Here is a 115,343-nt window from a genome sequence, read left to right on the forward strand (position 1 = left end):
ATGCTTTAGTTGCAAATTTATATAATACCCGGCTTCTGCGAGGGCCAACCGGAGGGCGTGCGGTGATAATGCCTGCCCGGCTCAATCCGAAATTTTGCCCGGATTAAAAAAATTAACCATTGGTGGTGTACCACCCCGTACCACCCCGTACCACCCCGTTTCAGGGTGTACCACCCCGTACCAGGTCGTGTCACCCTGTTTCAATCCGTACCGGTACACACACCCGCAATTAAACCCATTCGCCCCTTTGACGTAGTGTTGTGCGGCTGCACTCGGAAGGACCGCTTGTGCCCTCCTCCGCAATAGGGATAGAAGTGGGTACCGGCCCCGCGCGTAATGCCTGCAGGCGTATGAACGCATAGCCCGGACCGCAGGTATTGCCCGGGAAAAGAATCAAGAGACAAGAATCAGGAATCAGGATTTTTAATACGTAAATATTTTCCTTCAGCACTTTTTAGTATCAAGTAGCAAGTATCAAGTAGCAAGATTTTGAAGGGGGACAAAGTGAAAAACAATATCGAACACGGAATATCGAATGTCCAACATCGAAGTTTTCGGTTCGTTATTCGAAATTGGATATTCGGTGTTCGATATTAAATTCATTTAAAAACCCCGCAGGCCTTGTTAAACAAGGGCGCTGCGGGGTAGTAACCGCTACGTTACAGTTCTTTGTCGTCTATCAGTTTGGCGTCGCGGGTGTTTTTTTGTACGGCAATGGCCGAGAACATGCTGAGGCAAAATGCCATGGCGTAGAAGCCTTTCTCGCTTCGGGCCAGGTCGGTATTCCACAGGCCGATGGTTAATAAAACCATTGCCGCGATGGTGGCAAACCAGCTGAGGCCGTAGTACAGGTCGGTAACGGCCAACCCTTCGGCCCTGTCCCTTACGCTTTTTTGTACCGAGATAACGGCGAATAAGCCAAATAATAGGATGGTGAAATAATAGCCTTTTTCGTTCAGCTGGATAGTGGCATTCCATAAGCCAACGCAGTAGCCTATTACGCCCACCAATAAGGCAAACCACGAGGCACCTATAAAGGCGGCGGTGGGTTTTAACGGGTTTCTTTTAATCTTGTCGCCATATTTTCCAAAGGCTGAATTTTCTTCTGTTTTGTTTTGTAGCGGTTCCATGTTTGTGTTGTTTTAGTTGTTAATATGGAAGCAAATGTGCGATGTAAAACCGGCCTGCAAAAATCATATTATGTAAATTACTGACGATATAATTTGCCAATTAATGTACATTTACCAGCATTAACACATTGATATGGACTCACTATCGGAACTGGTTAATCTGCTCAATAATACCGATAAAACACTATTCCGGCAGTTTTTGCAGCGCAAAAACAAAAGGGACGACGTAAAAAACCTGGCCTTACTTGATTTAATAGAAACTGACGATATAGCTGGCATAAATAAACTATACAAGCCCGAAAAAAATAAGGATGCTTACCATGCTTTACGCAAAAGATTGCAGGATAATTTGCTGCTGTTTTTATCGCAAAAAACCTTCGAAAGCAGCCACGCCGAAACTTACGACGCCTTGCGCCTGGTGGTGGTAGGGCGTTTTCTGTTAGAGAATGATGTGGTTAAGGTAGCCTTTAAATGTTTGGACAAGGCCGAAAAGCTGGCCAGCCATTTGGAGCAGTTTAATTTATTAAATGAGCTTTTATTGTTGAAACTGCAATATGCCCATCTGGAGGGGGCCGAAGACCTGGATGCTCTCACCGCGCGCTTTATGCAGAACCAATTACACATGCAACGCGAGGCTAAGCTAAACATAGCCTATGCTTTTTTGCGGCAGGAACTACAGGCTATACACCTGCAAGGGAAAATAGTGAATTTGACCAGGCTGGTGATCACCACCATCAGGAAATACAAAATCTCGGCCCAGGACCTGATGACCTATAAATCCATCTACCAGATCCTTTTCATTGCTAATGAATACGCGGCTATACAGCAAAATTATGGGCTGATAGAGCGCTACGTTAACCGTACGGATCAGTTTATGCAGGGCCAGGCGGGTAAAAAGCAGTCGTACCTGTTTTATCATATCTCTATCCTGTACTTTTTGGCCAACTTTCACCTGCGGCAAAAGGATTTTGCCAGGAGTGCATCCTACCTGGAGGAAATGATGGATTTAATGGCGACGGATAGCCGTTACTATGCGGGTTTTTATTTGCGTTACCGGTTATTGCGTGGCCTTACCCTGTTTTTTACAGGATTTGCCAACGATGCCATAGGGATATTGCAGGAATCGCTCAGAAAAACCAACAACAGGAGCAAACCGGAAGATATAGAAGATGTGCGCATATGCCTGGCCATGTTTTTGGCGCTGTGCAACAACCAGCAAAGCTTAAAGCAACTCATGTTACTTACCCGAACCGATGCCTGGTACGAAAAAAAGATGGGTATGTTATGGACCATCCGCAAAAACCTGATGGAAATTCTGGTGCATGCGCAGTTCTCCAATATTGACGTTGCCATATCGCGGCTAAACAGCTTCAGGCGGCGCTATAAAAAGTACCTGTTAAAAACGTCGGAGGAGCGGGTGCTGTTATTTTTGAAGTTGGTTGAAAAATACCTGCAAAAACCTGATGTGGTTTTTGAAACCACCTATCGCGACCAGGTTTTAAACCTGCTTGATAAGCCGGAAAATAACGACATTTTCACCTTAAGCTTTATAGCCTGGCTGGTAGCTCGGCGGGAGAAAAAAACAGCTTTCGAAGTGGCGCTGACGCTGGTACAGGATAGTAACTAAGCGCAATAATATCCGTGGGCGTGGTGCGTCGACTCGCCGCCATGCGGTATACGTCCCCGCCCAGTCAGAATTTCGCAAAATTTTATCATGCAAGGCCCATCTCAATTTCGGGGCTTCCGGATGTCTCCCTTCCATGGTGGTCATGAGGAGGCTATTGTTTAGCCAAAGTCATATCTGTCGTGCCGTTTCGCATACCTGCCTGGTTTAGGTTTAAATTTGTGATATGAGTTTAAAAACATTGGATGAGCTGGCTTATTCGGTACTGGATTTGGCTACGGTAGTTGAGGGGCACCCCATTGCCGATACTTACCATAACAGCCTGCAAAACGCGCGGCAGGCCGAGCAGCTGGGCTATACCCGTTACTGGTTTGCCGAGCATCATAATATGATTAGTGTGGCCAGTTCGGCCACGTCGTTATTGATTGGTTATGTGGCGGGCAATACGCAGGCTATCCGCGTGGGTTCGGGCGGCATTATGCTGCCCAATCATTCGCCGCTGGTGGTGGCCGAGCAGTTTGGCACCCTGGCTACCCTTTACCCCAACCGGATTGACCTTGGCCTTGGCCGCGCTCCCGGCACCGACCAGGTTACCGCTATGGCCATCAGGGGCGAGAATATGAACGCGTCGTTTTACTTCCCCCGGGATGTGGAGGCGTTGCAAAAATATTTTTCGGCCGATAATGCCGACGCCAAAGTCCGCGCTATCCCAGGCGAGGGGCTGGATATACCAATATGGATATTAGGTTCGAGCACGGATAGCGCCAGGCTTGCCGCGGCCAAGGGTTTGCCCTATGCCTTCGCCAGTCACTTTGCGCCTGCTTACTTTAAGGAGGCCATTAAAATATACCGCGATAATTTTAAACCATCGGCAGTATTGCAGCAGCCCTACGTAATGGCCTGCGTAAACGTAGTAGCCGCCGATACCGACGAGGAAGCCGAATACCTGGCCACCAGCGTAAAGCAAATGTTTATGGGCATTGTTACCGGCAAACGCCGCCTGCTACAACCCCCGGTTGAAAGTATGGCCCACATCTGGAACGTGTTTGAAGAAGAAGCCGTGATGCAGATGCTGGCCTACTCGTTCGTAGGCAGCAAGCAAAAAATTACTGCCATGTTAACCGATTTTGTGGAAGAAAACGGGATAGATGAGATTATGGCAACATCGCATATTTACGATCATGGAGCGAAGCTGAAATCGTACAGGTTGTTTGCGGAGGTGGTGAATAGTGAGCGGTGAGAACGGCGGTGAAGACTCACCCGCCCAACGCTTCGCTGGGGCACCCTCTCTTCAACTTCGTTGGAAAGAGGGGCTTGAAATTTTATTATTTATTTTTTCTGTAATGTATTGATATTGAGCATTTATACCCCTCTTTCCGGCGAAGCCGAAGAGAGGATGGCGGGCGCAGCCTCGCCGGGTGAGTATTAGCCGGCGTTCAAAAGTCTTAACTCTTGACTCTTGATTCTTCCCCACTAAGCGTTAGCCAGCGCTCTATCCAAATGCGTGTACCCGCCGTCGACGTATACCAGTTGGCCGGTGGTGTGGCTGGATACGGGCGAGAGCAGGAAGGCAGTGGTGTTGGCCAGTTCCTCGGCGGTGGTCATGCGGTTACCCAGGGGGATTTTTGATTGAATTTCTTGTAGTTTGGCTTCCGGGTCGGCCATTTTGTTTAGCCAGGTTTCGTACAATGGGGTCCAGCACTCGGCCACCACAACGGCGTTTACACGGATGCCATATTTCAACAGCTCCACAGCCCATTCGCGGGTTAAAGCGTTACGCCCGCCGTTTGCCGCGGCGTATCCCGAGGTATGACCCTGTCCGGTGTCGGCAGTTTTGGAGGTGATATTGACGATAGCACCTTTGGATTTGATGAGTTCGGGTAGGGCATAATGGGCCATCAGGTAATAGTGTACCACATTTTTATGCAGCGATGCTATGAAGGCTTCGTAGTTGCCATCTTCCAGGCCTACACCATCATTTACGCCGGCGTTATTTACCAGGCCATCTATACGACCATATTTATCTATGGTTGCATCAATGGCATTTTGGTTAGCCTTAGGATCGGTAAGTTCGGCGGCAACCTGGAATGCCCTGCCACCGGCGGCTTCAATTTCATGAACCACTTTAAGGTTATCCGCCTCGCTGCGGCCTATAATAACCGGAATGGCGCCCTCGGCAGCCAAAACTTTAACAATGCCCTCGCCTATGCCCTTTGCGCCGCCTGTTACTATAATTACTTTATCTGTGAGTTGTAAATTCATGGTATATGGATATTCGTTATAAAAATTGATTTGTTAGTGGGATACGGTAAGTTTCACCTCTTTTACTTTTAAATTGCGTATGGCAAAGTAAAAAACAAACAAAAAGCAGGCGGCCGGTACCAGGTAAGCAATCTGGATATTGGTCATATCAGATAGTTTGCCCATTATCGGCGGGAAAATAGCACCGCCTACTATAGCCATGATCACCAGTGATGAACCCTCTTTGGTTTTGGCCCCCAATCCTCGGATACTTAACGAGAATATCGTAGGGAACATGATCGACATAAAAAACTCGACTCCAATTAACGCGTAAACCGGGAACTTACCGTGTAAAAACACCGAAAGCACAATAAGCGACACATTGGTGATACCATAAATAGCCAGCAGTTTTACGGGGTTGATAAATGACATCAGGAAAGTGCCAATAAACCGGCCTGCCAGAAAAGCGAAAAGGGCCATAGTAAGGTAATTATTGGCGGCTGCCTCATCTACTCCCGCTACCCTTTCAGAAAAACGGATCAGAAAACTTCCTACACAGGCCTGCCCGCCTACATAAAAAAATTGCGCTACTACCCCAAACCTTAAACCCTTTTCGTTCAATAAGTCGGCAATACGCTCCAAAAAAGTGCGGTCTTCGTGCTGTGGCAGGCCTTCGCCTTCTTCAACAATTTCGGGCAAATGCGTACGCCATAAAAGGATAGCCACTATAAGCACTGTAACTGCGATGATCAGAAAGGGCAATTGTACAGATGAAGCCTCTTTATTTAAATAGTTATTCAGTTGAAGTGATGACATGGCCTTCTCCTGGTCGGGCGTAAGCACTTTGCCCGATAGTATAGCCTTGCCTCCTAAATAAGATGCCAATACCGCTGCAAGGCCGTTAAACGTTTGTGCAAAGTTGATACGTTGCGTAGCACTCTCCGGATCTCCTAATACGCTGATGTATGGATTGGCCGCGGTTTCTAAAAAGGCAGCACCCGAAAATATGATGAACAACGCCCCCAGGAAAAACGCGTAGTTACGCACAATTGATGCCGGGAAAAACAGGAATGCACCAACCGAAAAAAGGATTAAACCAAACAGGATGCCCCCTTTATAACCATAACGTTTCATAAACTGGGCAGCTGGTATCGGCAACAAAAAGTAAGCAAAATACGCAGCGGAATCTACCAGTGATGATTGCAGATCACTTAGCTGGCAGGCTTTTTTTAAGTGCGGTATCAGTATCGGGTTAAGATTTAACGCAAAACCCCAGATAAAGAACAGGGATGTTATTAAGACCACAGCAAGCGTATTTTTATTTTTCGACATAGTTGTTTTTTGTTATAATTGGTTTATTGGGTTGCTTTTATTTTAATGCTGATGTAATATCTTTTATTGAAACACCCAGGGTTTTCAGGGCTATTGTGTTAAGCGCTTTTTTATCCCCGGTAAAGTGGAATACGCTGTGTTTGTGTGTTAGTTTTTGGCCGGGTTTTAAAAAGGCGGCGGGCGATACGCTTTCAATTTCGTAAAAAGGGCCCATCTGTTTGCCACCTGCCAGCGGGCCATCGTTATAGGCGTTTACGGCATCGCCGCTGAAAGGGGCGACATCGGTTTTCCACTCCTGGTTAAGGTATTTGGCGCTGCTGTCAATATCAAAAACGGTGATGGTTAACACCCGGTTACTGCCATCATAGCTTCCGGCCATGTTTTTGGCCCGGTTTGGCGGGATGCCCAGCTTGCCGCGCGATTTGCCATCGGCTTTAAACAACAAGATTCCTTTGTTGTAGGTTATGCGCTCTTTAGCAATCTCGCCAAAGTAATTGGTAGTGGCAACCTTACCTGTGGCGCTATCTACGTAAGGCACTACTATAACTGTTTTAGGCGATGGGGTAAACATATCCAGGTTCCATAAGCAGGGTGCGCCGGTGGTTTCGTCCCAGGCTTTGTTGCCTGTGTTGGTGATTGTATTTACCGTAGCAAAGCCAACCGATTTTACCATATCGCCCGGACTGATGCCCAGCAACTGGTTAACCACTTCGGGCTCCAGGATCTCGATATCCCTCTCGAGCTTGATATCCAACTGCGTGCCTGCATAGTTCTGTATCCGGGTAGTTTTACTCATGGATACCCTGCTATCCGATGAGGAAACCAGTTGCCAGCTTTCATTATCAACCGCGGACGGGGTATGCCAGTTATCAAATTCCATTTTGGTACCCGGTTTAAAGAACAGCGAGAACCTGCCGCCCTCGGGGCCGAGCCAAAGCCTGTCTTCTCCGCCAAAAGCGTTCATGTGCGGGTCGGGCTGTTTAAGATCAAAGGTTTCGTATTTTATCCAGCCGAAGCTTTTGCCGTCAAAACCATCAGCGGTGGAGGTAAATACTTTAGCTTGGTATTTGGGAGATACTGCTACCATACCCAAACCATTGTTGGTTTTTAAAATAACGATACTATCATGATGCAATAAAAAATTAAGGTCAAATATAAAGCTGCCTTTGGGTGCCTTGGGCATCATCTCCTTGCACGATGTAAGCGCTACTATTGTTAAAACAAACACTAAAACTTTACCTCCCTTCATGATATCATTGTTTATGTTTTGGATTAATACCAATAGTATTGATCATGGTACCGACGTGGTCTATAGTAATATAAACCTCGTCGCCCACCTGCAAAGTAAATGTTGGCGGTGGCACGAGGCAGGTACCCGTCATGAGGTAACAGCCCTGCGGAAAATCGCACTCGGCATATAAATAGCCCGCCAGTTCGGTAAAGGAGCGTTTAATGCGCGATATGGTAGTTTCATCCTGGTACACCGCAGCGCCATCCCTTTTGATGAGCAGTTTGATGGCCGAATCAGCAGGCAATGGCTCCGCACTTACATATAAGCAAGGGCCGAGCGCGGCACTTTTTTCGTAGATTTTGGCTTGCGGCAGGTACAGGGCATTTTCGCCCTCAATACTGCGCGAACTCATATCGTTGCCAATGGTATAGCCCTGGATATTGCCTTTGCTGTTGATGTACAGCGTCAGTTCGGGTTCCGGCACGTTCCATTCAGAATCTTTGCGGATGTACACCTCGCCGCCATGGCCACTTACCCGGTAGTGCGTGGCTTTAAAAAACAGTTCGGGCCGGGGGGCATCATAAACCTTATCGTACAAACTGGCCCCGCCCGAGCTTTCCGATTCTTCCATCCGGGCGTCGCGGCTTTTTAAATAGGTTACACCGGCCGCCCAAACCTCCTGCGTGCCAATGGGCGGCAGCGCCTGGCTGTTGGTAAATTCCTGGTGTACACCGGCGGTCAACGGTGTAGTGTCGTCAATAACGGATTGCAGGTAGGCGGCCAGGTTATCGCGGTTTACCAGTTTATCCCAGCTGTCATCAATAATGTAAGCGGCACCTTCATGCTCCAGGAGGATGCCTTTGGCAATTTTGTATAGCTTCATCAGTTTACTTCCAGTTCGTCGCGCGAGGGTAATTTGGGGAATGGGTTAGTTGGGCCGGTTTGGTACCAAAATACGGTAGATGCAATATCATCCTGCAAAGGCATATACCGCCCATCGTGTCGCCAGCCCAGTGCCTGGATGGTTACTTTCAGGCTTTTTTCAAACCTGATGGGGTCAACAATGTGCCAGCGGTACAGGCCAAAGCGCTGGGCCACGGTATAATGGCCATCGCCGCCAATTACCTGGGCAAGGCCGCTGTACGGCGTGTTAAATTCGGTGTATTCGGTTTCGTTCTTCTCTTTGCCGTTGGCATCCTTATGCCGGGTATCAAAGTCATATGACCCGCAGAAATAATCCTCGGTACCGGTGCCGTTTATGGTAGGGAATTTGGTATCGCCATCCATAAAAAACTTAATCTCCCCCTCGCCCCACCAGCCATTTTTGTGACTGCCATAAGCTAAATAAGTGCCCACATACTGTCCCTTGCCTACAATACTATCTACCAAAACATAATCTTTTTTATACGGCAGGGGATTGGTACGGCGAAACTGCGCATGAAAGTAACCCGCATCATCCGGGATATCCGTTAGCGTATAATCAACCTGGTAATAGAGCACCATATCGTTATCATCAATGTTTTCCATGGTGATACGGCATTTTTTACGGAACGGCATTGGCCAGTAGCAGTTAAAGGCGCTGCCCGGGTTTACTGCTACCGCTAAACTGGCCAGCGGCGAATATTTGCCCCAGCCCATGCAAAAAAAGTCGCCAACGGGAACTTCAACAGCGGGGGTGGTTTCATCGTCCCAATAAAAACGGAGTATACTGTAGCGCCAGTTGCCGGTAGGCGTCATCCAGATGTGCTGAATGGCACCGCTTTCGTTAATTTCGGCAATGGTAAAGGTGGTGTGCTTTTTAATAACGACACTTGGGCTCACCTTCCAGGTTTCACCCAAATCGCGCGATGCGTTACTTCCCGTACCGGTAGTGGCCATGCCGCCCTTACCCTTTTCTCCATTAAAATTTTCGGGACTTATCGACCGGGTTTTGGCATCGCAGGTACGGTACAGGTTGCCGAGGCCGACATCCAAACCATTAAACTTTTTTTGGGCAAACGCGGCCGGTGTTGCCAGTAAAACAAACATCCAGCTCAGCAATAATAAAACATAATTTTTCATCTTAAAAACATAGGTTATCTGTTAGTAAAAAATCAATAATGCATCAATTGGTAAAATGCAATACCTTATTTATTTGCTGTAACGCTTGCTTTATGCACAATGAGCCCAAAGCCGGTCACAATCATAAAGATAATTTTTTTTATTACAACCCGCTTTATTAGCATAAACTTCAAGGATATTAGCATGGGAAGCCGAAGCCCTGCTCTCTCCAAAGGAGCCTCACCTAAATCCTCTCCAAAGGAGAGGACTTTTGATTTGCGCGTTGGCTTTTTGAGGCTATCTAATATGCAAGCCAAGAACCCTCTCCTTTGGAGAGGGCAGGGTGAGGCTCTTTTCATTACCTTTGTATATGTCATTTACCCTCATACTAAACAACATTGCCAAACACATTCATTTAACCGCCGATGAACAGAGTATTTTTACCGGTATGCTGCGGCCGCAAACCATAAAGCGCAAACAATTTTGGTTGAGCGATGGCGATATATGCAAACACTCGGCCTTTGTTACTTCGGGCTGCCTGCGCGGGTTTACGGTTGATAAAAATGGCATTGAACATGTGCTAAGCTTTGCCCCGGTAGATTGGTGGATGGCCGATATGTACAGCCTGATAAGCCAGAAACCCGGCATGCTGAACGTAGAGGCGCTGGAAGATACCGAGGTGCTATTGCTGAGTAAAACTAACCAGGAGGCATTATATAAACAGATCCCCAAGTTTGAGCACTTTTTCCGGGTGTTGGTCGAGAATTCGCTGGTTGCAAGTCAGCAACGCCTTATTGACGGCCTCAGCCTTACGGCCGAAGACCGCTACAACAACTTTTGCAAACGCTACCCCACGCTGATCTACACCCTGCCCCAAAAGCAAATAGCATCATACATTGGCGTTACGCCGGAGTTTTTTAGCAGGATGAGGAGCAGAAGGTAGTCGCCGGTTGCGAGGTTCGGGGTACTGGTGGCAAGGCGGATACAGTTTCAACCGTTTTTTCTCAGGCTCTGCCACCCGCACCTCGAACCAAGCCACCCGCACCTGAAAAACTTAATCTACATCAACTCCCCCTTGCCAAATCCGCTGTACCTTTATATCGACGAAACAGAGGAAACAACATCATGGCACAAACCATTTTACATAAAGCCGAAACACGTGGGCACGCCAACCACGGCTGGCTGAACAGCTACCATTCTTTCAGCTTTGGCAGTTACTACAATCCCGAAAGAATGAACTTTGGCGCACTGCGCGTTTTAAACGACGATACTGTGGACGCCGGGATGGGCTTTGGCAAACATCCGCATGATAACATGGAGATCATTAGCATACCATTGGAAGGCAACCTGGAGCATGAAGACAGCATGAATAATGTGGCCGTTATTAAAAATGGCGACATCCAGGCTATGAGCGCCGGTACCGGTATTTATCACAGCGAGTACAACCAGGATCCAAACAAACGGGTAAAATTCCTGCAAATCTGGATTTATCCCAACCAACGCAACGTTGAGCCCCGGTACGACCAGCTTACCCTTAATCTTGATGATCGCCATAATAAACTGCAACAGGTACTATCGCCCAATCCGGACGATGCAGGCGTATGGATTCACCAGGACGCATGGTTTAACCTGGGTAAATTTGATGCAGGCGTAAGTACTGATTATACTATCCACAAACCCGGCAACGGCGTATACGCATTTGTATTAAGCGGCGAAGTGCAGATTGATGGGCAAGCGGTTGGCACCCGTGATGCATTGGGTATTTGGGATGCCGAAGGTTTTACTATCACCGCAAGTACCAACGCGGAATTTTTACTGATGGAAGTGCCGATGAGCTTTTGATGTTCTGAGGATCGGGTTGCGAGGGACGTGGTTCGGGTGAAAAATAAATTTTAATCTGAGCTTCCATCCCAACACCCGGACGACGAAACATGAACCAAGATAGACACACCCAAACCCCGCAACACGAACCCCAAAATGGAAACAATACAAATTTTAGTCATCGGCCGTCACCCCGAAATATTGGCAACCGTAGTGCGCCTGGTAAACAACAATCCGGCCTGGAATGCCACCGGCTGCCAAACCGACGATGAGGCTATCCGGGCATTTGATGCACAGGATTTTACGCTGGTGCTCCTTGGCGGCGGCATTCCGCCCGAATCTGAAACCCGGCTTAGCCAATACTTTCGTGATTGTAACTCCGATATCCGCATAGTACAGCACTACGGCGGCGGAAGCGGCTTACTTGCTGCAGAGATATACGAGGCACTTAAATAGTTCACTGGTTCATTAGTTCATTGGTCTTTTCCGGCGGTTAGTTTATTAGTCTGATCTGGCGGAGGCCCGATTTGTTGTGTCGTAGATTGGTCCGCCGGTCCGTTGGTAATTAGTTTGCTTCTGTGGCCCCTTTAGTTTATATATTTGTTCCCCGGTTCTAAATTAATTTGTTGGTCGCCCCGCTTATCGTATTGCTTGCAAACAATTAAGCTACGCGAATATCGAAGCGATGAGTATCAAACTATTCACCAATAAACTAATGAACAAGTGAACCAATGAACTCAAATGAAAGTTATTATAGCCGAAAAGCCATCCGTTGCCCGCGAAATTGCCAAAGTATTTGGTGCCACCACCAAAAAAGACGGCTATATGGAGGGGAAGGGCTATACTTTTACCTGGGCATTTGGTCATTTGCTACAACTGGCAGCCCCGCAAGAATACGGCTATTACGGCTGGAGCGTTCAAAACCTGCCTATGCTGCCGCCCAAATTCAAACTCTCTATCCGTAAGGTAAAATCAAAGGATGGGATGATTGATGATCCATCGGTGAAAAAACAGCTGGATATTATCAAAAGCCTGTTTGACGAAGCTACCGAAATTATTGTAGCAACGGATGCGGGGCGCGAGGGCGAACTCATATTTCGCTATATTTATTATTATCTTAAATGCAAAAAGCCTTTTAAAAGGCTCTGGATCTCATCGCAAACAGATGAAGCTATTAAAGAAGGTTTCCGCAACCTGAAACCGGGCAGCGATTATGATACGCTGTTCAATTCGGCGCATTGCCGCTCGCAGTCGGATTGGTTGGTGGGCATGAATGCCACGCAGGCTTTAAGCCTGTCGTCGGGCAATAGAGGCGTACTGTCGCTTGGGCGGGTGCAAACGCCTACGCTGGCCATGATCTGTTCGCGCTACCTGGATAATAAAAACTTTGTCCCCCAGCTGTATTACCAGGTAAGTATACAGCCCGATAAGGATGGGCAGACATTTAAAGCCATCTCGGTAAATAACTTTAAAACTAAAGAAGAAGCGCAGGTTATTTTTGATAAGGTACAGGATGTGGTATCGGGCTTTCCGCAGGGTGCCCATATTATTAATGTAGAGGCCAAACCCCGAAAAGAACCACCACCCTTACTGCACGACCTGAGCAGCCTGCAGCAGGAAGCCAACAAGCGCAAAGGCTTCACGGCCGATCAAACCCTTAACATCCTCCAAAACCTGTACGAGGGTAAGCTGGTAACCTATCCGCGTACAGGCAGTCGTTATATTGGTGATGATGTATTTGCCGGCGTACCTGATTTGATTGAAAAGTTAAAGGAACACCCCGACTTTGGCAAACAGGCCACCCTGTTATATGGGGCCAAGCTGAGCAAGCGCAGTGTAAACGCCAAAAAGGTAACCGACCACCATGCCATACTAACCACCGGCGAACCTCCTTACCAGCTAACGCCCGATAAACAGGCTGTTTACGATATGGTTGCCGGCCGCATGCTGGAAGCATTTCACCAGGATTGTATCAAAGAGATTACCAAGATTACCATCGAATCGGGCTCGTTGTTTATGGCCAGCGGTACCGTTATACAAACACCGGGCTGGCGCGCCGTATTTAACGATACCGACGAGGAAAAAAAGGACGAGGAAAACCCAACCCTGCCCAAAGTACAACAGGGCGAAATGCTGCCTATTACAGATAAGGCTTTGTTAGAGAAACAAACCAAGCCCAAGCCTCTTTATAACGAAGCCAGCCTGCTTAAAGCTTTAGAAACGGCCGGAAAAGAAATTGACGACGAAGAATTGCGTTATGCCATGAAGGATAGTGGCCTGGGCACCCCGGCTACCCGTGCATCCATTATCGAAACATTGCTGAAACGTAACTACATCCTCCGCGAAAAAAAGAACCTGGTACCTACCCCAACCGGATTGGCGGTATACCAGGTGGTAAAAAACCAGCAAATAGCCCAGGCCGAACTGACAGGTAACTGGGAAAAACGCCTGGAAGAGATCCGTACCGGTGCATCCGTTGCCGATTTTCAGGAAGAAATCAAGACCTATACCCGCGCCATTACCCAGGAGTTGCTGCGCGAAGGCAAGGCATTGAAGATTGAACCGGTTGTGGTGTAATAACCTTCAGCGCTTAATTGTAGCATTGGTTTAACTAATCACATCTATTAAATAAGCTAAAGCATCCTTTGAATGCAGCGCCGCTGTAGATTCCATGGTGGTGGCAGCAACCTGGGATGCCCGCACGCGCATTTGGTTTTCGTAAGCCGCAATTGCTGATGGCAGATCTGTAAAATTATCGCCGGTAAGGTATTGGCTTAGTTCAAGCGCATCCAGCATGGCCATGTTTACGCCTTCGCCTGCATAAGGGGGCATCAGGTGGGCTGCATCGCCAAGTATGGTTAAGTTGGGCAGTGCATCCCAGGTTTGATCAAGCGGCATACAATATTGAGGCCGCAATACAAAGGCAGCATCGGCATTTTCAAACAATTCCAGCCAAATGTTGTCCCAGCCTATAAATTCACGTTTAAACCAGGCAATAACCTGCGCTTTGTCGGTAAAATCAATCCCGCTTTCGCGGTCCCAATGTTCGGGTGTGTTGCAGCCGGTATAAAACACCAGGCTGCCATCGCCTTTTGAGCTTACAATGATGGATTTTTCATTGCCCATGGCAAATATCTTGCCGCCATTTAAAAGCTGATGAATGCGCGGGCTGGCTATGGCCGAATTATAAACAGACCCCTCTACCACCGTAACGCCCGAGTAAAAAGGCTTAATGGGCGTAATATAAGGGCGAATTTTGGAGTTGGCGCCATCCGCAGCAATTACCACATCGGCATAATTGGAATTGCCATTTTTAAAGTCAATGTGCCAGCCAGCGCCCTGGGGATGTAGTGCCGAAAACTGGCTGTCCCATATCACCGTTCCGGGTTGTAATGATTCCAGCAGGATTTTTTGCAATGGGCCACGATCAATTTCCGGGCGGAAATGCGCGCCCTCTTTTTCTTCGTTATCTTCCAGTACGATATTTGCATTTTTATCTGCTATGCGCATCCTGCCGGCATCGGGACGGTAATTGGCCATAAAGGCATCCATAAGCCCGGCCTCGCGAATAGCCTTAAGTCCCGAATCGTCATGCAGGTCAAGCGTTGCGCCTTTTGGGCGTGCATCGGCGTGGGCATCACGTTCATAAACTTTTATATTGCTGCCATTCATTTGCAGCAACCTTGCCAGGGTAAGCCCGCCCGGACCAGCACCTATAATGGCTATTTTTTTACTTTTAATGGTATTCATTGTTTTATTATGGATTAATCATTATCCCTTTTATCAGCACATCGCAGCAATCTAAAAGGGTTTGTTGGGTAATAATTTGAGTTGGACGCTCCTGGTAATCAAAGTATTCGGTAACCAAATCAAAAATGGCCGAAAACAGCAATGCCCGGAGCACATCATGCGGAAAGGTTTTAATAATGTCCGCCGATACATTTAGCTGAAAAAATTGGCGAATAGGAGCAAAAAAATACCCTTCCTGTATGTTTGCCTGCTGGTAAGCCCTGTTCAACAAAGGCGAGCTTTTGCCATGCCGGATAAGCGCGAAGGCATGCCTGTTGCCGGTAAGGTATTCAAACGCGTTTAGCCAAATCTTTTTTAACCCATCGGCAAAGGGCATTGCAGGGTCGAACCCGGCTAAAAGTGCTTTTTCGTAAGCGCCCAAAACTTCTTCAATAAAAAGCTTCACCAGCAGATCTTCTTTGTTTTCGTATTTGATATAGATGGTGCGCGGCGAGATATTGGCTGTCTTAGCCAGCTTTTGCATGGTGAGGTTTTCCAGCCCTTCGTCGGCAATTATTTGCAAGGCTATGGTACGGATGGCTTGTTCTTTATCTAAGTTTTTGGGGCGCATGTTGTGTTCAATTTCCTTTGAAATGAAATCTGATGCAATAATAAGTAAATGTTTATTTACTTACAAAATATTTTCACTATCAGATTTAATCACGACATTCAGTTATAAAATGCGGGAGCGCTGAAGGCGAATGAAGTGTATCGCATGGCGGCCAGTCGACTCACCCCGACGAGGCTACGCTCGTCTGCCTCTCTCCGACTGCGTCGCATAGAGGAGCAAAAAAGGGCTCACCCTCTTTGCGGCGTAAGCCGGAGAGAGGGTGAACCAGCGGAGCTTTGGCCGGGTGAGTCGTGGCCAGTGTTCAACCTGAATGTTCCTGTAGCGTCCAACACGTCATGGATAATTGTAAAATCTTCTCATTTTGAACCTCATTCTCCTTCCTATGCCATCGCTTCAATCATCTTCAAAACGTTTTTGAGGATGGGGCTTTGGTCGTCAGTCCGCCAGTGTACAAACAGGTTGCTTTCAAAGGGCAGTTCAATAAAACGGATGCCCTGGTAACCCTGGTTGGCGTACGAGTAAGGCATTATGCTGATGCCGAATTGCCTGGTGATGAGCGAAATGATGGTTGAGCCAAAATCCGAAGTATAAGAAAATTCGGGCGATATGCCGTAGTGTTCAAATACCTGGTGAGTAAGCTGGCTATAGCTGCTGCTGCGATTAGATCGCGGCATAATAAACTTTTGCGTTTGTAATGATTCAGCAGTAATATCGGCCAGTTCCCTGAACGCATGATCCTGGGGCAATACCAAGGCAAGGTGATCTGTTTGTACTTTCATCGTGCTGATATTATCCAGCCGGTTTATATCGCGGCTGAATTTCAGGTCGATCTTGTACTTGGTTAAAAATTCCTGCTCATCTTCATAAGCCAGCTGTATCATTTCAATCTTCAGTTCGGGATAGCGGATGGAGATATCAAGTATCAGCTGCGGCAGGGTAGAAAAAGAAATCGAATCCGGATGCGCTATCCTGATAGATCCGGTTTCGCCAAGCTCGATTTTTTTGGCAAACTGGTGGATGAAATTAAACTCATCTACAATACCGGTCCATTTGGTTTTCAGAAATTCGCCGGCGGGGGTTAGCTTAACACTCCGCTTGGTGCGTTCAAACAGCTGCACATCCAACTCATCCTCCAACGATTTGATTTGCCTGCTTAATGCCGACTGGGTAATGTTTTGTTTGGCCGATGTGTTCCAAAAATGAAGCTCGTCTGCAAGGGCCAAAAAGTTTTTTATCTGCTGTAAATCCATAATTGTTAATGCATAAAAATCATTAATTAATCTAAAATAAGCATTTTTTAGCATTTATAGATGGGCTACTTTTACAGCAAATAAAAATCCGCTTGGCCTTTTTTAAAAAATATAAAACCCATTACAGCGCTACTATGCGTTTGGCTTACCCGGTAATGATATCGCAGGTGGGGCATCCGTTAGTGGGGTTTTCGGCATCCATTATATTGGGGCACTTTGCCGGCACGGTACCGCTTGCTGCGCTGGCTATTGCCAACGGTTTTTTTAACCTTATGCTTATTATTGCCATCGGCATATCCTACGGCATAACCCCGCTGGTTGCACGCGAAAACGGGGCAGGTAACTACAAGGAATGCGGTCGTTTGTTGTCGCACAGTATAGTGGTGAATGTCCTGACGGGCTTAATGCTCTTAATAGTTACCTGGCTTGGCGGGCAATACTTAATAGCGCATATTGGTTTGGATGCGGCTGTGGTGGCACAGGCCAACCCGCTGTTGGTGTTGTTAGGATTGTCTATTATCCCTTTGATGCTGTTTTTATCGTTTAAGCAGTTTGCCGAAGGTTTGGGTTTTACCAGGCTGGCTATGCAGGTGAGCATTTGGGGTAATGTAATCAATATTGTAGTTGGTATTATATTGGTAAAAGGTTTATTGGGTATTCCGGCCCTGGGTGCCAAAAGCATAGGCTACAGCGCTATTATCGATAGGGGGCTGATGGCCGTAGTTATGGCTGCATTTGTACTTAAAACGCAGCGGTTTAATAAATTCCTGCAAGGTTGCCGCCCTTTTCAGTTTGATGCCGTGCGGTTCAGAAAAATTCTGGCTACCAGTGTTCCCATTGTATTGCAAAACATTTTTGAGATAAGCGCCTTTAGCGCTGCGGTTTTTATAGTAGGGATAATAGGGGCCAGGCAACTGGCAGCGTACCAGATAGCGATGAACTATCTGTCGTTTATTTATTACGCGGTTAACGGTATAGGCACGGCGGCGGCCATTCAAACCGGCTATTTTTTGGGGCAGGTAAAGTTTTATTTACTGCGTGCATCGGCGTTGGCGAGCTATCACCTTACTATTGTATTTCACCTGGTTACCGGGGTGCTGTTGTTGGTTTTAAAAGGTATTTTGCCTAAAGTTATCTCGGTTGATCCGCTGGTGGTGAGTATGGTTGGCAACCTGTTTGTTATAGCTGCCGGGTTAGAGGTTTTCGATGGCCTGCAGGTGGTAAGCCTGGGTATATTACGGGGCCTTGGCGATTTAAAATACCCGGTGTTAATTAACCTGGCCGCTTACTGGGGCGTTGCCTTGCCGGTAGCTTTTTTACTGGGCCTGCATACCCCCATGGGCTTAACAGGCGTATGGCTGGGGCTTTACAGCGGCCTGTTAATGGCATCGGTACTGCTTTACTTACGTTTCCGGCACCTGGCCAACAGGCATGCTGATAACGTGCCGGCAGAACAGGAGAATTTATTTAACAACGTATTAAAACTCGAATCTCAATAATATCATCATGACTGATACAATGACCATAAACAGCGCCGGCATCCGGTTTATTAAAGTGGATATGCAAAACATCCGGGTTTTAAAAGCAATTGGCATCGAAACCTTTAACGAAGCCTTCGCGCATTTGAACACGCCCGAAAATATGGAGGACTACCTGGCAACTGCTTTTGCCGATGAAAAACTGGCCGCCGAAGTTAACAACCCATGCTCGGAATTTTACATGGCGCAGGTTGATGGCAATATAGTTGGTTACGTAAAAATCAACCACGGGCCGGCACAAACCGATGTAAAGGATGATAATGCTTTAGAAGTTGAAAGAATTTACGTGCTGAAAGCTTTTCACGGCAAAAAGGTGGGCCAGCTACTTTTTGATAAGGCGGTTGATATTGCCGTGCAGATGAAGAAAGCCTATATATGGCTTGGTGTTTGGGAGCATAACGCCAAAGCGCTGGCTTTTTATAAAAAGAATGGTTTTGAGGTGTTTGGCTCGCATCCTTTTTGGTTGGGCGACGATTTGCAGACAGATTTGATGATGAAACGGTATTTAGGGTAAGGCTGGGAGGAATAACTGTTTTGAGCAGATAAGAACCGATGTTGAACCAAAAACATACGCCTAAATAAAACTTTTGTCATTTCGAACGAGGAACGAGGAGAAATCTTTTACGACTGTGCTTACGATGAACATACCAAAATGCAGGGCGTATAAGATTTCTCTTCGCGCCACCTCACAGGCCCTCCTCGCTCATCGAAATGACAAAAGTTTTTACATAATAAGCCGATACCCGCACAAGAAATTGCGCATACGTTATGGCTACGATACCGTTATCTCGCCCCTTAAATCCGTTTCCATGTAATGTTTTACCAGGGCCGGGTCGTCAAACTTGCCCAGCAGGTACATCATTTTGGTTACTGCCGATTCAAAAGTCATATCGTAACCGTTGGCTACGCCCATGTCTTTAAGTTGTTTGCTGGTTTCGTAGCGGCCAAGCTCAACGGTGCCCACTTTACATTGCGAGATATCTACAATCACTTTACCATCTTTAATAGCTTTTTCCAGCAGGTTAAGAAACCATGTGTCGGTTGTGGTATTGCCGGCACCAAATGTTTCCATTACCACGCCCCGTACATCGGCATTTAAAATGGCCTCAACCACTTTTGTGCCTATGCCAGGGTAAAGTTTTAACACGCCTACATCGCTTATAAGATTGTTGTGGATGATAAGCTCGTCCCCATCCTGCGGGTGCCTGATATCATTGGCGTTAAACTTAAGGTGTACGCCACTCTCGGCCAGGATAGGATAATTTGGCGACCGGAAGGCCTCGAATTTGGACGAATTATATTTAAAGGCACGGTTACCACGGAAGAGTTTGTAATCAAAATAGATACAAACTTCGGGTACGCGGGCGCGGTCATTCTTTTTGGCTTTGGCAATTTCAATGGCAGTCATCAAATTTTCCTTCGCATCGGTGCGGATGGCGCTGATAGGCAATTGCGAGCCTGTAAAAATGATGGGCTTGCCCAGGTTTTCGAGCATGAAGCTTAATGCCGAGGCAGTATAGGCCATTGTATCTGAGCCGTGAAGGATTACAAAGCCGTCATTATCGTGATAGTTTGACTCGATAAGGCCGGCCAGGTCGCTCCAGATAGCAGGGTTCATGTTTGATGAATCAATGATCTCATCAAAAGAGTGTACTTTAATCCGGCAGTTCAGTTTCTCCAACTCCGGCACGTTATCCATTATTTGCTCAAAGTTGATAGGCTTGAGCACCTTAGTCACAGGATCGCTCATCATCCCTATGGTACCGCCGGTGTAAATGATCAGTATCTGGCTCATTAAATAGGTTTTATGCTGTATAAATCATTTCAATTATTAAACACCAAACACCAGCCTGGAATTTTCGGTTGTAACACGTGCAACCTCCTCCACACTGGTTTGGTGCAGGTCCGCCACTTTTTGGGCAATGTAAATCAAGTACGAGCTTTCATTAGGTTTACCCCGGAACGGAACGGGTGTAAGGTACGGAGAATCTGTTTCTAAAACTATATGCTTTAAATCAATTTCGGCCACAACTTTGTCGAGCCCCGAATTTTTATAGGTAACCACCCCGCCTATCCCTAAGTAAAAACCCAGGTCAATAACCTGTTGAGCCTGCTCCACCGTGCCGCCAAAGCAATGGAATATACCGCGCAGTTTGTCGTCGTTTTCCTGCTGTAACACTTCATAAACCTCGTTATAAGCATCACGGCAATGAATTACGATAGGCAGATCGAGGCTTTTTGCCCAGTTAATCTGCTGTTTGAAGGCTTCAACCTGGTCGGTTAAAAAAGTTTTGTCCCAATACAGGTCGATACCAATTTCACCTATAGCGTAAATTGGATGTTGCCCTTGCGCCGCTTTAATGGTTGCCAGTTCCTGCTTCCAATCTGCCTTTACCGAGCATGGGTGCAGGCCCAGCATAGGGTAACATAAACCGGGATAAGCCTGTACCAGGTCATAAACCAGTGGCACTGATGCTGCATCTACATTGGGCAAAAACAGGCGGTTGATATCATTGTCGATACAACGCTGCACAAGGGCGGCGCGTTTACCGGCAATGGTTTCATAGTATAAGTGGGTATGTGTGTCTGTTAATACCATGGTACAAAAGTAAAAAGCCTCCCCGGTTTATCAGGAAGGCTTTTAAGCTTAATTTTTCTTTTTAGATACAGTTGTTTTTTTCTTTAACGTGTGTTTAATACCGGGCTTGGCAGCAACAGGCGCATGCTTTCCGGGTTTTACCTTTACAATTTCAAGGTCGAACACCAGGGTTGCGTAGGGCGGAATAGCGCCATTACCCATACCTTGTTCGCCATAGCCCAATTTTGACGGGATGATGAATTTTGCTTTTGCCCCTTCGTTCAACAAAGCCAGGCCTTCTTCCCAACCAGGTATTACACCGTGAGAGCCCAATACTACAGGTATAGGCTCATACGGGCGGCCAGGCTGCTCAACACCTGCTGCTTTGGCATTAGCCTGTATACTGGTGTCAAATACCTGCCCGTTTAATAAATAGCCGGTATAATTAACCATTACTGTATCGCCATTTAATGGTTTGCGTAAGGCAGATACCTTGGTTACTATATACTTTAAGCCGGATGCTGTTGTAACCGGGCTTAGTTTGTTTGCTGTTATGTAGGTGTTGGTTTCAGTGGCTTCCTGTGATTTCATCTTCTCGATAGCCGCTGTACGTTCGGCCATAGCTTCCTGTAAAGATTGAACCTTGATAATTTTAAGGATAAACACCAGTTTGCTGCCTTTAGGGAAAAACGGCGGACGCGCTTCTTCGTGCCCTTTAAAAATAGAGTCGATAGGTACTTTCACCATTGCGCTATCGTTCAGGGTAAGCAGCGGGAAAATATCCATCAAATCGGCTACGTTTTGCGATGGGCGGATTTGTGCAGGCTGAGGCTTGCCTGTTTTAAATGAGCTATATAAAACCGAATCTTTATCAGTCATCTGGATATAATTAAAATAAACAATATCGTTCAGTTTAATTTTTTCGCCGGTGTTATGTGTGAAAATCTGGTATTGGGCGCCGGCCGGCGTGGTTTGCATACCGTTTTGTGCACGGGCGGTTAACGTAGCTACGCCAAACAGGGCCGTTAATAAATAAAATATGTTTTTCATAAAAATAAAAAAAGCCTTCCTGACTTGTGTCGGGAAGGCTGTAAAAGAGTTATAACTTATTTTTGAGTAGGTTGTGACTGGCTTGGCGCCTGTTGCATTTGCATCTGCGGCTCAACCGGTTTTGGCGCATTTGGATTAGGTTTCACAATTTCAACCATTTCCATTTCGAAAATAATTGGTGTGTATGGGCCGATTGGGCCAACGCCCTGATCTTTATAAGCAATAGCCGAAGGGATAACCAAAGTGATTTTTGATCCTTTGTTCATCAATTGCAAGCCTTCGTCCCAGCCTGGTATAACTTTACCCTGTCCAACAGGAATGCGGATAGGTGCATACGGGCGGCCTGGTTCAATTGGTTGTTTTTCTTTTATCGCTACTTCTTTAACACTAGTTTCAAATATTTTACCATTTGGAAGCCTGCCGGTGTAGTTAACAACAGCGGTATCGCCAACTGCAGGGGTTGGGCCTGTACCCGGCGTGGTGATAACATAATTTAAGCCAGATGCTGTAGTTGTAACTTTAAGGTTATGATCGGCAATGTATTTTTTGATTTTGCCCGGCTCCTGCGCTTTCATGCCTTCGGTAAGGGTTTTTAAGTAATCCTGTACCCTGCCACGGAAAACCTGTTCGGTAAGCGCACCTTTTACCAATACTTTGTTAATATTAACCTGGAATATTAAGAACTTGCCTTTCAGGTTTGGCGGGCGTTGCTGGCCACCCTTAAATATCGAGTCGGTAGGTACTTTAAAGGTTGCGCTATCGCCTTCGCCAAGCATCTCAAGGCCGGCATAAATATCACCTTTTGCCTGTGGCTTAGGCATAGGCATAATAATGATAGGGTGGCCCATATCATAAGTATTGCTTAATACCGAATCGCCATCGGTTTTTACAATCATATTTACACTTACGAAATCGCCATCTTTAATATGCGTACCGCCTTTAGATGTGTGGATGTTATAAAGTAATCCGGCATCTCCTTTTTTAAAGCCTCCGTTGCAACTTGTAAATCCAATTGCAGCAATGGCCAGGAACATTAATTTTTGTTTCATTTTATTGATTTAATAGTTTTTTATATTCGGGTAATATGGTTTTAAATTGTTGTATAACCTGTTCAAGGGTATTGCTTGAATGACCGCCGGCTGCATTGCGGTGACCGCCGCCATCAAAATACTTTTTACAAATTTCGTTTGCCGGAAACTCGCCTTTTGACCGTAATGAAAGTTTCACCCTGTCGTTGCGTTCAACTATAAATGCAGCCAGCTTGATGTCGGCCATTGATAGCGCATAGTTTACAATGCCTTCGGTATCGCCGGTATCAACATCGTATTTATGCAGGTCGGTATTATTAACGGCAATAATGGCGGTATGGTATTCGGGCAGTACTTCCAGGCAATTTGCCAGGCAATGCCCTAAAAACCTTAACCGGTTTTCGGTTGCGCTATTGTACACCAGTTCATGAATGCGCCAGTTAACTGCCCCCATATCAATCAAATCGGCCACTATTCGGTGTACGGTTGATGTAGTATTGGGCAGGCGGAACGATGCCGAATCGGTCATGATGCCGGTGTATAAGCAGGTTGCTACATCGGCGTTAATAAGTTCCCGATGGTGCAGTTCGTTAACAATAAAATCGTAAATGAGCTGGGCCGTTGCGCAGGCATTAATGTTCCAGTGACGATAATCATCGAAATCCTGGGGTTCCAGGTGATGATCTATCATGATTTTATAGGCCTTGCTTTCGCCTACCAAAACACCCATTTCATTAATGCGGCTTAAGGCGTTAAAATCAAGGCAAAATATTAGATCGGCATCGGCAATTAACGCTGCCGACTTTTCGGCCTGTTCAGTGTAGATGATAACATCGCCATTGCGGGGCAGCCAGCTTAAAAATGCGGGATAATCTGTAGGCGCAATAACCGAGGCATGGTGACCTTGCTGTATCAAATAATTGTACAAACCCAATGACGAACCCATAGCATCACCATCAGGTTTATGATGGGTAGTGATCACTATTTTTTTGGGGCTTGCTAAAAGTTCTGTAAGCGCGGCTAAATCTAACATCAATTTTAAAAAAGAGTTGCAAAGCTAAATAAATAAATTAAATACAAACCATCTATTTTAATACAAAAAGCTTTATCTTACAGATGTAAAAAGCTACTTTTGCGGCAAAATTTAAATAATAAGCAACCGGTGACCGCTAAGCGAATAGCAGGCAGATACTGATTGCATTTCACATTGAAACCCAAAAAAACAATTAAGTATAATGACCACAAACAGAACTTTTACCATGATTAAGCCTGATGCCGTTGCAAACGGACATATTGGTGCTATAATTGACAAGATAACCAAAAGCGGCTTTAAAATAATTGCACTTAAATACACTGCTTTAAGCGCCGAAAAGGCAGGCCAGTTTTATGAAGTGCATAAAGAACGCCCGTTTTATAATGCCCTGGTAACATTTATGTCATCTGGACCAATAGTGGCTGCTATTTTGGAGAAAGATAATGCCATTGAGGATTTTCGTAAACTGATTGGCGCTACCGATCCTGCTAAAGCCGATGAAGGTACCATCCGTAATCTTTTTGCAAAATCAATTGATGCAAATGCCGTTCACGGATCCGATTCGGACGAAAATGCCGCTATCGAAGGCAGTTTCTTTTTCTCGGCATTTGAGAAATTTTAAAAACATGGTACTTAGGGATGTAATACAAACGTTACATCCCTAAATAATTTGCTGCGTCGTGTGGCTTATTAAATATAAATTTTGTAGATTTACAAAACCGGTTAGATTTTTGTAAATCTAAGTTATTATAAAACGGGAGAAACCCATATAATTCATTTTGATATGAAATTGTTTTTGAAGATTATCATATATACACTGCTTGTTGTATGCCTATCTACATCAACAATTTTGCTATATAAGAGCCATCCCGAGGTTCAATTGGCTTTTGTTATCCCTGGCCTGTTTATTCTTGTATATTCTATGATCACCGATGATCTTGGTATCAAGCAACATATCCGCTCTCGTCAGCTTCGCATATCAAGAGAAAGATAGCAATAATTTACCATTTACGTTTGATGCATTTGTTACCCGGTTTCCCCAATCAGGGTATTTTTTTGCAGGTAAGCATTATAAAAATACAATCTCCTCAACCAAAATTCCTTTTGCTTCAGCATTAATTTTATCTATTATCTGGCTGCGCATCAGCATCAATTCGTGTTTTATCACAGATGACTCAATCCGCAGGAACAATTTTTTGTCGCGGATAAATAATTCTTTAGTACGATTTGCTACCGATTTACCAACCAGCTCGGGCCATGCCGCAACCACCCCGGTTTCATCATAGCGGCGCTTAATTTTGTATACATTAAGCATCTGCTCAATGGCCTCTTTTAATGATTTGTCGTTTGTTTTACGCATCGATAGCTCCTTTGCTCACATTAAATAATTTAACCTCCACGGCAATTTTTTCAAATATTTCACTCACCCGCTTTACGCTGGTATCAGTAATAAATACTTGTCCAAAATCATTGTTGCTCACCATTTTCATTAGTTTGGTAACGCGTTCGTCATCCAGCTTATCAAAAATATCATCCAGTAATAACAGTGGCTTAAATCCTTTTTGCTGGTATAAAAAAGTATACTGCGCTAATTTAAGCGCTATCAAAAATGATTTTTGCTGCCCCTGAGAACCAAATTTTTTCATGGCCATGCCGTGTATGCCAAATTGAAGATCGTCTTTGTGGATACCGGCGGTAGTGCGTTCAAGGGCCCTGTCCCGCTCTACCGTCCTTTTCAGCAAGCCGGCAAAATCATCCTGTAATAACTGCGACTCGTAAGCCAGTTCAACCAGTTCGGCATCGTCGCTTAAAAAGCTGTAGTGTTTATTGAAAATTTCGGTAAAGCCTTCCATAAAAGCCTTGCGGCGTTCAAATATACGATTACCCGATTGCACCAGCTGCTCATCCATCACCTCTAATAAGCTTGGGTCATACCGGCCCGTATCAGCTATCAGTTTCAGCAGCGCGTTGCGGTTGGCTAATACTTTGTTGTAGGTTATCAGCTCATCAAGGTAATGGTTATCTGTTTGCGATATTACATTATCAATAAACTTGCGGCGCTCTTCGCTGCCTTCGGTTATAATGCTGGTATCATAGGGCGATATCATCACCAATGGCAGCAGTCCAATATGGTCGGCCAGGCGCTGGTAATCTTTTTTATTTCGCTTAAACTGTTTTTTTTGGTTCCGTTTTACCGAGCATGCTACGGCTTCGGTTTGCTGGTTTTTGTTAAAAACACCGGTTATGATAAAAAAATCAGAGCCTTGTTTTATCTGTTGACTATCTATGGGGTTAAAGTAACTTTTGCAAAGCGACAGGTAATGTATAGCATCAAGCAAATTGGTTTTGCCTGCACCATTGTTACCCGTAAAGGCATTCACTCCCTTGCTGAAAACAAGTTCGGCCTCTTCGTAATTTTTAAAATTGATAACGGATAGCTGTTGCAGATACATGGGGTTGTAAAGGTAAGGTTTTGCCATTGATTTGAAGATTTGAAAATTAACTCCGTTGAGGGCTGCGCCGTTTGAGGATTTGAAAATGGCTGGAGGTAGTTTAAGGTTGCCGGACGACATTTGAAGCCACGAGCCATTGAACAAAAAGGCAAGCACGTTAAAAATAAACCTTCAACGGTTGAAATGTTTTTTTTTGCCGGAGCCGAAAAAGCAGCTTTGATTAATAAATAGAACAAAATATCCTTACCAGCACAATAATTACCATGAAAACCGAACTTATAGTTGAAAAAATAATAGCTATTACTGTTACGTTACTATTGCTGGCTGCGCATTGCCCCAGGGCAATGGCGCAAACAGATACTATCCGCTTAAAAGATAAGCGCCTTATTACGGCTAACCTAAAGCCAGGGCTGCGACAATACCTGGTATATTTACAAAATCTCAAAGACGATAGAAGGCTGCGCATATCGATCTGGCTGCGCAACGTAGAAACTGGCAACCGTAACGGCGAGGAGCTTTTTACCGTAACCCAGCATTGGTATGCTGCCGACAGTGCATCGTATCGGTCAACATGCTCGGTAAACAGGGCATCCGATTTTACGCCGGTTTATCATTCAGAAACCATAGGTACAAAAACCAAAGCATTCAATTGGAGCGCTACTAAAATTGCCGGATCCGATACTGTGAAAAATAACCTGGCGAAGGATTTTTTGCTAAATGTTAAAGAGCCCTATTTTAACTGGAACCTGGATATAGAAACTTTTGAGATGCTGCCCCTTGCAGCCGGCAAAACGTTCGCCATTAATTTTTACGACGCGGTAAGCAACACCCCCGAATACGCGGTATACAAAGTAACCGGCAGCGAAGAGCTGGCCACGCTGGATAACGAAAAAGTTGATTGCTGGAAACTTTTTACCGAAGCCAATTATAAGGGCCAGCATTATACCCAAACCTTTTGGATAAGTAAAAACAGCCATGAGTTTTTACGGGAAGAGGACTTTTTTAACGGCGGCTACCGCTATAAAATTAAACTTGCGGGTGCTGCGCCCGATGTGGTAAAACGGTTTGGGAAGTAAGTAGCCGATTGGCCAACAATATTGAAGCAGTAACTTGAGTTTTTGAAAATGGTTATTAAACCTTTTCCGGATGTTATAGTCAAATTCGGAAACCTGCTGCATCATGAAAAAACTTACCCTCCTCCTGCTATCAATGGCTTTTAGCTGTAATATATTTGCCCAGCAAGCAGCAATATTTAACACCAACGACCTTGCAGTTTATAATGCTGTAAAATCAAGTAAAGACAGTATGTATAACTTCACTTTTGTTTACCCGGATGGTAAGCGGGGTGCCGTAATTAAAAACGGGAAAACAGCTACGATAGTAAATCCCGATGGTACAAATACGGTAGTATCGCAAACCGGGCAAACAACTACTGCTACCAATTCAGATGGTACACATTCGTTGTGGATAGATAATGGTCCAACCATCACTGTTGTTAATCCAAACGGTACACATTCTACAATAATAAAAAATGGATCATCTTCAACAATCGTTAACCCCGATGGCACACACACTACCATGATAGATAACGGGCAAACTGTGGTTATTGTAAATCCCGATGGCACGCACTCAGTTGCCGTTAAAGCAGCCGGTAACACAACTATCGTGGTAAATCCTGATGGTTCGCATACGGTGGTAACAACGCCTTAGTATATGCGCGCAAAATTGCTTTTCCAATAATTGATAACATCGGTTATGGAGTTGAAAAGAAGCATATACGATGACCCTAAATGATATTAAGCCATAGCCATCTGTTTTGAACTAATCGCTATGGCTTAACCCGACCTATTTCTTCCACTCATTATCTACCAGCCTCCAAATCCCCAAGGGGTTGGCGTTTTGCAGTGCTAATGGCAATAAGCCGTCGGGGCAGTTTTGGTAGCATACCGGGCGCACCCAGCGCTTTACGGCGTTGGTGCCTACTGCTGTAAAGCGGCTATCGGTAGTAGCCGGGAAAGGGCCACCATGAACCATACTATGGCAAACTTCAACCCCGGTTGGTACACCGTTAAACAATACGCGGCCGGCTATGGATGGCAGTAATTGTAGTAAGGCTTTATGCCCGGCAAAATCCTCGTCGGTACCCATTACGGTGGTGGTTAACTGGCCCGATACCGATTTTAACACTTTAAGCAGTTCCTGCTCGTCTTTACAGTTTACCATCAGCGAGTATGGCCCAAAAACCTCTTCGTGCAGTAAGGGGTTGGCCAAAAATGTTTCGCCGCTTACCAGGGCAACTGTTGGCAAAGCCTCAATATCGTGTGCTTCCGTAGCCGATTTTTGGATCACCTTAACACCATCCTGTACTAACGCTTCTTGGCTCTTTTTTTCATAAGCGGTATGGATACCCGCATGCAGCATTTTGGCGGGCTTTATAGCTTCAATACCTTTGCCAAGGCTATCCAGAAAACTGTAAAGTCCGTCGCCTTCAATAGCAAGCATCAGACCCGGGTTGGTACAAAACTGGCCCATGCCCAAAGTTATTGAGCCGGCATATTGCGCGGCCAGGTCGGCGGCATTTTTGTTTAGGGTATCAGGCAAAAATACAACCGGGTTTATACTGCCCATCTCAGAAAATACGGGGATAGGCTTTTTGCGTTGCGATGAATATTGCAGCAATGCCAAACCGCCAACGGTTGATCCGGTAAAGCCAACTGCCGCTGTTTCGTCAGCCTGCACCAATGCTTTGCCACTTTCAAACGAGGTACCATGTACATGCTGAAAAATATGTTCGGGCATATTGCTACGTACAATGGCTTTTTTGATAGCGCTGTACACCATCTCCGATGTTTCGGCATGGGCGGGGTGTGCTTTTACCACTACGGGGCAGCCTGCTGCCAAAGCGCTCGCAGTATCGCCGCCTGCGGTTGAGTAAGCGAAAGGGAAATTACTTGCCCCAAAAACAACTACCGGGCCAAGCGGGGTAAGCATTTTACGAACATCGGGTTTGGGCAATGGTACCCTGTCGGGATTAGCCGTATCGATACTGGCCTCAACCCAGCTGCCTTCGCGCAGCATGGTAGCAAACATGCGGAGCTGACCTGTGGTACGGGCGCGCTCGCCGGTTAAGCGGGGGATAGGCAGGTTGGTTTCTTCGGACGCTTTTTGCAGCAAGGCATCGCCTAATGCTTCAATTTCGGCAGCAATAGCCTCTAAAAACAGGCTTTTTTGCTCGATGCTGGTTTGTTGGTAAGCTTCAAAAGCTGTTTGTGCTTGTTGCATTACCTGGTTTATTTCGTCGACGCTTGCTTCTTTAAAATTATTTGCCATGGCAGATGTGTATTTGAATTAACAACGGTTTGCACCGCGCGTATGTTTGGGCAAATATATTTAAAGCAGGACAAAAGCGGTGGGTGTTTTCTAACAGGTACTAACAGTATTTTGTCGTTTTTAATGGTAGTCACAAAAGTTATTTTTACCAACTGCGGCGTTTTCGCGCCATCCATTTTTATCATTTAGAGACCAGCGAAAGCATAACCTTTGGCGGTGGAGATGCGTTTTGTTGCCCGCAAGAAGGCTTTGATTTAATTGTTTTTTTAATTAATATTTAATAAATGCTGATTTTCAGTAAATTATAGTTATCTTACAACAATTCCTTCCTTCAAATACTACTACCTTAGGCATTGCCATATCCAGATACGGTAATAGTTAAGCTTTAACATAATACCAGCCCCTAAGAGGCTGCAATACCGTAAAAAATAATCATATGACAGTTGCTGCTGAAAGATCCATTGAAACCGAAACCCGTATGTACATGTACGACCTGCTGAACACCGCTAAAGAATTTGGCTTTAAGGCCGAAGACAGTTGGGAACTGAGCATGGTAACCAATACCGACAGGGTAAGGATTCAAAAAGATTATTACCCAACCATCGCCGCCAAAGTTGGCCCCGAAATTTTGCTACAGGTATTTCATACCGTAAAAACGCGTCTTAATCAAACTTTCAACAAAGAGCCGCAAAAAATTGACGAGCGTAATCCGCCGGTTGAAGATTTGAATTACCTGGTGGCCTTTAATCCAAAAAGACCGAGAACATAAAGTTTGTTCAATTGCATAGGCTTGTGCCTTGTACGGTTAGTAAAATATCCTGATGCGTTCCTCTGAAAAGGCGAACGCATTTTTTTTTATCATATTAACAAACAGGCAGGATAATATCGTTTCTTTGTTTTTGTGTTGATGATTAAATACGTTGGTGTTTTGGTTAAATGAATGTGAAATTGAACTTAAACGGGCGCATCTGGTTTGAAAGCCCGGATGGAAAGCTGCTTGGCCATGGCCGGGTTGAGTTACTGGAGCGCATCCAGCAGTCGGGATCATTACGGCAGGCGGCTTTGCAAATGAAAATGTCATACAGGCAGGCATGGGACATTGTTAATTACATGAACGAGCATTTTGGTTCGCCTGTTGTCATTTCGCACCGGGGCGGTAAAGGTGGCGGCAGTGCGCAGCTTACCGAAAAAGGGGTTAAAGCCATTGAGCAGTTTAAACAGTTCCAGGCTAAGTTCAAGGATTTTTTGAAGGAAAATAGTTCTCTTATAGAGGTATAGATTACAGCGTATCAGGCCGGTTTTTGGATAGCCGGTTTATTTTTGACTATCGTTATATAAATAAAAGCATATCGAAATTTTAACCAAACAATATGAATAAATACTACGCCTTATTATCAATGATGTTACTTGCAGGAGGTACACTATTTGCCCAAAGCAAAAAAAAGGCAAAAGATACTATCGCCCCAAAAAATGATACCACACAAATCAAAAAGCAGGAACTTGGCGAGGTAGTGGTATCCGCATCGCGCATCAGCGAAAATATTTTACGGTCGCCGGTAAGCATCGAGAAAATAACCGCCGTCGATTTCAGGAGATCTGCCGCGCCGTCATTTTTTGATGCACTGGAAAATGTGAAAGGGGTACAGCTGATAACCCCCAGCCTTGGCTTCAGGATCATTAATACCCGTGGCTTTGCCAATACCACCAATGTTCGCTTTACGCAATTGGTTGACGGGATTGATAACCAGGCGCCGCATATAGGCGCGCCAATTGGCGATGCCATGGGCCCGGGCGATCTGGATATTGAAAGTGTGGAGATTATCCCCGGTACGGCATCAGCCTTATATGGCCTGAATGCCATCAACGGGCTGGCCAATTTTATCACCAAAGATCCTTTTACCAGCCAGGGTATCAGCATTCAGCAAAAAACAGGTATTAATCATATTGGCGATTCGGAGACATCTGCAAAGCTGTTTTCTGAAACCAGTTTCAGGCTGGCCAGGGCTATCTCTAAAAGGTTTGCCTTTAAAATAAACGGAACTTATACTACGGGTTACGATTGGATTGCCGATAACCGCACCGATTTAAATGCCGCCGCTAACGCAAAATTAGGTATAGCAGGCGGCCCCGATAACCCCGGCTACGATCCGTTGAACGGATACGGCAACGAATCATCCGACAGGAAAACCGTAACTCTGGGTGGTAAGCAATATTCTATTGCCCGCACCGGCTATGCAGAAAAGGATGTAACCAGTTACAACCTGCACAACGTAAAGGTTGATGTTGGCCTGGCTTATAAGATTAATGATAATACCCGCTTAACTTACACCTACCGCTTTGCCGATCTAGATAATATTTACCAGCGCGCCAATCGTTTCCGGCTGTCAGGGTATGTTTTGCAGCAACACGCGCTTGAACTGAAGAATAATATTTACCAGGTGCGTGCTTACTGGACCAGCGAAAATACCGGCAAATCATACAACCTGCGCTCGGCCGGCGAAAATATCGACCGTAATTATAAAGACGATAATACCTGGTATGCCGATTTTACCAGGGGTTTTAATACGGCCACATCTGCAGGCGCTACCGTACCACAGGCTTTGCAACAGGCACGTCAGTTGGCCGATGCCGGCCGCTACCAGCCCGGCACTGCTGCATTTAAAGCTACGCTTGATAAACTGGCCGATATAAATAATTGGGATATCGGTTCGGCGTTGCATGTTAAGGATGGTATGTGGCATGCTGAAGGGCAGGTAGATATCTCGAACGCTATTTCATCAACGTTTAAAAAACAAACACGCCTCGACCTGATGGCAGGCTTTGATCATCGCACCTACATCATCCACCCTGATGGTAACTATTTTATTAATTATGTAAAGGGGCAGGAATACAGCAATCTTGATTACAGCAAGACCGGCGGCTTTGTGCAGGTTGCCAAATCGCTTTTTGATGACGAGTTAAAGCTGTCGGCTACCCTGCGTGCTGATAAAAACGACTACTTTAGTCTGAAACTGAACCCACGTTTTACGGCTGTATTTTCGCCGGTACCAGAGCAAAACTTCAGAGTATCGTTTCAGAGCGGTTATCGTTTCCCAAGCATTTTTGAAGCATTTAGTAATGTAAACAGCGGTGGCGTAAAACGGGTTGGTGGCTTGCGGGTTGTGTCAAACGGCGTTTTTGAAAACTCCTATGTGCGTACCTCGATAGATGCTTTCCAGGCGGCGGTTAAAAATGATTTTAACGCGGGAATGTCAACCAGCGCCGCCATCGAAAAAGAAAAAGGCTTGCTTAAAAAGAATACTTATACCTACCTGCAACCCGAGCATATCAACTCGTTTGAGGCTGGTTATAAGTCGTTGTTTTTTAATGGTGATTTGAGTGTTGATGCTGATTTTTACTACAACCGCTACAATAATTTTATAGGGCAGATTGAACTAAACGTACCCGGAACCACCAAACCCGATTCTATCCCTTACTACCTGAACGACAAAACCAAACAAGCCCGCTACCGGGTGTGGACAAACTCGCAAAGTGTGGTTTACAATATTGGCGGCAGCCTGGGTTTATCCTATCGTCTATGGCAAAAATATATTTTGACTGGGAATGTATCGTACGCCAAACTACAGCGCACCGCCAACGAGGATGCGTTGGAAGATGGTTTTAATACGCCGCAATGGATCACTAATTACTCTTTTGGCGGTAATCATGTTGTTGGCAATTTTGGGTTTAACGCCACCTATAAATGGCAAAGCGGCTTTTACTGGCAATCGTTTTTGGTTAGTGGTAATGTAGCCTCATACGGCACTATTGATGCCCAGGTTAACTATGATTTTGTAAAAACGGGCCTTAATGTAAAAATTGGGGCCAGTAACCTCACCAACCAATATTACTACTCATTTTTAGGCGGTCCGGCTATTGGCGGCTTTTATTATACCACGCTTACGCTGAATATAAAATAGCAGAGGGTTAAGCCAACAGAAATGCCTGCGATAATTAAATTGCAGGCATTTTTTATTTGTATTAAAACAAAGGGGCTATTTTATTGATTAACACTTTGTTTACTTAAATTTAATCCGAAACATTGTTTCTTTGAATCATTTATGAAGAACTTTTTTCTGGCACTTTTTATCAGCCTTATTGCACTATTTGCCGACGCTCAAACCGCCAGTCAGCAATACCGGCTGATTGGGAAAAACCATACCGAGATTAAAAATTATTACCTGTTAAACCTGTTCCAAAACTACGCCCCGGCCACTAAGCTTATTGGCAGCGATGCTGTTTTGGTGCGCATGGTGCAGGCTAAGATTAAAAACATACAAGATTCATTAAAGGCGAACAAGAGCTTTCGCAGTATTATACAGCCATTTAAATTTTCGGAGCAGGAAATAAAAGCAGCAGGCGACAGGCTTACTGCTTTATACAAACCCAATAACGCCTTGGGGCTGTTGGTTAAAAATCATCTAATCCCTTCGGGCTGTTATATTAAATACGATTCGCTATCGCCAGCCGCGCTGTTGGTAAAGGCCTGGGAACAGGATGCCCTGGCCATAAACCATACCATTGAAGTTTATGCCGAAGGTAAAAAGCCCAACTTTCCGGATGTGGATTCCATCAACTTTAATGTATACCGCAATACTTACCCTAAATTAATTGCCGATGGGGCCACAGCCATTGTTAAACAATGCGGCAGTGCAAAGCTTTTTTATCTGCCATCGTTAAATTATGCCCTGCATAGTTTGGATGTTAACGGGCGTAACGAAGCCGCCATTGACGAACCCCTGGAGCAAAATGCTAACAAAGCAGCTTACAACCGGCTAAAAAACATCAACTGGAAAAAATATCAATATACGTTGATACTGGTGCCCGGCGAGGGGCCCGATAAGCCAGGGGTATCCATAAGTAAGGGGAGTATTGAGCGCTGTAAAATAGCCGCCTTAAAATTTGCGCAGGGCCTAACGCCGTTTATTATGGTATCGGGTGGAAGGGTACACCCTTTTAAGACCAGGTTTGCCGAGGCCGAGGAAATGAAAAAATACCTGGTTAATCAATTGAAAATTCCCGAAAACGGCATTTTTATTGAGCCCCAGGCACGACATACTACCACTAACCTGCGCAATTGCGCACGCCTGATATTCAGATACGGGATGCCTTTTAATAAACCCTTTATAACGTCGACCAATAAAATACAAAGCTATTATATTTCGTACATGGATAAGCGCTGCATGGCCGACCTTGGTTATATGCCCTATTCCCTTGGCAGACGGTTATCAAATACCGAGCAGGAGTTTTACCCCACTATCACATCGTTACAAATAAACCCGCTTGAACCGCTGGATCCATAAGGCTAAGTCTCTGAAGTCGAAAGTTAAGACTTCTGACTTGGGCCTTCAGACTTTCGACTTAATTGTTATTCTTAGGCTTCGGTTTGTTTTTGTTAAAACGCCTGTTGGGCCTTTTGGGATTTCGTTTATCGTCAGACTGGGCCGATTGCGGCGCCGGTTGTATGGCAGCCAGTTCATCGGGCAGGCCAACTACGCGAATGGCGCGGTCCATCAGTTGCTCAATGTTTTTTAGTTTACGCTCGTCGCGATGGTTTACAAATGTGATGGCGGTGCCGGTTGTAGCGGCCCGTGCGGTACGACCTATGCGGTGAATATAATCCTCAGGATCACCGGGAACATCGTAGTTAACCACCAGGTCGATGCCTTCAACATCAATACCACGCGAAAGGGCGTCGGTACCAATAATAACCGGCAACTGCCTGTTTTTGAATTTCAGCAGGATCTCTTCACGCTCCTTTTGCTCCAAATCGGAGTGAAAGGCCATGGCATTAATTTTTGCTGCCTTTAATTCTTTGTATAACGATTTTACGATCTCCTTACGGGATGCAAAGATGATGGTGCTTGTATAAGCGGCATCGCGCAGGATCAATTGCAGTAAAGGCGTTTTTTGCTGATCGTGCATCCGGTAGATCTGCTGATCGATACCTACGGCAGGCTGCGAAATGGCAATATTGATCTGCTCGGGATCTTTCAAAATAGCCTTAGCCAATGAACGGATACGCCCCGGCATGGTGGCCGAAAACAGCAGCGTTTGCCTGGTTTTAGGCAGATAGCTGATAATCTTCATGATATCGTCGCTAAAGCCCATGTCCAACATGCGGTCGGCCTCATCCAATATCAGGTGGGTTAAATGGTTAAGCTTTAATACGCCCGATGTAAGGTGCGCAATAAGGCGGCCCGGTGTGGCAATAATAATGTTTACATTATTCTGGATGCCGCGGCGTTGCTGCTCGTAAGCCATACCATCGCCACCGCCAAAAACGGCAATGGAGCTAACGCCGGTAAAATAGGCCAGGCCTTCTACCTGTTGGTCTATCTGTTGGGCAAGCTCGCGGGTTGGCGCTAAAATAAGCACGCTGGTTTGGTGTTTGGCCGTACCGGTAATATGATTGAGGGTTGGCAATAAGTAGGCGCCGGTTTTACCGGTACCGGTTTGGGCGCAGGCAATAAGGTCTTTTCCCTGCATAATTGCCGGGATGGCCATTTCCTGTATCGGGGTAGGGGTAGTAAAACCCATACTCTCTATGCCTTCAAATAATTGCTCGTTAAAATTAAAATCCTGAAAAGTCACTATATCTTATAAGTAAATTATGCAAGGTATGAAAATTTAATGGGATATAGAGGGTTACAGAAAATCGATTAACACAAGACAAGCGCCTGCCCTACAATTGTAATGGACAGAATACCAATGGTGGCCATATTTGAATAAATATCCGAAATCAAAAATCTCAATTCAGATATCAGGAATGTATATATCCCCTCAGCTGCTCAATAGTTTCCTGCTGACTTAAAATGGTTTCTTTTACTAAATCGTTAATAGAAATGATACCGCAAAGTTTATCGGCCATAAAAACAGGCAGGTAGCGGATGTTGCTTTCGCTCATGATGTGCATACAGGTTTCTATGGAATTTTCGGGCACAATACGGGGCAGGCCGGTGCTCATGATTTCGCGCACCAGGGTTTCGTGGGATGACTTGCCTTTCAGGATCACTTTGCGTGCGTAATCGCGCTCGGTGAGCAGACCGAGGTATTCGCCATCTTCGGTTATCACTACCGAGCCGATGTTTTTAGCGGCCATCAGTTCCAATGCTTCCAAAACAGATGTACCTGCATCAATGCTGATAGCACCGCCACCCTTACGGGCCAGTATGTTCGAAACTTTTATCATGATACTCAGGTTAAAATTAGGGATTGGCTTATAACCAAATATAACAATTCCCGATTAAAAGCAAATGGATTTTAAATTATATCTATCAACAATTTAAGGGGTTACAGATAGGTTGAACAGGTTGTAGTTGAATCGGTATCCCATTTAAAAGGGGTGATGATTTACGATGAGATATACCTAACTGACGAAATAAAATAAGCTATTGCAACGAAATATAGATGTTTAAACGACTTTTTTACCAATGTCATTACCCCAAAGCAACCCTCAACTGTAATGCTACTGTAAAAACCGGGAGTAGTAATATGCCGTATTTACGCTCAAAAGGGCATTTTGGCCAAGCTTTACCCTGTCCTGACACAGGCCCGTTTACTCAAAAATGATTAATAATTAATATTGCGGCATGGTATTTAACTATAGGATGCATCACATTAGTTAGGCCTTTAATTTATTTAAACTTTATATCGATCTGTACAAAAGCACTACTCCATTGAACAATTTTACATTTATTAAGGCATCAGCCAGCAAAGCTGCTTCGGCCTTTCAGCATAAATCAAAACGGGCCTTTTTAAAAATCATTTTCGGCCTTGTATTGGTATTTTTTCAAAGCTTAACGGCCACCGCTGTTACATTAAACGGCGATACCAGCCGGGCCGATTCGGTGCGTTTATCGCACCATATTATAAACCATGCGTTTGATAATATATTTGAAGAAAACATGCGGCTTTCTTTGGCCGGTAACGAATATTTTCAGCCGGTTAAAACGCAGTTAGCTGCCGATCTTTCGCCAAACTTTATCCTGTTCAGTACGCCAAAGTCTCGCTTCTTTTTTGAGTTTACCTCAAGGGTAAAAATCCGGTTGCTGAATACCCGCGATGCACCGGTAAAATCGCCCAGCTATATGCCCAACGCCAACTTATTTTACAGGCTAAACGAAGACACATACAGGCCAAAGTTTTTATCGTTAGGCTATTCGCACCATTCCAACGGCGTTAGAGGGCCATCGTTAAATAAGGACGGTACCTTTAATGTTGATAGCGGCAAGTTTACCACCAACTTTTATACCCTTACCTATTATACCGGCAAGCGGGTTGATAAACCGGGGCTTACTATTAACCGTTACGATAATATAGCATTGGAGGTGCACGCCGGATTATTCAACCTGGGCCTTTCGCAGGGTTTAAAAGATCACTATGGCTTTGTACGTATTAATGGCAGCCGCATGTACAACTTTGTAAAGGCTTATGATGATCCGTTGGAGCAAGGGCGTAAAACCTACGAAAACTGGCAGCGCATTCAGTTTGATTTTACCTACATAGCCGATAAGTACAATAACTACTCGACTTTTGACGTGAAAAAACGCCTGAACGTGAGCCTTAAATATTACTACTCGTTTCCGTTTATGCAGGGAACAGCCTTAATGGTTGGCGCCGGCTACCGCGGCCAGGACGACTACAACCAAAGTTTTCAGGATAGCTATGGTTACGGCATGATTGGTATTGCCGCCAACTTATCATTCGGCTTTCACAAACACGCTGAGTAAGGCTGAAAGCAAAAAGCTTAAGGCCGAAAGCATGTAAGGTTTTTTGTTTAAGGCCTTCGCTTTAAATAACACGTTAAATAAATTTTGAGCATAAAGCCGATAGCCTTTCCAGCTTTTGGCTTTATGCTTTAAGCCCTTCGCTTTACCTATCCACATTTTTACACAGCTTCCACAGCTGTTTGTAATTTATTTTTCCGATAATCGTTTTAGCATTAACAAAAAGCAGATATATTTAGCCATCCAAACGGTACTATATCTCCAGTTAAATTATAAAATACTATCGATGAAAAAGATCTTACTAAGCCTGATGGCTGTTTCTGCTCTGAATTTTGCCTCATCGGCGCAAACCAAATCGTTATTTGACGGTAAAACAACAGCCGGCTGGCACACCTACTTAAAAACCGACACCAAAGCGTGGAAAGTTGTTGATGGCGCCTTACAGCTTGACCCCAAAGCCGAAGACCAGGGCGATTTGGTTACCAATGATGAATACGAAAATTATGAGTTAACGCTGGAATGGAACATTACCAAGGAAGGTAACAGCGGTATTATTTTTGGCGTGCATGAAGATCCTAAATTTGAAGCCACTTATCAAACAGGTATCGAAATGCAGGTTTTAGATAATAAAGATGCCAGCGACAATAAAAAAGCCAACCACCTTGCCGGCTCACTATACGATATGAAAGCACCATCGGCAGATGTTGCAAAACCTGCCGGTGAGTGGAACAAAGTAAAATTGCGTAAAAAAGACGGCCACCTTACCTTTTGGCTCAATGGTACCAAAATAGTTGATGTACAAATGGGAAGTGAAGAATGGAAAACATTGCTTGCCAACAGCAAATTTAAATCCTGGGCCGATTTTGCCGCATATCCTAAAGGCCACATCGCTTTGCAGGATCATGGGCATGTGGTGTCTTTCCGCAAAATATCGATTAAACAACTATAATTCTTTAAACATGAGTGTATTCTACGCGCAGCGTTCAATATATTTATACCAATAATCCAATTTAACCAATGCATGCCGGGCGTGCATTTTTCCTGTTTTAAAACAAAGGATATTTTTGAGATAATATGAGCGATCTACAAATTAAAAAATCATCTGAAACTTATGATGTAGTAATTGTTGGTTCGGGTGCAGGTGGCGGTATGGCCGGTTACGTATTGGCCAATGCCGGCATCAAAGTGCTGATGCTGGAGGCCGGTGCTTACTTCGATCCGCAAAAAGACTCGGCCCAGTTAAAATGGCCCTGGGAGTCGCCGCGCCGTGGTGCCGGAACAACACGCCCTTTTGGTGATTTTGACGCCGCTTTTGGTGGCTGGCAAATTGATGGCGAACCTTACACCACTAAAGACAAAACTGAGTTTTTCTGGTTCCGCTCGCGCATGCTGGGCGGCCGTACTAATCACTGGGGCCGTATATCGTTGCGTATGGGGCCAAAGGATTTCCAGGCTAAAGATGGCCTTACGGATGACTGGCCAATAACATACGATGATGTAAAACCTTACTATGATAAGGTTGACCGCATGATAGGCATTTACGGTACCAAAGAAGGCCTGGAAAACGAACCGGATGGCATTTACCTGCCCCCGCCAAAGCCAAGGCTTAATGAACTGTACATTGTAAAAGGCGCTAAAAAAGCCGGTGTTACTATTATCCCTGGCCGTGGCTCGGTGTTAACGGAAGCTTTGCCTGGTAATAAAGATCGTGGTGCATGTTTCTTCTGCGGTCAGTGCGGCCGGAGCTGTAAAGTTTATGGCGATTTTTCGGCATCGTCATGTTTGGTTATCCCGGCTGTAAAAACGGGCAACCTAAAAGTGATAACCAACGCCATGGTGCGCGAGGTGATAACTAATAGCGAAGGATTAGCTACAGGCGTATCCTACGTAAACCGCGAAGATTTGCAGGAGTACCAGGTAAACGCCAAAACTGTTATCCTTGGCGCCAGCGCCGGCGAATCGGCCCGTATCCTGCTCAATTCCAAATCGGCCCAGCATCCGGGAGGTTTGGCAAACAGCAGTGGTGTTGTTGGCCACTACCTGCATGATTCAACAGGCTCAAGTGCCGGCGGTTTCCTGCCCGAGCTGATGGACCGTAAACGCTACAATGAAGATGGGGTGGGTAGTGTGCACATCTACTCGCCATGGTGGCTTGATAATAAAAAACTTGATTTTCCGCGTGGTTATCACATCGAATATGGTGGCGGTATGCATATGCCATCATATGGCTTTGGCGGCGGTATTCATAATATGAATGGTGCCGTACCAGGCCGCGATGGTAAAATGAAAGACGGAGGCGGCTACGGTGCATCGTTAAAAGACGATTACCGCCGTTTTTATGGTACACAGTTTGGCATGGCCGGCCGCGGTACTGCTATTGCCCGTTACGATAACTATTGCGAGATTGACCCTAACGTGGTTGATAAATACGGTATCCCGGTATTGCGTTTCCACTACAAATGGGCCGATGAAGAGATAAAACAGGCTAAGCACATGCAGGAAACCTTCCAGGAAATTATGCACAATATGGGCGGCGCCATTTATGGCCCACCACAAGGCCCCGAAACCAACTACGGCTTAGAGGCGCCGGGCAAAATTATTCACGAAGTTGGAACCATACGTATGGGTAACGATCCTAAAAAGTCGGCCCTAAACAAATGGTGCCAGGCGCATGATTGTAAAAACCTGTTTGTGGTTGATGCCGCACCGTTTGTTCAGCAGGGCGATAAAAATGCTACCTGGACAATCCTGGCCATGAGCATGCGTACCGCAGAATACATATTACAGCAACGAAAAGCACTAAACGTTTAACAAGTTAATCCAACAAAATATTATGAACAGACGTGATTCCCTTAAAGCATTAGGCTTTACCACACTTTCGGCAGGATTAATACTGGAAGCTTGTAAACCCGGTGCGCCAAAAACAGAAGAAGCAGCGCCGGCAACCACCGGAGCCGAGGCTGGTCGCCAGCCTTTTGAGGTTGAGCGCGATAAAAAGCTGAATGGCGATAAATTTTTTACAGCGGCAGAAATGGCTACGATCACTGTCTTGGGCGATATTATTATCCCTAAAGACGAAAAATCGGGCAGCGCATCAGATGCCAAGGTGCCTGATTTTATTGAATTTATTGTGAAGGATATGCCCGATCATCAAACCCCCATGCGTGGCGGTTTGCGCTGGTTAGATTTGCAATGCCTTAACCGTTTTGGCAAGGTATTTACCGATTGCAGCCATGCCCAGCAGATAGAGCTGGTAGATATGATTGCCTACCCCGCCAAAGCCAAACCAGAAATGGCCCAGGGCGTGGCCTTTTTTAACCGCATGCGCGATTTAACCGCATCTGGTTTTTATACCACCAAAATGGGTATTGATGATATTGGCTTTGCCGGCAACAACCCCAACAAATGGACCGGCGTACCCGATGATGTATTGAAGCATTACAATATGCAGGATGTAAAAGCTGGCGTATAACAAACACATATGCACAACAAAAGAGGAGCTGTAAAGCTCCTCTTTTGTTGATAGCTGCCGGCTAATTACGGCTATATTGCAAGTTTAAGGGAATGGGGACAGGGTTTTTGCCACTGATGGTGCCGGGCGTGAGATAACTCAACTTGAGTTTAAAGTCCTCATTCTTGTGAAGATACTCCAACCGGAGCGGATAAAATCCCTTTTTTAGCGGTAAAATGTATGAGTACGTATGGCGCCTGTAGTCGCCCTCCCATTGTATCAGCAGCTTATTGCCTATATATAACTTTGAATCTTTATCGGCATCTAAAATAAATATATAATAACCATCTTCCTTTGTTTCCAGCAACCCGTCAATAACCAGGGCGAAATTGTTTTTGCGTGGTAGGTTATCTGCATCAAAATCGCTGGTGGTTATCCCTGTTTTTGCGGGCTTTAAACTTTTAATGTCCGGCCATTTATCCCATGAGCCTTCATAATATATATAGTTAAAGCCACCCGGTTTTGTGTTTTTCTGCCGGCCCATCGGGTGTAGTTCTTTTTCAGTGGTAAAATTGCCGCTTACGGTTTTATCATAGCGGTCGCGGTTGGTGAACCGTTTATACGTTACAGTGGCAGGCTCGCTTAACGTAATTTCGGGTTGTGCTTTTGCCGATGAAATTGTGGGCTCTGTTCCGTCAACTGTGTAGCGCACCTTTGTGGTGTCGTTAAAGTACCATAACTTAATAGGCTTGTCCTTTAAAATTATACCATTCATCGGGTGAAATTCCAACGCCCCTGTATAACCGGCGTAGGTAAATTTCAACCCGTCGTACGTGGTTTTGAGCCTTACCGAGCTATGGGTTTCGTCAGGATAGGTAACTATCTTCCAGTTTAAACCCTGCGGGGCGGCTTTTTCGAGTACGAGATCCATGGTATCAATCCTCATTGATTTGCCATCACGCCCCTCCCGGCCGCTTATGAAAATTGTGGTATTTGAACCGGCTAAAGCGGGCAGTTTACTGCCAGCTATTTTGGGCAGATAACAACTATCCCACCAAAGGCTGGGGTCGACGGCTATATACGATTTAAACGTTTTGGGTTCATTTAGCATCGCGTAAATCACGAATAAACCGCCCAATGAGTGCCCCCAAAGCGTATTATCGCCGTTGGATGGATACGTTTTATTAACATAAGGAATCAGCTCGGTTTTAATGAAACTAAGGAATTTATCGGCCCCGCCGGATGTTTTCCAACCTTCTAAATGAGTTGGTGTAAGATCTTTATTCCTGTCAATACCTAAAACGCTCACAATTATCGTTGGCGGCATATAGGCTTCGCCTTCTACAAAGCGCTGTACCTGTTTAATGAGGCCGGTGTTCCAGTTGCCGCCATCAAGTACGTAAAGCACATCATATTTATCAGTGCTCCCCGGTTTATAATTTGCGGGAGTAAATACCTGTATTAGTCTTTTTTGATTTAATACTACCGAATTCAAGGAGTCGAGTTTACTTCTTTCGGGTACTCTAAGCACAGTATCCTGCGCCTTAACCAGCGTAACCAGGCCGCTGATGATTATTAGCACAATTAAAAATAAGCGGAACGTTTTCTTCATTTTAATATCCATTATTCGCTTCTCAAACTTTTTACCGGGTTCATCAACGCTGCTTTAATGGCCTGCACGCTAACAGTTGCAAGGGCTATTAATATAACAAGGCCTCCGGATAGCGCAAATATCCACCATTGTATGGTGGTACGATAGGCAAAACCCTGTAACCAGCTATTTAGGGCATACCAGGCAACAGGCGATGCAATGAGCATGGCAATTATTATCAAAACCAAAAACTCCGATGAAAGCAACCCGAATATGGAGGCTGCACTGGCACCAAGTACTTTTCGTACCCCTATCTCTTTAATACGTTGCTCGGCAGTAAACATAGCCAATCCCAGTAACCCAAGGCACGAGATAAATATTGCAAGAAACGCAAATATGTTTGACAGCCGGCCTACAATCTGTTCGCTTTTATATAGTTTTTGGTATTGCTCATCAGAAAAATTGTAGTTGAAAGGAAAGTTTGGGTTTAGTATCTTAGATAATTTGGAAATACCCGCCAATGCTTCTTTTGTTTTGCCGGGCTGTGTGCGAATTAAAATATCGCCCCCATCCAGTTTGCCCTTAACCAGGTGAATAATCAACGGCAAAATTTGCTTATGCAGCGACTGGAAGTGAAAGTCTTTCACCAGCCCTATAATCTTTCCCTTACGCCCCCACATGGTAATTGATTTACCAACCGGATTTGTAAAACCTAACTTTTGCTGCGTTACCTGGTTAATGATAAAGTTATTGGAGTCGGTAGGATAATTATCAGAAAAATCGCGCCCGGCTAACATTTTCAGCTTCATGGTAGATACAAAATTGTAGCCAACCGCTATGTTCGGAAAAGCGACGGTGTTGTTAGGGTCTTTTCCATCCCAGGTTACACTAATAGTACTGTTATCAATAAACGTGGGGTTGTTTGATATTTGGCTAACTGATTTAATCTCCGGCAAATTCATCGCCTCGTTTTTAAAAATATCATACTTGCCACCCAGGTCGCCTTCAATAGGGATGTACAGCAGGTTTTCCCTATCGTAGCCCAGGTTCCTGGTTTGGATAAAGTTTACCTGTTTGGATACCACAATGGTGGCGATAATTAATACCGACGAAAGCACAAATTGCATTATAACCAAACCTTTGCGAAACCAAACGGCACCGGCATCGAGCTTTAATGTTCCCTTTAATACCTTTACCGGGTTAAATGACGATAAAAATAAAGCCGGATAACTGCCCGAAACTAAGCCCGTAGTTATTGTTATTATAAAGAGTTTTAGCCAAAAGGAAGCTTCGTTAAAGGGCATGATTATTTGCTTTTGAGTAACCTGGTTAAATACAGGTAATAACACAATGGCTAAAACCAATGCCACTGAAACTGCCAGTACAGTGAGCAACAGCGATTCGCCTATAAACTGCCTGATTAATACCCCGCGCACGGCGCCCATAACCTTTCGTACACCAATTTCCCGCGCCCTTTTTACCGACTGGGCCGTTGTAAGGTTCATGAAATTAATGCAGGCAATAAGCAGCACAAATACAGCAATGATACTAAAAAGCTTTACGTATTCTATACGGCCGCCGGTTATTTTGCCATTTTCAAAGTTGGAGTGCAGATAAACCTGGTCAAAGCGTTGCAAGCCGTACTCAACCCGGTAGCTTTTTTGAAAAGTGCGGTAAGTATCTAAAAAGTGCGTTATTTTTTTGTCGGCTGATGCCGGGTTTGCATCCTTACGTAACATAACAAAGGTTAACGGCCCGCTGTTATCCCATCTTTTTGAGCCGGGATGATCGGCTAAATAGGCGCCCCAATTAATTAAGTAATCAAATTTGCGGGAAGTATTGCCGGGCAGGTCTTTAAATACAGCCGTAACAGTAAAATCTCTTTCATCATCGAACCTGATAGTTTTACCGATAGCCACATCGGGTTGCCCGAAAAACATAACTGCCATTTTTTGGGATATAGCTATGCTCGCCGGCGAATTTAACGCCGTGCCAGCTTCTCCTATTAAAAGTGGATAGCTAAACATTTTAAAGATATCAGCTCCGGCAAAAGTGCCGTTTAGCTTCAATATTTTATTAGCAACCCTAAAAGTATGATTGTCATTTTCATCTTCCATATTGATGGCATATTCAACTTCGGGCAGCGTCTTTTTTAATTCGGCTGCCATTTGGCCCGGCGTGTCGTAGTTGCCATCTATTTTATGATCATAATACTCCTGCTCATAAACCTTATAAAGCCGGTCTCCATTTTGATGATAGGCATCAATGTTGAGCTCATTTTGTACCCACAGCAAAATAAGCAGGCTGCATGCCAGCCCAACCGACAGCCCGGCAATATTGATAAAAGAATGCGCTTTGTTTTTTACAATATTACGCCAGGCTATTTTTAAATAATTCTTAATCATGTTATTTAAAACTTTAAGTTTTTTCGCTTTAGCTGTAATTAACTACTATTCAGATCGCAAACTCTTTACAGGGTTCATCAACGCGGCTTTAATACTTTGATAGCTTACCGTGAGCAACGTTATCATGATAGCCCCTAATGCAGTCGCGCCAAATATCCACCACGACAGCTCGGCGTGGTACTTGTAATCCTTTATCCAGCCTTGCATAAAGTAATAAGCGGTTGGTATAGCTATGATTAATGATACAACAACCAGCACTACAAAATCTATCGACAACAGGCGCCACAGGCCAAATACTGATGCCCCTAATACCTTGCGTACGCCAATTTCTTTGGTGCGCTGCTCGGCCATAAATGATGCCATACCAAACAGGCCCATACAACTAATGAAAATAGCCAGCAGGGTAAAGAAACCAGCCAGTTTACCTATCCGCTCCTCGTTGGCAAACTTTTGAGCATATTGATCATCTGTGAATTTATAATCGAAAGGGCTGGCCGGGTCATACTGTTTAAATACAGCTTCAATTTTACGTAATGCTTCGCTGGCGCTTTTGCCGGTGTTCAGCCTGATATCAACTATCCCGGGAGCATACGGAACCATATAAAATATAGTTGGTTTTACAGGCTCATAGGGTGATGACATAACCATATCCTTCACTACGCCTATAACTTTAAAAGTTTTGTACCATTTAATGGTTTCGCCAACCGGGTGTTTAAAGTTCATAAACTTTACGGCGGCTTCGTTCAATACTATTCCCGATGAATCTGTTAAAACATCCCTTGAAAAATCGCGTCCGTCGGTAAGTTTCCAGCCTGCCGTTTTTCCAAATTCGGGGCTTACGGCAATTGTGCCAAAATCATCCTGCAGATTAGGGTCCTTATCCCTCCAGGTAAGGCCACTATTATTAGAGTATACCCCAGTTAGCGGACTATCAGACTCGGCCATTTCAACTATTGCTCCAGACTGCACCAGGTCATTCCTTACTGCCGTAAAGTGCTGGTGAATGGCATCCGTTTTCATTTCTATTTGTATAAGGCCTGTTCGGTCATAACCTATTGGTCTGTTCTTGGTGAATTGCACCTGCCTGAAAACAATAATAGTACCTATGATTAAAGTAACGGAAACTGTAAACTGTAAAACCACCAGTACTTTACGGGGTAATGCAGCCATTCGCCCGGCCTTAAATGTTCCTTTTAAAACTTTCACCGGCTTAAATGATGACAGGTAAAAAGCAGGATAGCTACCCGCTATGAGCCCTGTTATGAGGCTAAAACCAATTCCCAGTATCCAAAACATCGGGTTGGCCCATAATACCTGCATGGTTTTATTGGCTACCTGGTTAAACCAGGGCAAAATGAGTTGTACAAGAACTATGGAAAACAGGAAGGCAAATGCCGAGATCAGTACCGACTCTACCAAAAACTGACCAATAAGCTGGCCTCGCAACGATCCTACCGTTTTACGTATACCCACTTCTTTGGCCCGTTTTTCTGACCGGGCCGTGCTTAGGTTCATGAAATTGATGCAAGCCAGCAATAATACGAATACACCAATAATGCCAAACATCCATACAAATTGTATAGCCCCCCCGGTATTAATACCATTTTTAAATTCCGAATATAAATGCCATTTGCTTATCGGGTGCAAAAACACTGTTGGCTTAAAAGATAAACCCAGCTTATTGCCCTCTGCGGTAAAAGCATTTAGTTTCAAATCTTTTATCCTGGCCGATACCTTGTTTATATCTGCATTGGGGCTTAGCTGTGCAAATAGCTGCCATGAATTATTGCCCCATTGTGTAATGTTTGTTTTTACATGAGTAGTCATGTATAAATCCCACGGTGCAATAAATGCCACTTCAGCTAAGCTGTTATTATGCGGCAGATCTTCGTAAACGCCGGTAACCTTAACGTTCCATTTATTGTCGATCTTTAAGGCTTTAAACATGGGATCTGTGTCACCAAAAAGTGCTTTAGCCAGTGATGCAGATAGAATGATAGACGATGGATCTTTTAGACCGGATCGTGTGCCTTTAATCATTTTTAAACTGAACACGTCGGGTGCTTCGGCCTGCATATAATTTCCCTGTTGGGTTAGTTTTTTATCACCGAATGCTATGATGTGTGCGTATGTCCAGGTAGATAGTACTACATACTTAAAATCATTCTGATAGTCATCCCGCAGTTTATAACCCAACGGCATAGGTATATCGGATTGTGTGCCTACACTGCCATTAAAGGTTTGGTGCTGCATAACCTGTACCAGGCGGTCATAGTTTTTAAAGTACCTGTCGTATGACAGCTCGTCCCATATCCACAAGCCAATAAGCATAGCCACTGCCATACCAACTGATAGGCCGGTTATATTAATAAAAGTATGCGCCCTGTTACGCGTAAGGTTTCGCCAGGCGATTTTGATATAATTCTTGAACATGTTGTACGTTTTAAGTTGTACGTGATACGTTTTTATTTTACTAATGACCAATGACAGCGTAGCGAAATGACCAATGACTAATTCCGTCTTGCCTCTATTCCGACCGAAGGCTTTTTACCGGGTTCATCAACGCGGCTTTAATACTTTGGTAGCTAACAGTAAGCAGGGTAATTGTGATAGAACCGATAGCCGTGGCCCCAAAAATCCACCAGGAAAGTTCGGCGTGGTATTTGTAATCCTTTATCCAACCTTGCATAAAGTAGTAAGCTGTTGGTATAGCTATCAGTAATGATATAGAAACAAGCACTACAAAATCTATCGACATTAAGCGCCACAGGCCAAATACTGATGCCCCTAATACCTTGCGTACCCCAATTTCTTTGGTGCGCTGCTCGGCCATAAAAGATGCCATACCGAACAACCCCATACAACTGATAAAGATGGCCAGCAGGGTAAAGAAACCGGCCAGTTTACCTACACGTTCTTCGTTGGCAAATTTTTGGGCGTACTCTTCGTCGGTGAATTTGTATTCAAAGGGGCTGCCGGGGGCATATTGTTTCCAGGCGGCCTCGATTTTACCAAGGGTTTCATGCGGGCTCACTTTAGGGTTAATGCGGATATTAATGAGGCCGCCGCTGTTTTTTGTAAGATAGAAAACGGTTGGCTGTATTGGCTCGTAAGGCGATGACATCACCATATCCTTTACTACACCAATGATCTGGAATTTTTTATACCATTCCAGCGTTTCGCCTACCGGGTTTTTCAAATGCATAAATTTAACAGCAGCCTCGTTTACAACCATGGCTGATGAATCGGCTAAGTTGTTTTTGTCAAAATCGCGGCCATCTAATACTTTCCACTGAGCTGTTTTGCCAAATTCTGCGCTTATGGATATCGTACCAAAATCATCCTGAAGAGTTGGGTCTTTATCGCGCCATTTAAAGCCGCTGTTGTCAGAGTATATATCCGTTAGCGGGCTGTCAGATTCAGACATGTCAACGATAGCGCCCGACTGGATCAGGTCGTTTCGTACCGCATCGAAATGATTATGGATCTCGTCGGTACGCATATCAACCTGGATCAGCCCGGTACGATCATAGCCTACCGGCCGGTTCTTGGTATACTGCACCTGCCTGAAAACAATGATGGTACCGATAATGAGGGTAACTGAAACAGTGAACTGTAATACTACCAATATTTTACGCGGCAGGGCAGCAAAGCGGCCCGCCTTGAAGGTGCCCTTTAGCACTTTTACAGGCTGGAATGACGACAGGTAAAACGCCGGATAGCTGCCTGCTATGATACCTGTAAAAATACTAAAGCCAATACCCATAATCCAGAACAGGGGATTAAACCATAGTATAGTAACGGTTTTATCGGCAACCTGGTTAAACCACGGTAATATCAGCTGCACCAAAACTAACGACAGGAAGAAGGCGAAAATGGTTATCAGCATCGATTCCATAAAAAACTGCCCAATGAGCTGGCTACGCAGCGAACCAACTGTTTTGCGGATGCCTACTTCCTTGGCCCGTTTCTCGCTGCGGGCGGTGCTCAGGTTCATGAAATTAATACAAGCCAGTAGCAATACAAATACGCCGATAAGGCCAAACATCCAAACAAATTTAATATCGCCGCCCGTATTGATGCCGTTTTTAAACTCCGAGTATAAGTGCCATTTACTCATGGGATGTAGAAAAATAGCGGCCTTAAAGGTTAAGCCAATTTTGTCGTTATTAAGCTTTAACCCCTCCATTTTCAGGTTTTTTATTTTGGCAGATACCCTGTCCGGATCGGCATTAGGTTGTAGTTGGGCAAACAATTGCCAGGAGTTATTGCCCCAGGTTGTGCGCGCCTGTTTCAGGTAAGGCTGCGTTGTCATAAACAAGTCCCACGGTGCAATAAAGCCAAGTTCTTTAAAGCTGGTATTATGGGGCAAATCCTCATACACCCCTGTCACCTTTACGTTCCATTTATTATCTATTTTTATAGACTTAAACATAGGGTCGGCATTACCAAAAATGGCTTTTGCCAATGATGCCGAAAGTATGATAGACGATTGATCTTTTAATGCCGAACGTGTCCCCTTCAGCATTTTAAGGGTAAGCAGATCAGGTGCTTCGGCCTGCATATAGGAGCCCGCGTAGGATAATTTTTTTTCGCCCGATGCAATTATATGCTTAAAATTCCAGGTAGATAATACCACATATTTAAAGTCGCTGTTATATTCATCCCTTAACTTATAACCCAGTGGCAGGGGAATAGAGTTTTGCGTCCCAACTTCGCCGTTAAAGGTTTGGTGCTGCATTACCCGCACAATTCGGTCGTAGTTATCATGATACTTATCGTATGATAGCTCGTTCCAGATCCAAAGGCCTATCAGCACAGCTACAGCCATACCAACCGATAAGCCGGTAACATTTATAAAAGTGTGCGCCTTATTTTTAATAAGATTTCGCCACGCGATTTTGATATAATTCTTGAACATGTGGTACGTTTTAAGTTATACGTAATACGTTTTTAATTTTAACCTTTTTTCAATGACTAATGACAGCGCAGCGAAATGACTAACGACTATTCAGATCTCAGGCTTTTAACCGGGTTCGTCAGTGCTGCTTTGATGGCCTGGAAACTTACTGTAATTAATGTAATGGCAATAGCCCCGGTACCCGATAATGCAAATATCCACCAGGTTATTGGCGACCTGTACTGGTATTGATGAAGCCAGCCGTTCATAAAATAATAAGCCACGGGGATTGCAATAAGTAATGATATAACTACCAGCAACACAAACTCGGTTGATAATAAGCGCCACAGGTTTGCTACGGATGCTCCCAATACTTTGCGTACGCCAATCTCTTTCACCCGTTGTTCGGCAACAAATGATGCAAGGCCAAACAGGCCAAGGCAACTGATAAAGATAGCCAGCACAGCAAACACCGTTGCCAGGTTGCCTATGCGTTGTTCGTCGCTAAATTTGCGGGCGTACTCATCATCATTAAACTTAAACTGAAATGGGCTGCCGGGGTTGTATTTTTTAAACACGGGCTCAATTTTACCCAACGCTTCGCGCATGGGCATTTTAGCGTTTATGTGCAAGGTGATGACGTTACCCCAAGTCGGGTTCATATGAAAAACGGTAGCGACGGTAGGTTTGTACGGTGATTCCATTACCATATCTTTTACCACACCGGTTATAACGTGGTTTTTACCTGCCCAATGCATAATTTTGCCAATGGGGTTTTTAAGTCCGCTTAGCTTTACTGCCGATTCGTTTAAGATAAACGCCCCTGTATCAGTAGGAAAACTTCTTGAAAAATCGCGGCCTTCAATTATCTTCCAGCCAACGGTTTTACCATAATCATAAGTTACGGCTATTGTACCAAATGTTGGATCGAAGCCCGTGGCTTTGCCAGCCCAATCGAAGCCACCGTTGTTTGACCATACCTGGGTTGTTGAACTGTTTGATTCTGCCATGTCGGCCACCGCCCCGGTTTGGATCAGGTCGTTCCGCATGGCTTCATAATGGCCATAAATTTCGGGCGTGTTCATATCAATCGTAATTAACCCCTCGCGTGTATAGCCAATAGGTCTGCTGCGTGCAAATTGAATTTGCCTGAAAACGATAATGGTGCCGATAATGAGCACAATAGATACCGTGAACTGTACAACTACTAAAACCTTACGCGGCAACGAAGCAAAGCGCCCAACACGAAAAGTCCCTTTTAATACCTTAATTGGTTCAAAGGCCGAAAGGTAAAATGCCGGATAGCTTCCTGCTATAATTCCGGTAAAAAAAGTAAAGCTCAAAGATGCTGCCCAAAACCAGGGATTAGTAAAAGGCATAGCAATTTGCTTATCGGCAATGTTATTAAAATAGGGCAAAGCAACTAAAACCAAAACAAGCGTAATCACCAAAGCTAAAAATGCAAACATCAGCGATTCGCTCAAAAACTGCTTTATCAGTTGCGAGCGGACGGAACCTATCGCTTTACGGATGCCCACTTCTCTCGCCCGTTTTTCGCTCCGGGCGGTGCTTAGGTTCATGAAATTGATACAGGCCAACAGCAATACAAACGTACCGATGATGCCGAACAGCCACACCAACTCAATGCGGCCGCCAACTGCTTTGCCGTTTTTGAAATCGCTGTACAGGTGCCATTTGGCCATGGGATGTATTTGCATTACCTCGTCGTTCATTTTGAAATGAGGCTTGGTAATATTCCTGATCTTTGCTGATACTTTGGCAAAATCGGCATGCTCATTCATCAAAGCAAATAAATGGCAGCCATGGTTATCCCAGGCAGTACTTTGCGTATTCCACCAGTTTGCCGGGTTGCTCCAGGGTAACATAAATTTAGTTGGATAAAAGCTGGTATTATAAGGCAAATCCTGGTAAACTCCGGCTACCTTCATATCGGTTTTGTTATCAATCCTTACTACCTTATTTATGGGGTCGGCGTTGCCGAACAGGGCGATAGCTACAGATTGTGACAGTACAAAAGATGAAGGATCGTTAAAATTGGCGTAACTACCTTTTATCATTCTTAATGAAAGTATAGCAGGCAAATCGGGCTCGGCCCACATCCCGTTTTGTGATATTTTTTTATCGCCAACGGCTAAAATATGTGTGCCCTCCCAGGTAAGCGCGGTTAGCTTAAAATCACCCGCGTATTTGGTACGCAGTTCGGCGCTAAGGGGCACCACGGTCGACCCGAATGTGACTGTCTCGCCGTTGGCCGTTTGGGTGGTCATCAGTTGGGCTATGTGGTTATAGTTTTGATGATACTTATCAAACGATAACTCATCCCATATCCAAAGCCCTATCACCATAGCCACCGCCATGCCCACAGATAATCCGGCTACATTAATAAATGTATGCACCTTGTTTTTGGCGATGTTTCGCCATGCGATTTTGAGGTAATTCCTGAACATGTTGTACGTTTTAAGTTGTACGTGATACGTTTTTTAACTCAACTAATGACCAATGACAGCGCAGCGAAATGACTAATGACTAATTCTGTCGTGATTCTTGACTCTTAATTCTTGGTTCTATTCCGATCTCAAGCTCTTTATAGGATTAACCAACGCTGCTTTTATGGCCTGGAAACTTACGGTTACCATGGCTATTACAATGATAATACCACCCGTTATGGCAAATATCCACCAATGCATGGGCGTTTGGTAAGCAAAATCACGCAGCCAGGCGCTCATGGCGTACCAGGATACCGGCAGGGCGATAAACAGCGAAATAACAACCAGCAGCAAAAACTCTGACGATAGCAGGGTAAACAATGAAGCCGCACTTGCACCCAATACCTTGCGGATGCCTATTTCTTTGATGCGTTGCTCGGCAGTAAATATAGCTAAGCCCAACAGGCCAAGGCACGATATAAATATAGCCAGGAACGCAAACGCGTTTGAAAGTTTGGTTACTATCTGTTCGTTTTGGTAAAGCTTTTGGTATTCGTCGTCGCTGAAGGTGTAGCTGAACGGGAATGCGGGATTAATTTGCTTAGCCAGGGTTGCCAAACTGGCTAATGCATCGCGGGTTTTGCCGGGCTGGGTTTTAACCAGGATATTACCATAGCCTTCCTGCTCGCCATACCTGATAATCAGCGGCTGGATCTGCTCATGCAGTGATGCAAAATGAAAATCTTTTAATACGCCGATGATTTGCCCCTTTTTGCCCCAAAAGGTTAAAGGCTTACCTATAGGATCGGCATATTTTAATCTTTTTAAAGCTGTTTCATTAATGAGGTATCCTACCGAATCGGTACCGTAAGCCTTCGAAAAATCGCGGCCCGCAGCCATTTTAAGTTTCATGGTTTTTACAAAATCGTACCCTACCGATACCTGTGTAAACTGGATTTGCACGTTATGATCTTTGCCTACCCAATCAACATCGCTGGTGCCGTTATCGAGCCCCGTTGGTGTAGCCGTGATCCGGCTTATTGACTTGATGCCCGGCATTTGCAAAGCTTCATCTTTAAAAGCCTGGTATTTATGAATCAGTTCGCCATTCATCGGGACGTAAATAAGATTTTCGCGATCAAAGCCCAGGTTTTTTGATTGCACATAATCCATTTGCTTGGATATCACAATGGTAGCGGTAATCATGACTACCGACAGGAAAAACTGGAATACCACCAGTCCTTTACGGAACATAGTTGTACCGGTATCTAACTTCAATGTTCCTTTTAAAACGTTTACCGGGTTAAAAGATGATAAAAACAAAGCCGGGTAGCTGCCTGATATAAAGCCGGTAACTAAAGTGATGGCTACTAATTTTAACCAGAAGCCAGGCTGATGAAATGGCAACGCTATCTCTTTTTGTGTAATGCTGTTAAACACCGGCAGCAGCAATACCAATAATAATAATGAAACCATCACAGCCAGCGTAGTTACCAGCATAGATTCGCCTATAAACTGTTTGATTAGCACCGAACGCACCGCACCGACAACTTTGCGCACGCCAATTTCACGGGCACGCTTAACTGAGCGGGCTGTTGTAAGGTTCATGAAGTTGATGCAGGCTATCAGCAAAATAAAAATAGCCACAATGGTAAACAGGCGCACGTATTCAATACGGCCTCCTTTAAATTCGCCGTTTTCGAAATTGTTATGCAGGTATCCATCTTTAAATGGTTGCATGCCTAACTCTTCAGTAAATGTGCCTTTCTTTTGGTTTTTATTCAGGTTGTCTAAAAAGTGGGTGAGTTTTTTTTCTACTAAAGCCGGGTTGGCATCAGGCCGCAACATAATAACGGTTGAAGGGCCGTTGTTGCCCCAGATTTTTGCCCAATCGTTATCTGCTAAAAATGCATCCCAGTTCATAATAAAATCGTACTGCTGCGAAGAAGTTTTGGGCAGGTCGTGGTAAACGCCGGTTACTTTAAAATCCTTCCGATTTTCATAGCGGATGGTTTTGCCAATAGCCGCATGCGCGTTGCCAAAAAAAGCTTTTGCCATTTTATTGGAGATGGCCATGCTGACCGGCGTATTTAAAGCCGTTTGCACGTTGCCCTCCAGTAGAGGGATGGTAAACATTTTAAAAACGTCGGCACCTCCATTAACCCCGCCCATTTTCAGGATTTTATCGCCAACACGGAACGTGCTTTCGCCGCCGTAGGAAATTCCTGTTGATGCCTCAATTTCGGGAATTTGCTTTTTAAGCTCATCGGGCAACAAGCCAGGGGTGTTATATTGGCCAACAACCTTATTATCATAGTACTGGCGTTCATAAACGGAAAATAAACGGCTGCTGTTTTTGTGATAAGCATCCATCTCCAGTTCGTTTTGCACCCATAGTAAGATCAATAAACTACAAGCCAACCCTACAGAAAGTCCCGCAATATTTATAAACGCATGTGCCTTATTCCTGATAAGGTTTCGCCATGCGATTTTTAGATAATTCCTTAACATATGTTAGTTCATTGGTTTTAGTTCACTGGTTCATTGGTCTTGTCTGTTGGCTTACGCCACCAGTATGAACAATGCTTCTCTCTTGATTCTTGACTCTTAATTCTTTTTTATTCCGCTTTTAAGCTTTTCACCGGGTTCATTAGTGCTGCTTTTATAGCCTGGAAACTTACGGTAAACAGGGCCACTATTACTGCCAATACACCGGCCAGGGCAAACATCCACCAGCTAATGGTTACGCGGTATTCAAAATCCTGCAGCCATTTGCTCATGCCCCACCAGGCCAAAGGTGTGGCTATTACAAAGGCGATGATCACCAGCTTTAAAAAATCTGTCGATAGCAATTGTACTATGCCGGTTACGCTTGCGCCTAATACTTTACGGATGCCTATCTCTTTGCTGCGTTGCTCGGCACTAAAAGCTGCCAGGCCGAAGAGGCCAAGACATGATATCACAATAGCTACCGTCGTAAATGAATTGATGATTTGCGATAGCATGATCTCGGTTTCGTATTGTTTTTGAACCTCGGTATCCAGGAAAGTATATTCGAATGGCACCTCGGGGAAATCTTTACGCCAAACTGCCGATATTTTATCAAGCAGCGCTTTATAATTACTACTGCCTACCGATACCAGCATGCAATTAAAATAGCCGGGATCGTTTTGGTAAACCATCATAAAGGGCCGTACCTCGCTGTGCAGGGAATTGTAATTAAAGTTTTTCATTACGCCCGCTATCTCAACAAAGGTGGCAGGTTTGCCATCATATTGGGAGTACAGCCTGGTGCCGGGTGCTTTTTGCACATCCAGGCCAAGGCGTTTGGCCAAAGTTTCATTGATCAATACGCGGTTGGTATCGTTCAGCCTGAAATCGCGGCCGCTTATTAAGTTTACGCCATTGGCTTTTACAAAATGTTCGTCGGTATTAATGTTTTGGGCATCAACAGCGGCAGCCATGTTGCCACCTTCCAGGAAAACGCCGTGATCATGCGGTACAAATTGCCCTAAATAGTTATCCGCATTATTTACCGCTCTTACTTCTGATAGTTCCTTCAGATCATTAGTAAAAGCAGCCATTTTTTTCTGCGACGCTTCGGTGTAAAAATTGAAGATTAGCTTTTGATTTTTATCAAAGCCAAGATCTTTATTCTTGATGTAGTTTAGTTGGCTATAGATAACAATGATACCTGTAGCCAAAACTATAGATAAAACAAATTGGAAAACAACCAGCGATTTACGAATGCCGGTTGCCGAAACCTGGTTGGTAAAATTCCCCTTGATCACTTTAATTGCTTCGAAAGCCGACAGGTAAAATGCAGGATAGCTGCCCGCCACCAAACCGGTAACCGCTATAAGGCTTAACAGCATTATCCAGATTTTGTAATTGCTAAAAAAAGCTAATTGGATATCGGCCCTGGTAACCTGGTTAAGGTAAGGCATCAGTAAGATGAGCAGCGGCAATGCAATGGCAACACCCATAAATGCCAGCAGGAACGATTCGCCTAAAAACTGTTTGATCAAATCGCCTTTGCCTGCGCCTATCACTTTGCGTACACCAACTTCCTTGGCGCGTTTTGAGGCGCGGGCGGTAGATAGGTTCATAAAATTGATACAGGCAATTACCTGGATCATCACCGCTATTAATATCAACAGGAATAAAAACTTTGGATCGAGTGTTTTGCTCAGTTCGTTTTCGAACCCCGGTGTGGTGTGAATGCTGTTTACCGGCTGCAGGTGTAGTACCTTTTTCATGCCGATAGCTTTTAGCTGTTGGGCCGCATATTTATTCAAAAATTCGGGCAGCTTTTTCTCCAAAGCCGCCGCACTGGCATCGGGTCTTAATTTGATGTAGGCATACAGGAAGTTATTACCGGCCCAGGCATCATTCCTCCGCACCGATTCGCCAAACCCACCGCTGTTCATCGCTATGTACATATTGCCATGAATGTGCGATTTGCCCAGGCTTTCGTTAACCACACCCATAACCTTATAATCGTGTTTGCCGAAGGAATTATCAATAGATATCATTTTGCCAACGGCATTCTCACTGCCAAAAAGCTTATCGGCCACAGGCTTAAACAGCACTATAGAATATGGCTCGGTTAACGCGCTGTTAGCGCTGCCACTCACAAAGTGGTAGCTGAATACGTCGAAAAATGTAGAATCTACAAACAGCGCGTCCTTCTCATAAAACGACTTTTCTTTGTAGCGCAGCAGGTGTTGTTTGGCACCAAACTTTTCGGTGGTTACCACGCGGGTAAATTGCTTTACCTCGGCAAAGTCATTCCGCATAGCCGGGGTTATCGGCGGCGAACTTGCCCCGCTATGGTGTTTATCGCCGGTCAGCTCCAGGTCGGTAGTCACCCGGTAAATATTCTCGACACCCTTATGTTGTTTATCGTAACTATACTGGTCCTGCACATACAACAAAATATACAGGCAACACAAAGTCCCCGTAGCCAGGCCTATAATGTTGATGAAACTAAAGGTTTTGTTTTTTAACAAAAACCTCCACGCTGTTTTTAAATAACTCTTAATCATTGCACTTTAATTTAGCTTAAAGCTAAAGGCATAAGGCCTAAAGCTTTTTTTTATTCTGATTTTTACTGCTTTTTGCTTTAAGCCTTCGGCCTTAAGCTTTTATTCCGCTTTCAAACTATTTACCGGGTTCATCAGCGCGGCTTTTATGCTTTGGTAACTTACCGTAAATACGGCTATTAGTATGGCCATTATCCCCGCCAGGGCAAACATCCACCAGCTGATGCTGATGCGGTTGCTGGGATTAAAATCCTGCAGCCATTTGTTCATGGCCCACCAGGCAATAGGGGACGCTATCAGGATTGCTATAAATACCAGCTTAACAAAATCGAGCGAGAGCAGGCGGGTAATGTTAGCTATACTTGCGCCAAGTACCTTCCGGATGCCTATTTCGCGGCTGCGTTGCTCGGCCATAAAGGCGGCAAGGGCAAACAGGCCAAGGCAAGCTATAACTATAGCCAGTACGGCAAAGCTGGTAAATATGCTGCCCATGCGTTGCACATCGGCATACATGTTGGCAAATTGCTCATCCATAAAGGTGTAACGGATAGGCTGGTTTGGCGAAAAGCTTTTCCAAATAGTATTGATTTGAGCCAGGGTGGCTTTTACATCAGTGGGGTTTATTTTTACCGATACAATTGTAGGGCTATTGCCCAGATGCATTACCAATGGTTCGAGGCTACCCTTTAGCGATTCAAAATTAAAATCCTTTACTACACCAATAATTGGCACAGGTGCGCCGTAATTACTTATCCGTTTACCAACGGGGTTTTTAAGTCCTAATTTTTGCGCCATGGTCTGGTTAATGATCACCGCCTGCGAATCGGTTTTTAGTTTAGGGTTAAAATCCCGGCCGGCCACTATGGTCATGCCCAGGGTTTTTATATAATCGGCATCAACATCCCAAAATTGGCCGCCGGTACCGGCTTCCAGTTTCTGTTTACCCTCGTTATGAAACTCATTGCCGTTGCGCTTGGTACCCGATACGGGTAAAAAATCGCTCACGGTGGCGCTTTTTACTGCCGATAGCTTCAGCAACTCGTTTTTAAAGTTTTTCACTTCGCCCTCCAGCGTTTGCGTGCCCTGTATCATCAGCACCTGGTCTTTTTCAAAACCTACCTTTTTATTCAGTATATAATGCATCTGGTTATAAATAACCACCGTACTGATAATTAATATAATGGATGTGGTAAATTGAAAAACCACCAGCCCGTTGCGCAAAAAAGAGCTTTTACTGCCCGTAGCCAGCTTGCCTTTCAGAACATCTACCGGTTTAAAGCCGGAGAGATAGAATGCGGGGTAAACACCGGCCAGTATGCCAACTACTACCGCGGCAGCTATTATAGCAGGCATAAACCACCAGTGTTGCCATGGTATGGTCAATGCTTTTGCTGCAAGCGTATTAAAATAAGGCATTAATAATGCCGCCAAAATAATGGCTATAATAAAGGATATAAAGCTGTAAATTAATGACTCGGTTAAAAACTGGCTGATAAGCCCGCTGCGTTGCGAACCTACCACCTTACGTAGGCCCACCTCCTTTGCCCTGTTGGCAGATTTTGCCGTGGCCAGGTTAATAAAATTAATACAGGCTATCACCAATATAAAGCCTGCCACCGCGCCAAACAGCCACACAAAACGTATATCACCGTGCGAAAGGCCATCGCGGATATCATAAGAGTATAGGTTGATATCTTTAATATTTTGCAAAAACATGGTTAAAGCGGCGGCAATCCTATCCGCGTTTTTATCACCGCCCCTTCTCATATCGGGTATGTAATAGCCTTGTATTATGCCATCAGTTATCTTTTTATTTAATGCTTTAACGTCTGCCCCCGGCTTAAGTAACACATAAACATCGTAATTGCTGGCTCCCCAGGTTTCCTGTTCGCCATCCCAAAACTTAACACCGGTTAGGGTAAGCAAAAAGCTGTAATGGAAATGTGATGTAGTGGGAAAATCCTGCATCACGGCCCCAATTTTATAAGGGCGGCTTTTATTGTTGTTGAGGTACATCACCTTGCCTACCGGGTTTTCACCAGGGAAATATTTATCGGCCTTGCTTTTTGATATCACCATGGTTTGCGGCTCGGTAAGCGCGTGCGCCAGGTCGCCGTATACCATGGGAATCTTTAGTATTTCCAGCAGCGACTGATCCGCGTAAGCAAAACCATCTTCATGGGTGTTTTGTACGCCATCCGCACGTTTCAGTTCGTTACTGCCCGCACCCCAAAACAGCGAGTTATTCATTATCCGGCCCGATTTTTCCACCTCCGGATAGTCGTTTTTTAACGTCTTGGCCATAACTGCAGGCCAGGAGGTACCTTTCTCGTGTATGGCATCTATGTTATAGGCACCCACAATCCGGTAAATCCTATCGGCATCGGGGTAGCTTTTATCAAAGCTAAGCTCATCCCGAATGTATAGGGCTATCAATAAACATGCGGCGATGCTAAACGCAAAGCCTCCAATTTTAATGGCCGCGTACATTTTTTGCTTTTGCAACTGCCTTAAGGCAACTTTTAAATAATTCTTGATCATACCGGTATTAATTAAAATTGAACTTCTTTTATCCGATTTCTGGTGTTCTTTGTATGCCGGCAAATAAGGTGGTACAACCCTGGTGTCTTCTTTGGCCACCGTATCTGCAGGTTTTATATTTTGCAGTATCCTTTCAAATAACAAGGAGCTGTTGGTCCCGGTATCCTGCTTTTCATCCTGCCACCAATTGAAAATTAACATTAACGAGGTTTTCAGTTCTGGATTTTCCATTAACAGCCTATCCAGTTCGTGTAATTCCGCTGCCGATGCCTCGTTAGCCAGTTTTTTTGTTGCCAGTTGCCAAACGTGTTCCTCTATATCCATAGCTTACAGGTAGATAAATTATGATACCAGGTTATATCCTACTAATTACATAGAATAAAATATGTGCCATTTATTTAAACAGCAGTAAATCAGTCGTTTGTGTCGATCCAAATGTGCTGGGTGTTCGAATACGAACATCTGGTGTTCGGTTTTATACGGAAGGTTGAGCTATACAGTAAAGATTTGAGGAAAATTATCATAAATTAGCTTAAGTATCAGTCACCTATCTTTATATGCAAAAAATCATACTCCTCATTTTCCTTCTTTTTGCCGAAACCGCCTTCGCCCAAAAAACTTACATCCAATGCGGAAAACTGATCGACGGGACCTCGCCGGCAGCGCAAACACAAATAACTATAGTTGTTGAGGGTAAAACCATTGTCGATATTCAAAAAGGGTATACATCAGGAACCGCTACAGACAAGGTTATTAACCTGCAAAACAAAACGGTAATGCCGGGGCTAATTGATTGCCATGTACATCTTGAATCTCAATTTAATAAAAATTCAGCTATCCAGGGTTTTACATTAACTGATGCCGATATTGCTTACCAGGCATCAGTATTTGCCAAACGCACCCTGATGGCTGGCTTTACCACCGTGCGCGACCTGGGCGGCACCGGCGTAAATATCAGCCTGCGTAAAGCAATAAGGCAGGGGCTGGTTGATGGGCCCAGGGTAATAACTGCCGGCAGGGCAATATCAGCAAGCGGCGGCCATATGGATCCATCTGATGGGTTTAGAGACGATGCTTTTAACCACCGCCCGGGGCCCGATGAAGGCGTAGCCGATGGTAAAGACGAATTGGTAAAAGCGGTAAGGCTTCAATTTAAACGCGGATCTGACGTAATCAAAATAGCATCTACCGGTGGTGTACTGGATTTAAGCGAGGATGGTTCGGGCGCACAGTTCAGTATCGACGAAATAAAGGCTGTTGTAGAAACAGCCAAAGATTACGGCCTTAAAGTAGCCTGTCATGCCCATGGCGCCGAGGGCATACGAAGGGCTATATTGGGTGGCGTAACCTCGATAGAGCACGGAACCTTTATGGATGATGAAGATATTAAGCTGGCCAAACAATACGGCACCTGGTATGTGCCCACCATCATAGCCGGAAAATCGGTTGCCGATTCGGCCCGGATGCCGGGATATTTTCCGCCGGTAATTGCCCGTAAAGCCCTTGAAATAGGGCCCCAGATACAACAAACGTTTACCAAAGCTTATAAAGCCGGGGTAAAAATTGCCTTTGGTACCGATGCAGGAGTATACGCGCACGGTAAAAACTATATCGAATTTCAGTACATGGTTGAGGGCGGCATGACTCCCATGGAAGCCATAAAAGCGGCAACAAGCAGTGCCGCTGATCTGCTGGGAATGAGCTCAAAAATAGGCAGCATAGCCAGCGGGAAATCGGCTGATATTGTTGCGGTTGACGGCGACCCTTTACTTGATATAAAAGCGATGAAAAACGTAAGCTTTATCATGAAAGAGGGAAAAATATACAGCTTATAATGGTAAATAAATTCTTGTAGCGGTAACATTAATGTTTGCCGCGCGTCTTACGTGCGTTAAAGGGCAAAACTTTTTGCCCCCGGCGGGCGTATTCATTTTATAACACGCCCGCAGCTGTTTGTTTACCATTTTTCATATATGACTGATTTGAAACTATTATCTACACTACTGCTTTCCGCGGCTTTGTCTGCCACGTTTACATCATCCCAGGCCCAGCAAGCGGCCCAACCCGAAGACCCCGCCCTTAAAATTTACCGCGAAACACCCCGTAAGGTAAACGATTTGGTGCACACCAAACTGGATGTTAGGTTCGATTACAAAAAACGCTATATGTACGGCAAGGAATGGGTTACGTTAAAACCACATTTTTATCCTACCGATACGCTCCGTTTAGATGCCAAAGGCATGGACTTAAAAACAATTGCCGTCGTAAAAAACGGTAAAAACGTGCCGCTGAAGTTTACTTATCAGGATAGCCTGACCGTGGCCATTAAACTGGATAAAGTTTACCGCAACAACGAAAGCTATACTGTTTACATTGATTACACTGCCAAACCCAATGAGCTTAAAGTAAAAGGCAGCGCAGCTATTAACGATGCCAAAGGTTTATATTTTATTAACCCGGATGGTACCGAAAAGGATAAGCCAATCCAGATATGGACGCAGGGCGAAACCGAAAGCTCATCGGCATGGTTTCCTACCATTGATAAACCAAGCCAAAAAACTACCGAAGAGATTAGCATGACCGTGCTATCCAAATACGTAACCTTATCAAATGGCAAACTGGTATCGCAAAAAAACAACGCCGATGGCACCCGCACCGATACCTGGAAACAAGATTTGCCGCACTCCCCGTACCTGTTTATGATGGCGGTTGGCGATTTTAAGATATTTAAGGATAAATGGCGCAACAAAGAGGTAAACTATTACCTGGAGCCTAAGTACGCGCCATACGCTAAGGAGATTTTTGGGATGACACCCGAAGCTATCGAGTTTTACTCCAAAACTTTGGGGGTAGATTATCCCTGGTATAAGTACTCGCAAATTGTGGTTCGCGATTATGTAAGCGGTGCTATGGAAAACACCTCGGCTACCCTGCATGGCGCTTATGTGCAAGGCACCCACCGCGAACTGTTAGATGCTTACTATGACGATGGCCGCAGCACCATCGTGCATGAGCTTTTTCACCAATGGTTTGGTGATTATGTGACTGCCGAAAGCTGGAGCAACCTAACGGTAAACGAATCATTTGCCAACTTTAGCGAAACCCTTTGGGCCGAACATAAATACGGCCATGATGTAGCCGACGAGCATAACTATATTGATATGCAAAACTACTTCCGGTCGCCAGATGCACGTACCAAAAACCTGGTGCGCTTTTATTATGCCGATAAGGAGGATGTATTTGATGTGGTTACCTATCAAAAAGGCGGTCGCATATTAAATATGCTGCGCAACTATTTAGGCAACGAAGCTTTTTATAAAGGTTTGAATATTTACCTGACCACCAATGCCTTTAAAAATGGCGAAGCCCAGCAATTGCGCTTAGCCCTTGAACAAGCCAGCGGGCTTGATTTGAATTGGTTTTTTAACCAATGGTATTATGGGGCAGGCCACCCGATACTGGATATCAGCTATAAATGGGACGATGCTACCAAAACACAAACCGTTTACCTGCAGCAGAGCCAGGACGGGCAGATATTTAAACTGCCAATGGCCATTGATATTTACACAGGCGGCAAAAAAACACGTCATAAAGTTTGGATGAACAATCAGAACGATACCCTTACTTTCAAACTGGCATCTAAACCCGACCTGATAAATGTCGACGGTGATAAAATACTCTTAACCAAGAAGACTGACCATAAAACTTTGCAGGAATTTGCTTTCCAGTATTTTAACGCGCCGCTTTACCTGGATAGATTGGAAGCCATTAATGCAGCTGCCGATAAGCAAAGCGAAAAAGACGCGCAAAAAGTTCTGATTGCAGCATTGAACGATAAATATTATGGATTGCGGGATAAAGCCATCCGCACAATTAAGCTGGATAATGATGCCATCCGCAATGCGGCACAGCCTATTTTGGCCAGGTTGGCGCAAACAGATAATAATACATTGGTGCAGGCCCAGGCCATTGCCGCGTTGGGCAGCCTTAAAGCATCCGGTAATATGAATTTATTTAAACAGGCCTTAGGCAGTCAGTCATACGCTGTTCAGGGTGCTGCGTTAAACGCTATTAATTTGCTCGACCCGGCGTTGGCCATGAACCTGGCAAAAAATTATGAAGCCGATAACAAAGGCGGCCTTACTGCAGCCATGATGAATGTTTACGCTACCAGCGGCACGGATGCCCAATGGACATTTGTTTACAAGCAATTTGATGAAGCTGCACCGCAGGCTAAATATAATGCCCTCGATAAATTTAGCGCCATGGCAGGCCGTGTTCAAAAACCAGAATACGCCCAGCAAGGGATCAGTCAGATTAAAGATTTTGGCATAAAATATAAACCGCAGGGTATTGCCGATCCCGCTATCAAATTTATAACCGACATTAAAGAAAAGCGTGCGCAGATGCATGATGACGCAACTGTTAAAGTTGCGGACGATGCTATTAAACAGATCAACGACGCTAAATAGATGTGCAGATTTCAGATTTCAAATGTGCAGATGAAGAGAATTTGAAAATTTGGTAATTTGAAGATTTGAAAATGAAAAAAGACAGATTTTAAATTAAAAGAAAAAGCCCGGGAGATTTCAAATCTTCCGGGCTTTTTCTTTACTGGCTTAAAATATGATGTGCTTTACCCACCTTTAACCCTTCGCCTTTAACCTTTCACCTAAAATTAGCAGTATTGCTCAAAAGCGCCAATCAGGTTATCGGCAATCATTTGAGCAGGGCGGCCTTCAATTTGGTAGCGCTCAATAATGTGTACCAGTTTACCATCTTTAAACAATGCCATAGCTGGTGACGACGGAGGGTAAGGCAACATATAGTTACGTGCGGCGTCTACGGCTTCTTTTTCCATACCTGCAAAAACAGTAACTAATTTGTCGGGATGTTTTTCATTTGCAGCAGCAATCCTGGCAGCGGGGCGGGCATTTGCGGCAGCGCAACCACATACCGAGTTTACCATTACAAATACAGTTCCTTCGCTTTCAATAGCGTTTTTTACTGCCTCGGCATCTTTCAACTCCTCAAAACCAACCCTGGTTAAATCTTCCCGCATGGGGGCAACTAAATATTCTGGATACATGGTATGTTTATTTTTTTAAATTTTATCAACCACAAAAATAACAAATGATTAATAGTTTCCGTTTAAAAAACGCAATAATAACAATGTGCTGACTATGTAGCTTTATTATAACCATCAGGCCGTAAGGCGTTTGTTTATAATGACTATTGATTTGTTCGATGTTATCGTTATATTGCCACCCCTAATTTATGATTTTGATGAAACAAAAGACATCTGATATCAGTACCGTTGTTGTTATTAATAAAAACCAGCAGCCTACACGGTCTTTACAAATTAAAACAAAACACCTTAACAATCTTAAACATTACGCGCTTGGCATCCTGTCAGTTGTGCTGGTTTTGGTAGGAGGTATTATTTATTTAAGATGGCAAAACCAGCAACAGGAAGTTGAAAAACAGGCGCTGATGGCCCAGATAGTAAAATTAAAAGGTGCAGTACCTGCCCAGGTTGCAGCGCCGGCCGAGGCTAAACAAGGCAGCGCGCAAAGCTATATCCAATCGATAGAAGGTAAGCTTAAAACAATCAACGATTACCTGCGCCGCCGTGGCTTAAAAGGTTTCAGCACCAAAGGCATTGGCGGTGATAACAATACAGAAGGTAAGAAGCTAAATGATGGCGAAGTATACTCGCTGTACAATGACTACCTTAACCACCTGATGGGAACCATTGCTTTTACCCCCATGGGTTACCCGCGCATCAGCTCATTCACCTCCTTTTTTGGCTACCGCAGCGATCCTTTCGATAGCGCAAGCGCCGAGTTTCATCCCGGGATTGATTTTAAGGGCAAACGTGGCGACGAGGTGAAATGTACTGCCAGCGGCAAGGTTGTTTTTGCCGGCTGGGCCGGCGGTTATGGCAACTGCATCCGCATTCAGCATATTAATGATATCCAGACCGTTTATGGGCACCTGTCTAAGATAAAAGTAAAAGTAGGACAGGAAGTAAACCTGGGCGATGAGATTGGCCTTGTTGGCTCAACTGGCCACTCAACGGGTGCACACCTGCACTACGAAGTGCGCAGGCACGGCAAACCCGTAAATCCGGTTAATTTTTTAACACTTAATAAGTAGTAGCAAGAAGTTAGTAGTAAGTATCAAGACAGTGTTGTCGTACTTGCTATTTAATACTAAACTATAAATAACAGTGGAAGGTAGCAAAGTAAAAAAGCTGCGGTCTTTATACTTGCTACTAACTACTTGATACTAAAAAACTATGGCTATTTTCGGTAAAAAAGACAAAGTATCGCTCGACCTGCAATCGATATCAACCCTCATTAGCGAAGGCTGCGAAATTGGTGGTAATTTTAAAGCCCCGGCGTTTGCCCGTATTGACGGACAGGTAACCGGCGACGTTACTGTTGACGAAGGTATTATCCTTGGCGAAAAAGGCGTTGTCAATGGCAATATCAATACCAAAGAGATTGTGGTTTACGGTACAGTTACCGGCGATATCCAGACCTCATCCCTTGAAATACGAGCCACCGGCAAAATCACCGGCACCATAACCACCCAAACCCTGCTGGTTGAAACCGGCGGCGTTTATAATGGGTTGTTAAGCATGGGGGTGGTGGAGAAGTAGTAGCGTCGTCTATCCCCAATGTCATTTCTCCTCGTACCTCTTCGTTCGACAACAGGGCGTAACTTGCCCTATGGCAACTAATAACCCCTTAACTTGCGGCCTATTTCATTTTAACCCGGATATGATTTAAATTTGCTGCACAAAATTGAAAACGATATGTCATCAGTAGAAACTGCTTTTGTTAAATACAAGGTAAAAGACCTTTCACTGGCCGAATGGGGCCGCAAGGAGATTGAACTGGCCGAGGCCGAAATGCCGGGCCTGATGGCTTTGCGCCAGGAGTACGGTCCAAGCCAGCCGTTAAAAGGTGCCCGTATTGCCGGCTGCCTGCACATGACCATCCAAACCGCTGTTTTAATTGAAACTTTAATTGCACTTGGCGCCGAAGTTACCTGGTCGTCATGTAATATATTCTCAACCCAGGATCATGCGGCTGCTGCTATTGCTGCTGCCGGTATTTCTGTTTACGCCTGGAAAGGTATGAACGCCGAAGAGTTTGACTGGTGTATTGAGCAAACCCTTTGGTTTGGCGAAGACCGCAAACCGCTGAACATGATATTAGACGATGGCGGCGATTTAACCAACATGGTGTTAGATCGTTTCCCTGAACTGATTGCTGATATTAAAGGTTTATCTGAAGAAACTACTACAGGTGTACACCGTTTATATGAGCGTATGAAAGCGGGTACATTACCAATGCCTGCAATTAACGTTAATGACTCGGTTACCAAATCGAAATTTGATAACAAATATGGTTGCCGCGAATCGCTGGTTGACGCCATCCGCCGCGCAACTGATGTAATGATGGCCGGTAAAGTAGCCGTTGTTTGTGGTTATGGCGACGTAGGTAAGGGTTCTGCAGATTCATTGCGTAACTCTGGTGTGCGTGTTATCGTTACCGAGATTGACCCTATCTGCGCATTACAGGCAGCTATGGAAGGTTTCGAGGTTAAAAAATTAGGTACTGCTATTAAAGAAGCTGATATTGTTGTTACTGCAACTGGTAACAAAAACATCGTTCGTGAAGAGCACTTCCGCGCTTTGAAAGATAAGGCAATTGTTTGTAACATCGGTCACTTTGATAACGAGATTGACATGGCCTGGTTAAACGGCGCTTATGGCAACACCAAAATCGAGATTAAACCACAGGTTGATAAATATACCATTAATGGCAGCGATGTTATCGTTTTAGCAGAAGGCCGCTTGGTTAACTTAGGTTGCGCAACAGGCCACCCAAGCTTTGTAATGAGTAACTCGTTCACTAACCAAACTTTGGCTCAGTTAGAGCTTTGGACAAACGGTGCCGCTTACGAAAACAAAGTGTACACCTTACCAAAACACCTTGACGAAAAAGTTGCCCGCTTACACCTTGCCAAAATTGGCGTTGAACTGGAAGTTTTAGACCAGGACCAGGCCGAATATATTGGCGTAACTGTTGATGGTCCGTTTAAACCGGAGTACTATCGTTACTAATTTTTTAGGTAAAAGGTTAAAGGCGAAAGCTGAAAGGTTTTTGCATGGATATAAAAGGCATGGTTTTACGACTGTGCCTTTTTTTGTTTGAGAAAGGCATCTGCTAACGATCCTATTCTGCCTTCGTTATGCCACTATACATTAAATTTCCATCCTGAAACTTATATGCTAATTTTGATGACAGAACACATTTCACATCAACCCTGATACCATGCCTATCAAAAAAATCCACATCAATTTAATTTATCTCGTCCTTGCTTTTTGGTCAACGGCCGCATTAGCAGCCGAAATAAAAATCACCAATCCCAAAATGACCATGGTACTTAACTACGGTGGTAAGGCAAGTATCACCTCGCTGGTGGTTAATGGGCAAAAAGTAATAAGCAGTGCCGATGGGGTGTTTACATCGGTGAACATTAATGGCATTACGTATTCGTCGCTGCATTTAAAGAAAACGCCGGTATTATTAAAAACAGGCAATGTTTATAAGCTCAGCAACATAAGCTATGGCGATAAAAGCTTCACCATAACTGAGAACTGGATTTTTACCATCAACGATAAAGCCATCAGGTGGACAATCGAACGAAGTTCAAACAAGCCATTGCAGGTAAATGAATCTGCTGCGCCTGTATTTAATTTTGATAACATAAATACATGGGAAGGCGCTTACCAGGGTTATGGCGGGCTGGCCTGGTTTTACCTTTTTAACGAAAAACTGTGTACCTACGGCGTGCACACCCGGTCGTCTGATTTTTGGAACAGTAAAACCGGTAACGGTTTAAATATAACCGTGGCTGCCCCGGGCAAAAACGTGGCTATGAAATATAGCCGTACTGCCGATGATAAACTTGCTTACACCATAAGTGTAAGCAATAATGAAATGGCATTAAAGCAGGATAGTGACACCCAAAGGCGCAGGTTTTTAAGAGGGCGTACCGATGTTTGGGCGCCATTTAATCTTGCGGCCGGGCCGGGCAGCCAAAGTATTACCCTTAGCTATTTTAATTTTGATGAAAAGTATGGCCGCGGTAAATTTAGTGGTGTTGATGGCGCTAAAGTTGGCGCGGTGCTTAACACCATTGCCCGCATAGGGGTAATTGATTCGCTGCATTTTGGCGGTAATAGTTGGGCTACACCTTATGGTCCTATTTGCCTGCATGAGCAATATATAGCGCAGCTTGGCCTTGCCATAAATGACGCTAAATATTTAAAGGGCGATGAAACCTGCCTTGATTATTACCGCGATCACGCCATAAAACCCGATGGCCGGGTATACCCGCGTTGGGCTTACACTAATGAGGATGCCATGCCTAATCAATTTAACAGCGATGGTTTTTACGAGGCACAATGGGGCATCCTGATGGATTCGAACCCCGATCTGGTGATAAATGTTGCCGACCTGTATGATATGACGGGTGATAAAAGCTGGGTTAAGCAACACCAGCTGTCGTGCGAGAAAGCTTTAGATTGGATACTGAAACGCGACAGCAATAACAATGGGCTGGTTGAAATGATGACCGATAACCATACCCAAAAGCGCAGCAGCGATTGGATTGATATTGTTTGGGCGTCGTACGAAAATGCTTTTGTAAACGCCAAGCTTTACCACGCGCTGGTAAAATGGGCCGATATTGAGCAGCAATTAAATAACGATGCCAAGGCAACTTACTATAAAAACTTTGCTGCTAAACTAAAGGAAAGCTTTAACAAGCCGACTGCCGACGGCGGTTTTTGGGACCAGGAAAAAAGCTGTTATGCTTATTGGATTGATAAGGACAAAAGCGTGCATGGCCGCAATATGGTAACACCGGTAAACTTTATGGCCATTGCCTATGATATTTGCAATAAGGATGCCCGCAAGCAAACAATACTGGATAATATTGAAATGCAAATGCAACAGGAAAAGCTTTTCTTTTGGCCCTTGTGTATGACAACATATTTGCCGGGCGAAGCTAAGGAATACCAATACCCTTTTCCATCCTATGAAAATGGCGACTTGTTTTTATCGTGGGGGTCTATCGCGGTAAAAGCCTATGCCGAATATAAACCAGCCCTTGCCCTTAAATATGTGCGCAATGTGCTGGAGCAATATGGTAAAGATGGTTTGGCTTTTCAGCGTTATGGCAGGATAAAACAAGATGGCCTTGGCGACGATATCCTATCGGGCAATAGCCTGGCTATAGTGGGCTTGTACCAGGCCATTTATGGTATCAATCCTTTGTATAATCGTTTTTACCTCAACCCTCATATCACGCCCGAACTTGCGGGCACCGTGTTGAATTACAGGTTCAGGGATAAAAAACTAACTATCAACCTCAACAATGATAACTATGCCATTGCCGACGGAAAATTTAAAGTAACCGCCAAACAAAGCTTTGGTTTTAATAGCACCAGTACCCAGTTATCATACTTTAATGGCGGCAGCCCCGCTGTTGCTTTGAATGCTGCTTCGGCAGGTAATTTAACCATCGATATAAAAAACTGGGATGGCGATAAAATGGAATGGCATCAGCAGGCAGCCAAACCGGTTACCTATGTTTTGCATCAATTAAGCCCGAATACGGATTATAAATTTGCAGCTAACGGGAAACAGGCCGAAGTTTTAAAAAGTGATGTAAACGGTGAATTAAAGATAGCCTATAAATCCGCCGCGGCTAATGACGATATGACGCTTAGTAAGGCGAATTAAGAAGACATCTTTAACGTAAAAAGCAGCGGATTTCCCGCTGCTTTTTTCATTTGTATCGCTTATCGCTGTTTAACAGGGATAATATCTATAATAACGGTTCGGTTGTAAAACCGCTCTTCAACTAAATTATTTTCAAATGGTGCGTTGCCTGCATCTTCGCCAAATCCTATGGTTTCGAATTTAACATTGGTTTTGCCGGCTTTAGTTAGGGCTTGCTCCAATGTGTGCTGAACATCCATAGCGCGGGCTTTGGATAGTTTCATGTTATGATCTTCTTCGCCGATGTTATCGGTATGGCCATGAATAATAACTGTCGATCCATCAGTAATTGAAGCTGATACAACATCGGTTAAAAACTTGTCATAGGATACAATGGCGTTTGATCTGTCAAAATCATACAGAATGCTATAGCGCAAGCCTTTGGTTGGTGTTTCGTCCTGGCGTATCAAATGCACAGTGCTTTCTTTCCTTACAGGCACACCGGCACGGGTTTCGCCTGTCATTACAATTTTGTAATCGCCAGAAGGGTTGCCGCCTAAGATAGTTGTACCCGGAATGCTGGCCTGGTCATCAATAAATGGTCCGAAGTGCTGAACGGTACCTTTATCATCTGTAACATCTACAGACCATGATTTAAGCAACTGTTTGGCGCTATCGATATTTAAAATCACCTGGCTATCAAGCGGGTTAGCTTGTGTAGCATTTATTTGAACTGGCTTCATCATGTCGCCGCCCACCTCGGTCAATAATTCGGGCGAAGTGCTGGTAATATCTACCCGGCGGTCGCCTGCACGCAGCAATACCAATTCTTTAGTGCCGCCTGGTTGTTCCGACGGGATAAGCGGCCTGTTACGGCCGGCAATGGTTATTCTTGATGCATCAACTGCAAATTGAGTAACCAGGTATTGTTTTACAGCTTGTGCCAGTTCTTTACCATCTGCAGGACCTTTGGCCGATGCACCGGTTAGTACAATTACAGCGCCTGGGTTTGCCCTTAACCTATCGCCCAAAATATTCAGGATGTTGTGGTAAACATTCAGCTGCCTTGCAGACCGGCCGGCCGTGTTATCGGCCTGCTCATTTTGCAGTTGCTGTTCTTTGAAAGTGATTGCCTGATCTGTTGACAACGTAATATATCTGGCAGGGATCTGGGCCGATCCTTCATCAAAAAACACCGAATTACGCAAAGGCAGCGTTTCGCTCACCTGGCGTTTTAAAGGTACTGCTGTTGGTGCGGTTACCGTAAAAACAAATACATGCATAGGTGCCGGTACGCTGGTTACCGTTTTAGGTGCAATTTTTGAAGCTTTACCAAATTTAAGCGCTATCCCGGCGCGTAGCGTGGTAACCGACCAGCTTTCGATACTGCGCGGCTCCTGTCCAAAGTATGGATGAAAAGAGACAAATGGCGAGATGCTCACCTTGGTAGTACTACTTGCCGGCGAAACCATAATATCGTAACCGGCGCCAACCTGGCCCGAGATGAGGGTTTTGTGCATGGCGCTTAACTGGCCATTTGTATTTGGTTGCCTAAGCTGGGTGTACTCAAAATCTTTACTGATGTTAAAAGCAATCCTTGGGCCGGCAAAAAAGTATAAACCGGTTGAAGGCACCGTTAAACGCAGGCTTGGTTCAACAGCAATATAGCTGGTGTTGGTTTCTAAAGTAGCGGGGCAATTACAGGGGGCCACCACATCTTTAAATTTGCCACCGCGGCCATCATAAGCTACGTTAAGCATTACACCCAACACACTTGCCGGGCGGTATTCCATCAAAATAGACCCATAAGGGCGTACATCATGGCCCTTATGAAAAGCGGTAGGCGCTATTAGTGAATTGTTTAACCGTTGGGTGGTGCCATCGTAAAAGTTAAAATTTGCGGCGCCGGATACACCAAACCACCATGTTGGTACAGTAGTAGTTTGCGCTTTAACCGTTATGCCGGCCATAGCAACCATCAAACAGCAGATGATGCTTGTTTTAATTATTTTATTGATTGTTAACATGAGATGTTTCTTTAAATATTTTGTTGACAGATAGTATTCAATCCCCCAAATAGGGATTGAATACTGTTGATACCGATGTTGGCTTATTGTGGTACGTTAACAGTGGTATTTACCATAGTAACCGAAGCTACCAGGGATATGGCCCTGCCATTTAATACCGTTTGTACCGCGTTACCGGCTGTTGAAAAGGTGATGCCTGCACTGGATATGATAGTACCCGTCATGATGCCGCCACCCGCGCCGTTGATTACAGCCGAACTGCCTACGTACCAGTAAACGTTTTTAGCAAGGCCGCCATTTTTCATAATAACACTCCTGGCGCCTGCCGGGCCTGCTGTACCTACCGTAAGGCCGGCAGCTGTCTGGAATATCCAAACCGCGTTCGGATCGCCTTTGGCATCCAGCGTAAGGTCGCCATTGGTTACTTTGAATGTGCCGCTTGCAGCTTTATATACGCCGGGGGCTAAAGTTAAGCCGCCTAATTCGCCTGCGCCCGGGTCGATACCACCTGGTTTCGAGGCTGGGGATATACTGTTGTAAGCTATGGTGGCATCAAGCAACCCTTGTGTAGCAACCGCAAAAGAGGTAGCAGTACCAGGGGCTGGCGGTGCTGTAAATATACCGCCCTTAACATTGCCCTTGTTTAGTGGTGTTTCGGTATAAATATCGGCAGTTAAACCATCGTGGAAACCCGTAACCAGGGTTGATGCGGCCGTTGTGCCTATCGCTCCATTATTGATTACTGTGTTTAGGCCCTGGTTGGTTACGCCTGCATTGCCGCCGAAAGCGCCAAATTTTGCAGCATCACCCAAAAGTGGGGGTATAATGATTACGTTGAGCGTAAAGTTGGCCGTTACATGTTTGTTGGCACTCATAACAATAGTTAACGGGTTATTGGTGCTTGTTGCATCGCCGCTCCACGAGGTAAAGGTATAGCCGGGGCTTGCTGTTGCCGTTGCGCTTGCTGATGAACCTGCTGCGTATGCACCTGATCCGGTTGTTGAGCCGCCTGCCGCCGGGCTTGATTTTAATATCAACGCAAATTGCGATGCCGGTATAGCTTTAAAGTTGGCCACTAATTTACGGTTGGCTGCAAGTATAAACTGGTAGCTTGAACTTGTGGAGGCCACGTTGCCGTTATCTGTCCAGTTAACAAAGGTAAAGCCGTTATTAGGGTCGGCGGTTACGGTTACGGTAGTGCCGGCATTGTATGCACCAGATCCGCTGGTTGTACCGCCAATAGCCGGGCTCGAGGTAAGTACTACCGCAAATTGCGATGCCGGTATCAGTTTAAAGTTGGCCACCAATGCCTTGTTCCCCGCCATGGTAAACTGATAGCTGGAACTGGTTGAAACAATAACTCCATTATCAGTCCAGTTGGTAAATATGTAGCCGGTATTGGGCGTTGCACTAACCGTTACTGCAGATGCTTGTGCAAATGTGCCTTCACCTTCAGTAACACCGCCAAGGGTAGGGGTTGCTGTTAGCGTAACCTGCGGAATGGTAGTGAACGTCCAGGTATAATCGCTTACCATTGCGGTGCGCAAAGTGTCGGTTACGGCTGCCTTGATGGTGCCAGTATAAATAGCGAAAGGCAGCAGGGGCTGGCTTGGGGTAAAAGTAAATACGGTGCCGTTGGTGGCATTTGTTAGGGTACCTGTAACAACAGTAGCGCCTTGTTTTATTATAAATGTTTTGTCGGTAATTGTTGACGGCGCCATGCTGGTGTTAAAGGTTACCGAGATGGCTTTGTTTAAAACAACGTCAACAGCTTTATCCGCCGGGTCGGTTGCCACCACCACCGGGCAGTCGCCCTTGATTTCGCCTTTATAATTGTCCTTTTTGCACCCGGAGGTTAACATAGTAATAAGTAACACCAACGACAAAATTGCACCGAATGTTTTGGAATAACCGCCGCGCTGACGCATGCAGATGACTTCCATTGGCATAGTAAATGTTTTTTTCATGAATATATTATTGAAAGATAAATTGTAAAGTCCCGGGGTCCTATTGGGTCAGATTGCAGGATGGTACAAACTTATGGCTACCTGGCGGCAGGCATGTTATACAACTTTTTGTATTAGTTATATAATTCACACATTAGCAAAGCTGCTTTGGTTTTGAAAATCAAAATGTTTAAACTGCGAGGGTGTTAAACCGGTAACTTTTTTAAACTGGGCAGATAGGTGCGCCACACTGCTGTAATGCAGTTTCCACGAAATTTCGGTAAGGGTTAATTCATCCTGCCATATTAACTGTTTTACCAGTTGAATTTTATTCATGATGATAAACTGTTCAATAGTGGTGCCCTGCACATCCGAGAAGGTATTGGCCAGGTAAGTATAATCGAGGTTAAGCTTGTTGCTCAGGTAATCGGAGAAGTTGGTTTTTAACGGAATTTCTGAATGAAAGATCAAATCGGTAACTACCTGCTTTATTTTTTCAACCAGGATGTTTTTCTTATTATCCATTAATACCAGGCCGTATTTTAATAAAGCGATGCCCGCCTGCTGAATTTGGGCCAGCCCCACATCACCGGTAATAATTGCCCTTCCCTGGTCAATAGCGGTGCATTTGAGCCCTGCCCTTCGCAATTCGAATTCGACGATAATTTTGCAGCGGCTGCTCACCATGTTTTTTATAAAGAGGTTCATTGTTTCCTTGTATTACAAAACAAGTGCCTCCGAAAGTTTTTTGCCAATCGCAGCCTGTGTTAATAAAATCATCCCCATATATTTTTATTAGATAATGCCCCGCGGATACGAAAAGGGCATTAATACCGGTGCTGAACACGGGTGATTAAATTTGATAGTGGGTACGATTGGTAAAACCGCAAGTTGTAATTTATGCCAATAATGAGTAGAATACAGGATTTCTTTAGTCTTTTAACGAAAAATTGGTCTTGTAGGCCGTTGCAAAAGTGCTTTTCATATGCCGCTATTGAATGATGATATACCGGGTTAAATAAATACCGGTACATCATTATTCAACATGATGTTGGTAATCAAAATTCGTCGGTAGGTACTTTCAGGTTCTTCCGGTATCCATCAAGCCGTTTTTGCAAATCGGCGGTAAGTTTTTCATACCCGGGTTTGCCAAAAAGGTTATGAAGTTCCTGCGGGTCGGTTTTTAAATCGTAAAGCTCATTACAGTCAATATCCGCATCATTAGTTACGTAGCCCGCATTGTTGAGCAGCTTAAGAACAGTATATTCCCTGTAGCCGGGAGTTGTTTGGTATTTGGTGGTTGCGCCACGCATGCCGCCCTTGCCATAAAAATGAATCAGTTTATAGCGTTCGGTACGTATACCATCGTGCTTGCGCACAAGGTGAAATGCCGGGTAATCATAGTAGTGATAATATAAGTCACTGCGCCATCCCGCAGGCTTAGGCCCCTTAAATGTTGGATCGAGCGAAGTGCCACTCATTTGTTCTGGCTTTTTAATGCCCGCGAGCGATAAAAATGTTGGTGCATAATCAATATTTTGTACCAGGGCTTCGCTTTGCGTTCCTGGTTTTATAGCCTTTGGATATCTGATCAACAGGGGCGTCCGGAATGATTCCTCGTACATAAACCGCTTGTCAAACCAGTTGTGCTCGCCTATATAAAACCCCTGGTCTGATGTATAAACAACCATAGTATTGTTTTCCAGGTTATTATCCTTCAGGTATTTCAAAATTGCGCCTACACCGTCATCTACCGATTTAATACAGCGCAGGTAATCCTTTAAAAACTCCTGGTATTTCCATAATGCAAGCGCCTTCCCGGTCAGTTTAGCGTTTATGAACTGCTGGTTTCTCAACTTATAATGCTTATCCCACGCGGCACGCTGCTCTGGTGTTAAACGGCCAAGTTCGCTCATTAAAAACGTATAAGAAAGTTTATCATATGGGCTTACCAATTGATCTTTCAGCTCTTCCACTTTCAAATCCTGAACCAGTTCCATATCATTGCTTATTGACATTTTTTGAGTCTTGGCGGCGTCGCACCGCGATTGGTAATCATCGAAAAAAGTTTCGGGGACAGGAAAATTCACATCGTTGTACAAATCAAGGTATTTGCCGGGGGGCATCCAATTGCGGTGGGGGGCTTTATGGTGTATCATTAAGCAAAAGGGTTTGCCCTTATCCCGTTTTTCTAAAAAATCAAGGGCATGTTCGGTAATAAGGTCTGTAGCATAGCCCTGTTCCTGTACAAATTTATACCCGGTTTCGGGGCCTTTAAAAGTGGGGTTATAGTATTTGCCCTGATCGTCAAGTATGTGGTAGTAATTAAATCCCTTAGGGCTTGTAGACATATGCCATTTGCCAACAATGGCCGTTTGATATCCAGCCTGTTGAAGCAACTCGCTAAAGAATACTTTCGATGAGTCGATGCCCTCGGCAAGCTGGCGCTGGCCATTTTGGTGGCTGTACAAGCCTGTCATAAGGCAGGCCCTGCTGGGAGTGCAAAGCGAGTTTTCTACGAAGGCTTTTTTGTAAATGATGCCTCCGTTTGCAATTTTATCAATATTAGGGGTGGGTGCCAATTTGGAAAGCATCCCGCCGTATGCGCTGATGGCCTGGTAGGAGTGGTCATCGCTCATAATAAAAACTATGTTGGGTTTTTTGGCAGCATTTTTTTTGTTCTGCCTAACTTGCGCCTGTACCAAAACGCTTGTAAGGGCTACAGTAAACATTGTTGCCAGGCAAAACTTGGCCAAAAAATACCGCTCCAAAAACTTCTGAAATTTCATAGGTCAACAATTTAGGTTATTATCAAATTTTGTTACATTCAATGATCTATAGCCGCTGTGCAACTAAATATACGGGTATGTTTAGTTAATTAGCATGTAATATTCGGTTGTTTTTATTAAAACCAGGTATGCCGAAAGCGATAACAAATATTAATAAACTTTGGGCAAACTGTGAATATTTGAAAATTAAATTTAAACAGGTAGTGAGAAGTATATTTAGGCACCAGTCCCTGTAAAAAAAATAAAATTTCCAAAATAATTGTGTTTTTGACACTTTTAAATTAATATTGGCATCGGATTCGCCGGGCGTATAAAATTGCCCCGGTTTGATATCAAACACCATTATAACCTGTATATTTTTAAAGAAAAGACTTATTACGTATGAACATCCTGAAATGCACGCGGCTTTTTTTAATTGTATTTTCAACAATATTTGCACATGCGTCAGGCGTTGTTGCTCAGTCGGCCGGTAACAAGCCCGCTAAAAAGGCCACTAAAGCAAATGCGTATTCGGCGTATTTGTTTACCTATTTTACCGGCAGCAAAAAAGGCGAAGCTATCCGGTTTGCCTTAAGTAATGATGGTTACCACTACCGCGCTCTTAATAATAACCTGCCGGTTTTAAGTTCGGCGGCTATAAGTACAACAGGAGGCGTACGCGATCCGCACATCCTGAGAGGGGCCGACGGGAAAACGTTTTACATGGTGGCTACCGACATGAATACCGAAAAGTACGGCTGGGGGCCGGACACGGCTATGGTACTGATGCAATCTACCAATTTAATCAACTGGACATCGCATACGGTTGTTGTGCCGCAGGTATTTAAGGAGTTTGAAGGTGTGAACCGGGTGTGGGCCCCCCAAACTATTTACGACCCCAAGCTGCACAAGTACATGATATATTGGTCGATGCGTTTTGGTAACGAGCCCGACAAAATTTATTATGCCTATGCCAACAAAGATTTTTCGGGCCTGGAAACCGCACCTAAACAACTATTTTTTAAACCCGACAACGGTGCCTGTATTGATGGGGATATTGTTTATAAAGACGGCAAATATCACTTGTTTTTTAAAACAGAAGGTTCGGGATCTGGAATCAAAATTGCCGTATCGGATAAGCTGACCGAAGGTTATGTGTTGATAGATAAATATGTTCAGCAAACCAAATCGCCGGTAGAAGGCGCCGGTACTTTTAAACTGAACAATAGTGATGCCTATATACTAATGTATGACAGATATACCGAAGGTAAATACCAGTTTACCCGCACTACCGACCTGGAACATTTTACTGCTATTGATAACGAGGTAACCATGAATTTTCATCCGCGTCACGGTACTGTTATGCCGGTTACTGCGCAAGAGGCTGCCCGCCTAACCGCCAAATGGGGAAGCACAGATGATGTAATGCTGTCGCCCCGGTCGGGCCAGGTAAAAAAGATTAACATTGTGTTAGATTCTGCCACTCACACTCTCACGTTGCCGGTACTGCCTGGCACGGGTTTAAAGGCATTTAATCCGGCGTTCAATGCGTTGCCCGGTATTACTGTGACACCAACCGCGGCACAAAACTTTACCAAAGGCCCGGTAAAATATACAGTGACCATCAAAGGGAAAAAGCCTGAAACCTATAATGTACAAGTACAGGAAAATCACAACCCGGCAATTGAAGGCTACTATGCCGATCCCGAGATATTGTATGCCGAAAAAACGGGCAGGTTTTATTTGTACCCTACCAGCGATGGTTTTGACGGCTGGAGCGGCAATTATTTTAAAGCCTTTTCATCGGCCAACCTGGTTAACTGGAAGGATGAAGGTGTGATACTTGATTTACCCAAAGATGTAAGCTGGGCAAAAAAGAATGCCTGGGCGCCCTGCATTATCGAAAAAAAGATAAACGGCAGCTATAAATATTTCTACTACTTTGCTGCCGCCCAAAAAATTGGCGTAGCTGCCGCCAATGATCCGGCTGGTCCTTTTGTTGATTCCGGGAAACCGCTGCTTGATAGTTTGCCTGCGGGTGTAAAAGGCGGCCAGCAAATAGATGCCGATGTTTTTACCGACCCGCAAACAGGCAAGAGTTATTTGTACTGGGGTAATGGTTACATGGCCTGCGCCGAGTTGAATGACGATATGATCTCGTTAAAAACCGGTACCACAAAAATATTAACGCCCGACAGGCATTATAACGAAGGCACTTACGTAGCTTACCGTAAAGGCATCTATTATTTTATGTGGTCGCAAAACGATACGCGCAGCCCCGATTACACGGTGCATTATGGCACATCCAATTCGCCCGTTGGGCCAATAATGGTACCGGCAAACAATGTGGTAGTTGCCAAAAATGCTAAAGAAGGCATTTACGGAACCGGGCATAATTCGGTTATACAGATTCCCGGCCGCGACGAATGGTATATTGTATACCACCGCTTTAATTACCCCAAAGGCATTACCATGGGCGATGCCGCCGGCTACAACCGCGAGGTTTGTATAGATAAGCTGGAGTTTAATAATGATGGTAGTATAAAGGAAGTGGTACCTACGCATAAAGGGATAAGCCCTGTTGTTATAAGCAAATAGGGTTGCGTTAATAGTGTTAAGTCCAGAGTCAGAAGCTAAATTTATTCTTTTTTGGCTGGATTCAAGACTTAACACTTTTGGCTAAAGACTATCAATCGCCCGTTGTGCAGGATTTGTACTCAAAAACATCTTCCTGTTTTTGAATTTTTATCAATTGTTAATAATAAGGCAGTACAAATTTTAAATTAGTATAAGACACTACACATTTATTATACACTATTGTACACTTTTAATACAACTTGCAAATGGTGCACTAATAATCAGTTAAATGTTCTGATATTTAGCTAAACGAGATTAATTAGGGGTGGGAAGGCTTGAGTCGTGTCGGTCTTCCCATTATTTAAGCGATAATCATAAGGCCGCAACGCAGGCATGCACTAAAGTGCGCACACAATTACCTTATTTGTGTTTATTGCCAATCATCTTACCGGGGTTTTTGTCTCTCGCTATTGCGTCTCTTTAACAAAGCAAACTGGTTGGTTAATATCCATGCTAATACTAATAATATGGCATAGAAGCCAATATTTTGCCATATTCCTCCAACAGTTAGGTAATCAGTTAAACTTATGAGGATAATGATTGACATTGTTTTATTAATAGATGATTAAATTAAATTGCCTGTTAAGACAAACATTGCTTTTCGAATCAAATTTAATGTGTTATTTAATCTAAGTGAAAGAAAATAATCACCCGCAAACGTGATACTTATCACGTTTTTATCATACTTATATCATATGTATATAATACGCTGTTTCTGTAATTTTGCACATGAGCCTAAACAGGATTTTTCCGATCGAGAAATGGAACTTTATTACGGCCTCTGCTTTAAAGTTGTTGACAGTTGATGACTATAACCGTTTGCTTATAAATAGCACTTGTCATATCTATAAAAAAGGAGAAATAATTTTCAGGGAAAATACTTTGCCGGCCGGGGTTTTCCTGATGGTTAATGGTAAGGTAAAGAAATATAAAGTTGACCACGCCGGAAAAAAGCAGACCATATATGTTGCCGGTAATGGAGAATTGGTGGGTTATCACGCCGTACTTTCGAGGGATCGTTATTCCGACTCGGCAGCAGCATTGGAAGCCAGCCGGATATATTTTATTCCTATCGAAGACTTTATGTTTACCATAAAAAACTGCCCTCCCTTTGCACAGCAGCTGCTGGGTGCTTTAAGTCATGAGGTTATGGTTTTGGCAAATACTGTTTTAGTGTTTGCCAAAAGGAACGCAGCAGAGCGGCTCGCGATAGCGTTAATTGTGCTTCGCGAAAAATACAAAGAGGACACTGTTAATCCAAACGTGGCCCTGACGATTTCAAGGGCCGACCTGGCCGATATAACCGGCATTGCCGAAGAAAATGTAACCCGACTGCTCAAAGAATTCAAAGATGAAAGCTTATTAATCAGGGAGGGCCGAAAGATTGTGGTTACGGATATTAAAGGCCTGGTAAAACGGGCCAATTACAGATAGTATTATCCATTTGTCACGAACAAATCAGAGGTGGTTTGAGCGGCGGGGGGGAGGAAAATCTTATACGCCCTGCAATACGTTAGGCTTTTGGGATGCAAGGTGTATAAGATTTTTCGCCACACTCAGGATATAGTTTCTCTTTCGCGCCACACAATCCTACCGCGTGCGCTATCGACATTTTCGTTTAGTTAAAAAATGTGTACACAATAGTTCTATGAACAGGAAAACACCTTTGTTGGGTGAATGGTTAATCGGGCTAAAATATTCTTACATGGTGAGTAGTTGATTATTGTTCGCGGCAATCACTCACATAATCCCATCCAATAAACTTGCCCTTAAATAATTAACACTAAGCTATTGCCAGAAATTTTGAAAACCGTAACTTTGCAAACTTAATTTTGTTATAACAATGTCAAAAACCCAGGCGAATACCAAAGTTGCAACACCGGATACTACTTTCGGCCAGAGTGGCAACTTCGTACGCGAGAATCAAAAAAGCTTACTTTTTATAGGCGGTGCTGTAGTGGCCCTTATTGTAATTTACTTTTTATACCTTAAAGTGTACTTAGGTCCGCTGGAAACCAAGGCCGCCAATCAAATGTATGTTGCGCAGGATTTTTGGGCTAAAAAAGACTGGGACAAAGCCATCAACGGCGATGCCAGCTACCCGGGCTTCAAAAAAATAATAAGCGATTACAGCAATACCAAAGCTGCAAACCTGGCTTATTTTTACCTGGGCACCGCTTACCTTAACAAAGGCGAATACCATAAAGCGATAGAAAACCTGACCAATTACCGCGGCGATGACAGCATGGTTGCTGCCGAAGCTTTTGGAAGTGCAGGTGATGCTTATGTTGAGCTGAAAGATTACAGCAATGCCGCAACCTATTTTAACAAAGCTGTTGATAAAGCAAAAAATAAATTTTTATCGCCGCTTTACCTTAAAAAATTAGGTTTGGTTTACGAAGAAACCAAAGACAATAAATCGGCAAGCGAGGCTTACAACAGGATTAAAACAGAATATCCTGAAAGCGCCGAAGCACAAAATATTGACGAGTACATTGCTCGTGTAGACGCGAAGCTATAATTTCGGATTCGGAATTCAGATGTTCGATTTCGGATTTGCAGATTGGTAATATTACCTTTGGCAAATCAGGAATCGAACATTTGGTTTATAACCACCTGTCATGCTGAGGGGTAAAATTTCCGAAACTCTGAAGGGGGAATGACAATCAAAAATAAACGACTGTCATCCTGAGGTACGAAGGATCTAGTCGCGAACTTTTCTATCGGTCAGGCACAGCTGATAGATCCTTCGTGCCTCAGGATGACAGGTTAAAAAAATAACGACAATAAACAATGGCATCGCAATTAAAAAACCTTTCAGATTTTTCGCATACCACCATACCATCTGCCGCGCCGTACCGTTTTGGCATTGTGGTGGCCGAGTGGAACGCCGAAATTACCAACGCGCTATACCAGGGCGCTTACAATAGCCTGGTTGCCAATGGGGCTTTAGCCGATAATATTATGAGTTATACGGTACCCGGCAGTTTTGAGCTTACATCCGGCGCCGACCTGCTGCTAAAAACCGGAAAGCTTGATGCCGTAATTTGTTTGGGTTGCGTAATACAGGGCGAAACCCGCCACTTTGATTTTATTTGCAATGCGGTTGCAAATGGTGTAAGCAATGTTGCCATAAAATATGCAAAACCTGTTATATTTGGGGTATTAACTACTGATAATCAGCAGCAGGCTATTGACCGCGCGGGCGGAAAGCATGGCAATAAAGGCGACGAAGCCGCAATTACCGCTATAAAAATGGCAGCGCTGGCCGAAACATTGAAGGGTTGATTTACGTTATACTGTTAAGCACAAAACACAATGAAAAAATTTATTTACATAGCTATTATAGCGCTTGCGGCTGGTAGCATATCGTCATGCTCCAACAAATTATGCCCTGCTTATGGTTCATACCCTAAGAGTGGCCGCTAACAGGAAAATGTCATTTTTGTAATCTGCCGACCACTATCGGCAGATTTTGTGTTATAATTACGTTTGTGACAGAGTCAAGAGATTAGAATAAAGAGTTAAGACAAAAATAAAATATTACAGTCAGGCAATGTATGCCCATGTAATATTTATAAAAACATCTTATACCTTTTAGCAGAAATTGCATACATCATTGCAGCTATGTTGATACTAAATACTAAAAAAAATGAACTGGATATTGCTTACGTCGGCCGACCAGCTGCACGAGATAAAGAACCGTAATGGTTACAGCCTGATTTTTAAACATAGCACCCGCTGCTCTATCAGTATGATGGCCAAGCGCCGTTTTGAGCTGGATTGGGAAGACCTTCCCGAAGATATGCCCCTTTACTTTTTAGACCTGATTAGCTACCGCGAGTTATCGGCCCAGGTGGCCCAGCTTTTTCATGTTCACCACGAGTCGCCGCAATTGTTACTGATCAAAGACGGCGAGTGCGTGCTTGATCAATCGCATGGCGCCATTTCTGTAGAAGAAGCGCTAAGTGTTTTAAATTAATGTCCCTCGGCAGGCAGCCAACAGCCCGCCAACCTATAGTGCCGGCGATACAATACGTTTTTACCGACGACAGGAGGCCCGTTTTCTTATGAAATTGGGGCTGCAATTGTTTTAGGAAGCCCTGGCTTACCTCTCCCTGATAGTATCTGCATCAAGTTTTGTTAAAAGGCACATAATCCGGTGAACAATATTTTCAATATTGGATATCCGCCGGAAGCCCTGCCAGCTATTGACGTATAGAAAGTTCAATAGAAGTGTGCAAATATTTTCAAAAAAAAAATCTGAAAAAATTGCGTAGTTAAATAGCTACATTTATATTTGTAGTCAAATAGCTACGCAATGAATTTAAGACGAGACGTGTTTCAAGCCATAGCCGATCCAACAAGAAGGGCTATATTGCTGTTGGTTGCCTCACAATCTATGACGGCAGGCGCAATAGCATCAAACTTTGACACTGCGAGGCCAACAGTTTCAAAACACCTGCAAATACTTACCGAGTGCGAATTACTTGAGCAAAAGCAAAACGGCCGGGAAATATACTATTACATTAATGCAAAGAACATGAAAGAAGTAGCCGACTTTATTGAGCCATTCCGCAAGATGTGGGATGACCGGTTTAACAAACTGGAAGATATCATGAAAAACTATCAATCAAAAAAATAGCATATATGGAACTGAAAACAAAAATAGATGCCGGGGAAGGTCAACAGTACCTGGTGATTACCAGGGAATTTGATTTGCCGTTAGAATTACTGTTTAAAGCTCATGTAGAGCCCGAAATTGTTGAGCAATGGATGGGGACCAAGGTTTTGAAGCTCGAAGGCAAAAAGCACGGCAGCTGGCAATTCGAAACATCTGATGCCAAAGGGAACGTAGTGTTTAGGGCCAATGGGGTTATCCACGAGTTTGTTCCGGAGCAAAAAATTACCCGCACATTTGAAATGGAAAACACGCCTTTTCCTGTTCAGCTTGAGTTTTTGGAATTTGAGCGGCTTACCGATGCTACCAGTAAGATCAGCATTCGCATTGTATATAAATCAGTTGAAGACAGGAACCAATTGCTGAAGCTGCCCTTTGCCCAGGGCCTTAATATGGCGCATAACCGGTTGCAGGATATAGTAAGCAAATTAAAATAACACACATCATGACAAAAAAAAATAAAATCATTTATTGGGTTGCCACTATCTGGCTTGCATTAGGTATGGTATCAACCGCGGCAGTACAAATGCTTAAAATGAAAGAGGGGCAGGGCGGGGTTGATAGCATAATACACCTGGGTTACCCCGTCTATTTTTTAACCATAATAGGTGTTTGGAAATTTTTAGGGGTTATAGCGGTGCTGATACCTAAATTTACTTTGCTGAAAGAATGGGCTTACGCCGGATTTTTCTTTGTGACATCGGGGGCGGCATTTTCGCATATTGCGTCAGGCCATCCGGCTATTGAGATATTTCCGTCATTATTATTGTTAATCCTGACCGTAGTGTCGTGGTATTTCAGGCCTGCCGATAGAAAGATCAATTCAGTTAACCAATAAAAACGAATAGCATGAATCTAAATTTGTCGCCAGAACATCGCGAAGATCTACTCAAAGTATTGGAAGCCCGCTTTGAGAAAAACAAGAACCGCCATAGCAGTGTTGAATGGATTAATGTACAAGCAAAGCTGGAAGCGGATACAAAAAAATTATGGTCGCTTAACGAAATGGAAAAAACCGGCGGCGAACCGGATATTGTTGCTTATGATAAAAGCACAAACGAGTACATTTTTTTCGATTGCTCGGCCGAAAGCCCCAAAGGTCGCAGAAGCCTTTGTTATGACCGTGAAGCGCATGAGGCAAGAAAAGAATTTAAACCGGAAAATAACGCCGTTGACATGGCGGCTGCCATGGGTATTGAGCTTTTAACAGAAGAGCAATACCGGGAATTGCAAAAGCTTGGGAAGTTTGATTTGAAAACATCGAGCTGGGTAAAAACACCTGCCGGTATCAGGAAACTTGGCGGGGCTGTTTTTTGCGATCGCCGTTATGATACCGTATTTCTTTATCACAACGGGGCCGAATCCTATTATGCTGCCAGGGGTTTCCGTGGCTGGCTAAAAGTGTAAATTTGTGCAAGCGATAAATTTAAACCCGAGAATATGATAAATCCTAAGGTTGATTTTTATTTTAACAAAGCCCAAAAGTGGCAACAGGAACTGGAACGGCTGAGAATGATTGTTCTTGACTGTGGCCTTACCGAAGAATTGAAGTGGGGCGTTCCTTGCTACACTTTTCATAAAAGTAACGTTGTTTTAATACATGTATTTAAAGAGTATTGCGCGGTTTTGTTTTTTAAAGGCGCGTTGTTAAATGATGCCAATGGTATTTTAATACAACAAACAGAAAATGTGCAGGCGGCGCGGCAGGTGCGCTTTACCAACTTAACGGAGATAGTTGAAGTAGCCTCCATCCTGAAAACCTATATTTATGAAGCTATTGAAGTAGAAAAAGCAGGTTTGAAAGTAGAGTTTAAAAAAACTGCAGAATTTACAATTTCTGAAGAGTTTCAACATAAATTAGATGCGATGCCCACCCTTAAAATGGCATTTGATGCATTAACCCCCGGACGGCAAAGGGCATACATGCTGCATTTTTCGGCCCCCAAACAAGCCAAAACCCGGCAGGAAAGGGTTGAAAAATGCATACCGCAAATTCTTAACGGAAAAGGCTTAAATGATTAATCTTGATAACAGATAACCAATCTTTAAAGGTCATCACTGCATCATGCTGGCCTTTGAAGTTTTAAAAATGGGATTGGGAAATTAAATTCTATATACTTACCTGGTGCCATGCGTTAAATGCACCTTTTTACGGGCAGCTATAATCAACCGCCTGAAACGAGACTATAACCATTATATACTACCCAATTTGTTTTAGGCATACCATTTAAGGCCCGCACATGGGCAGTTTTTTTGCCTGGCTTACTTGCTATCGTACCCGTCGCCATTGCAATTTTAAAATATTCTGAACTGGCCAATATCACTTCGCGGCCAAATTTTTTAACGGGTTTATACCTGTTATTTTGAAACTAAAACCTGTTTTGCTCAAAACATAACCTTGACTGCTCATTATGCGTTAAAGACCAATAAGTTAAATAAACACGCTAATTAATTGGCTTATACATGGAAAATGTTTCTTTCGAAAATACTTTAATAAGCAACACCGGTATACAGGTACTGATTAGCGGCAGCCTGGAGATCAGGGATGCTGCCGAAATAAAAAATGAGCTTTTGTTGCTCCTTACCAATCATGGCCACGTTGAGTTGCATTTTAAAAATATCGAAAAAATAGACCTCACAGCTTTACAACTGCTCATGGCCTTATCGCGAAGTGCATCAGACCAGGGCAAAAAAGTTGACTATATTTTTGAGCCAACGGCATACATCAGCGAAGTGTTAAATAATTCGGGGTTTAATAAATTCATATCTGTTTAATGAACGGTGCAAGCAAAACAGTGTTATTGGTTGATGACTCTGAAATGGTGATAAGGTTGATAAGTTCCATGCTTAAAAAAGCAGGCTACCAGGTTTTAACCGGGTGCGATGGCGAAGATGCTTTAACTCAATTTGATAAAAAAAATATCGACCTGGTGATCACCGATCTTAACATGCCCAATAAAGATGGCCTGCAACTGATTAGCGAGATAAGAAACATGCAGTATTACCGCTTTTTACCTGTTGTGCTATTTGTTTCGGATAGTACCATCAGTATTCGCGATTACATCAAAACTTCTGGCGCAACTGTGTTATTGAACAAAGATGCTATCAAAGAAAAATTGGTTTCCACGGTTAAAAAAATGATAGGATAATGGACCAATACCAACAAAACTTTAGCGACGATGCCATGGAGGTGATAGCCGATATGGAAAAGAGCCTGCTTTTAATGGAAACCAGTCCGGACGATCCTGCGCTGATACAGCAGGTTTTTAGGGCCATGCATACCTTAAAGGGCAATAGCTCGATGTTTGGCTTTAAGGTAATTACAGAATTTACTCACCACCTTGAATCAATATACGAGCACGTACGTAGCGGGCAGAAAAAAATCACCAAAGAAATTATTGATGTTACCCTCGATTCGCTTGACCACTTAACTTACCTGGCAAAAAACCAGGGCGAATTGGATATTCAGCATCAAAAAACACACGATAGCCTTACTGCAAGGGTAGTGAAAATTTTGAAGGATATTTTGGCCGGAGTAAACATAGAAAACAACCCGCTTGGCCCGGTTGCCCAAACAGCAGCATATGAAAATAACGGGTTAAAAAATTATCACATCATTTTTGCGCCCGATAAAGAGATATTTTACAATGGCACTAATCCTGTTTACCTGTTAGAGGAATTGCAAACACTTGGTAACTGTACAGTTATTCCAAATATCGACGACATCCCTTCGTTGCAGGATATCGAGCCAACATATTGTTACACCTCCTGGGATATTTACCTTGCTACCGGCGTTGATATCGATACCATCAGGGAGGTGTTTGTTTTTGTTGAAGGCCGGTGCAAGCTCGAAATTAATTTAATGCCCCAGCCCGAAGAGGCCATGCTGCAGCAAAATGAGAGCGCCGGCTATCCCGAAGAAGCTAAAGATGTTGTGCCGCAGGTTTCAAAAACGGCAGCTGCAGAACCAGTCAAAAAAAACGTGATATCGAGCATCAGGGTGCCATCCGAAAGATTAGACAGCCTCATGAGCCTTGTAAGCGAGTTAATGACCTTACAGGCCAAGCTTGGCACACTTACCGACCAAAACCCGCAATCGGAGTTATTGGCAGTTACCGAAAACCTCGAGAAAATATCAACCAGGCTTCGGGACAACGCATTTAGTATGTGCCTTGTGCCTATTAAAAATATGCTCAACCCGTTTAACCGCCTGGTTAGGGACCTGGCTAACGAGTTGAATAAAGAAATAGATTTTGTTACCGAAGGCACCGATACCGAACTGGATAAAAATATCATGGAGGGCCTGGCCGACCCAATCATGCACCTCCTCAGAAACAGCATCGATCATGGCATCGAATACCCGGATGACAGGGTTAAGGCTGGCAAAAAAAGGCATGGCAAAATTTTATTCAAGGCCTTTTGCGCCGGGGTTAATGTTTACATCGAAATTCAGGATGATGGAAAAGGCATCGATCCGCAAAAAATAAGGGATAAGGCCATACAAAAAGGAATTATTGGCAAAGATGAAGTACTGAGCGAAAAAGAAATATTCAACCTTATTTTCCTCCCCGGTTTTTCAACTGCAGAACAGGTAAGTGAAATTTCGGGCCGGGGTGTGGGTATGGATGTTGTAAAACGCAGGATTGAAGATATCAGGGGGCAGATTAAAATAACTTCTCAGCCAAATACCGGCACAACCATTACTATAAAATTACCAATCACGGTATCTATTATTGATGGCCTGCTGGTAAAAATTAACGATGTTTCATTTGTTATTCCGCTGGCGGCCGTCGATCGTTGTTTTGAAGCGCCTGCCGTGCAGCAACTAAACCGCTTCAACAACCTCATCATACTTGATGGCGAACAAATCCCTTTCATCAGCTTAAGCGAAGAATTTGATGGCAAAGAAAACCTGTCGGGTTCGCAGGAAATCATATTGGTATACTACGATGAAAAAAGGGTAGCCTTAATTGTCGATAATATCGTTGGGAAATTTCAGGCCGTTTTAAAGCCGCTTGGGAGATATTTCCAGAACATGGACCACATTTCGGGGGCAACCATATTGGGGGATGGCAAAATTGCTCTTGTATTAGATACCAATAAAGTTGTTGAAGAATACTTACACCAAAAACGCCTTGCAATATGTCAATAAAACTGCAAACACAATCTTACTTAACGTTTAAGCTTCAAAACGAGCTTTTTGCTATCAACGTGGGCGATGTATTAGAAATTTTAGAAATGAGCCCTATTACTAAAGTGCCCAAATCGCCGGCATTTATGAAAGGGGTAATTAATTTACGGGGCAACATTTTGCCCGTAATGGATGCCCGCAACAAGTTTGCCATGCCCGACGCCCAATTTACTATTGATACCTGCATTGTGGTATTGAATATCGATAGCGGAAAAGAACCATTGCTGGTAGGCGCCATTGTCGATTCGGTACAAAAGGTAATCGATATTCCTGATGAGGACATACAGGTTTCGGCAAGTATGGGCGCTATGTACCGCGAAGATTTTATAACCGGCATTGGAAAGGTAGAGGATAATTTTGTGATGATATTAAATATCGATAAAGTTTTCTCGGCCGACGATGTGTATGCCATTACTGAAAGTTAATATTAAAACGTGATATGATTTTACAAAACATAAAAGTTTCGGCCAAACTTTACATCCTGGTTGGTGTACTGTTCCTGACCATTGGAGCAATTGGCATTACCGGGCAGCTTAATTTAAAAGAAGTAAACGGATCGCTGCAAACTGTATTTGAAGACCGGATTGTGTGCCTTAAACAATTAAAAGTTGTTTCAGATATGTACCTGATTAATATTAAAGATGTTACTCAGCAAATAAATGATGGCAGTATCAATTTTAAAACCGGCAAAAAAAGAATAGCAAAGGCGCAAAAGGAAATTAAGACTAATTGGGCGGCGTACGTAGCAACAGGCGCTATTCCCGAAGAAAAAAAACTATCGGCACAAACTACAGAGCTGATGGCCAGCACAGATGAATCGTTAGAGTCGCTTAAAGTTCTTATGGACAAAGAGGATAAGCCCGCGGTAGCGTCCCTTGCTTTCAGCGATGTTAACCCCAAAATTGATTCTATTCTCAATAATGTTAATGCGCTTGTTGATATCCAGGTTTCAGTAGCAAATGACGAATATATAAACGGCCAAAATGTATATTCAACGGCTAAAACCCATGCCTATATCGTGATATTTTCGGGCATAACCATTTCGCTATTACTGGCCTTTTTTATCATTAAAAACATAAACAGTATTGTTGCCAAGCTTAAAGCCCTGGTTTCATATGCCCAGGTAGCTTCAGAAAATATTTCATCGGCCAGTTCGCAAATGAGTTCATCGGCGCAGCAAATGTCTGAGGGCGCTACAGAACAGGCTGCATCTGCCGAAGAGGTTTCGTCGTCAATGGAGGAAATAGTATCCAGCATACAGCAAAACACCGAAAACGCTTTGCAAACCGAAAAAATAGCCCTAAAGGTTGTTGAAGATATTGTTGAAGGCAACAAGGCGGTTAATATTACCGTACAATCCATGAAAGAGATTGCCGAGCGGATTTCAATTATTGGTGATATTGCCCGCCAAACCAATCTTTTAGCGTTAAATGCCGCTGTTGAGGCCGCAAGGGCCGGCGATAACGGGCGCGGTTTTGCCGTGGTAGCTGCCGAAGTAAGGAAACTTGCCGAACGCTGCCAAACAGCAGCCCATGAAATTAACAACCTGTCTAAATCGGGCGTAACTATAGCCGAGAGATCGGGTAAGTTACTCGATTTAATTGTGCCCGAAGTTCAGAAAACGTGTAAGCTGGTGCAGGAAATTAGCATATCCAGTATGGAGCAAAATACCGGCGCCAATGAAATTAATAATGCCTTGCAGCAATTAAACCAGGTTATACAGCAAAATGCTGCAATTTCCGAAGAGATGGCTGCGAGCTCGGAAGAGCTTTCGGGCCAGGCAGATCAGTTGAAGGATATTGTAAATTTTGACATCGGAAACGATGTTAAATCCCGGACAGAGATACGACGGGTTCCGGCTGTTAAACCATACCAGAAAACTTTTGCCGGTAGCCATTATCCGGTTAAGAAGAAACCCGTACCCGAACGTTTTTATAAAGGTATCAACATAGATATGAACGGGAAAGACCCGATAGACGAAAAATATGAGAAATATTAAACCGAACTTAAACGACCAGATGTTATGAACAATATTAAAATTTCGACAAAACTATTTGTCATGGTTTTCCTCACTTCATTTACCCTTGTGGCAATAGGTTTATATGGGCTGAACAACTTAAGCAACGTAAACGGATCGCTGGAAACGGTATTTAAGGACCGCGTAGTATGCCTTAAACAACTGACTTTAATTGACGAAATGTACGCTATAAATATTGAAGGCGTTACTCAAAAAATGAAGGACGGCGTTATTGATTTAAAAGCGGGTAAAAGAAAAATCATCAGGGCCCAGGAAGAAATTGATGCCAACTGGAAAGCCTATACAGCTACCTATGCCACACCTGAAGAAAAAAAACTGTCGGCTCAAACCGAAGAGCTGATGCGCAATTCCGACGAATCGTTGGAGTCGCTCCAGTCGATTATAGACAAAGAGGATAAAGTTGCCCTGTCAGCTTTTGCCCAAAATGAGCTATCTCAGAAAATAGACCCCATTATAAGCAATATCAACGCATTGATTGACCTACAAGTAGCGGTATCTAAAGAGGAGTATGACAAAGGCCAGGAAATATATTCAGACGCAAAAGTGCACTCTTATATTATTATATTATTTGGCATAGCCATTTCACTATCAATATCATTGCTTATTGTATACAGCATCAAAAAGGCCATTTTAAATGCAACAACAGTAGTATCAAAACTTGCCGAAGGAGATTTAACTGTTGATATTAACGTGGCTAACAATGATGAGATTGGCTTTTTGCTGGAAGATTTAAAAGGCATGATCAATAAGTTTAAAAATGTTATTTCGTACGTAAGCTCGGCGTCTGATAATATTGTGGCGGCAAGCCAGGAGTTAAGCTCATCATCGCAACAAATGTCTGAAGGGGCTACCGAACAGGCTGCCGCTACCGAACAGGTTTCGTCGTCGATGGAAGAGATGGTGGCAAGCGTACAGCAAAACACCAACAACGCCCATCAAACAGAAAAAATAGCCATTAAGGCCTCGGCCGATGCCCAGGATGGCAGTGTTGCTGTTAATGAAGCGGTTAGCTCGATGAAGCTTATTGCCGAGAAAATTACCATTATAAGCGATATAGCGCGGCAAACAAATATACTTGCCCTTAACGCTGCCGTTGAGGCCGCGCGCGCCGGCGACCAGGGACGGGGCTTTGCCGTTGTTGCAGCCGAGGTAAGGAAACTGGCAGAAAAATCGCAGGTTGCCGCAACCGAGATTAATGAACTTTCAAAATCGAGCGTTACCATTGCCGAAAAATCGGGCAGGCTCCTGGGCGAAATTGTGCCTAATATTCAGCATACGGCCAAACTGGTTGAAGAAATTAACGCGTCAAGTTCTGAACAGAACCTGGGCGCCGGCCAAATCAATAGCGCCTTGCAACAACTAAACCAGGTTACCCAGCAAAATGCCGCTACCTCCGAAGAGATGGCTGCCAGCGCCGAAGAGCTTTCATCCCAGGCCGATCAGCTAAAGGAAATTATTTCATTTTTCAGGTTCGAAAACGGCTCAAAATACAAGGCGTCAATTGCCCAGCCTAACTCGTTAACAAGGCCCAGGAGGAATACAGCGAAAGTAAGCCATCTTCCAAAATACAAATCATCCTCAAACGGGGTTAGCTTGAACATGGATAGCCTTGATGCAGATTATGAAAAGTTTTAACATGATGTTTTGAGCTGTCCCGTATGGTATATTTTAATATTGATAGTTTTGATAATTCCAAAATGACCGACCTGGACTTTAACAGGCTAAGTACATTTATTTATACCAATTATGGAATTAAGTTGCCGCCATCAAAAAAAATAATGCTGGAGGGACGTTTGCTTAAACGGCTCAGAACTTTAAATATACCATCATATAAAAAGTATTGCGAGTTTATATTCAGCAACGAAGGCCAGCGTTCTGAACTTATTCACATGATTGATGTGGTGACTACCAATAAAACCGATTTTTTCAGGGAATCTGTACACTTTGATTATTTATCAAATAACATATTGCCCGGGGTTTTTCGCGATTATTCCGCCGCAAAACCTTTTAAGGTATGGAGCGCCGGCTGCTCTACCGGCGAAGAGCCCTATACATTGGCCATGGTTTTAAGCCTGTTTGCCGAAACACATATGGGTTTTAGCTTTAATATCTGGGGTACCGATATTTCGAGCAGGGTTTTGCAGGCTGCGGCATTAGCGGTATATACCGAAGATAAAGTAGCCCCCGTGCCAATTGCATTAAAACGCCAGTTCCTGCTTAAAAGCAAGGATGTGCATAACAAAACTGTGCGCATTGTACCCCAGTTACGGGAAAAAGTAAAGTTTGGCCGTTTAAATTTCATCGACGAAGATTTTGGCCCGATAGCAAATTTCAATGTCATTTTCTGCCGCAATGTTTTGATTTATTTTGACCGGCCAACACAGGAAAAAGTTATTCTGAAGCTATGTTCGAAATTAGAGCCGGGAGGGTATTTGTTCCTGGGCCATTCAGAATCCGTGTCGAATATGAATTTACCATTAACGCAAATACGGCCCAATATTTTTAAAAGGAAATAAACAGCCACTATTATTTTTATAATGGATAGATATTATTTATACCCCGGGTCGATTTTTGCGAGCAGAAAGCCTCACATTGTCGATACTATTTTAGGCTCATGTGTAGCAGTGGCCCTTTGGGACCCGGTATTGGAATTTGGAAGTATTAACCATTATATGCTGCCGTACTGGAATGGTGAAGGCACACCATCAAATAAGTATGGCGACATTGCCATCCCGGCTATTATTAATAAAATGCTGGCCTTGGGCAGCAATAAAAGTAATTTAAGGGCCAAGGTATTCGGAGGTTGCGAAACTGGCGCCCCCAATGGCGTATTCCATATTGGCGAACGCAATATCGGGCTGGCTATTGAGGTGTTAAAAAAGGAGCAAATACCGGTTTTAAGCCATAATGTTGGAGGATACCGTGGGCGGAAGGTTTTATTTTACTCGGAAAGTGGTAAGGTAATGATCAAATATATTAAACAAAACTTTCCTGATCAGCAAATAGATACCAAGGGCTAATACCTCACCCGTATGAAGAATAAAATTAAAGTTCTTATTGTTGACGACTCTGCCATATTCAGGCAATTGCTGGGCAAAATTTTAAGCGCCGACCCGGTAATTGAAGTTATGGCCACAGCAGCCGACCCATATATTGCAGCAAGCAAAATGACCATGCAGGTTCCGGATGTTATTACCCTTGATTTGGAAATGCCCCGCATGGATGGGATTACCTTTCTCAAAAAAATAATGTCCCAGCATCCTATTCCGGTTATTATCATAACCGGGCACACCGGGAGGGATATGGAAGTAACGCTGAAAGCATTGGAGTATGGTGCTGTTGAGGTGCTTACAAAAAAGATGTTTGACGAGCAGGCGCTTACCAGTGAAGCCAGGAGCCGGATTTGCGAAATTGTTAAATCGGCAGCACTTACCAAAATTGCCCGCAAATCCATTGCCGAAAAACCTTCGGTGGTGCCTAAATTATCAGCCGATGCCGTGCTGCAATACGTTAAACCTAAAAACCAAAGCATTATTAGTGATAAAGTAATTGCAGTAGGGGCATCAACCGGCGGTACCGAAGCCATAAGGGTATTTTTAGAAGGCCTCCCCGTTGATATTCCAGGTATTGTAATAGTACAGCACATGCCCGAAAACTTTACCCGCCTGTTTGCCGAGCGGCTGGACAGTTTGTGTAAGATTGGCGTTAAGGAAGCAGAAGACGGAGACCTGGTTAAGCCCGGCATGGCCTTAATAGCCCCCGGGAACCGCCACCTTTTACTTAAAAGAAGAGGATCGCAATATTATGTTGAGTTGAGTGATAGTCCGCTGGTAAACCGGCATCGCCCGGCTGTGGATGTATTGTTCCGCTCTACAGCTATTTATGCCGGGCAAAATGGCATCGGAATAATTTTAACAGGCATGGGCGACGATGGCGCGCGGGGCTTACTTGAAATTAAGCAGGCAGGCGGTAAAACCATCGCACAGGATGAAAGTTCCTGTGTTGTGTTCGGAATGCCAAAGGAAGCTATTTTGCTGAATGCTGCCGATAAGATTTTACCGTTAAAAGATATTTCGCGATACGTAGTCCAACTGGTGAACGACAAGAGGTTTGTTTAAACGGAGGCTAATTGCATTAAAGCCTGAAAATTAAATGCGGCAGATGTAATTCCTCGTCAGCATAAAAACAGCTAAATTGCCGTATGAAATACATCACCATCTCCCTGCTGTTGTTCATTACTGCAGCCGCCTCGGCCCAAACCATCATCAAACCCGATGCCCGGATTAAACAAATGGCCGATGAGGTATCCTCCCAAAACATTGAAACAACCATTCGCAAACTGGTAACCTTTAAAAGCAGGCATACCCTAAGCGATACCACCAGCAAAACCACCGGCAGCGGCGCGGCACGAAACTGGATAAAGGCCGAAATGGAAAAATATGCCCTGGAATCGGGCGGGCGGATGACTGTAGCTTTTGATACATTCACCCAGCCCAAAGGTACAAGGATTGATAAGCCGGTAAAGCTGAAAAATGTACTGGCTATACTGAAGGGTACCGACCCAACAGATAGCCGTGTTTACCTGGTATCGGGCCATTATGATTCGCGGATTAACGATGTGATGGACGCAAACGGGGTGGAGCCTGGGGCTAATGATGATGCATCGGGCACGGCGCTTTCGATGGAGCTGGCCAGGGTGATGGCCAAACGCCAATTCCCGGCCACCATAATTTTTATGGCCGTGGTAGGCGAGGAGCAGGGACTTTACGGTTCAACCAATGTGGCCAAACGCGCCAAAGCCGAAAACTGGAACGTAGATGCCATGCTGAACAATGATATTGTAGGCAACACTCATGGCATGGAAACCGATTTAAAGGATAACCGCAGTGTTAGGGTGTTCAGCGATGGTATCCCCACCAATGCGACCGATAAGCAGGTGGCTGCGCTAAAATCATTGGGCGGCGAAAATGACAGCCCATCGCGCGAGTTGGCCCGGTATGCCAAAGAAACCGGCGAACGCTACGTTGACCAGCTGGATGTAAAATTGATATACCGCCGCGACCGCTACCTGCGCGGCGGCGACCACCTCCCGTTTTTAGAACAGGGCTTTACCGCGGTAAGGTTTACCGAAATGAACGAAGATTTTAACCGCCAGCACCAGAGCATCCGCACCGAAAACGGTGTAGACTATGGCGACCTGCCCGACTTTGTTGATTTTAACTACGTACAAAAAGTAGCCCGCATGAACCTGTCGGTACTGGCCAACCTGGCATTGGCCCCTGCCCGGCCCCAAAATGTAGGCATCATAACCAGCGACCTTACCAACAAAACCAAACTTACCTGGGAAGCGCCATCTACAGGCAAAAAGCCCGCCGGCTATTACGTACTGATGCGCGAAACCACCAGCGCCTTTTGGGAACGTAAGTTTTACGTAACCGATACAACGGCTACGCTGGCCTACTCAAAGGATAATTACTTTTTTGCGGTGCAATCGGTAGATGCTGGCGGGCATGAGAGTTTGCCGGTGTTTCCGAAGCCGGTGAGGTAAAAGCATATCTTACATCCATCACAACAACTACTTTAGTCATTACCCAAGCACAGGATTAACAGTCGATGCGATTGGAAGCTCGGTAAATTTTGACAATAAATAAATACTTTACACAACTTTATAGTTGTGTAAATGAATAAAGGTTACTACATTGCATCTATTATAAAAAAAATCATCCAGCAGTATTGTTATGATTCCAGCGTTTACAAATGAAGGCATTCTGCCGGCGGGCGAACATGATACCACCTTAGATGATTTTAGAAGCCGCTTTGTTTACAATAGCGTTAGGGCAAAAATATATGCTGGTTTCCTCGTGCTGATAAATGATTTAAGAGATATTAATTGCCAGGTCATTTATGTGGATGGAAGTTTTGTAACAGACAAGGAAGAGCCAGGAGATGTGGATGTATGCTGGTCTGAAAACGCCAATGTGGACTGGGATTATATAGATAGCCACCATCCCATAATACTGGATATGGATTATCCGCGAAACAGGCAGCAACACAGGTATTGTGCCGATGTCTTCCCTGCTGAACTTACGGAAGGCAGTTCAGGATACTTATTTAAAGACTTTTTTCAGTTTGATAAGGCTACTAACAAACCAAAAGGTATCATCAAAATAAACATATCGATATGATTAAGAATCAAAAGCAAGCAACAATCACTCAAAATAAAATTAACGAGTTGGAAAAGTCGCTGATCGATTTTGAGTCTCAGCAATCAGCCTTACACCCGGTTAAATTTAAGGCAGGCAAATCGGCATTTAACGGGTTAATAAAAGAACTTCAGGTACAACTTGAACATTACAATGCATTGGCCAACGGCAAAATAACCGAGATTAAGGACAAAGACATTAATTTTTTGCCAACACTATTAATCAGTGCCAGAATTGCACAGGGTATTTCCCAAAAGGGACTGGCTGATAAATTAGGTATTAAAGAGCAACAAATTCAAAGGTACGAGGTTAATGCTTACGAACAGGCTTCGTGGTTAAGGATTAAACAAATTGTCAGAGCTTTAGATCTCACTATCCCTTTGGAAAATATAAGGATCATCAAACCACAAGCAAAAGTGGTAGAAATGAGGTTCCCTGAAGGTATTGCAGCAGACGAGGTGCGCTTTGCAAAGCAAACTGCAAAAAGCAGAGGTTCATTAATACTTTAATCAGTCATGAAAACCATAACATTTTACTCCTACAAAGGCGGAGTTGGCAGATCATTGGCATTGTCAAAAATCGCGACAATGCTTTCGGAGTTAGGGCAGCGGGTATGTGTCATCGATTTTGATCTGGATGCTCCTGGACTGCGCTTCAAGTTCAGGAATTATACTTTCCCCGGTATAGAAAAGGGTATAGTTGATTATATTTATGAATTTTCTGAAAACGGAACGGTTGGCCGCATTGTGGATTATACTGTTACGGCCAAGGCTCCAAATAACTATTTTGAAGACATTGCTTTTATATCCGCAGGAAATATTCACAGTGATGACTATTGGAAAAAACTATCAAAAATCAGGTGGTATGAACTGTTTTATAGCGAAGATCCACAAGGAATTGAGTTCTTTCTGGACATGAAAGCGCAGATTGAACAACAATTTAAACCCGATTTTCTACTGATTGATTCCCGCACGGGCATAACTGATATTTCCGGTATTACCCTCCGGATACTGGCCGACCAGGTGGTAGTTTTAGGCATAAAAAATGAAGAAAATCTATTCGGGTGTAAAAAAATCATAAAGTCTCTGTTGAATGCTCAGAATAATCTTTTTGGTAAAAGCCCCGTCGTAAATTTCGTGCTTACGCGCCTTGCATTTTTCAAAAGCTACACTAAAGAGAAATCGCAGGAGATAGAAACGATTGACTATGAAAAGGAACACCTGGTTGTTGAGCAAATAAGAAATGACTTTAAAGCCGATTTGAATCTGGACAGTTTTGATATTTCTGTCATACATACTGACCGCAACCTCGAGGAGGAAGAGAATCGTATTCACGGCTTGTCTTATGAAAATAAACCAGGGTCGGTGAATCGGGATTATCTGCAATTGTTTGATAAGTTGACAAAAGACTATTTAACGCTTGATGAAAAATCCTTAAATATTAAAAAAGCTCAAATAGAATATGTTAAGTCGTTACAGGAATCCAGCATTGAGCGGAAGTTGAGTTTGATTAACAAAGCCATCGAACTGGATAAAAACAAATTTGAATATTACACACAACGTGCACTGCTGAAATTTAAATTAACCGATTATAATGGCGCCCTTAAAGACGATTTAGCTGCGTTGGAGTTGGCCCCGGGGGCACCTGAGATATTATTCAATATCGCGGTAACAAACCTTCGCTTAAAGCAATACGGGGAAGCCTTAGATTATTTGGAAAAAGCAGATGATTTTGGATACAGGGCTATTGCATTAAAAGGCGGTATGTACAAACGAATGAATCGATATTCTGATGCGTTGGCTGCCTTAAATAAAGCAGTGGAGCTAAATCCTTCTGATGCCCAAATACTCAACTCACGTGCTGACCTTCAGAGGGCGTTGGGGAATTACCAAGCTGCGTTAAGTGATATTTCTAAGGCCATCCAACTAAACTCCAACGATCCAATTTGTTTTGCAACATTAGCTGAAATTTATTCATCGATGGGTAGAGATGAGGAGTTTTTCCTCAATCTTGGTATTGCGCTCTCAAAAGATATACCTGTATCAGCCCTTAATTCGGCCTATGATGTATACCAAAAGTACCTACTGGATGAGCGATTTATAGCACTGCTCAATAAATACTCTATTGATGTTAATGATATTGCCGATGGGTTTTTTTTTGAAGGGTTTGGATGAGAAACTATTGTTATCTGTTAAAAGTAGAATCGCATGCCTTAAAGGGGGGCATTTTCGTTGTAGTATTGATTAACTCAATAAATGTTTAAGCGCCGTTAATTTTATTTTCATAGACTGATTTGAAAAGTAAATCTGTAACTCGCCGTCAATGCAAAAAAACAAAATACCCATACGCCCCTTACTGGCGGTTTTAGGCTCGATATTAAGCGTTCAGGTAGGGGCTGCTATTGCTAAGGGATTATTTCCGGCTCTCGGTGCTTCAGTTACCGCCACCTTGCGGATAGGATTATCGGCATTGATACTGCTTGTCGTGAACAGACCAGGGTTAAAAACATTAACCCGCGAACAATGGAATGCGGTTATCCCTTACGGTTTATGCCTGGGTGCCATGAATTTAATTTACTACCTGGCCTTATCGCGCATTCCGTTGGGGATAGCAGTCACCCTTGAGTTTATGGGGCCGTTGCTGCTTGTGGTGTTTAGTTCAAAACGCGCCATCGAATTTTTATGGGTACTACTGGCCGCAGGCGGAATTGTATTGATGACACCCTGGAATAACACCAATATTGATTTGTTTGGCGCGGGCATGGCTTTGCTGGCCGGTGCCTTTTGGGCCGGCTATATTGTGTTGGGCCGCAGGGTATCAGCGGTGTTAAATGGCGGTCAGGCCGTTACCATAGGTATGCTGTTTGCATTAATGGCGACATTGCCATTTGCTTTCGCAAGTGACGGCATGATGAACTTTAAAAGCAGTATGATTATCCCGGCTGTAGGGTTGGCGTTATTTTGCAGCGCCGTTCCGTTTTCTTTAGAGATGTACGGACTTAGATATATCCCCACCAAAACCTTCAGTATCCTCATGAGCTTGGAACCAGCCGTTGGCGCTATCTGCGGATTGATATTTTTGAAAGAATATCTTTCGATACAGGAATATGCCGCGGTTATATTGGTTGTAATCGCCAGCGCCGGGGCAACAATTGGTAACCGGCAGGAGATGGGTAACATAACACCCGAAGGTTAATATATTGCAGGCAAAAAGCTTATTTAAAGAACCTGGTCATTTCGAACCCTTGAAGGGTGGGCAGCAGCGTAGAAAGAGCTCGAAATCTTTTACGCCCTGCATCTCAAAGAGTTGTTCGGAATGTAGGTTGGATATAGCAAACCCAAAATTGGCATGGCGTAACTCGTAGGGGCAACCAGGTATAAACATATCAATACCCGCTTGGCATGGGCAGCTGAAAGCTGCAACCATGGTACCCACGAGCTAAAAGCTCGCGGGAGCGATGTACGCAAATCAAAAGCCCTCTCCTTTGGAGAGGGTTGGGTGAGGCTCTTTTTTTTACTAAGTTTGTATTATGTATTTCTTTAGAAAAAAAGATCCCAACAGACCGGATAACATTAACCTGCGCATTATGCATTTTATAAATGCACTGGCCATCCTGATGTTTTTAGCGGGCATCATCTATAAGCTGATACAAGTGTTCATACTCAAAAAATGATGGAAATAATAAACACCAATAACGCGCCTGCACCTATCGGGCCGTACAGCCAGGCTACTGTTGCCGGTAATTTTGTATTTGTATCTGGCCAAATACCCCTTAACCCCGCCACCGGCGAGCTGGTTACCAGCGGTATTAAAGATGAAGCCGTTTTAGTAATGGAAAATATTAAAGCTATTTTAACCGAAGCAGGCATCGGCTTTGCCAACGTGGTAAAAACCAGCATATTTTTAACCGATCTGGGTAATTTTGGCCAGGTAAATGAAGTATACGGCACCTATTTTACATCAAACTTCCCTGCCCGCGAAACGGTACAGGTATCGGCACTGCCAAAAGGCGTTAATGTAGAGATATCGGTTATTGCGGTAAAATAAAGCCTCACCCCGGCCCTCTCCAAAGGAGAGGGAGGAGCGACTATATGTCATTGCGAGGAACGAAGCAATCGCGAACTACGAACATCCGCCCTGAAAAGTAGGAGATTGCTTCGTTCCTCACAATGACATAATCCTTTGTGATGGAGAGATACTGAGGATGACGATTGTAACACATGGTTTAACAAACACGCAAATCAAAAGTCCTCTCCTTTGGAGAGGATTTAGGTGAGGCCTATGGATCCTTTTCAAACACCACTTACATATTTAAAAGGCGCGGGCCAAACCCGGGCCGAGGTGTTGAAAAAGGAATTGGGTATTGCCACTTTTGAGGATTTGCTGCGCCATTTCCCCTTCCGGTATATCGACCGGACTAAATTTTATAAGGTAAAAGATATTAATCCCGACTTGCCTTACGTGCAGGTTTTGGCCCGTGTTATTAGCAAGCAAATTGTTGGCGAGAAGCACACCAAACGGCTGGTTGTACAAACCCGTGATGATACCGGCACGTTGGAACTGGTTTGGTTTAAAGGCATCAACTGGATAGATAAAACTATTGTGCCCGGCACGGTATATGTTGTGTTTGGCAAGGCAGGCTCCTTTAACGGGCAAGCCCAAATGGCGCATCCCGAAATGGAAATCTACTCGCCTGCCAATATGCAGCGGCAGGGTAATGCTACCTTGCAGCCGGTTTACAACTCTACCGAAAAGCTTAAGCAATTTCAGCTGGATAGCAAAGGCATCCAAAAGTTAACGGCTACTTTACTTGGCCTGCATGCTAAGGATATTAAAGAAAATTTGCCCCTGTACATTATCCAGCACTTTAAACTTCTGGGCAGGGCCGATGCTTACCGTAATATCCATTTCCCGGCCGATGCCAATTTGCTGAACGAGGCGTTGCACCGGCTTAAGTTTGAAGAATTGTTCTTGCTACAGCTTAAACTCCTGCGCAATAAAATGTTGCATACCCAAAAGTTTAAGGGGAATGTATTCGGCACTGTAGGCCATTATTTTAATGATTTTTACCACCATAAACTACCTTTTCAGCTAACCACACCGCAAAAGCGGGTGTTAAAGGAGATAAGGCAGGATACCCAGCGCGGTGTACAAATGAACCGACTGCTGCAGGGCGATGTAGGCAGCGGCAAAACCGTTGTTGCCCTGATGGCGATGTTGATTGCTGTTGATAACGGCTTCCAGACCTGTATTATGGCCCCTACCGAAATATTGGCAAGCCAGCATTACCAAACCATCAGCAGTTTGGTTGGCGATGGTTTTATCGAGGTGGCCCTGCTCACCGGATCAACCAAACAAAAAGACCGCAGGGTACTGCACCAGAAACTGGAAAGCGGCGAAATGAAGATACTGATTGGTACCCACGCCCTGATAGAGGACAAAGTACAATTCAAAAACCTGGGCTTCGTGGTGATTGACGAGCAGCACCGTTTTGGGGTAGAGCAAAGGGCGAGGCTTTGGCGTAAAAACGTTGTACCGCCCCATATCCTGGTGATGACGGCAACCCCCATCCCCCGCACCCTGGCCATGACTCTGTACGGCGATCTGGATGTATCTGTAATTGATGAGTTGCCGGCTGGCCGTAAGCCTATTCAAACACTGCATTTTTTTGATAACCAGCGCCTGCGGGTGTTTGGTTTTATGAAAAAGGAAATTGCCCTGGGCCGGCAAATTTATATTGTGTACCCGCTGATTAAGGAAAGCGAAAAACTGGACCTTAAAAACCTGGAAGAGGGCATCGAAATTATCTCGCGTGAGTTTCCGTTGCCTGAGTATAAGATCAGCATTGTGCATGGCAAATTAAAACCCGCCGATAAGGAGTTTGAGATGCAGCGCTTCATCAAAGGGCAAACTCAAATTATGGTGGCCACCACCGTGATAGAGGTTGGGGTTAACGTGCCCAATGCCTCAGTAATGATCATTGAAAATGCAGAGCGTTTTGGCCTGTCGCAACTGCACCAGCTGCGCGGCAGGGTGGGGCGCGGCGCCGAGCAATCGTACTGTATTTTGATGAGCAGCCATAAGCTCAGCCACGATGGTAAAATTCGGCTGGATACCATGGTGAAAACCAATAACGGTTTCGAAATCTCCGAGATCGACCTACAGCTGCGCGGCCCCGGCAACCTGGATGGTACCCAGCAAAGCGGCGTGCTCGACCTGAAGGTTGCCAACCTGGCTACCGACCAGGAGTTGTTGTTTAAGGCCCGCAAAACGGTGGAGCAAATTTTTGCCAAAGACCCCCAACTGGCCCTGCCCGAAAACCAGGTGCTGCACCATGCCTTCGAAACAAAAAATGCCGGTTTAAGCTGGGATAAAATTTCCTGAGGCTTCCATTATTGCCGCAAAATATTAAATTTGTTTCCGACTGACTTTGCTGTAAAATAAACTTGTCAAAAGTTGATGAAAAGTGTCAATTTTTATCAAAAAATTACAAGTTTATCGCACATTATTATCCATTCTTTGAACATTTTTGATGAAAAAAACATTTACCCTATTATTCGCCGCCATGCTGTCGGCCACCTTTGTCCATGCCCAGCAGGACTCCCTCATGATCCGCAAAATTTACGACGAAGCCCTTGTAAACGGCAAAAGTTATGAAAGCCTGCGCTACCTGTGCAAAAACATAGGCCAGCGTATCAGCGGCTCGGCAAATGCCCAAAAAGCTGTGGAATACAGCAAAAAACTGATGGAAAGCTATGGCTTCGATAAGGTTTATTTACAGGAAGTTATGGTGCCCCATTGGGTACGCGGTGCCAAAGAAACAGCTTTTATTATTGATGGCAAAAAACGTATCCCGGTGCCTATTGCCGCCCTGGGGATGACAGTTGCTACCCCTAAAGAAGGTATTACAGCCAATGTTATTGAGGTACAGAGCCTTAAAGAACTGGCAACCCTTGGCGAAGCGGCTATTAAAGGCAAAATCGTATTCTTTAACCGTGCTTTTGATCCACGGTTTATTGAAACCGGACAAGCCTACGGAACCGCTGGAGATCAGCGCTTTATGGGGCCTGCTGCCGCCGCCAAATATGGCGCAGTAGGCGTTATAGTGCGTTCGCTGACAGAGAGTTTAGATGATTACCCCCATACCGGCGCTACCCTGACCGATAAGGATGGCAAAAATATCCCGGCTGCGGCAATATCTACCAAAGCGGCTAACAAGCTGAGTGCCATGCTTAAAATGCGTAAATTCCCGGCAGCTAAATTTTATTTTAAACAAAGCTGCCAGTTATTGCCCGATGTTTTATCCTACAACGTAATTGGCGAACTTACTGGTACAGAGCATCCTAATAAGTTTATATCCGTAGGCGGCCACCTTGATTCCTGGGACCTGGCCGAAGGCGCGCACGACGATGGTACCGGTGTAATGCAATCGGCTGAGGTGCTAAGGATCTTTAAGGCAATAGGTTACAAACCTAAAAACTCCGTTCGGGCGGTGTTTTTCATGAACGAGGAGAATGGCCACAAAGGCGGCACCAAATACGCCGAACTTGCCGCTCAAAATAAGGAGGAGCACATTGCCGCTATAGAAACCGACGAAGGCGGCTTTACCCCGCGGGGCTTCAGCTTTTCGGATGTATCTAAAGATTTTATAACAAAAGTGAACACCAACTGGAAATCAATATTAGAGCCATACGAAGTTGACCAGCTGACTATAGGTGGGTCGGGAACAGACATTGAGCCGATGAAAGAAAAGTTGCCAAGCGTTGTGCTGATCGGCTTTCGCCCTGATTCTCAGCGCTATTTTGATATCCACCACACACCAAACGACGTATTTGAAAACGTAAACAAACGCGAGCTTGAACTGGGGGGTGCCGGTATCGCAGCGCTGATTTACCTGATAGATCAGCACGGATTTTGATGCGTAGATGATTATTTATTGATGAATTAATTTTTCCGCCGCATGTGTCCTCACATGCGGCTTTTTGCATTAAGGATAGTAGCGGATACCCGTCAATGTGGCTAAGGCCCGTGCAGTATAAGCGCATAGCCTGACCTGAGGAACGAGGGTAATGCCCCAATCTGAATTTTAATAGGTACGATTTACCACCGGCACTTCCACAGGCGTTTTTTTGCTAAAATCTGCACATTTGTAATCTGAAATCTGCAGATTTTTTAAAAATCCTGAAAATCGTGTTGTAAATTTGCGGCACATCTAAAACAACACTGTGACCGAAGAAGGCGAGAGTAAACACAAAATTGATTCCTTTGCAGCATTGCGATATAAAGATTTCCGGTCTTATATCGGTATGCGTTTTTGTTTCACCTTTGCATATTCTATGCAAGCCGTTATAATCGGTTTTTATATCTATGAGTTAACAAAAGACCCATTTGCTTTGGGTTTGGTAGGCTTATGCGAGGCTATTCCCGCGGTTTGTATCGCTTTATACGGCGGTTATATTGCTGATAAATCTGAGAAACGTAAGATGTTGCTGTTAATATTCAGTGGGGTGATATTCACCTCGATGGTGATGTTTACTGTTACGCTTAAAAGCATGAGCGATATTATTCACGTAGGTTGGGTGGTTCCTATAATTTACGTGATGATATTTTGTAACGGAATTGCAAGGGCGTTTTATGGTCCGGCTACTTTTACTATTTACGCGCACAGTATTCCTAAGGAAGTTTACCCCAACGGCAGCACCTGGAGCAGTTCGAGCTGGCAGGTGGCATCCATTGTGGGCCCGGCTGCGGGCGGGTTGATCTATGGCTATTCTGATAAATTTTTTGGTATAAGCGGCATTACTGCAACTTTTGGTTGTATTATCTTTTTTCTCATAGTATCATTAATACTGGTTGCGCGTTTACGCAAATATCCGCCTGTTTTTGTGCCTAAGGAGAGTATTTATAAAAGTCTTTCAGAAGGAATTTCCTTTGTGTTTGGCAATAAAATGATGATAGGGGCCATGAGCCTCGATTTATTCTCGGTGTTTTTTGGCGGCGCCGTTGCGTTACTACCAGTGTTTGCCAACGAAATATTGAAGGTAGGAGCCGAAGGTTTGGGAATTATGCGGGCAACATCGTCATTGGGGGCTGTATTAACCATGCTGGTGATGACCAGGTTTTCGCCTATGGGCAAGCCATGGCGCAATTTGTTGATAGCGGTAACCGGGTTTGGGTTGTCTATCATTTGCTTTGGTTTATCTAAAAGCTTTTACCTGTCATTGTTGTTTATATTTACCGAAGGAGCTTTTGACAGTGTAAGCGTAATTATCCGTGGTACAATTATGCAGTTATTAACGCCCGAACATATGCGCGGGCGGGTATCGGCTGTTAACCAGATGTTTATCGGCTCATCAAATGAGATAGGAGCTTTTGAATCGGGCACGGCGGCACGTTTATTAGGCACGGTGCCGTCGGTTATATTTGGCGGTAGCATGACTATGCTCATTGTGGGTATAACGTATTTAAAAACCAAACGGCTTGTACCGCTATCCTTAAGCCAAATACAGCCACCGAGCGTTGCCAAGGGAGAAATGGCTGTTAAATAAAATAGCGCGCGGAAGGAACTTGTTTCGGTAACCCAATACCAAGTAGTACACTTCAGGCGGGCCACCTACCCTCTGGGGCCCGAAAACAAGTCCGAGATAACGTTTATGTCATTGCGCTCTACCCCAGCACGTTATCTACCCAGGCCTTGCCCCAGTTTTCCACTTCATCGGCTGTCCAGAGTGATGGGTAAAAAATACGTTTCTGAAAGCGCGGAGGCAGGTATTTTTGCCAGTTGGTACCGCCGGTGGCTTTTATTTCTTCGGGTTCGCGGTTAAGATAGCGCACGGCCGATTTGTAGTGCGATAGCGGCCAGTTTACATTTACATTTACATCCAGCTGGCGCAATTCGGTTTTTAACTCAGGTGTAAGCTGGCCTTCGGCCCCAAATTTTAAAGCCAGTGAGTTAAAATTATAGTTAGCATTTGCCTTACCAAGCTCGATAAATGTTTTAGCGTACTTTTTTTCGAACTGTTTAAGTGTCAGCGTTTTTTTACCGGTTGATAATTCGGTAGCGCCGAACTTCCAGTACAGGTATTCAAATTGCTCTTCAATAGTGGCTGTATTTAGTTCTTCGCGTTTATCCTTAGCTACCAGGTTAATAAAATCGGTGGCGTATATCTCGATCATCCTGTACTGGCCCGATTGAAAACCGCTGGCGGGTAATAACGACATCCTGAACTTCAGGAACTGCTCTTTTTCCATCCCATCAACCATAATCTCGAACGATTGGGTTAGTGCGCCGAAATACCTGTTAATGCGTTTTAAACGTGCTGTTAAAAAATCAACAGTTAAGAGTTGGACGGCAGCTATCTGTTGGCATTCATGCAATACCAGCTTAAAATATAATTCGGTTATCTGGTGATAGATGATAAAAATCTCTTCGTCGGGAAAGGGTGTTTTAGGGCTCTGCAGGCTCAATAATGTATCCAGGTGTATGTAATCCCAGTAGGTTAAAAAATCGGCATATAGCAGGCCGTCAAGGTAGGAGTTCATATCCTGGCCCATGGCCTCGTATTTTTCCTGTAACTGCGCCAGGCGCCCTTCAATTTCGGGAGAGAATTGCATAATCAAAGGTAGCAAAAATGGTATGAGGTTAAATAGGGTAAAGTGACATCAAAGATTAAAACATTTTTTGCTGCGGGCTGTCTTATTTCTGAATCAGAATTTACAGAATTAGAGGATTCTCAGAATTAAAAAAATGAAAACGCGTGGCTTAATATTTTGTCCGATTTATTCTGTTCATTCTCAAATTCTGTAAATGGCATAGCCCTCTTGAACACCTTTGAAAACAATATACGTGTGAAAAATTCTGATTCAGACAACAACCTTAAACATCATGAAAATCAATAAAATATTAATAGGCATTGATGATAGCACATACGCGCATAATGCCGCAGCATATGGGTTTGATATTGCACATACTTACAAGGCTGCAGTTGGTTTGGTTCATATTATCGAGCCGGCTGTTTTTCCGCCAGACGCCAATGATAGCTTAGTAGGGATGCCGATGGGAACTATAGGGATAGATCAGGCTGAGTTAATTGATATCCAATCCAGGCAATCTTCATCGCTAATTGATAGTATTAAAAAAGAATACGCGAGTGAGCTTGAGGTTACCTCGTTTACCGATTTTAATATTACCGCCGATGGTATACTTAGCTGTGCAAAACAATTTAATGCCGACTTGATTGTGTTAGGCACGCATAGCCGCACGGGCCTTGATCGTTTCCTTATGGGCAGCGTAGCCGAAAACGTTGTTCGCCATTCAACTATCCCGGTATTGGTTGTTCCTTTTATCGCTTAATCAGGGTCGGGGTTCGTGTGGTCTGGCTCGGGGGGCGAGTTGCCAGGTTCGGGGTTCGGGCAGCGAGGTTTGTGTAAAACTTTAAATCGGGAGTGCAGGTCAATAACCCCGTAACCCGAACCGCGCAACCCGATCCTCGTAACGCTAATAAAGCAGTCTGAATTTAATGGTATGCTCAATCGCCTTTAACTCGTTGAGCACCTGGGTGTCATAGCCAGTATTTACATCGGTAATTACGTATCCTATTTGTGGATTGGTAACCAGAAACTCGCCAACAATATTGATATTGTGGCGGGCAAATACATCGTTTATTTTAGCCAGGATGCCGGGCACGTTTTTGTGGATGTGGATTAAACGGTGTGCATTGTTAACCCTTGGCGGCTGTAAATCCGGAAAATTGCAGCTGGTATGTGTTTTGCCCTCGTTCATGAAAGCCAAAACCCTTTTTGGCAAAAAATCGCTGTTATGCGGGTTATGCCTCGGATCGTCAAATATAATAATGCCATTTTCGGTGGCTGTTTCGGCAAGTTTGTTATTGCATTTGCCAAAAATACCTATCACTTTTAACCGGCCGGAATTTTGTACCTGCTCGGGCGTTGGCTGGTGGTCTTCATCGCAAAATAAAACACCGGCTTCTTCTAAATATTTATCTTCAATCTCATCCCTGTTGCGGATGTTGTACCCTTCTTTTTTCATTTGAGCTTGTGCCTCTTCATCAATTGCACCAACTACCAGGCATTTAATGCGGTTTTTGGGATATGATATGGCGCGAGGTAATTTGTTCAGGTACAGGAACTCGTCAAAGCTTGGGGTAACGTGGTCGGCCTTTTCGGTTACCGATTTACGCTCAATATTTTCGGTAAAGGCATAAAACTTCTTGATCATGCCCGATTCCTTCAGCTGGAAATCGGAGTAGCCATCGCCTATGCCATAAATATCGCCGGGCAACTGCAGCTCTTTAAGCAACTTAACTTTACCTCCCTCCTGCGAGAGGGGGTTGGTGCGATCATATCCTATAATATTACCTTCGTCGTCAAACTCGAAAGTATTAGCGTAAATGTTTTCTTTTTTAATATGATACTCGGTAACTACAGGTGTAATAAACTCTTTAAAACCGCCGGATACGATCAAAACCTCGTCCTGGTGATTTTTAAAAAAGATGGTATTGCGCGAGAATGAAGTAGATACCTTTTTTTTAAGATGGCTGATGAGTTGCTTTAAATGATCGCGGTTGGCACATAATAATTTAACCCGGGCTTCTAAACTTTGGGTAAAGGATAGCCTGCCTTCCATCGAAGCATTAGTTAAATCTTCTATCTGCTTGTAAATACCCTCACGGTCGGGATGATTTTTGAGGGATATGCGGGCCAGTTCGTCAAGGGCCTCAACCTGTGTAAACGTGCTGTCGAAATCAATAATAAAGTACTGCTCCATCTTGGGTGCAAATGTGCGAATTTTTTTGTTGATAGGATAAGTAGAGTTTTTTTTGTTGTCATGTGGCAACTCACTTCCCAAACCGCTTGCCATATTTAATAGCGGGCAATTCGATATACCGGTGCATTAGCCCGGAAATAAACACCAGGAATATCAATATCGCCACGTCAAAAACAATATTTAAAGCAACATTGGTTTGTATCGCGGTGGTTTTCAAATGCCCTAACAAATAGATGCCGATGGGCACGTGTACCAGGTAAAGCGAATAGGAAACATCGCCATAGTGGCTAAATAAATTGCTTTTTAGCGGTTTAAAGTGGTTGATAACAATAAGCGCCCCGGTAATTAAGCAAAGTACAATGTAAATATAGGATTGATGGGTTGCATAAAAATCAACTGCTGTAAAAGCCAATAAGGCTATATTAAACCATTTATAGGCAGGCTGATGCAGCAACTGGTATAAGGCTACACCAAGGCTAAACAATGGCCACAGGTTTAAAAAGAACAAAGGCCCCGATTCAAATCGGGGTAAAACGATACTCAACAGCGTAACCACTGTTAAAGCAATTACAAAATATTGTTTTTTAAAAAAGGCGCAGGCAAACACAGCCAGGTAAAAAAATACCTCGTACGATAGTGTCCAGTACACCCAGTTGATGGTTTTTATACCGGTTATGGGCGTTGTGGTAAGTGTAATTGTGGCTAATATGCCCGAAAAATTTTTAGGAAGCACTGTTACAGAATTTACATGTTTTATCACCTTGAGTAATAAAACTATACCAGCAGTAATAACCAGGCTAAACCAATATGGCGGGAAAATACGGAAGAAACGCCTTGCCGCAAATTCGGTTGGTTTTTTGGCATGGTGCAGCGCAATGAGTATACAATAACCGCTTATGATAAAAAATACAGGTACCCCCAGGTGTCCGTATTTACAAAAATTGCGATACCAGTTATCAATAGGTTTTATAGGCTGGTTAAGATGAAAAAAAACTACCCATGACGCTGCCAGTATCCTCAGCAAATCTATCAGGTGGTTTCTTTTGTCGGGTTGCATTTGAAAAATGAATGGGCAAGGTAATGATATTGTATTTGAATCTGTTTCGAAGCAAAACAGATTTGTTGTAGTTATCTTTTCTTGTTTTTATTTTTTTTTGCCTTGTGGGGCATCTGCTTTTGTTTTATCGCATCATAAGCTTCCAAAAGCTCTTTTCTTATTTGTTTTAGTTTGGCCGGAAAAAGTAAAGACAAATCCTCATGGTTATCGAATTTTAATTTTGCTGCCCAGCTTATAACTAAAGTAAAGAGTTTTCGAGTGCAAATTCAACTGTTCCTATACAATTATCAACAAAACGAAAGCATTTTAAGGTGATGGACTTGTCATTTGCATCAAATGTTTTGCGTATATCTTGCAAAACAACTTACTTGTAGTAGAAAAAGATCGTCATAGTCCTCGTCTAAAACTTTATCTTTTATTTCAGAAGATTTGGCAAGGTCCCGGTTTGAAAATGAATATTTCGGTTCTCCGGTTTGGGTAACACCCCTTCTAAAAAATGGAAGTTCATTGCTGTGCTATAGCGGTGCACTTTGTGCTACTTCTTATCAGGTTTGCGGATATCTTTCGCCTTATTAAAAGTTGCTAAACAGCTATCCAGCGGTTGACCCTGTTTATAAATGCAATCGCAGAAAACTTCACAAGCTGCGGGGTTTTTGCTGGAAGTACATTGATTTCTGCATTCAGCTTCAGAGTTGCCTGGTACGATCTCATATAAATAGAAAGAACCGACAATGATAAAAGCCAGGACTGCGAAGGAACCTGCAAAAAATATGATCCGATGACGCCTGCCCAGGGGCTTTTTTAACACCTGAGGCGCCGTTTTCGGCTGCTTAAATGGCAAAATGTATTTTAAACGATCGTAGTCCCAAATTAGTAAAAACAAGTTTGCCAATAACAGCATCGTGACGCCCCGGGTACCGTCAAAGCGGGTAGCATAAGTCAGCACGCAAATGTTGACGATGAAGCAAAAATACATCAGTGCACCGAGAAGGGCTGTTCTCGGGATCAGTAATAATATAGCTGTTATAATTTGAGCAACTCCAATAAAGGCATAGTAATATCCTGTGAGATGTAAGGCATCGAAATAATGTCCCAGGGGGTTATTGGACGGCAGGCCTGCGGCGAATCGTTCGCCCATGATTTTAATATAGCCTGCGGGAATAAAGCTGGCTGCCAGAGCGACGCGGCAAAAAACAGCAAACCGTTTAAACCACTTATCAGCTTTGACCTCGTAGTATAGTTCTTCAATTCTACTCATGATTTTTACGGGTGATTATTTTACTGAGGAGATAATAAAGAACTAATGCCATGGCGGTCCAGTATAAAGCAAACGCAAAAACCAAAATTGGAGGTGCCGGATCCGGCTCTTTAAATAAAGGCGGCAAGGGTCCTATCAAAACCATTTTGATAGGGTATAAAATTGCGGCTACGGTGCTCTTCCAGGCTATTGATGATCCCGTTCCCGGGAACCATTCGCCGGTTACAGGAAAGAGCCGAACTTCAGATCCCAAAATTGAATTAGACATAAATTGAAATGCAAACGCCGAAACGAGGAAGAGAATAACGAATTTTGTTCTTGTAATCTTCATATCGCTGGTTTTTACATTTAACAAAAGAACTTTGAAAAACAAAGTTAAATAAGTTATTTTATATTTCAATGTATTTTAAGAAAATTTTAAACTGAGATACTACCGGAAAGCTCGTTGCAAAGCATCAATAAATTAGGCTTTAGTTTTTTTGATAATGAATTATTATTGGCCTAATGCTTCACAGATTTCCAGAACGGTTTTACTTATTGGCTTAAACTCAATCCCGATTGCATTCTTAATTTTCGAGTTATCAAACTCCCGTGTTACCGATGCCGCCTGTGCCGATGTTTTGTCGATAGCCGGGTCGCTACCGGTTAACGCGGCAATTGCTGCGGCACCGCGCCAGCCAATTTCCATCAGCCAGGGTTTGGCTAAAATGGCGGGCGGTTTAATCCCAAATCCGTTTGCTGCCTCGGTAGTTATA

Annotated in this window: 93 protein-coding genes (1 of these 93 running past the window's edge); 55 read left to right on the top strand and 38 right to left on the bottom strand. The window is 44.1% G+C overall.

Features of this window, described 5'->3' with window-relative positions:
- Positions 1–659: 659 nt before the first annotated feature.
- Complete coding sequence (gene yiaA / locus ACFGVS_RS22940; protein WP_439695723.1) at positions 660–1,130, bottom strand: inner membrane protein YiaA; 471 nt, start codon at positions 1,128–1,130, stop codon at positions 660–662.
- A gap of 133 nt (positions 1,131–1,263) precedes the next feature.
- On the opposite strand from yiaA, the gene ACFGVS_RS22945 reads away from it, so the two are divergent.
- Together ACFGVS_RS22945 and ACFGVS_RS22950 are read left to right on the top strand one after the other, a co-directional pair.
- Positions 1,264–2,757 carry a hypothetical protein gene (locus ACFGVS_RS22945; RefSeq protein WP_439695724.1) on the top strand — a complete coding sequence of 498 codons (1,494 nt, stop codon included), beginning with the start codon at positions 1,264–1,266 and terminating at the stop codon, positions 2,755–2,757.
- 223 nt (positions 2,758–2,980) lie between these two features.
- Entirely contained in the window at positions 2,981–3,994 is a 1,014-nt protein-coding gene (locus tag ACFGVS_RS22950) for an LLM class flavin-dependent oxidoreductase (RefSeq protein WP_439695725.1), read from the top strand.
- Between the two features lie 233 nt (positions 3,995–4,227).
- Here ACFGVS_RS22950 and ACFGVS_RS22955 read toward each other — a convergent pair whose 3' ends face one another.
- The 5 genes from ACFGVS_RS22955 to ACFGVS_RS22975 are packed head-to-tail and all read right to left on the bottom strand — an operon-like array spanning position 4,228 to position 9,619.
- Entirely contained in the window at positions 4,228–5,016 is a 789-nt protein-coding gene (locus tag ACFGVS_RS22955; RefSeq protein ID WP_439695726.1) for an SDR family oxidoreductase, read from the bottom strand.
- Positions 5,017–5,049: 33 nt separating this feature from the next.
- Entirely contained in the window at positions 5,050–6,327 is a 1,278-nt protein-coding gene (fucP, locus tag ACFGVS_RS22960; RefSeq protein WP_439695727.1) for an L-fucose:H+ symporter permease, read from the bottom strand.
- A gap of 37 nt (positions 6,328–6,364) precedes the next feature.
- Positions 6,365–7,576, bottom strand: coding sequence for a DUF6786 family protein (locus tag ACFGVS_RS22965; protein ID WP_439695728.1), 1,212 nt, complete (start codon positions 7,574–7,576; stop codon positions 6,365–6,367).
- A 4-nt stretch (positions 7,577–7,580) separates the two neighbouring features.
- Entirely contained in the window at positions 7,581–8,441 is an 861-nt protein-coding gene (locus ACFGVS_RS22970) for a fumarylacetoacetate hydrolase family protein (RefSeq protein ID WP_274211255.1), read from the bottom strand.
- Complete coding sequence (locus ACFGVS_RS22975; protein ID WP_439695729.1) at positions 8,441–9,619, bottom strand: glycoside hydrolase family 172 protein; 1,179 nt, start codon at positions 9,617–9,619, stop codon at positions 8,441–8,443. Before ACFGVS_RS22975 ends, ACFGVS_RS22970 begins: the two co-directional genes overlap by 1 nt.
- Positions 9,620–9,968: 349 nt before the next feature.
- Between ACFGVS_RS22975 and ACFGVS_RS22980 the strand changes: the two genes are divergently transcribed.
- The 4 genes from ACFGVS_RS22980 (at position 9,969) to ACFGVS_RS22995 (ending at position 13,996) form a co-directional block, all read left to right on the top strand.
- Entirely contained in the window at positions 9,969–10,541 is a 573-nt protein-coding gene (locus ACFGVS_RS22980) for a Crp/Fnr family transcriptional regulator (protein ID WP_274211257.1), read from the top strand.
- Between the two features lie 182 nt (positions 10,542–10,723).
- Positions 10,724–11,440 carry a pirin family protein gene (locus ACFGVS_RS22985; RefSeq protein WP_439695730.1) on the top strand — a complete coding sequence of 239 codons (717 nt, stop codon included), beginning with the start codon at positions 10,724–10,726 and terminating at the stop codon, positions 11,438–11,440.
- A 135-nt stretch (positions 11,441–11,575) separates the two neighbouring features.
- Complete coding sequence (locus tag ACFGVS_RS22990; RefSeq protein ID WP_439695731.1) at positions 11,576–11,875, top strand: hypothetical protein; 300 nt, start codon at positions 11,576–11,578, stop codon at positions 11,873–11,875.
- A 285-nt stretch (positions 11,876–12,160) separates the two neighbouring features.
- Entirely contained in the window at positions 12,161–13,996 is a 1,836-nt protein-coding gene (locus tag ACFGVS_RS22995; RefSeq protein ID WP_439695732.1) for a DNA topoisomerase 3, read from the top strand.
- Positions 13,997–14,026: 30 nt separating this feature from the next.
- On the opposite strand, the gene ACFGVS_RS23000 is transcribed toward ACFGVS_RS22995, so the two are convergent.
- From ACFGVS_RS23000 to ACFGVS_RS23010, 3 genes are all read right to left on the bottom strand, one after another.
- On the bottom strand, positions 14,027–15,169 hold the full coding sequence (locus ACFGVS_RS23000; protein WP_439695733.1) for an FAD-dependent oxidoreductase: 1,143 nt from the start codon (positions 15,167–15,169) through the stop codon (positions 14,027–14,029).
- A 7-nt stretch (positions 15,170–15,176) separates the two neighbouring features.
- Positions 15,177–15,779 carry a TetR/AcrR family transcriptional regulator gene (locus ACFGVS_RS23005; RefSeq protein ID WP_439695734.1) on the bottom strand — a complete coding sequence of 201 codons (603 nt, stop codon included), beginning with the start codon at positions 15,777–15,779 and terminating at the stop codon, positions 15,177–15,179.
- A 380-nt stretch (positions 15,780–16,159) separates the two neighbouring features.
- Complete coding sequence (locus ACFGVS_RS23010) at positions 16,160–17,029, bottom strand: LysR family transcriptional regulator (RefSeq protein ID WP_439695735.1); 870 nt, start codon at positions 17,027–17,029, stop codon at positions 16,160–16,162.
- A gap of 92 nt (positions 17,030–17,121) precedes the next feature.
- Between ACFGVS_RS23010 and ACFGVS_RS23015 the strand changes: the two genes are divergently transcribed.
- Positions 17,122–18,528 carry an MATE family efflux transporter gene (locus ACFGVS_RS23015; protein ID WP_439695736.1) on the top strand — a complete coding sequence of 469 codons (1,407 nt, stop codon included), beginning with the start codon at positions 17,122–17,124 and terminating at the stop codon, positions 18,526–18,528.
- Between the two features lie 7 nt (positions 18,529–18,535).
- Complete coding sequence (locus ACFGVS_RS23020) at positions 18,536–19,081, top strand: GNAT family N-acetyltransferase (RefSeq protein ID WP_439695737.1); 546 nt, start codon at positions 18,536–18,538, stop codon at positions 19,079–19,081.
- 258 nt (positions 19,082–19,339) lie between these two features.
- Here ACFGVS_RS23020 and ACFGVS_RS23025 read toward each other — a convergent pair whose 3' ends face one another.
- From ACFGVS_RS23025 to ACFGVS_RS23045, 5 genes are read right to left on the bottom strand one after another with little or no spacing between them, the layout of a single operon-like run.
- Entirely contained in the window at positions 19,340–20,362 is a 1,023-nt protein-coding gene (locus ACFGVS_RS23025) for an asparaginase (protein ID WP_090640713.1), read from the bottom strand.
- A gap of 36 nt (positions 20,363–20,398) precedes the next feature.
- The gene (locus ACFGVS_RS23030; RefSeq protein WP_439695738.1) at positions 20,399–21,166 is read right to left on the bottom strand and encodes a TatD family hydrolase; all 768 of its coding nucleotides are present in this window, start codon (positions 21,164–21,166) and stop codon (positions 20,399–20,401) included.
- A gap of 48 nt (positions 21,167–21,214) precedes the next feature.
- Positions 21,215–22,195: an FKBP-type peptidyl-prolyl cis-trans isomerase gene (locus tag ACFGVS_RS23035; RefSeq protein WP_439695739.1), complete on the bottom strand. Its 981-nt coding sequence runs from the start codon at positions 22,193–22,195 to the stop codon at positions 21,215–21,217.
- Between the two features lie 56 nt (positions 22,196–22,251).
- Positions 22,252–23,244 carry an FKBP-type peptidyl-prolyl cis-trans isomerase gene (locus tag ACFGVS_RS23040; RefSeq protein ID WP_439695740.1) on the bottom strand — a complete coding sequence of 331 codons (993 nt, stop codon included), beginning with the start codon at positions 23,242–23,244 and terminating at the stop codon, positions 22,252–22,254.
- Between the two features lies 1 nt (position 23,245).
- The gene (locus ACFGVS_RS23045) at positions 23,246–24,256 is read right to left on the bottom strand and encodes a DHH family phosphoesterase (protein WP_274211269.1); all 1,011 of its coding nucleotides are present in this window, start codon (positions 24,254–24,256) and stop codon (positions 23,246–23,248) included.
- A 202-nt stretch (positions 24,257–24,458) separates the two neighbouring features.
- Between ACFGVS_RS23045 and ACFGVS_RS23050 the strand changes: the two genes are divergently transcribed.
- Entirely contained in the window at positions 24,459–24,878 is a 420-nt protein-coding gene (locus tag ACFGVS_RS23050; RefSeq protein ID WP_090640699.1) for a nucleoside-diphosphate kinase, read from the top strand.
- Between the two features lie 447 nt (positions 24,879–25,325).
- On the opposite strand, the gene ACFGVS_RS23055 is transcribed toward ACFGVS_RS23050, so the two are convergent.
- On the bottom strand, positions 25,326–25,616 hold the full coding sequence (locus ACFGVS_RS23055) for a DUF721 domain-containing protein (RefSeq protein ID WP_090640696.1): 291 nt from the start codon (positions 25,614–25,616) through the stop codon (positions 25,326–25,328).
- Positions 25,609–26,709: a DNA replication/repair protein RecF gene (gene recF, locus ACFGVS_RS23060; protein ID WP_439699259.1), complete on the bottom strand. Its 1,101-nt coding sequence runs from the start codon at positions 26,707–26,709 to the stop codon at positions 25,609–25,611. Before recF ends, ACFGVS_RS23055 begins: the two co-directional genes overlap by 8 nt.
- Positions 26,710–26,972: 263 nt before the next feature.
- On the opposite strand from recF, the gene ACFGVS_RS23065 reads away from it, so the two are divergent.
- Both ACFGVS_RS23065 and ACFGVS_RS23070 read left to right on the top strand, forming a co-directional pair.
- The gene (locus tag ACFGVS_RS23065; RefSeq protein ID WP_439695741.1) at positions 26,973–27,785 is read left to right on the top strand and encodes a DUF3108 domain-containing protein; all 813 of its coding nucleotides are present in this window, start codon (positions 26,973–26,975) and stop codon (positions 27,783–27,785) included.
- A 103-nt stretch (positions 27,786–27,888) separates the two neighbouring features.
- Positions 27,889–28,419 carry a hypothetical protein gene (locus ACFGVS_RS23070; protein WP_439695742.1) on the top strand — a complete coding sequence of 177 codons (531 nt, stop codon included), beginning with the start codon at positions 27,889–27,891 and terminating at the stop codon, positions 28,417–28,419.
- Between the two features lie 135 nt (positions 28,420–28,554).
- Here ACFGVS_RS23070 and ACFGVS_RS23075 read toward each other — a convergent pair whose 3' ends face one another.
- On the bottom strand, positions 28,555–30,039 hold the full coding sequence (locus ACFGVS_RS23075) for an aldehyde dehydrogenase (NADP(+)) (protein ID WP_439695743.1): 1,485 nt from the start codon (positions 30,037–30,039) through the stop codon (positions 28,555–28,557).
- A gap of 436 nt (positions 30,040–30,475) precedes the next feature.
- Between ACFGVS_RS23075 and ACFGVS_RS23080 the strand changes: the two genes are divergently transcribed.
- From ACFGVS_RS23080 to ACFGVS_RS23095, 4 genes are all read left to right on the top strand, one after another.
- Entirely contained in the window at positions 30,476–30,808 is a 333-nt protein-coding gene (locus tag ACFGVS_RS23080; RefSeq protein WP_090640688.1) for a hypothetical protein, read from the top strand.
- Positions 30,809–30,981: 173 nt separating this feature from the next.
- Positions 30,982–31,317 carry a winged helix-turn-helix domain-containing protein gene (locus ACFGVS_RS23085; RefSeq protein ID WP_255369757.1) on the top strand — a complete coding sequence of 112 codons (336 nt, stop codon included), beginning with the start codon at positions 30,982–30,984 and terminating at the stop codon, positions 31,315–31,317.
- A gap of 92 nt (positions 31,318–31,409) precedes the next feature.
- On the top strand, positions 31,410–33,998 hold the full coding sequence (locus ACFGVS_RS23090; RefSeq protein ID WP_439695744.1) for a TonB-dependent receptor: 2,589 nt from the start codon (positions 31,410–31,412) through the stop codon (positions 33,996–33,998).
- A gap of 141 nt (positions 33,999–34,139) precedes the next feature.
- Positions 34,140–35,381 carry a YdcF family protein gene (locus ACFGVS_RS23095; protein ID WP_439695745.1) on the top strand — a complete coding sequence of 414 codons (1,242 nt, stop codon included), beginning with the start codon at positions 34,140–34,142 and terminating at the stop codon, positions 35,379–35,381.
- 58 nt (positions 35,382–35,439) lie between these two features.
- Here ACFGVS_RS23095 and ACFGVS_RS23100 read toward each other — a convergent pair whose 3' ends face one another.
- Both ACFGVS_RS23100 and ACFGVS_RS23105 read right to left on the bottom strand, forming a co-directional pair.
- Positions 35,440–36,672 (bottom strand): DEAD/DEAH box helicase, encoded by a 1,233-nt coding sequence (locus tag ACFGVS_RS23100; RefSeq protein WP_439695746.1) that lies wholly within the window; start codon positions 36,670–36,672, stop codon positions 35,440–35,442.
- Positions 36,673–36,841: 169 nt separating this feature from the next.
- On the bottom strand, positions 36,842–37,270 hold the full coding sequence (locus tag ACFGVS_RS23105) for a CBS domain-containing protein (RefSeq protein ID WP_090640676.1): 429 nt from the start codon (positions 37,268–37,270) through the stop codon (positions 36,842–36,844).
- A 487-nt stretch (positions 37,271–37,757) separates the two neighbouring features.
- Here ACFGVS_RS23105 and ACFGVS_RS23110 point away from each other — a divergent pair, with 487 nt between their 5' ends.
- From ACFGVS_RS23110 to ACFGVS_RS23125, 4 genes are all read left to right on the top strand, one after another.
- On the top strand, positions 37,758–38,810 hold the full coding sequence (locus ACFGVS_RS23110; protein ID WP_439695747.1) for a hypothetical protein: 1,053 nt from the start codon (positions 37,758–37,760) through the stop codon (positions 38,808–38,810).
- Positions 38,811–39,093: 283 nt separating this feature from the next.
- The gene (locus tag ACFGVS_RS23115) at positions 39,094–39,756 is read left to right on the top strand and encodes a 3-keto-disaccharide hydrolase (protein ID WP_439695748.1); all 663 of its coding nucleotides are present in this window, start codon (positions 39,094–39,096) and stop codon (positions 39,754–39,756) included.
- Positions 39,757–39,881: 125 nt separating this feature from the next.
- The gene (locus ACFGVS_RS23120) at positions 39,882–41,618 is read left to right on the top strand and encodes a GMC family oxidoreductase (protein WP_090640666.1); all 1,737 of its coding nucleotides are present in this window, start codon (positions 39,882–39,884) and stop codon (positions 41,616–41,618) included.
- Between the two features lie 22 nt (positions 41,619–41,640).
- Positions 41,641–42,279 carry a gluconate 2-dehydrogenase subunit 3 family protein gene (locus ACFGVS_RS23125; RefSeq protein WP_439695749.1) on the top strand — a complete coding sequence of 213 codons (639 nt, stop codon included), beginning with the start codon at positions 41,641–41,643 and terminating at the stop codon, positions 42,277–42,279.
- A gap of 61 nt (positions 42,280–42,340) precedes the next feature.
- Here the strand turns inward: ACFGVS_RS23125 and ACFGVS_RS23130 are convergent, their stop codons facing one another.
- The 8 genes from ACFGVS_RS23130 to ACFGVS_RS23165 form a co-directional block, all read right to left on the bottom strand.
- On the bottom strand, positions 42,341–43,870 hold the full coding sequence (locus ACFGVS_RS23130) for an alpha/beta hydrolase-fold protein (RefSeq protein ID WP_439695750.1): 1,530 nt from the start codon (positions 43,868–43,870) through the stop codon (positions 42,341–42,343).
- Positions 43,871–43,881: 11 nt separating this feature from the next.
- A complete protein-coding gene (locus ACFGVS_RS23135; protein WP_439695751.1) occupies positions 43,882–46,254 on the bottom strand; it encodes an ABC transporter permease in 2,373 nt (790 codons plus the stop codon).
- A gap of 45 nt (positions 46,255–46,299) precedes the next feature.
- Entirely contained in the window at positions 46,300–48,687 is a 2,388-nt protein-coding gene (locus tag ACFGVS_RS23140) for an ABC transporter permease (protein ID WP_439695752.1), read from the bottom strand.
- Between the two features lie 94 nt (positions 48,688–48,781).
- Positions 48,782–51,175 (bottom strand): ABC transporter permease, encoded by a 2,394-nt coding sequence (locus tag ACFGVS_RS23145; protein WP_439695753.1) that lies wholly within the window; start codon positions 51,173–51,175, stop codon positions 48,782–48,784.
- Between the two features lie 86 nt (positions 51,176–51,261).
- Entirely contained in the window at positions 51,262–53,622 is a 2,361-nt protein-coding gene (locus ACFGVS_RS23150) for an ABC transporter permease (protein ID WP_439695754.1), read from the bottom strand.
- 117 nt (positions 53,623–53,739) lie between these two features.
- Positions 53,740–56,112, bottom strand: a complete 2,373-nt coding sequence (locus tag ACFGVS_RS23155; protein WP_439695755.1) for an ABC transporter permease — start codon at positions 56,110–56,112, stop codon at positions 53,740–53,742.
- 107 nt (positions 56,113–56,219) lie between these two features.
- Entirely contained in the window at positions 56,220–58,649 is a 2,430-nt protein-coding gene (locus tag ACFGVS_RS23160; protein ID WP_439695756.1) for an ABC transporter permease, read from the bottom strand.
- A gap of 99 nt (positions 58,650–58,748) precedes the next feature.
- Positions 58,749–61,511, bottom strand: a complete 2,763-nt coding sequence (locus ACFGVS_RS23165; RefSeq protein WP_439695757.1) for an ABC transporter permease — start codon at positions 61,509–61,511, stop codon at positions 58,749–58,751.
- Between the two features lie 233 nt (positions 61,512–61,744).
- Between ACFGVS_RS23165 and ACFGVS_RS23170 the strand changes: the two genes are divergently transcribed.
- Positions 61,745–63,022, top strand: coding sequence for an amidohydrolase family protein (locus ACFGVS_RS23170; RefSeq protein WP_439695758.1), 1,278 nt, complete (start codon positions 61,745–61,747; stop codon positions 63,020–63,022).
- 138 nt (positions 63,023–63,160) lie between these two features.
- Positions 63,161–65,659 carry a M1 family aminopeptidase gene (locus ACFGVS_RS23175; protein ID WP_439695759.1) on the top strand — a complete coding sequence of 833 codons (2,499 nt, stop codon included), beginning with the start codon at positions 63,161–63,163 and terminating at the stop codon, positions 65,657–65,659.
- A gap of 206 nt (positions 65,660–65,865) precedes the next feature.
- Here ACFGVS_RS23175 and ACFGVS_RS23180 read toward each other — a convergent pair whose 3' ends face one another.
- Positions 65,866–66,276, bottom strand: a complete 411-nt coding sequence (locus ACFGVS_RS23180; RefSeq protein ID WP_090640641.1) for a BrxA/BrxB family bacilliredoxin — start codon at positions 66,274–66,276, stop codon at positions 65,866–65,868.
- A 197-nt stretch (positions 66,277–66,473) separates the two neighbouring features.
- Here ACFGVS_RS23180 and ACFGVS_RS23185 point away from each other — a divergent pair, with 197 nt between their 5' ends.
- The 4 genes from ACFGVS_RS23185 (at position 66,474) to ACFGVS_RS23200 (ending at position 72,016) form a co-directional block, all read left to right on the top strand.
- Entirely contained in the window at positions 66,474–67,346 is an 873-nt protein-coding gene (locus ACFGVS_RS23185) for a M23 family metallopeptidase (protein ID WP_274211293.1), read from the top strand.
- A 142-nt stretch (positions 67,347–67,488) separates the two neighbouring features.
- On the top strand, positions 67,489–67,854 hold the full coding sequence (locus ACFGVS_RS23190) for a bactofilin family protein (protein ID WP_274211294.1): 366 nt from the start codon (positions 67,489–67,491) through the stop codon (positions 67,852–67,854).
- Positions 67,855–68,010: 156 nt separating this feature from the next.
- Positions 68,011–69,327: an adenosylhomocysteinase gene (gene ahcY / locus ACFGVS_RS23195; RefSeq protein WP_274211295.1), complete on the top strand. Its 1,317-nt coding sequence runs from the start codon at positions 68,011–68,013 to the stop codon at positions 69,325–69,327.
- A 211-nt stretch (positions 69,328–69,538) separates the two neighbouring features.
- Positions 69,539–72,016 (top strand): alpha-L-rhamnosidase-related protein, encoded by a 2,478-nt coding sequence (locus tag ACFGVS_RS23200; protein ID WP_439695760.1) that lies wholly within the window; start codon positions 69,539–69,541, stop codon positions 72,014–72,016.
- A 59-nt stretch (positions 72,017–72,075) separates the two neighbouring features.
- On the opposite strand, the gene ACFGVS_RS23205 is transcribed toward ACFGVS_RS23200, so the two are convergent.
- From ACFGVS_RS23205 to ACFGVS_RS23220, 4 genes are all read right to left on the bottom strand, one after another.
- Complete coding sequence (locus tag ACFGVS_RS23205) at positions 72,076–74,022, bottom strand: OmpA family protein (RefSeq protein WP_439695761.1); 1,947 nt, start codon at positions 74,020–74,022, stop codon at positions 72,076–72,078.
- Positions 74,023–74,105: 83 nt separating this feature from the next.
- Positions 74,106–75,989 (bottom strand): ice-binding family protein, encoded by a 1,884-nt coding sequence (locus ACFGVS_RS23210; RefSeq protein ID WP_439695762.1) that lies wholly within the window; start codon positions 75,987–75,989, stop codon positions 74,106–74,108.
- Between the two features lie 126 nt (positions 75,990–76,115).
- Complete coding sequence (locus ACFGVS_RS23215; RefSeq protein WP_274211299.1) at positions 76,116–76,676, bottom strand: helix-turn-helix domain-containing protein; 561 nt, start codon at positions 76,674–76,676, stop codon at positions 76,116–76,118.
- Positions 76,677–77,026: 350 nt separating this feature from the next.
- Positions 77,027–78,757: a sulfatase family protein gene (locus ACFGVS_RS23220; protein WP_274211300.1), complete on the bottom strand. Its 1,731-nt coding sequence runs from the start codon at positions 78,755–78,757 to the stop codon at positions 77,027–77,029.
- Between the two features lie 381 nt (positions 78,758–79,138).
- Between ACFGVS_RS23220 and ACFGVS_RS23225 the strand changes: the two genes are divergently transcribed.
- From ACFGVS_RS23225 to ACFGVS_RS23365, 29 genes are all read left to right on the top strand, one after another.
- Positions 79,139–81,334 carry a family 43 glycosylhydrolase gene (locus ACFGVS_RS23225; protein ID WP_439695763.1) on the top strand — a complete coding sequence of 732 codons (2,196 nt, stop codon included), beginning with the start codon at positions 79,139–79,141 and terminating at the stop codon, positions 81,332–81,334.
- Between the two features lie 768 nt (positions 81,335–82,102).
- Positions 82,103–82,807, top strand: coding sequence for a Crp/Fnr family transcriptional regulator (locus tag ACFGVS_RS23230; protein WP_274211302.1), 705 nt, complete (start codon positions 82,103–82,105; stop codon positions 82,805–82,807).
- 409 nt (positions 82,808–83,216) lie between these two features.
- Positions 83,217–83,894, top strand: coding sequence for a tetratricopeptide repeat protein (locus ACFGVS_RS23235; protein ID WP_090640830.1), 678 nt, complete (start codon positions 83,217–83,219; stop codon positions 83,892–83,894).
- Between the two features lie 272 nt (positions 83,895–84,166).
- Positions 84,167–84,661, top strand: coding sequence for a 6,7-dimethyl-8-ribityllumazine synthase (gene ribH / locus ACFGVS_RS23240; RefSeq protein ID WP_439695764.1), 495 nt, complete (start codon positions 84,167–84,169; stop codon positions 84,659–84,661).
- A gap of 364 nt (positions 84,662–85,025) precedes the next feature.
- Positions 85,026–85,355 (top strand): bacillithiol system redox-active protein YtxJ, encoded by a 330-nt coding sequence (gene ytxJ / locus ACFGVS_RS23245; RefSeq protein ID WP_274211304.1) that lies wholly within the window; start codon positions 85,026–85,028, stop codon positions 85,353–85,355.
- 339 nt (positions 85,356–85,694) lie between these two features.
- Positions 85,695–86,018, top strand: a complete 324-nt coding sequence (locus tag ACFGVS_RS23250; RefSeq protein WP_274211305.1) for an ArsR/SmtB family transcription factor — start codon at positions 85,695–85,697, stop codon at positions 86,016–86,018.
- A 5-nt stretch (positions 86,019–86,023) separates the two neighbouring features.
- Complete coding sequence (locus tag ACFGVS_RS23255) at positions 86,024–86,491, top strand: SRPBCC family protein (protein WP_090640842.1); 468 nt, start codon at positions 86,024–86,026, stop codon at positions 86,489–86,491.
- Between the two features lie 8 nt (positions 86,492–86,499).
- Complete coding sequence (locus ACFGVS_RS23260; protein WP_439695765.1) at positions 86,500–86,892, top strand: DoxX family protein; 393 nt, start codon at positions 86,500–86,502, stop codon at positions 86,890–86,892.
- Between the two features lie 11 nt (positions 86,893–86,903).
- Complete coding sequence (locus ACFGVS_RS23265) at positions 86,904–87,461, top strand: DUF4256 domain-containing protein (protein ID WP_274211307.1); 558 nt, start codon at positions 86,904–86,906, stop codon at positions 87,459–87,461.
- Between the two features lie 33 nt (positions 87,462–87,494).
- Positions 87,495–88,076 carry a YdeI/OmpD-associated family protein gene (locus ACFGVS_RS23270; protein WP_337993750.1) on the top strand — a complete coding sequence of 194 codons (582 nt, stop codon included), beginning with the start codon at positions 87,495–87,497 and terminating at the stop codon, positions 88,074–88,076.
- Between the two features lie 441 nt (positions 88,077–88,517).
- On the top strand, positions 88,518–88,829 hold the full coding sequence (locus ACFGVS_RS23275; RefSeq protein ID WP_274211308.1) for an STAS domain-containing protein: 312 nt from the start codon (positions 88,518–88,520) through the stop codon (positions 88,827–88,829).
- Positions 88,829–89,203 carry a response regulator gene (locus tag ACFGVS_RS23280; RefSeq protein ID WP_439695766.1) on the top strand — a complete coding sequence of 125 codons (375 nt, stop codon included), beginning with the start codon at positions 88,829–88,831 and terminating at the stop codon, positions 89,201–89,203. The genes ACFGVS_RS23275 and ACFGVS_RS23280 overlap by 1 nt, the downstream gene beginning before the upstream one ends.
- Positions 89,203–91,206, top strand: a complete 2,004-nt coding sequence (locus tag ACFGVS_RS23285) for a chemotaxis protein CheA (protein WP_439695767.1) — start codon at positions 89,203–89,205, stop codon at positions 91,204–91,206. Before ACFGVS_RS23280 ends, ACFGVS_RS23285 begins: the two co-directional genes overlap by 1 nt.
- Positions 91,197–91,670 carry a chemotaxis protein CheW gene (locus ACFGVS_RS23290; RefSeq protein WP_439695768.1) on the top strand — a complete coding sequence of 158 codons (474 nt, stop codon included), beginning with the start codon at positions 91,197–91,199 and terminating at the stop codon, positions 91,668–91,670. The genes ACFGVS_RS23285 and ACFGVS_RS23290 overlap by 10 nt, the downstream gene beginning before the upstream one ends.
- A gap of 14 nt (positions 91,671–91,684) precedes the next feature.
- Positions 91,685–93,244 carry a HAMP domain-containing methyl-accepting chemotaxis protein gene (locus ACFGVS_RS23295; protein WP_439695769.1) on the top strand — a complete coding sequence of 520 codons (1,560 nt, stop codon included), beginning with the start codon at positions 91,685–91,687 and terminating at the stop codon, positions 93,242–93,244.
- Positions 93,245–93,268: 24 nt separating this feature from the next.
- The gene (locus tag ACFGVS_RS23300) at positions 93,269–94,918 is read left to right on the top strand and encodes a methyl-accepting chemotaxis protein (RefSeq protein WP_090640865.1); all 1,650 of its coding nucleotides are present in this window, start codon (positions 93,269–93,271) and stop codon (positions 94,916–94,918) included.
- 23 nt (positions 94,919–94,941) lie between these two features.
- A complete protein-coding gene (locus ACFGVS_RS23305) occupies positions 94,942–95,799 on the top strand; it encodes a CheR family methyltransferase (protein ID WP_439695770.1) in 858 nt (285 codons plus the stop codon).
- A gap of 21 nt (positions 95,800–95,820) precedes the next feature.
- Positions 95,821–96,303, top strand: a complete 483-nt coding sequence (locus tag ACFGVS_RS23310) for a chemotaxis protein CheD (protein ID WP_090640870.1) — start codon at positions 95,821–95,823, stop codon at positions 96,301–96,303.
- Positions 96,304–96,315: 12 nt separating this feature from the next.
- On the top strand, positions 96,316–97,401 hold the full coding sequence (locus ACFGVS_RS23315) for a protein-glutamate methylesterase/protein-glutamine glutaminase (RefSeq protein ID WP_439695771.1): 1,086 nt from the start codon (positions 96,316–96,318) through the stop codon (positions 97,399–97,401).
- An 83-nt stretch (positions 97,402–97,484) separates the two neighbouring features.
- A complete protein-coding gene (locus ACFGVS_RS23320) occupies positions 97,485–98,831 on the top strand; it encodes a M28 family peptidase (RefSeq protein ID WP_439695772.1) in 1,347 nt (448 codons plus the stop codon).
- A gap of 190 nt (positions 98,832–99,021) precedes the next feature.
- Positions 99,022–99,468, top strand: coding sequence for a DUF6932 family protein (locus tag ACFGVS_RS23325; protein WP_439695773.1), 447 nt, complete (start codon positions 99,022–99,024; stop codon positions 99,466–99,468).
- A complete protein-coding gene (locus ACFGVS_RS23330) occupies positions 99,465–99,995 on the top strand; it encodes a helix-turn-helix transcriptional regulator (RefSeq protein ID WP_439695774.1) in 531 nt (176 codons plus the stop codon). Before ACFGVS_RS23325 ends, ACFGVS_RS23330 begins: the two co-directional genes overlap by 4 nt.
- A gap of 6 nt (positions 99,996–100,001) precedes the next feature.
- Entirely contained in the window at positions 100,002–101,660 is a 1,659-nt protein-coding gene (locus ACFGVS_RS23335; protein ID WP_439695775.1) for a KGGVGR-motif variant AAA ATPase, read from the top strand.
- Between the two features lie 148 nt (positions 101,661–101,808).
- On the top strand, positions 101,809–102,681 hold the full coding sequence (locus ACFGVS_RS23340) for an EamA family transporter (protein WP_439695776.1): 873 nt from the start codon (positions 101,809–101,811) through the stop codon (positions 102,679–102,681).
- A gap of 334 nt (positions 102,682–103,015) precedes the next feature.
- Positions 103,016–103,159 (top strand): DUF6728 family protein, encoded by a 144-nt coding sequence (locus tag ACFGVS_RS23345; RefSeq protein ID WP_177183700.1) that lies wholly within the window; start codon positions 103,016–103,018, stop codon positions 103,157–103,159.
- On the top strand, positions 103,156–103,533 hold the full coding sequence (locus ACFGVS_RS23350; protein WP_439695777.1) for a RidA family protein: 378 nt from the start codon (positions 103,156–103,158) through the stop codon (positions 103,531–103,533). Before ACFGVS_RS23345 ends, ACFGVS_RS23350 begins: the two co-directional genes overlap by 4 nt.
- A gap of 234 nt (positions 103,534–103,767) precedes the next feature.
- Complete coding sequence (gene recG / locus ACFGVS_RS23355) at positions 103,768–105,870, top strand: ATP-dependent DNA helicase RecG (RefSeq protein ID WP_439695778.1); 2,103 nt, start codon at positions 103,768–103,770, stop codon at positions 105,868–105,870.
- Positions 105,871–106,018: 148 nt separating this feature from the next.
- The gene (locus ACFGVS_RS23360) at positions 106,019–107,404 is read left to right on the top strand and encodes a M20/M25/M40 family metallo-hydrolase (protein ID WP_439695779.1); all 1,386 of its coding nucleotides are present in this window, start codon (positions 106,019–106,021) and stop codon (positions 107,402–107,404) included.
- A 307-nt stretch (positions 107,405–107,711) separates the two neighbouring features.
- Positions 107,712–109,034, top strand: coding sequence for an MFS transporter (locus ACFGVS_RS23365; protein ID WP_439695780.1), 1,323 nt, complete (start codon positions 107,712–107,714; stop codon positions 109,032–109,034).
- A 118-nt stretch (positions 109,035–109,152) separates the two neighbouring features.
- Here the strand turns inward: ACFGVS_RS23365 and ACFGVS_RS23370 are convergent, their stop codons facing one another.
- Positions 109,153–110,100, bottom strand: a complete 948-nt coding sequence (locus ACFGVS_RS23370; RefSeq protein WP_439695781.1) for a tryptophan 2,3-dioxygenase family protein — start codon at positions 110,098–110,100, stop codon at positions 109,153–109,155.
- A 271-nt stretch (positions 110,101–110,371) separates the two neighbouring features.
- On the opposite strand from ACFGVS_RS23370, the gene ACFGVS_RS23375 reads away from it, so the two are divergent.
- Positions 110,372–110,839 carry a universal stress protein gene (locus ACFGVS_RS23375; protein ID WP_439695782.1) on the top strand — a complete coding sequence of 156 codons (468 nt, stop codon included), beginning with the start codon at positions 110,372–110,374 and terminating at the stop codon, positions 110,837–110,839.
- Between the two features lie 144 nt (positions 110,840–110,983).
- On the opposite strand, the gene ACFGVS_RS23380 is transcribed toward ACFGVS_RS23375, so the two are convergent.
- The 5 genes from ACFGVS_RS23380 to ACFGVS_RS23400 form a co-directional block, all read right to left on the bottom strand.
- Positions 110,984–112,273 (bottom strand): HAD-IB family phosphatase, encoded by a 1,290-nt coding sequence (locus ACFGVS_RS23380; RefSeq protein WP_090641689.1) that lies wholly within the window; start codon positions 112,271–112,273, stop codon positions 110,984–110,986.
- Between the two features lie 70 nt (positions 112,274–112,343).
- On the bottom strand, positions 112,344–113,330 hold the full coding sequence (locus ACFGVS_RS23385) for an acyltransferase family protein (protein ID WP_439695783.1): 987 nt from the start codon (positions 113,328–113,330) through the stop codon (positions 112,344–112,346).
- 535 nt (positions 113,331–113,865) lie between these two features.
- Entirely contained in the window at positions 113,866–114,588 is a 723-nt protein-coding gene (locus ACFGVS_RS23390) for a hypothetical protein (protein WP_439695784.1), read from the bottom strand.
- On the bottom strand, positions 114,581–114,919 hold the full coding sequence (locus ACFGVS_RS23395) for a hypothetical protein (RefSeq protein WP_143065350.1): 339 nt from the start codon (positions 114,917–114,919) through the stop codon (positions 114,581–114,583). The genes ACFGVS_RS23390 and ACFGVS_RS23395 overlap by 8 nt, the downstream gene beginning before the upstream one ends.
- A 162-nt stretch (positions 114,920–115,081) precedes the next feature.
- Positions 115,082–115,343 carry the 3' end of an SDR family NAD(P)-dependent oxidoreductase gene (locus ACFGVS_RS23400; protein ID WP_439695785.1) on the bottom strand. 707 nt of this gene lie beyond the right edge of the window, so 262 of the gene's 969 nt are visible here — the last part of the coding sequence; the start codon falls outside the window, past its right edge; its stop codon occupies positions 115,082–115,084.

Origin of the sequence: Mucilaginibacter sediminis, from assembly GCF_051903035.1 — a bacterium.
In the GTDB taxonomy this organism is placed as follows: domain Bacteria; phylum Bacteroidota; class Bacteroidia; order Sphingobacteriales; family Sphingobacteriaceae; genus Mucilaginibacter.

Bases quoted from the DNA above. Each gene is read 5' to 3' on its own strand.
- yiaA (WP_439695723.1), bottom strand. From the start codon at position 1,130: ATGGAACCGCTACAAAACAAAACAGAAGAAAATTCAGCCTTTGGAAAA.
- ACFGVS_RS22945 (WP_439695724.1), top strand. From the start codon at position 1,264: ATGGACTCACTATCGGAACTGGTTAATCTGCTCAATAATACCGATAAA.
- ACFGVS_RS22950 (WP_439695725.1), top strand. From the start codon at position 2,981: ATGAGTTTAAAAACATTGGATGAGCTGGCTTATTCGGTACTGGATTTG.
- ACFGVS_RS22955 (WP_439695726.1), bottom strand. From the start codon at position 5,016: ATGAATTTACAACTCACAGATAAAGTAATTATAGTAACAGGCGGCGCA.
- fucP (WP_439695727.1), bottom strand. From the start codon at position 6,327: ATGTCGAAAAATAAAAATACGCTTGCTGTGGTCTTAATAACATCCCTG.
- ACFGVS_RS22965 (WP_439695728.1), bottom strand. From the start codon at position 7,576: ATGAAGGGAGGTAAAGTTTTAGTGTTTGTTTTAACAATAGTAGCGCTT.
- ACFGVS_RS22970 (WP_274211255.1), bottom strand. From the start codon at position 8,441: ATGAAGCTATACAAAATTGCCAAAGGCATCCTCCTGGAGCATGAAGGT.
- ACFGVS_RS22975 (WP_439695729.1), bottom strand. From the start codon at position 9,619: ATGAAAAATTATGTTTTATTATTGCTGAGCTGGATGTTTGTTTTACTG.
- ACFGVS_RS22980 (WP_274211257.1), top strand. From the start codon at position 9,969: ATGTCATTTACCCTCATACTAAACAACATTGCCAAACACATTCATTTA.
- ACFGVS_RS22985 (WP_439695730.1), top strand. From the start codon at position 10,724: ATGGCACAAACCATTTTACATAAAGCCGAAACACGTGGGCACGCCAAC.
- ACFGVS_RS22990 (WP_439695731.1), top strand. From the start codon at position 11,576: ATGGAAACAATACAAATTTTAGTCATCGGCCGTCACCCCGAAATATTG.
- ACFGVS_RS22995 (WP_439695732.1), top strand. From the start codon at position 12,161: ATGAAAGTTATTATAGCCGAAAAGCCATCCGTTGCCCGCGAAATTGCC.
- ACFGVS_RS23000 (WP_439695733.1), bottom strand. From the start codon at position 15,169: ATGAATACCATTAAAAGTAAAAAAATAGCCATTATAGGTGCTGGTCCG.
- ACFGVS_RS23005 (WP_439695734.1), bottom strand. From the start codon at position 15,779: ATGCGCCCCAAAAACTTAGATAAAGAACAAGCCATCCGTACCATAGCC.
- ACFGVS_RS23010 (WP_439695735.1), bottom strand. From the start codon at position 17,029: ATGGATTTACAGCAGATAAAAAACTTTTTGGCCCTTGCAGACGAGCTT.
- ACFGVS_RS23020 (WP_439695737.1), top strand. From the start codon at position 18,536: ATGACTGATACAATGACCATAAACAGCGCCGGCATCCGGTTTATTAAA.
- ACFGVS_RS23025 (WP_090640713.1), bottom strand. From the start codon at position 20,362: ATGAGCCAGATACTGATCATTTACACCGGCGGTACCATAGGGATGATG.
- ACFGVS_RS23030 (WP_439695738.1), bottom strand. From the start codon at position 21,166: ATGGTATTAACAGACACACATACCCACTTATACTATGAAACCATTGCC.
- ACFGVS_RS23035 (WP_439695739.1), bottom strand. From the start codon at position 22,195: ATGAAAAACATATTTTATTTATTAACGGCCCTGTTTGGCGTAGCTACG.
- ACFGVS_RS23040 (WP_439695740.1), bottom strand. From the start codon at position 23,244: ATGAAACAAAAATTAATGTTCCTGGCCATTGCTGCAATTGGATTTACA.
- ACFGVS_RS23045 (WP_274211269.1), bottom strand. From the start codon at position 24,256: ATGTTAGATTTAGCCGCGCTTACAGAACTTTTAGCAAGCCCCAAAAAA.
- ACFGVS_RS23050 (WP_090640699.1), top strand. From the start codon at position 24,459: ATGACCACAAACAGAACTTTTACCATGATTAAGCCTGATGCCGTTGCA.
- ACFGVS_RS23055 (WP_090640696.1), bottom strand. From the start codon at position 25,616: ATGCGTAAAACAAACGACAAATCATTAAAAGAGGCCATTGAGCAGATG.
- recF (WP_439699259.1), bottom strand. From the start codon at position 26,709: ATGTATCTGCAACAGCTATCCGTTATCAATTTTAAAAATTACGAAGAG.
- ACFGVS_RS23065 (WP_439695741.1), top strand. From the start codon at position 26,973: ATGAAAACCGAACTTATAGTTGAAAAAATAATAGCTATTACTGTTACG.
- ACFGVS_RS23070 (WP_439695742.1), top strand. From the start codon at position 27,889: ATGAAAAAACTTACCCTCCTCCTGCTATCAATGGCTTTTAGCTGTAAT.
- ACFGVS_RS23075 (WP_439695743.1), bottom strand. From the start codon at position 30,039: ATGGCAAATAATTTTAAAGAAGCAAGCGTCGACGAAATAAACCAGGTA.
- ACFGVS_RS23080 (WP_090640688.1), top strand. From the start codon at position 30,476: ATGACAGTTGCTGCTGAAAGATCCATTGAAACCGAAACCCGTATGTAC.
- ACFGVS_RS23090 (WP_439695744.1), top strand. From the start codon at position 31,410: ATGAATAAATACTACGCCTTATTATCAATGATGTTACTTGCAGGAGGT.
- ACFGVS_RS23095 (WP_439695745.1), top strand. From the start codon at position 34,140: ATGAAGAACTTTTTTCTGGCACTTTTTATCAGCCTTATTGCACTATTT.
- ACFGVS_RS23105 (WP_090640676.1), bottom strand. From the start codon at position 37,270: ATGATAAAAGTTTCGAACATACTGGCCCGTAAGGGTGGCGGTGCTATC.
- ACFGVS_RS23115 (WP_439695748.1), top strand. From the start codon at position 39,094: ATGAAAAAGATCTTACTAAGCCTGATGGCTGTTTCTGCTCTGAATTTT.
- ACFGVS_RS23120 (WP_090640666.1), top strand. From the start codon at position 39,882: ATGAGCGATCTACAAATTAAAAAATCATCTGAAACTTATGATGTAGTA.
- ACFGVS_RS23125 (WP_439695749.1), top strand. From the start codon at position 41,641: ATGAACAGACGTGATTCCCTTAAAGCATTAGGCTTTACCACACTTTCG.
- ACFGVS_RS23130 (WP_439695750.1), bottom strand. From the start codon at position 43,870: ATGAAGAAAACGTTCCGCTTATTTTTAATTGTGCTAATAATCATCAGC.
- ACFGVS_RS23135 (WP_439695751.1), bottom strand. From the start codon at position 46,254: ATGATTAAGAATTATTTAAAAATAGCCTGGCGTAATATTGTAAAAAAC.
- ACFGVS_RS23140 (WP_439695752.1), bottom strand. From the start codon at position 48,687: ATGTTCAAGAATTATATCAAAATCGCCTGGCGAAACCTTACGCGTAAC.
- ACFGVS_RS23145 (WP_439695753.1), bottom strand. From the start codon at position 51,175: ATGTTCAAGAATTATATCAAAATCGCGTGGCGAAATCTTATTAAAAAT.
- ACFGVS_RS23150 (WP_439695754.1), bottom strand. From the start codon at position 53,622: ATGTTCAGGAATTACCTCAAAATCGCATGGCGAAACATCGCCAAAAAC.
- ACFGVS_RS23155 (WP_439695755.1), bottom strand. From the start codon at position 56,112: ATGTTAAGGAATTATCTAAAAATCGCATGGCGAAACCTTATCAGGAAT.
- ACFGVS_RS23160 (WP_439695756.1), bottom strand. From the start codon at position 58,649: ATGATTAAGAGTTATTTAAAAACAGCGTGGAGGTTTTTGTTAAAAAAC.
- ACFGVS_RS23165 (WP_439695757.1), bottom strand. From the start codon at position 61,511: ATGGATATAGAGGAACACGTTTGGCAACTGGCAACAAAAAAACTGGCT.
- ACFGVS_RS23170 (WP_439695758.1), top strand. From the start codon at position 61,745: ATGCAAAAAATCATACTCCTCATTTTCCTTCTTTTTGCCGAAACCGCC.
- ACFGVS_RS23175 (WP_439695759.1), top strand. From the start codon at position 63,161: ATGACTGATTTGAAACTATTATCTACACTACTGCTTTCCGCGGCTTTG.
- ACFGVS_RS23180 (WP_090640641.1), bottom strand. From the start codon at position 66,276: ATGTATCCAGAATATTTAGTTGCCCCCATGCGGGAAGATTTAACCAGG.
- ACFGVS_RS23185 (WP_274211293.1), top strand. From the start codon at position 66,474: ATGAAACAAAAGACATCTGATATCAGTACCGTTGTTGTTATTAATAAA.
- ACFGVS_RS23190 (WP_274211294.1), top strand. From the start codon at position 67,489: ATGGCTATTTTCGGTAAAAAAGACAAAGTATCGCTCGACCTGCAATCG.
- ahcY (WP_274211295.1), top strand. From the start codon at position 68,011: ATGTCATCAGTAGAAACTGCTTTTGTTAAATACAAGGTAAAAGACCTT.
- ACFGVS_RS23200 (WP_439695760.1), top strand. From the start codon at position 69,539: ATGCCTATCAAAAAAATCCACATCAATTTAATTTATCTCGTCCTTGCT.
- ACFGVS_RS23205 (WP_439695761.1), bottom strand. From the start codon at position 74,022: ATGTTAACAATCAATAAAATAATTAAAACAAGCATCATCTGCTGTTTG.
- ACFGVS_RS23210 (WP_439695762.1), bottom strand. From the start codon at position 75,989: ATGAAAAAAACATTTACTATGCCAATGGAAGTCATCTGCATGCGTCAG.
- ACFGVS_RS23215 (WP_274211299.1), bottom strand. From the start codon at position 76,676: ATGAACCTCTTTATAAAAAACATGGTGAGCAGCCGCTGCAAAATTATC.
- ACFGVS_RS23220 (WP_274211300.1), bottom strand. From the start codon at position 78,757: ATGAAATTTCAGAAGTTTTTGGAGCGGTATTTTTTGGCCAAGTTTTGC.
- ACFGVS_RS23225 (WP_439695763.1), top strand. From the start codon at position 79,139: ATGAACATCCTGAAATGCACGCGGCTTTTTTTAATTGTATTTTCAACA.
- ACFGVS_RS23230 (WP_274211302.1), top strand. From the start codon at position 82,103: ATGAGCCTAAACAGGATTTTTCCGATCGAGAAATGGAACTTTATTACG.
- ACFGVS_RS23235 (WP_090640830.1), top strand. From the start codon at position 83,217: ATGTCAAAAACCCAGGCGAATACCAAAGTTGCAACACCGGATACTACT.
- ribH (WP_439695764.1), top strand. From the start codon at position 84,167: ATGGCATCGCAATTAAAAAACCTTTCAGATTTTTCGCATACCACCATA.
- ytxJ (WP_274211304.1), top strand. From the start codon at position 85,026: ATGAACTGGATATTGCTTACGTCGGCCGACCAGCTGCACGAGATAAAG.
- ACFGVS_RS23250 (WP_274211305.1), top strand. From the start codon at position 85,695: ATGAATTTAAGACGAGACGTGTTTCAAGCCATAGCCGATCCAACAAGA.
- ACFGVS_RS23255 (WP_090640842.1), top strand. From the start codon at position 86,024: ATGGAACTGAAAACAAAAATAGATGCCGGGGAAGGTCAACAGTACCTG.
- ACFGVS_RS23260 (WP_439695765.1), top strand. From the start codon at position 86,500: ATGACAAAAAAAAATAAAATCATTTATTGGGTTGCCACTATCTGGCTT.
- ACFGVS_RS23265 (WP_274211307.1), top strand. From the start codon at position 86,904: ATGAATCTAAATTTGTCGCCAGAACATCGCGAAGATCTACTCAAAGTA.
- ACFGVS_RS23270 (WP_337993750.1), top strand. From the start codon at position 87,495: ATGATAAATCCTAAGGTTGATTTTTATTTTAACAAAGCCCAAAAGTGG.
- ACFGVS_RS23275 (WP_274211308.1), top strand. From the start codon at position 88,518: ATGGAAAATGTTTCTTTCGAAAATACTTTAATAAGCAACACCGGTATA.
- ACFGVS_RS23280 (WP_439695766.1), top strand. From the start codon at position 88,829: ATGAACGGTGCAAGCAAAACAGTGTTATTGGTTGATGACTCTGAAATG.
- ACFGVS_RS23285 (WP_439695767.1), top strand. From the start codon at position 89,203: ATGGACCAATACCAACAAAACTTTAGCGACGATGCCATGGAGGTGATA.
- ACFGVS_RS23290 (WP_439695768.1), top strand. From the start codon at position 91,197: ATGTCAATAAAACTGCAAACACAATCTTACTTAACGTTTAAGCTTCAA.
- ACFGVS_RS23295 (WP_439695769.1), top strand. From the start codon at position 91,685: ATGATTTTACAAAACATAAAAGTTTCGGCCAAACTTTACATCCTGGTT.
- ACFGVS_RS23300 (WP_090640865.1), top strand. From the start codon at position 93,269: ATGAACAATATTAAAATTTCGACAAAACTATTTGTCATGGTTTTCCTC.
- ACFGVS_RS23305 (WP_439695770.1), top strand. From the start codon at position 94,942: ATGGTATATTTTAATATTGATAGTTTTGATAATTCCAAAATGACCGAC.
- ACFGVS_RS23310 (WP_090640870.1), top strand. From the start codon at position 95,821: ATGGATAGATATTATTTATACCCCGGGTCGATTTTTGCGAGCAGAAAG.
- ACFGVS_RS23315 (WP_439695771.1), top strand. From the start codon at position 96,316: ATGAAGAATAAAATTAAAGTTCTTATTGTTGACGACTCTGCCATATTC.
- ACFGVS_RS23320 (WP_439695772.1), top strand. From the start codon at position 97,485: ATGAAATACATCACCATCTCCCTGCTGTTGTTCATTACTGCAGCCGCC.
- ACFGVS_RS23325 (WP_439695773.1), top strand. From the start codon at position 99,022: ATGATTCCAGCGTTTACAAATGAAGGCATTCTGCCGGCGGGCGAACAT.
- ACFGVS_RS23330 (WP_439695774.1), top strand. From the start codon at position 99,465: ATGATTAAGAATCAAAAGCAAGCAACAATCACTCAAAATAAAATTAAC.
- ACFGVS_RS23335 (WP_439695775.1), top strand. From the start codon at position 100,002: ATGAAAACCATAACATTTTACTCCTACAAAGGCGGAGTTGGCAGATCA.
- ACFGVS_RS23340 (WP_439695776.1), top strand. From the start codon at position 101,809: ATGCAAAAAAACAAAATACCCATACGCCCCTTACTGGCGGTTTTAGGC.
- ACFGVS_RS23345 (WP_177183700.1), top strand. From the start codon at position 103,016: ATGTATTTCTTTAGAAAAAAAGATCCCAACAGACCGGATAACATTAAC.
- ACFGVS_RS23350 (WP_439695777.1), top strand. From the start codon at position 103,156: ATGATGGAAATAATAAACACCAATAACGCGCCTGCACCTATCGGGCCG.
- recG (WP_439695778.1), top strand. From the start codon at position 103,768: ATGGATCCTTTTCAAACACCACTTACATATTTAAAAGGCGCGGGCCAA.
- ACFGVS_RS23360 (WP_439695779.1), top strand. From the start codon at position 106,019: ATGAAAAAAACATTTACCCTATTATTCGCCGCCATGCTGTCGGCCACC.
- ACFGVS_RS23370 (WP_439695781.1), bottom strand. From the start codon at position 110,100: ATGCAATTCTCTCCCGAAATTGAAGGGCGCCTGGCGCAGTTACAGGAA.
- ACFGVS_RS23375 (WP_439695782.1), top strand. From the start codon at position 110,372: ATGAAAATCAATAAAATATTAATAGGCATTGATGATAGCACATACGCG.
- ACFGVS_RS23380 (WP_090641689.1), bottom strand. From the start codon at position 112,273: ATGGAGCAGTACTTTATTATTGATTTCGACAGCACGTTTACACAGGTT.
- ACFGVS_RS23385 (WP_439695783.1), bottom strand. From the start codon at position 113,330: ATGCAACCCGACAAAAGAAACCACCTGATAGATTTGCTGAGGATACTG.
- ACFGVS_RS23390 (WP_439695784.1), bottom strand. From the start codon at position 114,588: ATGAGTAGAATTGAAGAACTATACTACGAGGTCAAAGCTGATAAGTGG.
- ACFGVS_RS23395 (WP_143065350.1), bottom strand. From the start codon at position 114,919: ATGAAGATTACAAGAACAAAATTCGTTATTCTCTTCCTCGTTTCGGCG.